The organism is Nocardiopsis sp. iso_40 (assembly GCF_056173285.1).
Genome location: NZ_CM149666.1, coordinates 2,462,994 through 2,578,336 on the forward strand (window position 1 = coordinate 2,462,994; position 115,343 = coordinate 2,578,336).

Here is a 115,343-nt window from a genome sequence, read left to right on the forward strand (position 1 = left end):
ACGCCTGGCTCCGACGTCATCCCTTTTTCCACAACGGGGCGCTTCTCGTGCTGCGTACCGTCAGGGCCTTCGCCCGGGACCGGGTGGTCGGCCTGGCCGCCGAGTCGGCCTTCTTCGCGTTGATCTCCCTGCCCGCGCTGCTGCTCTGCCTCCTGGGCGCCCTGGGGCCGCTGACGGCCGTGTTCGGGGAGGACCTCGCGGTGGAGATCCGCGAGTGGATGCTGGACCTGGCGGCGCGCATCCTCACCCCAGCCACCGTCGACAGCGTCGTGGCGCCCCTGGTGGACGACTTCCTCGGCGGCGTCCAGGGCGGGATCCTCTCGGTGACCTTCCTGGTGTCCCTGTGGTCGGGCTCCCGGGCGATGAACGTCTTCATCCGGTCGATCACCATCTCCTACGGCCTGGACGAGCTGCGCGGCTGGCTCGGCCAGCGCCTCCTGGCCTTCTTCGCCTACCTGGGGGGCCTGCTGTTCGCAGTCCTGGTCCTGCCGGTCATGGTGGCCGGTCCGGACGTCGTCCACGAACTGCTGCCGGTCACCGTGGGCCGCCTCAACCTCTTCTACTGGCCGATCGTGGGCCTGCTCGTCATCACCGCCGTCACACTCCTCTACGCGCTCAGCGTCCCCGTGCGCACCCCGCTGTGGCGTCACCTGCCCGGCGCCGTCCTGGCCACCCTGGTGCTCCTCGCCGGTTCGGCGGGCCTGCGCGCCTACCTGGACGCCTCCTTCGGGCAGGTGAGCATCTACGGTTCCCTGGGGGCGCCGATCGCGATCCTGGCCTGGTTGTACGTCATGGCGATCGCCGTTCTGGTGGGCTCCACGCTCAACACCGAGATCGACGCCCTGTGGCCGACCGTGCGTACCGCCGCTGCCCGGGCCGAGCTCGCCAACCGCCACTTCGAGCGCGCAGACCGGATGGCCCAGCGCAGGGAGCAGGCGGTCATCGACACCCTCAACGGACGCTGACCGCAAACGTCCAGGCCCCCGCCGCGGGCGGTGCGTCCTCGGCGGGAGAAGCGGGTGAACACGCCCTGCCCCCGTCCTCGCAGACGCATCCCCGCAGGCGCCCGCGACAGGGGGACCGGGGGCCTCGGGAGCCCCTGTGTGGCCGGATCCGGCCATTTCCGGCGTGAACCTCATCGCCTTCTGGAGTGTCCACTAAGGGGTCAGCTGATCGGGCCCGGCCCGGTCTCCTCCGAGCGGAGGGCGGTTGTCGCAGGTCAGTGAGAGGAAGGTGAGCGGGCGGGTGGAGATTCCGCGAGCCGTGTCCGTTTTCCTCCCCGACGACCGCGTCGGTTGTCTCCTGTGACCCTCAGTATGATCACGTTCAGCACCGGCCACCCGTGTGCAGTTCCCTCCGCTCGGTCCCCCCGCCGAGCCGCGGCTGGCGCCACCGCTGGCCTTCCCCTGCTCCCGTACACGAACAGGTTCACCTTTCCCATGCCTTCGGAGGCACCATGAGCCGGGCGTCCCGTCCGGGGTACCCCCGGCCCACCGCCGTCATCGTCATCGCGCCCGACGAACGCAGCGCCGAGATCGTCATCGAGGGGCACCGCCAGGTCGTGACCGGCCCCGTCCCCAAGGAGACCAGGCGTGTGGCGTTGGACATCGCCACCGGGTACGCCGCCCGGATCGGCCAGCCGGTGCTCGTCGACGCCCGGGACGCCAACGGGTACTGGCGCCTGGTCGCCACCCCCGACGGGGTCGTGCAGGCCGCGGACCAGGCCGCCCCGGCCCGCCCCCAGGGGCCGACGCAGGGCCCGGTGCAGGGGCCGGCCCCCGTGGCGGGGAACGGGAACGGACGCGGCAGGAAGCTCCTGGTGGGGGGAGCCGCGGTACTCGCCCTGCTGCTCGTCGTCGGAGCCGGAGCGGTCCTCACCCGGTTCCTTCCGGGACCCTCCGAGCCCGGAGCGTCCGAGGGGACCGAGGACAACACCGTGGCCCTGGAGTACTCGGCCCCGCCGGGGTTCGCACCGGTCGTCGACATCACCGAGGAACTCGCCCCCGACACCGAGCCCGGTATCAGCCGCGACGGCGGGGCCCTCGCCTACGTCGACCCCGAGGAGCGGCTCAACCTGATCGGCGCCGACGGTTCGCGGCAGTGGTCCGTGGACCTTCCCTTCGAGGTCGCCGAAGGGCTCGGCTCCCCCCGCTTCGTGCAGTACGGCGGCCAGAGCAGCGTCGTGCTGGAGAGCGCCGACGCCCTGTGGTTCTGGCCGGCCGAGGGCGGCACGGCCACCAGCGTCGACCTGCCCGAGTCGGCCTCGGCCCGCTACGCCGGTGACTCCGTCATGGTCCGTGACGAGGACGCCGCCTACCTCGTCGTCGACGGCGAACTGGAGGAGGTCGAGGCGCCCGGGAGTTCGGTTCCGATGCTCGCGGCCGCCGACGACCGTGTCCTTACCGCCGTCGTCAGCGGTCCCTGGAACTGGGTGCAGCCCGGCGGCGACCCCGAGAGGGTCCACGCCGAGCGCCCCGGTGCGGCCGGTGAGATGGAGGGCGTCCTGACCGCCCTGCGGGAGTACGTCATCGTCCGTTGGGAGCCGCTCCAGGGCGAGGGCTCGATTCTGGCCTTCCACGATCGCGGGGACGGCTCCGTGCTCGGATCGGCCGAGATCGAGCAGGACGCCCTCGAGGGCGTCGCCCACCGTTCCGGGCCGATCGGGCTCGACCTGGTCGCCTACGGTCCGGTGCTGTTCGCTCCGGACACCGGCGAGACCACCGTGGTTCCGGGTTTCGTCCCCGAGGTCTCGGTCGGAAACCGGGTCTTCGGGGAACTCGACGGGACCCGGGTGGCGCTGGACGTCTCCGGGGAGACCTCCGAGGTCCCCGAGGACGCAGAGACTCCGCGCGGCCTGCTCGGCGACCGCGCGGTGGTGGTCCATGACGGCCACCTGTATGCCATCCCCCCTGAATAGATCAGTACCCAAGAGAAAGAAAGGAGTGGGATGACCCCCAAGAAGCGGGTATTCACCGTGACCGCGGCCGGCCTGTTCATGGCCGGTTTCTCGGCCGGGCCGGTGTTCGCTGCCGAGGCCCCGGACAGGACCGCACCCGAGGCCGCCCCCGTGGCGACCAAGGAGGCGGCCGAGACCGTCCCGGACCTCGGCCTGCAAACGGTCGAGACCTTCGACGCTGTCACCCCGGACCCCGGTGACGGCGAGGACCCTGGGCCGGGTGACCCGGACCCGGTGGATCCGGACCCGGTCGACCCCGACCCGGTTGACCCGGACCCCGGTGACGGCGAGGACCCTGGGCCGGTTGACCCGGATCCCACGGACCCGGTTGACCCGGATCCCACGGACCCGGTTGACCCGGACCCGACGGACCCGGTTGACCCGGACCCGACGGACCCGGTTGACCCGGTTGACCCGGATCCCACGGACCCGGTTGACCCGGATCCCACGGACCCGGTCGACCCCGACCCGACGGACCCGGTCGACCCGGACCCCACGGACCCGGTCGACCCGGACCCCACGGACCCGGTCGACCCGGCGGACCCGGACGGTGGCACCGACCCGGGTGACGACGGTAAGTCCCCCGAGGGCAGCGCTCCCGGGACCACTGCTCCCGGCGGCAACGCCCCCGAGGCCCAGGCTCCCGTTCGGAGCGGTGCGGCGGGCAACAGCAGCCCCGACCTCGCCGAGACCGGCGTCGACCTGTCGGGCTTCGTGCTCGGCGGCGCCGTCGTGACCGGCATCGGTGCTCTGGCGCTGTGGGTCGGCAACCGCCGTCCGGGCATGGCCGAGTAACACCGCGTTCGTTCCCGCGCCCCCGCGGGACCGGCGTGTGACAGGGCCCCGTCCGCCGGAATCCTCCCGGGTTCCGGCGGACGGGGCCTTTCCCTGTCACGAGCCCCTGTTCCGGGTCCCCGTTCCGGGCCCCTGCCCGGGAACCCTCCTGCCGCCGCGCCGCCGTTCAGGAACGGGGGCGCAGGGCCGAGGCGAGCAGGAAGGCGGCCACCCCCGCCGCGGAGATCGCCCACAGGGCGGTACCGAGGGTCGCGGAGTCGGCGAGGAAACCCACCAGGGGAGGGAAGGCCAGGAACCCGGCCCGACCGAGCCAGCCCACCACGGTCACCCCGTCCCCGGTGCGCACCCCGGGCACGTTTCCCGCCGCGGCCAGGGTCAGGGGGAACAGTGTGGACACGCCCAGCCCCATCACCCCGAAGCCGACCACCGTGGTCACCGGGTGCGGGAACAGGAGCGCGAACGCCAGGCCGCCCGCGGCCAGGAGCCCGCAGGCGTGGCCCACCACCGCGGCGCCGAAACGGTCGGTCACCCGGTCGCCCGCGAGACGGCCGACCGTCATCATCGCCTGGCAGGCCACGAACGGCATGGCGGCAAGGAAGAGCGGTGCGCCCAGCTCACCGGTCATGTACACCGCGCCCCACGAGGCGGCGGAGTCCTCGATGCCACCGGCCATCATCAGCAGCGCGCCCAGCATCAGCAGCAGGAGGACCCCCTTCCCGGGGACGCGCGCGCGGCTGCCGTCGTGCCCGTTGACGCCGTCCTCGCGTTCGCTGTTCTCCGGTCCGGGCAGCAGCATCCGGCTCACCGTGAGGTTCACCGCCACCAACAGGACCGCGACCCCGCCCAGGTGCCACAGGATCGGCACCCCGGCGCCGGCCATGGCCGCACCGAGCAGCCCTCCGGCGACCGCGGCCAGGCTCCACACCGCGTGGAAGGTGTTGATGATGCTGCGCCGGTAGCGGCGTTGGACGCGTAGGCCGTGGGAGTTCTGCGCGGAGTCGGTCCAGGCGTCGGCGCTGCCGAGGACGAACAGCGCGGCGGCGAGCATCCACCAGTTCTGGGCGAGCGCGATGAAGGGAAGCGCCCCCACCGAGATCAGACTCGTCCCCACCGCGGTCCGCCCGCTGCCGAACCAGTGGATCAGCGGTCCGGCGAGCATTCCGGTGAGGATCGCCCCGAAGGGCATCGCCGCGATCGCCAGTCCCAGTTCGGTGTTGCTCAGACCCAGGCTGTCCTTGATCACGGGCAGCCACGGAACCGCGTTCGTGTAGGTGAACCCGTTGACGAAGAACAGAGTGGACACCGCGGCCCGCGCGCGTCTCGCCTCCGGCGGCGGTGCGGTGGGCGTCTCGGTCCTCGCGTTCACAGGCTACTCCCAGGGTCGTTTCGGTGCCTGCGGATGGTATCGGTCCCATCAACGGACGACCAGGGATTTGTCCGGTAGTGCCGCCCCCGGGGTTGCCATCGGCCACGGAGCCGTTTTACATGGGTGTCCGGCCCCTCCCGTCGCCAAGCCCTCGGTCCCCGCCCGATCTCCGACCCGGCCCCTGCACCGGCTACGCCCCGCAGCCCGCCCTCCGCGTGCGGCACCCCTGACCGCCGACTCCCTCGCCCCGGGACGCGCCGTGCCCCGACGGTCCCGGCCGGAACCGGAAGACCACCATGATCAGAACGAGTGCGCTGCGCCAAACGCCCACCCTCGTCGGGAAGAGCGTCTGCCTGGTCCCGTTGGGTCCGGAGCACACGGACGCCTACTTCGCTGCGGGCCTGGACGAGGAGGTCCGCAGGCTCAAGGGCGCCCACGGCCACCTCACCTACGAACAGGCCCGTCAGTGGTGCGAGAGCCGCGCGGGCAGGTCCGACCGGTTGGACCTCGCCATCCTCGCGCCCGGGGACGGCCGCTATCTCGGCGAGCTCTCCGTCTACGCGGTCTCACCCGAGAACGAGACCGCCGGGTACCGCATCGCGCTGTCGGCGATCGAGTTCACCGGCCGGGGGCTGGGCAAGGAGGCCACCCAGTTGGTCCTGGAGTACGCCTTCGACCACATCGGTCTGCACCGGGTCTGGCTGCAGGTGTACGCCTTCAACATGCGCGCCATCGCGGTGTACCGTTCCTGCGGCTTCCACGTGGAGGGAAGGCTGCGCGACTCCCTGCTCTGGGAGGGGCGCCGACACGACGCCCTGTTGATGGCCGTACTGCGCGGCGGCTTCGAAAGGAGGTGAGTCGGGCCGGTTTTTGCTCTGCGGCGGGGTTGGAATCCGTGTGGGGCGGGGTATGCCGGTACCACTTTTCCAGCGGCTCACTCCACACAGCCGGAAGGAGCGGCGCCGGGCTCCGCGGCTTCGGCGCCGGTGAGGACATGAACCCGGTACCCGTTTCACTGCCCTTCGCAGACCGGTCCGACGCGGGCCGACGCCTCGCAGAGCGGGTGCGTCCCCATGCCGTCAACGATCCTCTGGTGCTCGCGCTGCCTCGTGGCGGGGTTCCGGTCGGCGCGGAACTGGCCCAACGACTGGCCGCCGACTTCGACGTTCTCATGGTCCGCAAGATCGGTCTGCCCGGACACCCGGAGACCGGGGTGGGCGCGATCTCCGAGGACGGCCACGTCCTGTACGACGACCTCGCCCTGGCCCGGCTGCACGTGCCCCGCCAGGCCCTGTCCGACACCGTTGCCTCCGAGCACAGCGAGCTCGACCGCCGACGCCGTGTCTACCGGGGGGACCGGCCCGCCCCCAGGATCGCCGGGCGCGACTGCGTGGTCGTCGACGACGGGGTCGCCACCGGGGGGACCGCCCGTGCGGCCCTGAGGATGGTGCGCCAGGCGGGCCCGGCGCGCCTGGTCCTGGCGGTCCCGGTCGCCGCGCCGGAGACGCTCGAGGCGCTGCGCGCCGAGGCCGACGCCCTGGTCGTGCTCAGTGTTCCGGACAACTTCCGGGCGGTGGGGGAGTGGTACCGCGACTTCGACCAGCTCTCCGACGGGAACGTCGTCGAGATCCTCTCCGAACAGGCCCGCCACCACCGGGGGGCCGACACCGCCAGGGCGGTGCGGATCCGTGCGGGCCAGGTCTACCTCGACGGGGACCTCACCATGCCGACGGCGCTGCGCGGTGTGGTGGTGATGTCCTTCGGTCAGGGGCAGGGAGACCCGCACTGGCGGTCGACCGCCTCGGTGCTGCAACGCGCCGGGTACGCCACCCTGGTGTTGGACCTGCTCACCGGGCAGGAGCGCGCCCCGGGCGGTGAGGAGCCGGACACCGGCGTGCTGGGGGAGCGGTTGAGCGCCGCGGTGACCTGGCTGCGGCGTGCCACCGACGCGGCCAGCGAACCCCTGGGGGTGCTCGGTTCGGGGGCGGCGGCCCCCGCCGCCCTGGTGACGGCGGCGGAGCGGCCCCAGGACGTGGCGGCGGTGGTGGTCCACGGCGGGCGCATCGACCTGGCCGAGTCGCGCCTGTCCTCGGTGCGGGCCCCGTCCCTGGTCCTGTTGCAGAGCGCGGACTCGTTCGTTCGCGAGCTGGGCGAGTGGACGAGGAACCGGTTGGGCGGCCCCTCGGAGCTCAAGGTGGTCTCCGGAGCCGAACAACTGCTCGGGGACTCCCAGGAGTGGCGTCAGACGGCGGTGGAGACGCTGGACTGGTTCGACCGGCACCTGTCGCGCCGGCCGGAGTGAGGTCCGTGACCGGGGCCCGTGCGGTGTGCGTGCGGCGACGGGCACGAGAAAACCCGCGGCGCCCTCGACGTACTACGTCGGGGCGCCGCGGGTTAACGGGGCCGGGGCCACCGGGAGGAGATCCGCTCGGCGGGATGACGCTAGGCTGCGTTGGCGCGCCGCATACGGCGACGGCGCTCGGAGGCGCGCTCGTCCTCGTTCAGCCCGCCCCAGGTGCCGTACTTCTCCGGACGCGAAATCGCATAGTCCAGGCAGTCGGTTCGAACAGGGCAGGCTGCACAGATCTCCTTGGCCTTGCGCTCGCGAATCTCCCGCTCCGGCTGGCGTTCGCCATCGGGGCCGAAGAAGAGCACAAGGTCCTCGCCCCGGCACGCGGCGGCATCCTGCCACCCCCAGCTCGGGCGGGGGCGCAGCGCGGCCTGCCGACGTACCTGAGACATGCTTGAACCACCTCTACTGAAATCACTAGTAAGCTGTCTGAAAAAGCTTCAGTCACCAAAAGTTGGTCATGCGGCGTGAGTCACCCCGCACGACGCAAACGTCGAGCGGTGTTGGCGTTGTTCCCCGGTGTGGCTGAGACCACGAGAAGCGCCATCACAGAGGCGATGCCTGCGGATGATGGGGGTGCTCTCACGCGAACGGCCGCGGAGGCGGTGACAGCCTCCGTCCGAGCCGGTACGTAATCATGCCATCCCCACTCCCGATCCTGCACGGGGGGTGGGGAAATTACTCATCCAACCGTTACCGAAACCTGATGCTTGGCGTCCGGTCTCTGGTTGTCTGTCAGATTTTGTCGCAAATCGCTAGATCTACCGTCTTGCGAAGGACACAGCACATCGTATGGTGCGATGTCCCTCCTGCCTAGGGGGTCGTCCTGATGCGCCCATCACATTGCGGTCCCGCCATCCTTCCGAGATTCGGAGGGGCCGTATGTCCTCACCCAGGGCGACGGTGACCCGAGGGCGATCCCCCTCCCCCCGCGGCGTTCGGAGACCCCGCCGGCCCCGCCGAGACACGCCCGCGATCGTTCGGACACACCTGTGACGTCCCCCCTAGGGGAAGGACCAGGGGGACGGAGCGGAACAGGCCGTGGTGCGCGGGCGTCCCAACCGATAGAAAACAGGTGCGCCCTTTTCCCGATCCCTTCGGAGAAGCACGCGCCCCCGCACGGGACCGAACCTAGGAGACGAACACCGTGGCCCTCTTGCGGCTCATCCTGAACATCATCTGGCTCTTCGTCGCCGGATTCTGGCTGGCGCTCGGCTACGCCGTCGCCGGCGTCATCTGTTGCGTCCTCATCGTGACGATCCCCTTCGGCATCGCCTCCTTCCGGATGGCCAGCTACGCGATCTGGCCCTTCGGACGCGACCTGGTGCGCAAGTCCGGTTCGGGCGGCGGTACCACCGTCATGAACGTCATCTGGCTGATCGTCGCCGGCTGGTGGCTGACCATCGGGCACATCGCCACCGCGCTCGGCCTGGCGGTCACCATCATCGGTATCCCGATGGCGTGGGCCTCACTGAAGATGATCCCGGTGGCCCTGGCCCCCTTCGGCAACGAGATCGTCCGCAGCGGCCACCCCCGGGAACCCTGGCAGTTCTGACAGAGTTGTCCTCTCATCGGGCCCGGCGCGACCGGACCCCGCGGCGCATCCCCCAGACCGGTGTCTTCAGGTGGCGGCCTCCGCCGGACCGGCCACCGTGCAACAACCAGAGAATGGAGTCCATGTGCAAGCCCAGCGGCCGGGAGTATGGGCGCTCCTGAACAAGTGGCTCGTCGCCCGCAGGGCCCGTGCCGAGCGCCTCGCCCAACGTGAGGCGCAGGAGGCCGAGGCGGAGTCCGTTCCGGAGCCCGAGGACGAGGTCGTCGAGCAGGACGACGTGGGCGCGGGCGACCTGCTCCGGGTGGTCAGCGACGTCGCCTGGCGGACGCTCCTGATCGGTGTGGTCGCGGGCCTGCTCGTCTACGCGGTCATCTACCTCTCCGTGATCACCCTTCCGGTGATCCTCGCGGTCTTCCTCACCGCGCTGCTCATGCCGCTCGCCAACTGGTTGAGGAGCAAGGGCCTGGGGCGCGGATCGTCCACGGCGGCCACCGTGCTCTTCTCGCTCGTCGTGCTCAGCGGCGCCGTCACGATGATCGTCTCCCCGGCCGTGCAGGGGTTCGAGGGCCTGGTGGCCAGCGTCTCTAGCGCGATCACCGAGCTCCAGCAGGTGCAGGTCCCCTTCGTGGACCCGGCGCTGATCACGGAGCTGATCGACAACGCCTGGCTGCAGGTCCAGGGGATCATCACCGACAACACCGACCAGCTGCTCACCGGCGCCTGGACAGCCGGGGCCGCAGTCGTCCAGATCCTCATCAGCCTGGTCCTGATCATCGCCCTGACCGTGTACTTCGTGCACTCCGGCGACAAGCTCATGGACTGGGTCGCCACCCTGCTGCCCCCCAAGTCCCGCCCGGGCCTGCGCCACGCGGCCAACGTCTCCTACGGGGTGATGGGCCGCTACGTCCGCGGTGTCGCGATGGTCGGCCTGATCGACGCCGTCGGCATCGGTATCGTCCTGGTCGCCTTCGTGGACATCAACCTCGCGATCCCGCTGATCGTGCTCACCTTCATCGGCGCCTTCCTGCCGATCATCGGGGCCTTCCTCACCGGCCTACTCGCGGCCCTGGTCGCCTTCGTGACCGAGGGATGGGTCATCGCCCTGGTTATCGTCATCGCCGTGGTCCTGGTGCAGCAGCTGGAGAGCAACGTCTTCGCACCGCGCATCTACGGTCAGGCGCTGGAACTGCCCTCCCCGGTGGTCCTGATCGCCATCACCGTGGGCGGCATCCTCGGCGGCGTCCCCGGCCTGTTCCTGGCCACCCCGGTGGCCGCGGTGCTGGCCGCACTGCTGCGCAACCGGCCCCCGTCGCACCAGAGCGCCGATCCCGACAACTCCTCCGAGGCGGAGAAGGCCCCGCCGGAGGGGTCGGAGCGGGAACCGGCCGCAGTCGTGGTCGTCGCTCCCGTGGAGGACGGGGACCAGCCCGGCAGGGAGTGACCTCGCGCCGGATCCGTGCGCCCGGGGAATGCACGGCGCCCCCGACCCCGTTGTGCGGGTCGGGGGCGCGTCCGTTCGCACGGAGCCCCGGAAAAACCCTCGCCCCGTCCTGCCCGCTTGCCGTTAGGCTGGTCTGGTTGGTCTGAGGACACGTCCGCCGCGGCCCCTTGCCGCCACCAGGCGCCCGGCGAACCCCACGGGGATCGGAGCGCCGCGCGGACCCCGGCCGCCCCGAACCGCCACACCACCTTGAGGATGCCCCACCCATGTTGATCGCCACCGACCTCGAACTGCGCGTCGGCCCTCGGCTCCTGTTGGAGCCGACGACCTTCCGAGTCGCTGCTGGGGACCGGATCGGACTGGTCGGCCGCAACGGCGCGGGCAAGACCACGATGACCAAGGTGTTGGCGGGGGAGGGGATGCCCACCGACGGCACCGTCACCAGCTCGGGGACCATCGGCTACCTGCCGCAGGATCCGCGTACCGGCGACCTCGACGTGATCGCCAGGGACCGGGTGCTGTCCGCTCGCGGGATCGACGAGGCCCTCAACGGGCTGCGCGAGGCCGAGAAGAAGATGGCCAGTGACCACGACAAGACCCGGAACAAGGGTGTGCGCGCCTACAGCCGGTGGGAGGAGCGCCTCCACGTGCTGGGCGGATACGCCGCCGAGTCCGAGGCCGCCGCCATCGCCTCCAGCCTGGGTCTGCCCGACAACGTGCTGTCCCAGCCCCTGCACACGCTCTCCGGCGGCCAGCGCCGCCGGATCGAGCTGGCCCGGATCCTGTTCAGCGGTGCGGACACCCTGCTGCTGGACGAGCCCACCAACCACCTCGACGCGGACTCCATCGTCTGGCTGCGCGACTTCCTCAAGTCCCACCAGGGCGGCCTGATCGTGATCAGCCACGACGTGGAACTGGTCGAGCACGTGGTCAACAAGGTCTTCTACCTGGACGCGAACCGCAGCGTCATCGACATCTACAACATGGGCTGGAAGCAGTACCTGGCCCAGCGCGAGGCCGATGAGCGCCGTCGCCGCCGTGAGCTGGCCAACGCCGAGAAGCAGGCGGACACCCTGCGCAAGCAGGCGGACAAGTTCCGGGCCAAGGCCTCCAAGGCGCGTGCCGCCCAGCAGATGCTCAACCGCGCCGACAAACTCCTGGACGGGGTACAGGGCGTACGCAAGTCCGACAAGGTCGCCAAGCTGCGCTTCCCGGACCCGGCCCCGAGCGGGCGTACCCCGCTGATGGCCGAGGGGCTGTCCAAGTCCTACGGCTCGCTGGAGATCTTCACCGGCGTGGACCTGGCCATCGACCGGGGCAGCCGGGTGGTCATCCTGGGACTGAACGGTGCGGGCAAGACGACGCTGCTGCGCCTGCTGGGCGGGGTGGAGGAGCCGGACCGGGGGAGCGTCATCCCCGGCCACGGGCTCAAGCTCGGCTACTACGCGCAGGAGCACGAGACCCTGGACGTGAACCGGAGCGTGCTGGAGAACATGATGAGCGCGGCGCCGGACCTGCCCGAGGTCGAGGCGCGCAAGACGCTCGGATCGTTCCTGTTCACCGGTGACGACGTGGCCAAGCCCGCGGGCGTGCTCTCCGGCGGTGAGAAGACCCGTCTGGCCCTGGCCACCCTGGTGGTCTCCAGCGCCAACGTGCTGCTGCTGGACGAGCCCACGAACAACCTGGACCCGGCCAGCCGGGAGGAGATCCTGGGGGCCCTGCGCAACTACAAGGGCGCGATCGTCCTGGTGACACACGACGAGGGCGCGGTGGAGGCGCTGCAGCCCGAGCGCGTCATCATGCTGCCCGACGGTGTCGAGGACGTGTGGAACGCCGAGTTCGAGGACCTCATCTCCCTGGCCTGAGCGCCGGGTGGGATCGCGGTGGACGGGGGCGGACGCCCACGGCTCTGGGAGGTTCACCCCCTTTCTTTTCGGACACGGTTACCGGTGTTCCGAAACCGGGGCGGCCCGGCGCGGCGCCGGGCGGATGTGGCGCTGTGTGAGCGCGATGTCCGATCATGGCTGTGGCTGCCGGGCCGGTGGGAATCCAACCGTCGTCGAAGGGGAGAGCTGTGCGTGACACGTTGAGGAAGGGCACCCGTGTGTCGGGGGAGGACCGTTCGGAGCTGGCCGCCGAGCTCAAACGCCGCTACGACGGGGGCGAGAGCATCCGCAGCCTGGCGGCCGCGACCGGTCGCTCCTACGGGTTCGTGCACCGCCTGCTGGGTGAGGCCGGGGTGGAGCTGCGCGGACGCGGCGGGGCGACGCGCAAGGCATGACCTCCGGGCGGGGCCGTGCCCCGGGGGCCGCGCCCCGGGGCCCGCGCCCCCGGGCGGGGCGTCCGTACCGCACCGGGGCGGGGCGCCGCTCGTGGCCTGCGTCGTTTGTGGTCCCTGTCGCTCGCGGTCTGGGTTACCGGCGAGTAAGGTCGGCTTGCAGCCAACCGACGTGACGGAGGAACCCATGGCACAGGCCCCGACGGAGTCCGGGAAACAGGAACTGCCCACCGAGGAGGAACTGACCCGGGCCGGGCTCAGGCTCGCGGTGGACGGGGCGGTCGCCCGCGTCACCATCAGCCGTCCCGAGCGCCGCAACGCGATGACCGGGCGCACCTGGACGACCCTGGCCCACATCGGCCAGGCGCTCCCGGGCGATGTCCGAATCGTCGTCATCGCCGGCGAGGGCGACATCTTCTCCGCCGGTATCGACCTCAACATGTTCACCCCCGAGGGCGTGGACGGGGAGCGCTCCATCGTCGCCGGGCTCGCCGACGGCGCGGCCGACGAGGCCGACCTGGACGCCTACATCGCCGAGCTCCAGCAGGGCTTCCTCTGGCTTCGCCGTCCCGACCTGGTCACCGTCGCCGCGGTGCGCGGCCACGCCATCGGTGCGGGGTTCCAGCTCGCGCTCTCCTGCGACCTGCGCATCCTCGCCGACGACGCCAAGTTCTGCATGAAGGAGCCCGCCCTGGGCCTGGTGCCGGACCTCACCGGCACCAAGCCCCTGGTGGACATCGTCGGCGTCCACCGCGCCACCGAGATCTGCCTGACCGCCCGCAAGGTCGGCGCCGAGGAGTCCCGAGACCTCGGCCTGGCCACCCTGGTCGTCGGGACCGACGAACTCGACGGTGCCGTGGACGACGCCGTCGCCGCCCTGTTGGCGACCAACCCCGAAGCCGCCGCCGCGACCAAGGGCCTCCTCCAGCAGGCCGCGGACAACACGCTCGAAGAGCAGTGCGCCGCCGAGCGCAGGGCCCAGATCTCTCGCCTGACCGCCCTGGCCAAGAGCATGGCCCCGGGCTCCTGACCACCACGGCACCCGGCCGCCGGGCGCTTCGGGGACGGAGTGGGGAGATCCGTATCACCGGTGAAAAACACCCATCCCGTCCCCGGCCCGGGGCGACTTCTAGTACGCTGCTGCAGGCGGTCGTTGAATGCCGCGCGCATCCGAGCGCGCCGGGCCGCCAAGACGCGGAGAGCGTGCTGACCACGTCGGCATCACTCTTGACCCGAAGAGCACACGAACCCCGCACAGATCGGGGTCGCTTCCGCGTGTGATCAGGCGCGTTTGTGTGATTTCTTCGCTGGGTCCGCCGTGACCGTGTGGAGCCTTCCTCGAAACGCTGCCAAACGACGAGGAAGGTACACGTCACTTGACGACGGACACTGCCGTAATGCCCGCTTTCGACAGCCTTGGTCTTCCCAGGGACATCGTCGGAGAGCTGGCCAAGAACGGTGTGACCACCCCGTTCCCGATCCAGGCCGCGACCATCCCCGACGCCATCGAGGGCCGTGACGTCCTCGGCTGCGGTCGTACCGGTTCTGGCAAGACCCTGGCCTTCGGCCTGCCGGTCCTGATGCGCTGCTCCGAGCGCCGCGCCGCCGCCAACCGCCCCCGGGCACTGATCCTGGTGCCCACCCGCGAGCTCGCGCACCAGGCGCGCGACGCCCTCCGCGGCTACGCCCGCGTCCTGGGCGTCAAGGTCGGCGACGTCGTGGGCGGCAGCTCCTACACCCGACAGATCAACGAACTGCGCCGCGGCGTCGACGTCCTCGTCGCCACCCCGGGCCGCCTCACCGACCTCATCGACCAGGGCGTCTGCGACCTGGGCGACGTCGAGCTCTCGGTGCTGGACGAGGCCGACCAGATGTGCGACATGGGATTCATGCCGCAGGTCAGCGAGCTCCTCGACCAGGTCCGCCCCGACGGCCAGACCCTGCTGTTCTCGGCCACGCTCGACGGTGACGTCGACAGGCTGGTCCGCAGGTACATGAAGGACCCGCGGACCCACTCCGTGGACCCGCCGGTCTCGCAGGTCACCACGATGGAGCACCACCTGCTCAAGGTGCTGCCCCGCGACAAGAACAAGATCGTCACCCAGATCGCCGCGCGCGACGGACGCACGATCCTGTTCGTGCGCAGCAAGTTCCGGGCCGACACCATCAGCGAACAGCTGGTCGAGGCCGGTGTGCCCTGCGCCTCCCTGCACGGCGGCAAGACCCAGAGCGTGCGCACCCGCACCCTGGCCAAGTTCCGTGAGGGCAAGATCCAGGCCCTGGTCGCCACCGACGTCGCCGCCCGCGGCATCCACGTCGACGGCATCGACATGGTCGTCAACATCGACCTGCCCACCGGCCACAAGGACTATCTGCACCGGGGCGGCCGCACCGCCCGTGCCGGTTCCTCGGGCGTCGTGATCTCCCTGGTCGCGCCCAACCAGCGCCGCCTGGCCCGCCGCCTGCTCAGCGACGCCGGCGTCGAGGCCAAGCAGCACCTGGTCAACCCCGGAGACGAACTGCTCTCCCAGGTCACCGGTGCCAAGGAGCCCAGCTGGGAGCCGTGGATCGAGCCGCCCGAGCCCGTTCGCGAGCGCCGCGGCCGCGGCGGCCCCCGTCGCGGTGGCTACCGCGGCGGCGGTGGTGGCGGCTACCGCGGTGGCGGCGGCGGTTACCGGGGTGGCGGCGGCTACCGGGGCGACCGTCCCCGAGGTGAGCGCGGCGAGGGCGGCTACCGCGGCGGCGACCGCCGCAACGACCGCGGCGAGGGTGGCGGCGGCTACCGAGGTGAGCGCGGCGAGGGCGGCTACCGCGGCGGGGAGCGCCGCGGCGAGGGCGGCGGCTACCGCGGTGGAGAGCGCCGCGGCGGCGGTGGCGGTTACCGGGGCGGGGACTCCCGCGGCGGTTACCGTGGCGGCCCCCGCCGCAACGACCGCTACGACTCCGCTCCGCAGCGCTAGCCGACGGCGGCGCCGCGGTACGGCGGCACAGTGTCATCCCGGGGGCCCGGGCGCCACGAGGCGCCCCGGTTCCCGGACCCGGGGCGGGTCCGACCACAGGTCGGGCCCGCCCCGTCATCGTTTACGGTCCTTTACCGCCCCTTCGCGTGTCCCCGGTGACCGAAACCGCCCCCAACAGGGACAGTTGCCGGAAACCCCGACGTCGCACTCGGGACCACACGCCGCCTGAAGGGGAACGCGTGACCGTCCTCAACAACGCACTGGTCGCCCTCAACGACTTCTTCTGGAGCGTCTTCGTCATCCCGCTCCTGATCGTGCTCGCCCTCTACTTCACCGTGCGCTCGGGGTTCGTCCAGCTGCGTCTCCTGCCCGAGATGGTGCGTGTCCTGCGCAGCAGCCCGGGCGTGGCCCCCGACGGCAAGAGGGAGATCTCCTCCTTCCAGGCCTTCGCGATCTCGGCCGCCTCCCGCGTGGGCACCGGCAACATCGTGGGCGTGGCCACGGCCATCATGCTCGGCGGCCCCGGAGCGGTGTTCTGGATGTGGGCGATGGCCACGGTCGTGGCCGCCGCCTCGTTCGTGGAGTCCACCCTCGCCCAGCTGTACAAGGTGCGCACCAGCACCGGGTTCCGCGGCGGCCCGGCCTACTACATGCTCCACGGGCTGGGGCAGCGGTGGATGGGCGCGCTCTTCGCCGTGGTCATCACGATCACCTTCAGCCTGGTCTTCAACTCCGTCCAGGCCAACAGCATCACCGGCGCCGTCTCGACCTCGGCCGACACCGTGGGCGCCCCCACCGGCTGGCTGCTGAACACCGTGGTCGGAGTGGTGCTGGTCGGGGTCACCGCCTCGGTCATCTTCGGCGGGATCCGGCGCATCGCGAACGTGGCCCAGGCACTGGTCCCCCTCATGGCGATCCTCTACATCCTGCTGGGCGTCGCGGTGCTGGTACTGAACATCGGCGCGGTGCCGGGGGTGATCGCCGACATCTTCGCCTCCGCCTTCGGACTGCGCGAGATCGCGGCCGGCGGTGTGGGCACCGCGATCGTGCAGGGCCTGCGGCGCGGCATGTTCTCCAACGAGGCGGGCCTCGGCTCCGCGCCCAACGCGGGCGCGACCGCCTCGGTCTCCCACCCGGCCAAGCAGGGCCTGGTACAGACCCTGGGCGTCTACTTCGACACCTGGCTGGTCTGCTCGGTGACCGCGTTCGTCGTGCTGCTGTACGGGCCCGACTTCGACACCGAGACCGGTGCCGAGGTCACCCAGCGCGCACTCCAGGCCAACCTGGGCGACTGGTCCGTCCACGCGCTCACGATCATCCTCCTCCTGCTGGCCTGGACCTCCGTGCTGGGCAACTACTACTACGGGGAGTCCAACCTCCAGTTCCTGGACGCCAACCCCCGGCACATGCTCTACTTCCGCTTCGCGGTCCTGGTCGCGGTCTTCCTCGGCTGCATGGCACCGCTGACCCTGGTCTGGAACACCGCGGACCTCTCCATGGGCGTCATGGCCATCGTGAACCTGATCGCCCTGGCTCCGCTGTCGGCGACCGCCTTCCGGCTCCTGGCCGACTACAGCCGCCAGTTGCGCAACGGCCTCGACCCGCAGTTCACCCTGGCCAAGATGCCGGACCTGCGGAACGTGACCTGCTGGGGCGAGCCCGGCGGCCCGCTGCCCGAGGAGGTCGACCGGTCCGAGGGCATCGCGTCCGGTGACCCCGGACTCCGGGCGGACGGCAGGGACGCGGGGGAGGCCGACGACGGTCCGGACGCCGGTGAGGGCCCGGGCCCGCGGCGCAACGACTGATCACCGCGGACCGGCCGGGCTCCGCAGCCGGGCCGGGGCCCGGCCGGACCGTCGCCGTCCTTGGGGCCGCCCGGGGAAAGAACGAACGAAAACGATTGTCGGTTACTATTCGTGGAGTCCCCAACCGACCCCACGGAGTACCCCTGTGTCCGAACGGACGACACCGGAGCGCGGATCCGCACCCGACCCCGCCACCTCGCTCGGCGACACGATCGCCGGCGGCTGGGACGACCGCGGGGACGAACTCCCCCCTGCCGACTGGGGGCGGAGTTCGAGTTCGCGCAGAACCGGAACGGTCTGGCTCTTCGCCCTCTTCATCACGGCCATGGCGGTCGCCCACGCCTGGCTCACCGATGACCTGACCGGGCAGGCCTTCCTGGCCTGGGCGACCATCTTCACCGCCATCAGTTTCCAGGCGCTGCCCTTCCTGGTCTTCGGGGTGGCCCTGTCCGCGGCGCTCGTCGCCTTCGTGCCGACCTCGGCCTACCAGAGGTTCATCCCGAGCAGGCCGGGGCGCGCTGTCCCCGTCGCCGGAGTCTCCGGTGCGCTCCTGCCCGGGTGCGAGTGCGCCTCGGTGCCCATCGCGGGAAGCCTGATCAAACGGGGGGTCGCGCCCGCTGCGGCGCTCACCTTCCTGCTCGCGGCGCCCTCCATCAACCCGATCGTCATGATCGCCACCGCCGTGGCCTTCGCGGGACAGCCGGAGATGATCCTGGCCCGGTTCGCGGCCTCGCTGCTGGCCTCCGTGGTCATCGGCTGGGTCTGGGTGCGCTTCGGCCGCGCCGACTGGCTGCGCCTGCCCTCGCGCACCCACGCCCCGGACGCCTCCAAGTGGGAGGTCTTCCGCGAGTCGATGGTGCACGACATGATGCACGCGGGCGGATACCTGGTGGTGGGCGCGCTCGCCGCCGCCACCCTCAACGTCATGGTGCCCCGGGAGTGGCTGCTGGCCGTGGCCGAGGCCCCGGTCGTCTCGGTACTGGTGCTCGCCCTCCTGGCCATCCTGCTCTCGATCTGCTCGGAGGCCGACGCCTTCGTCGCGGTCAGCCTCACCGACTTCTCGCCCACCGCCAAGCTCGCGTTCATGGTCATCGGTCCGATCGTCGACCTCAAGCTGATCGCGATGCAGGCCGGGGTCTTCGGCTGGCGGTTCGTCGCCCGCTTCGTCCCGATCTGCCTGGTGGTCGGCCTGCTCAGCACCTTCCTGATCGGAGGCATTCTGCTGTGAACCGCATTGCTCAGGGGCTCACACTCGTGCTGCTCGGTGCCGCCGCGCTGACCAGCACCATCCCCACCGACCTGTACCTGAACTGGGTCAAGCCGGGCTTCGGCCCGTTCCTGATCGCCGCCGGCGTGGTCATGGTGCTGCTCGGCGTCCTGGTCATCGTGGCCGAGCTGCGCGGCGGCGACCAGGCCCTGGACCAGGAGGACGTGGTCCCGGCCGGTGCCGCAGCGGCGGGGGACGACGGACCGGCCCGCTCCGAACTCGACCACGCCGCGGCCGAGTACGGCGGGCACACCGGCGACGGGCACGGGCACGACCACGACCACGAGCGCGCCCCGGGGGTGGCCTGGCTGCTCCTGCTCCCCGTGCTCGCGGTGTTCGTCGTCGCGCCGCCCGCGCTGGGCTCCTACACGGTGGAGAGCACCGCGGGGTCCTCCGGGCCGCCGCCCAGGGACGAGAACGGTTCCTCCCGTTTCACCGACAACCTGAGCAAGGCCGCCCCCGGCGAGGTCGTCGAGCTCGACGTCCAGCAGTTCGTGATGCGGGCCTGGGTCGACGAGGAGCGGGAGCTGGCCGACCGCGAGGTCGAGCTGACCGGCTTCGCCGTTCCCACCGAGGACGGGGAGGGCTGGTACCTGGCCCGGCTGCAGATGGCCTGCTGCGCCGCGGACGCGGTCGTCAACAAGGTCCTCATCACCGACCATCCGGCGCCGGAGGCCGACACCTGGTGGAAGGTACGCGGCACCTGGGTGGAGCCGGAGGGGGAACTGTACGACGTCTCCGAACACGAGATCGAGACCTCCTCGGTCGATGCGGTGACCGACCCCCCGGACCCCTACGAGTAGGACGATCGGGGCGGCTGGAGCGAACCGGACGGAGCGGGACCCCGGACCCGCTCGTGCTGGTCAGCCGCCACACCGGTGCCAATTCAACGGTTTGGGACCGTACCGGGTGACAATGGGGGCGTGTCAGAACGGGACGAGCGAGCACGGAGCAGGCGCGGACTCTGGCGCAGGGCGCGCCCCCGTTCGATCCGCGCCCGGGTCACCGCCGGGGCGGTCGCCGTGCTGGTCCTGGTCGTCGGTATCCTGCTGACCCTCTCCTTCGTGGTCATTCGCGGGCTGGCACTCGACCAGGTACGGGACCGGGCGGCCGACTCGGCGCGCGAGGTCGCCGAGCACATCACGACGGACCGCTACCCCGGCGCTGTCCCGTCCTCGGGGACCGCGGTCCGCCGCATCCAGATCGTCGACCAGGAGACCCACGAGGTCCTGGCCTCCAGTGAGTCGCTGCAGGGCCTGCCGGCGCTGACCGAGGAGGCCCCCACCCCCCAAGACTCGCGGCTCGACACCACCGTCTGCGGGGTGGTCGAGGGAGAGGACCCGGGGGAGTGCTTCCTCGTGGCGGGTTACGCCGTCCCCGACTCCGCCTACGGGGACGTGACCGTCCTCGGGGCAGCGCCCACCCCCCAGCTCCTGACCACCAACACCCTGCAGGGCGTGCTGCTCGGTCTGTCGGTGCTCCTGGTCGCCGGTACCGCGCTCGTCATCTGGTACGGGGTCGGCAGGGCCCTGAGGCCGGTGTCCAGGATCAGTGAGGAGATGGACCGGATCTCCGCCAGCGACCTGCACCGGAGGCTCCCCGTGCCCAGGAGTGACGACGAGATCGCCCACCTGGCCCTGACCGCCAACTCCAGCCTGGCCCGGTTGGAGGAGTCGGTCACCCGCCAGCGCCGGTTCGTCTCCGACGCCTCCCACGAACTCCGCAACCCCATCGCGGGGATGCGCACCAAGCTGGAGGTCGAGCTCTCCGACCCCGAACCTGACCAGCGCGCCAGGGAGCGGCTGCTCACCGGGCTGCTCTCCGACACCGAACGGTTGGAGAACATCGTCTCCGACCTGTTGGAGCTGGCCCGGCTGGACACCGGCGTGGCGGTGCCGCAGGAACTGGTCGACCTCTCCGAACTGGTGGAGCGGGAGTTCTCCGGACGGCGCGGAAGAGTCGCGGTGGAGGTCCACACCTCCGGACCGGTGTACGCGCTCGTCAACCGGCTCCGGATCGTCCGGGTCGTGACCAACCTGGTGGCCAATGCCGAGCGGCACACGAACAGCCGGATCGACATCATCGTCCACGGCCGGGACCCCGCGGTGGTGGAGGTGCACGACGACGGCTCGGGGATCCCGGTCAAGGACCGGGAGCGCGTGTTCGAGCGCTTCGCCCGGCTGGCGGAGTCCAGGGAGCGCGACCCCGGCGGGAGCGGACTGGGCCTGGCCATCTCCCGGGAGATCGTGCAGGGCTACGGCGGCACCCTGGTGGCCGGGCACAGCGACCTGCTCGGCGGGGCCGTGTTCGTCCTGAGCCTCCCCGGCCGGGATGACCAGCGCTGACACCGCCCGGGCGCCCCTATTCTGGGAGGAATGGTGCACAAGAAGGCGGGTCGGGTGCGGCGGGCGGCGCTGCTCGTGGGGTGGGTCCTGCTGTTGGTCTGGGCCGTGCTGCACGGGCCAGAGCCGGAGACCGTGCGGTCCTGGACCGCCGACGCCGGAGTGGCCGGATTCCTCGTGTACCTCGCGGCCTACACCCTGGCGGTCCAGGCCCTGGTACCCCGGCCCGCGCTGAACCTCGCCGGGGGAGCGCTCTTCGGCCTGGCGCTGGGGGCGGGGCTGGCCCTGGCCGGGGGCGTGCTGGCCGCCCTGGTCCAGTTCATGGTGGCACGGCACGTGGCGCACGACGCGATCGCCCGCAGACTGCCGGAGAGGGTCCGGGACAGGTTGGCGGGGCTGTCCGGAGGCCGCGCACTGTTGGCGGTGGTGCAGCTGAGGCTGATCCCCGTGGTGCCCTACCAGATGGTCAACTACGGTTTCGGGCTGACCGGGATGCGTACGGCGCCCTTCGTGCTGGGCACGGCGCTGGGGTCGCTCCCCGCCACGGTGGCCCTGGTCCTGGTGGGTGCGGGCGGAGCCGACGTCGCGTTCCAGGTCGCTCTGGGTACGGGGGCCGCGGCGGTGGTCCTCGGTCTGCTCTGGTGGCTGTACCCGCGTCTCGCGGCCGTGCGGAGGGCGCGGGGAGCCGAGTTGACGGAGCCGGTCGCGCGGAGCGGGCCGACGGACGAGGGCGACCAGGGCGAGTGGCGGGCGCGCGCCTGAGCGGGGCGCGCCCGCCCCCGCTCAGCCGGTGCCGCCGAAGAGCTCGACCTCGTCCGGGCCGGGCCGGTCCAGGTCGAAGGGGAGGATGTCCCCGCCGTCGCTGTCGGTGGCCCGCGGCTCCTGGAGGACCTCGGGCTTCTCTCCGGCGTTGTGCTGGACCACCATCACACCGGAGTAACCGCTGTGGTCCTCCTCGGTGGCGGCGAAGGGCACCAGGCCGGGGCCGACCCACTCCTGCGAGTTCAGGGTCCGGATGAGGGTCTCCCGGTCCAGGTCGGGGCCGACCTCCATGAGGAGCTGGGCGAACAGGGTCGCCTGCACCATGCCGTACACCGTGGTGTCGGTGAAGGGGGCGCCGTCGTTGTACTCGTCGTGGATCTCGCGGTAGAACTCGGTCCACGGGTCGTCGGTCTGCGCCGCCATCGGCAGGAAGGCCGTGACGATCAGGCCGTCGGTGAAGGCCTCCGGCGGCACGTCCTCGGCGGGGGTGCCCTCGGCGTACTCCTCGATGAGCTGCGAGATGATCTCGACGTCACCGCCGAAGCTGGGTGCCACCCACTGGGGTTCGTAGCCGATGGACTGGGCCTCGAGGATGGCCAGGCCCAGGAAGGCGGGGATGCAGTAGCAGGCCGCGACGTCGGCCCCGGACTCCTTCAGCGCGGCGATCTGGCCGTCGAGCTCGGGAACGCCCGGGTCGTAGGACTCCCAGGCGACGATGTCGTCGATGAGGTACTGCTCGATACCCGCGTGCGAGGCCGGGCCGACGTCGTCGTTCTGGTAGAGCAGGCCGACGTCCGCGTCGGGGAGGTTCTCCGCGATGTAGGCCCCCTGGACCTTGGCCTCCGTGGAGTAGTCCACCTGGAACCCGTAGCTGTAGGGGTACTCCTCGGGCTGGTCCCAGGCCAGGGCCCCGGAGGAGACGAACAGGTCGGGGACGCCCTCGTCGTTGAGGTCCTGGATGACCGCCTCGTGGGTGGGCGTACCCAGACCGCCGAGCATCGCGAAGATCTCGTCCTCCTCGATCAGCTCGCGGGTGACGTCCATGGTCTGCGCGGGGTTGAAGGCGTCGTCCTTGACCCGGTAGTCGATCTGACGGCCGTGGATGCCGCCGTTGTCGTTGATGTAGTCGAAGACCGCGCTCGCTCCGGTGGAGACGTGCACGAAGCCGGGGGAGGCCGAGCCGGTCAGCGGCTGGTGGGTTCCGATGACGACGCTGTCGTCGGTGACCCCCGTGGTGATGTCCGAGGCGGTGTCGTCCTGCGGCGATTCGGGGTCCGCGCAGGAGGCGGCGAGAACCGCGACGGCGAGCGCCGAAGAGATGATTCCCAGTGATCGCATGGTGGTGTCCTGAACTCGGTTGTGCCTTCGCAGCGGGAGGCCTGGTGGGCCCGTGGGGAAAGCGGCTTCGTAGCTCGGGAGAGGATCATGGGACGGACATACCTACTCGCCAGTACGTTACCGGTTGGTAAACATCATACGAACACAGCTCGTCACTGCAACCTGCGGTAACCGTTTCTCAGCGGTGTGCGGGGTGCCCTGTGGTGTTCTCCCGGTCCTGCGCGGGCCCAGGGAGTGCTTTCGGAGACGGCGGAGGGGACCACGCCCCGTGGTCCCCTCCAAACTTTCCGGTCCCGGCCTCAGGCCCCGGTGCGGTCCAGGAGTTCGCGTGCCAGGCGGGCGACACGGTCCGAAGCCTGGTGCACGGCGCTGTCGCGGCGCCAGACCAGGAGGTGGCGGAGCTGTATCGGCGCCCCCTCCAACTGGCGCACCACCACGCCCCGGCCGGCCTCGAAGTCCGACTGGCAGGGGGCGATCGCCCGGCGGTCGGCGATGAGGTCGCGGATCTCGGACCGGTCGTAGAGGCGGTAGGGGACCTCGGGGCTGAAGCCGGCCCGCTGGCAGGCCAGGTAGAAGCACTCGGGCCAGCCCGTGCCGTCCGGCGGGGTCAGCGCCCACGGGCACCCGGACAGGTCCTCCAGGCGGATGAACGGTTTCTCCGCCATGGGATGGCCGTCCCACACGGCCACGTGCAGGGGGTCCACCGCGAGCATCGCCCAGGCCAGCGGTCCGTCGGTGGGCAGGTCGCGGTCCACGTAGTCGATGGTGGTGCCCAGGTCCAACCGGCCCGCCCGCACCAGGTCGGTGACCAGCTTGGGCGAGTACTCGGTGCGCACGTGTACCGGAACGCCCGGAAAGACCTCCGGCAGGCGTGCGGACAGCTCCACGGTCAGGGGACCGACCCCGCCCACGCGCAAGGTGCTCGGTGAGGCGCCCCGGGCGGTGATGTCGTGCACCAGGTCGTCCATGGACAGCAGGACCGCGCGTGCCCGGACCAGAACGAACTCACCGAGCTCCGTCGGCCGCACCCCCGAACGCCCCCGGTGGAACAGGGGGCCGCCCACCTCGCGCTCGATCCGCTGCAACTGGGTCGTCAGTGCCGGCTGGGACGTGGACAGCGCGGCCGCCGCCCTGGTCACGCTGCCGGTGTCGGCCAGCAGGCAGATCGTACGCAGGTGGCGGAGTTCGAGGTCCATGCGTGGAATCTAAGGCGAGGAGGCACTCCGTGTACAGCCGGGCCGGGGCGGGCGGTCGCGTCGCGTGCCCCGTCCGGCAGCCGGTGCGTTCCCGGCCCCGCCGCCCGGGGCCGTCTGGTTGAGGCGCCGGACGCCCCCGTGGGATAGGGTGCCGTTCATCACCATATAGTTGGACGACCTACTAAATTCGCGGAGACCCCGCGGGGGCGGTGGGTCCGAGGCGCACCCGGGCGCGTAACCGTGGGGGATTTCATGGCGGTCGAACGCATGCTGCACACACCCGAGGCCGAACAGCTCCTGGAGCTGACCAGGGAGCTCGTCGACAAGGAGGTCGCACCCCGTGCGGCCGCGGACGAGGAGGAAGCCCTCTTCCCCCGCGACCTCTTCGCCACGCTGGGCGGGACCGGGCTGCTCGGGCTCCCCTACCCGGCCGAGTACGGCGGTGGCGAACAGCCCTACGAGGTCTACCTCCAGGTCGTGGAGGAACTGGCCCGCGGCTGGCTCGCCGTCGGGCTGGGGGTCAGCGTCCACACCCTCTCCTGCTACCCGATGGCGGCCTTCGGCAGCCGGGAGCAGAAAGCCGCCCACCTGCCAGCCATGGTCGGTGGTGAACTCCTGGGGGCCTACTGCCTGTCCGAGGCCTCCTCCGGCTCCGACGCCGCCGCGCTCACCACCCGCGCGGAGCGCGTCGACGGCGGCTACCGGGTCAACGGAGCCAAGGCGTGGATCACCCACGGGGGACGGGCCGACTACTACACGCTCTTCGCGCGCACCGGCGCCCCGGGCTCGGGGCCGCGCGGCATCAGCTGCTTCCACGTGCCCTCGGACACGCCCGGGCTGGGCTCCGCTACCCCCGAACACAAGATGGGCATGCGTTCCTCGCCCACCGCCGGGGTCCTGTTCGACGAGGTCGCACTGGGCGCGGACGCCCTCGTGGGGGAGGCGGACCGCGGGTTCGGTATCGCCCTGGCCGCCCTGGACTCCGGCCGCCTGGGCATCGCCGCCTGTGCCGTGGGCCTGGCCCAGGCCGCGCTGGACGCGGCCCTGGCCTACTCCCGTGAACGCCGTCAGTTCGGCAGCGCCATCGGCGACTTCCAGGGGGTGGGCTTCATGCTCGCCGACATGGCCACCCAGATCGCGGCCTCCCGCGAGCTCTACCTGTCCGCCGCCCGCCTGCGTGACGCGGGCCGCCCCTTCGGCAGGCAGGCGGCGATGGCCAAGCTGATGGCGACCGACACCGCCATGAAGGTCACCACCGACGCCGTCCAGGTCTTCGGCGGTTACGGCTACACCCGGGACTTCCCCGTCGAGCGCTACATGCGCGAGGCCAAGGTCCTGCAGATCGTGGAGGGCACCAACCAGGTGCAGCGCCTGGTCATCAGCCGCCACCTGGCCAGGGAGGCCTGACCCGCCGCAGGAGCGCCCCCGGGGTCGCGTTCCGGCGCAGGGTGCCGGAACCTATCGGCGCAGCAGGGCCGGAGCGGCCTCGGGCGGGTGCACCGTCAGCTCCACCCGGCGGTCGGTCAGCACCGCCAGCGCCGACCGGTACTCGGGCCCGCGGTCCAGGTCCGACAGCCACGCGGCCCCGGGGTCGGCCCCGCCCTCCCAGAAGAGCAGGCGGGCCCGCGTGTGCGGCGGGGTGACCCCGACCCGGCGCAGGCCGCCGGACAACCCCAGACCGGTGGCCTTGAGCAGCGCCTCCTTGCGTGCCCAGTAACCGAAGAACGCCCCGGCCCGACCGTCCTCGGGCAGCGCGCTCCACACCTCGTGCTCGGTGTCCGCCAGGGTGTACCCGGCCAGCCCGGCCAGGTCGCGGGTGTCCGAGACCCGCTCCACGTCCACCCCGACCGCCACCCCGCGGGCCAGCGCCAGCGCCACCCACTCACCGGAGTGGCTGACGGAGATCTCCCAGCCCTCGGCCGCGCCGGTGGGCACCGGTTTGCCGTGGGGCGCGTCATCGCCCCCGCCCGCGCCGGCCCGCGACTTCTCCTCGCAGGAGGCGCAGCGCAGTTCGAAGGTCACCTTCTCCGGCGCGCACCCGGCCCGTTCGGCCAGGACCAGCCGGGCCATCGAACGCCCCAGGAGGTAGCGGTCGCGGTCCGCCTGGAGCCGGAACCGGGAGTGGCGGGCGAGTTCCCCGCCGTCCAGCAGGCGCAGCAGACGTTCGTTCGCGGCGGAGGTGTGGGCCCACCACACCGTGGACTCGAGGGGTGCGGAGCTGAGGGTCATCCCCCCATTGTGGCTGATCTGCCGCGCGATCCGTGGTGTGAGCGGGCGTGAAACGGGGCATTCGTCAAGTGGCAGGTCAGCCCGCCCCCTTGGAGGCTCAGATGTCTGTCGTCGTGTTGTTCGGAGCCGGAGCGCTCATCGGACTGGTCGCCCTCACCGCGGTCGTCCTGGTGACGCTCGTGACGGAGAAGCCGGAGTCCGGGACGCGGTCCACCGAGGATCACTCCGTACTCTAGGACGGCGCGGTTCCCTGCCGTGCAGCACAGTCACCGGCACGGAAAGCGGGACCGTACCCATGGTCGAGGAGAGCCGTCCGGCGTTCGCCGCCGAGCGCCGGGAACGCATCCTGGAACTGGTGCGAACCAACGGCAGCATGTCCCTGCGCGACATCGCCGCCAAGGTGCGCGCCTCGGAGGTCACCGTCCGCCGCGACGTGCGCGCGATGGAGGCCGAAGGGCTGCTCGACCGCCGCAGGGGCGGCGCCGCGCTGCCCGGACGGATCGGCCACGAGCAGAGCTACACGGGCAAGAGCAGCCAGTGCGCGGCGGAGAAGGCCGCGATCGCCGCCACCGCTGCCCGCCTGGTCCGCCCCGGGGACGCGGTCACGATCGGTCCCGGCAGCACCGCGGAGGCCTTCGCCCGCGCGCTCCTGGGCCACGGCGACCTCACCGTGGTCACCAACTCCCTGCGGGTCGCCGACGTGCTGGCCGGTGCCGCCGGGGTCGAGGTGGTCATGACCGGCGGCACCCTGCACGCGCCCATGAGGGCCCTCGTCGGGGCCGCAGCCGAAGCCTCCCTGGCAGGCCTGAGGGTCAACCGGGCCTTCCTGTCCGGCAACGGCGTCAGCGCGGACCGCGGGCTGAGCACCCCCAACCCCGCGGTGGCCGGCCTCAACCGCGCACTGGCGGCCTGCGCCGAGGAGACCATCGTGCTGGCCGACCACACCAAGGTGGGCGCCGACACCATGGTGCCCACCGTGGCCCCCGAGGAGATCGCCCACCTGGTCACCGACAGCAGCGCCGACCCCGAGGTCCTGATGACCCTGGAGGAGACCGGAGCCCTGGTGCACGTCGCCGTGGTCGCCGACGAACGCGGCCAGTGACCCCGGACCCCCGCCCCTGCCGCTTCGCCACGTGATGGGTGCGTACCCGGGTGTTCGGACGTATTGTGCGGTGAGCGTTCTATGCGTGATCCTGGACGCGTCCCGTCCAGTCGGTACCGACGTCCACGCACCAGGAGCCGCCGAGCATGACCTCCCAACCGCCGCCCCCGGAACACCAGCCGTCCGCGCCGGTGCGGGTCACCCCTGAGCCCGTGGCGCTCCCCGAACCCTGGCGGAGCTCGTCCCTGACCGTGGTCGTCCCGACCTACGACGAGGCCGGGAACCTGCCCGTGCTGGTGGCCCAGCTCATGGCGTTGGACCTGCCCGGGCTGCGGATCGTGGTGGTGGACGACAACTCGCCGGACGGGACCGGGGAGGTCGCCGACAAGCTCGCGGCGGAACTCGGCGGACGGTTGACGGCGGTCCACCGCACCCGCAAGGACGGTCTCGGCCGCGCCTACGTGGAGGGCATGACCCGGGCCCTGGCGGAGGGGGCCGAGTACGTGGTGCAGATGGACGCGGACCTCAGCCACCCGGTGGGCTACGTGCCCCAGCTCCTGGGAACCCTGCACGCGACCAACGCCGGGGTGGTCATCGGCAGCCGCTACGTGCCCGGCGGCAGCCTCTCCGAGGCGTGGGGTCTGCGCCGACGCCTCCTCAGCGGATGGGCCAACACCTACGTGAAGACGGTCCTGTCCATCCCGGTCCGGGACGTCACCGCCGGTTTCAAGATCTGGCGGGCCTCGGCCCTGGAGGCCCTCGACCTGTCCAGTATCGAGAGCACCGGTTACGCCTTCCAGGTGGAGATGCACTACCGGGCCTTTCGCCGGGGCCAGAAGATCATGGAGATCCCCATCCACTTCGAGGACCGGGTGGTGGGGCAGAGCAAGCTCGACGGGGCGGTCGCCCTGGAGGCGGCCCTGCGTCCGCTGCGGTTGCGGCGGGCGGAGAACGCCCGGCGACGCCCGTAGCGGCAGTAGACACCCCGTGTCTTCCTTCGCCGCGCCACCCTGAACTGCGATCATCGTCAGAACGCGAGAAGGGGGCGACAACAGTGTCCGAACAGCCCTACGACGTCGACGCCGACATGGGGGAGGACCCCCAGGAGAGCGAGATCGCCGAGGCGGAGAGCCGGCAGAACCCGGACGCGCCCGTCTACGGCTACACCTTCGAGGACGAGAGCGCCGCCACCGAGCGGGGCATCGACGAGGAGGTCCGGGAGGAGCGCGACGACGTCATCCCCAGGGAGGACTTCGACATCGACGAGCCCGGAGCCGAGCGGGAGGCGGTGCACGAGGTGGACGACTCCGACGCCTGACCGGCCGCGCCGGGCCCCGGGCCTCCGAGGAAGGCTCCGGGGCCCGGCCCGTGTCCGGCCCAGTTTTCTGCACAATCGCACGAGGATTTGTGATCATCGAGGTCAAAGCGGGGAAGACCGTGGGCAAGGAGGCGGACACAGTGACCGAACAGCCCTACGAGGTGGACCTGGACCTGGGCGACGACCCCCAGGCGAGCGAGGTCGCCCAACGAGAGCGTGTCATCGACCCCGACTTCGGCATCCTCGGCTACAACTTCGAGGACGACGACAGCAAGGGGAGACTGGGCATCAACGAGGGGGTGCGCGCCGAGCGACTGGGGGTCATCCCGCACCAGCGCTGGGGCGGTGACCGCAGCGCCGAGGAGGAGGCGCTGAGCGTGGTCCCCGACCCCGACGCCGTCAACGACCGGCCCCCGGAGGGGGACGAGGGCTGACCGGCCCGAGCCCCACCGGGTGCCCCTCATTCCGTCGCGGAGCCGTTCCCCTCCGCGGGACCGTCCGCGGTGTCCCCGGCGGTCGATCCCGGGCAGGACCGCAGGGGAGGGCCGGAGGCGCCGCAGAACCGCACCGGCTGTTCCTCGCCGAACGGCTCCAAGGCGCTGGCCTCCTCCGGCAGGGAACCCCGGTCGGCGGCCTCGGCCGCCTCGGACATCCGTCCGCGCGGCAGTACCAGAGCGCACAGCGAGGCCAGCACGCACAGTCCCGTCAGGATCAGCATCGCCGCCCCGAACCCGTCCGCGAGTGCGGAGGAGTCCCCGGGCGCCCCCGCCCCCTCGCCGCCGGAGCCGCCGATCCCGGCCAGTACCGGAACCGCGGCCACACCGATCAACTGCGCGCTCCGAGCGAACGTGTTGTTCACCCCCGAGGCCAGCCCGGCGTGCCGTTCGGGTGCCGAGGCGAGCACCGTGGCCGTCAGCGGGGCCACCGTCGTGGCCAGACCCAGCGCGACCATCAGGACCCCGGGCAGCACTCCGGTCAGGTAGGGGGCGTCCCCCTCCAGCCGGGACAGCAGCACGAACCCGGCGGCCAGCAGCAGGGGCCCGGCCACCAGCTGGACCCTCGGGCCGATCCGGGCGGCGAGCTTGCCCGAGCGCGCCGACAGCAACAGCATCAGGACGGTGATGGGCAGGGAGGCGGCCCCCGCAGCGATCGGCGGGTAGCCCGCCACCTCCTGGAGATAGATCACCAGGAGGAACAGCAGCGGCCCCAGCGAACCGTAGATCAGCACGGTGGCGGCGTTGGTCACACTGAACGGCAGCGACCGGAAGACGCCCAGCGGCAGCATGGGGGCGGGGCTGCGCGCCTCGGTGAACAGGAACGCGGCCAGGGCCAGTACACCGACGCCGACGGCGGTCCACACCGCAGGGGTGCCGCCCGACGCCCCCCACTGGATCAGGGCGTAGGTGATCCCGGCCAGCGCGACCACACCCAGCAGCGCGCCGTTGTAGTCCAGGCGCCGGGCCGCGGAGGAGTCCCGGGACTCGGGCACCTTGAACCAGGTGATCAGCAGTGCCGCGGCCGCGACCGGCAGGTTGATGAGGAAGATCAGCCGCCAGTCGCCGATCTGTACCAGCCAGCCGCCCACGAACGGTCCCACGGCGGAGGCCACGCCGGTCAGTCCGGACCACGCCCCGATCGCCCGCGCCCGGTCGTCCTCCCGGAAGCCCGCCTGGAGGATGGCCAGGCTTCCCGGGGTCAGCAGCGCCCCGCCCACCCCCTGGACCACCCGTCCGGCGACCAGCCACCCCAGGGTCGGCGCGAACGTGCACAGGGCCGAGGCCAGTGCGAACACCGCGACTCCGACCATGAACAGCCGCACCCGGCCGAACCGGTCCGACAGTGAGCCGCTGAGCAGGATCAGCGCGGACAGCGTCACCATGTATCCGTTGACGATCCACTGGAGTCCGGCCAGGCCCGTGTCCAGGTCCCCCTGGATGGCGGGCAGCGCCACCGTCACCACCGTCGAGTCCAGGAACGCCATCCCCGAACCCAGGACCGTGGCCGTCAGCATCCACCGGGCGGCGGGCGTCCCCCAAGCCACCTGCCCGGCGGCGACCGGTACCGAGGCCGAACCACTCATCAAACCTCCTCCGAGTACTGGGGACACCATAGGCGCGGGCCCCGCCCGAAGGCGGGGCCCGCGCCGACTTTCCGTCGCTCTGTGCGGTTTTGACCGGTGGTTACTCGCTGGCCAGGGCCCCGGTGATCGAGGTCCCGGCGGCCCGGCGGGCGGGCAGCACGGCGGCCAGCAGACCGGCCAGGACCGCGACCGCGATGAACACGCCGACCTGCGTCGCGGGGACGGTGAAGATCAGATCCGGCAGCACCGCCGCGCCGGCGGCCCAGCCGAACAGCACGCCCAGGACGATGCCGATGCCCGCGCCGATCAGACAGAGCAGCACGGCCTCGATGCTGAGCATCCGGCGCAGCTGGCCCTTGGCCAGGCCCAGTGCCCGCAGCAGCGCGGACTCCCGGGTGCGTTCCAGGACCGACAGCGCCATCGTGTTGGAGATACCGAACACCGCGATGATGATCGCCAGGCCCAGCATCGCCGCGATCGTGTAGAAGGCGATGTCCATCATCTCGGAGAACTGGTTCTTCATCTCCGCGACCGACATGACCTGCACGGTCGGATGGTCCTCGACCGCCGTGTAGACGGCGTCGCGCACCTCGGCCGGGTCGGCCCCCTCGGCGGCGCGGACGTGGAGCAGACTGCTCTCCCCGATCTCCGGGAAGGCCGCGGAGAAGTCCTCGGGGTCGATGGTCACGCCCCAGAAGCTGGTCCCGTTCTCCATCAGCGCGGCGATCTCCAACTCCAGGTCTCCGCTGGGCGCGGCGACGGTGAGGTCGTCACCGACCCCGAGACCGCCGGCGGAGTTCTCGCTGACGATCACCTTGCCCGGCTCCAGGTCGGCGATGTCGCCCTCGATCGCGTCGGCCCGTATGTCCACGCCCATCTCGGCGTCGAAGTACGCGGTCACCGGCGTGCCCGTCATGCCGGAGTCGGTGGTCTCCTCCAGGAAGGTGGTGCGCTCGGCCATCACCTTGTCCAGCAACGGGCTCTCGTTGAGCTTCTCCTCGACCTCGACGGGGACCACGGGGTCTCCGGTCCCCTGGCCGACGGCCTCGTCCTCGGAGGTTCCGTCCTCGGCGGCGCCCTCGCCCGGAGCGTCCTCTTCGGACTCTTCCTCCGGGTCCGCGGCGGCTGCCCGGGCCTCGGGGTCGTACTGGGCGCTCACCTGGTAGTCCACCGGGAACTGCTCCTCGAGCTGCGCGGTCATGGTGGACTCGACCGAGGCGCTGATCACCGAGTAGCCGGTGATGAGTGTGGCGCCCACGGTGAGCGCGATCATCGCGGTGGCGGCACGGCGCGGGCTCCGGGTGGAGTTGTCCACCGCCAGCATGCTGGGCACACCCATCCGGCGCAGCGGTACCCCGACCACCCGTACGATCCCCCGCACCAGCAGCGGGCCGAGGACGACCACGCCGACGAAGGCGACCAGGGCCGCGCCGGTCACGATGAACAGGCCCGCGGGGTCGGGGCTCGCCATCTGGGCCACGGCGACCAGGGCTGCGGAGACGGCGAATGCCAGCAGGCCGAACACCACGCGCACCCAACCGGTGCCCTTCTCCAGTCCGGAGGCGGTGGCACTGCTCTGCAGGGCCGCCAGCGGTGCCACCCGGGTGGCGCGGGTGGCCGGAACGAGCGCGGAGAACACCGTCATCAGGGTGCCGACCAGCAGTCCGACGATCACGGCGGTGGGACTGACAACCACGGAGGCGGTGGCCTCGGTGCCCATCATCTGGCCGCCGAACCGGGCGCCGGCCATACCGATGCCCACACCGGCCAGTACACCGAGCACGGAGGCGAACAGGCCGACCACGAACGACTCGGTCAGCACCGAACGGAAGACCTGGCCGCGCTTGGCGCCCACGCAGCGCAGCAGAGCGAGTTCGCGCTGGCGCTGGGCGATGAGGATCGCGAAGGTGTTGTAGATGACGATCCCGGCGACGAACATCGCGACGACACCGAAGAGCAGCAGGGCGATGCGCAGGAGTTCGGTCTGCGCGCCGGAGCTCTCCGCCATCTTCTCGCCGAACTCCGTACCGGTCCGCACGTCGGTGCCGGTGACGGTGGCGACCGCGGCGGCCGCCTCCTCGGGGGTCGTGCCCTCGGCGGCCAGCACGTCGATCTCGGAGTAGCCGTCGGCCCCGGTCATCTCCCGGATCGTGTCCGGGGCGAAGACGACGGCACCGCCGTAGCTGTAGCTGCGGTCGACGCCGAAGTTGACCAGACCGGTGAGAGTGAACTCACGCTTGTCCTGGTCGGGGTCGAGCACGGTGACGGTGTCGCCGACCTCGAACCCGGTCTGGTCCGCGGTGGAGGTGGCCAGGGCGATCTCGTCGTCGGCGGCGGGCAGCTCGCCCTCGCTCGCGGAGAACCTGCTGGTCTCCCCGAACGCGACGGCGGCGGGCGGGGTGAAGCCGAAGGCGCGGCCCTCGTCGTCCAGGAGCACGGCCTGGCCGCGGACCAGTCCGTCGGCGTCGGCCACCTCGGGCAGGGCTCGGATGTCCTCCAGGACGGACTGTTCGAAGGGGACGGGATCCAGGGGGAAGCCGTCCTCGTCCTGGCCCTCCTCCGCCTCGGGGACGGCGATGGCGTCGACGCTGGTCGCCGACCCCATCACCGACTCCTCGTAGCTGCCTTCGAGGGTGTCGGCGAAGACCATCGTCCCGGAGACGAACATGACGCCGAGCAGGATGGCCAGGACGGTGGTGACGTACCGGGACTTGTGCAGTCTCAGCCCGGCGAGTGTGGTGCGCAGCATGGAGTTCAGGCCTCCAGCTTCAACAGGTGCTCGGAGACGGTCTCGGCGGTCGGGTCGAGGACCTCGTCCACCAGGCGGCCGTCGCGCAGGAACACCACGCGGTCGGCGTAGGAGGCCGCCACCGGGTCGTGGGTGACCATGACGATGGTCTGGTCGAGGTCCTTGGCCGAGTCGCGCAGGAAGGTCAGGATCTCGGCGCCCGAACGGGAGTCCAGGTTGCCGGTGGGCTCGTCGGCGTAGACCACCTCGGGTGCGTTGAGCAGGGCGCGGGCCACGGCCACGCGCTGCTGCTGGCCGCCGGAGAGCTTGGTGGGCAGGTGGCCGAGCCGGTCGCGCAGCCCCACGACGTCGACGATGTGGTCGAAGCGCGCCTGGTCGATCCGGCGTCTGGCGATCTGCGAGGGGAGCAGGATGTTCTGCTCGGCGGTCAGCATCGGCAGCAGGTTGAACGACTGGAAGATGAAGCCGATCCGGTCCCGGCGCAGCAGGGTGAGGTCACCGTCGCGCATACCGGTGATCTGGGTGCGGCCCAGGTGGACGGTACCGGAGGTGGGCACGTCCAGCCCGGCCAGGCAGTGCATCAGGGTGGACTTGCCGGAGCCGGAGGGGCCCATGATCGCGGTGAACGCCCCCCGGTGGAACTCCACGTCCACGCCGGCCAGGGCGTGCACCTGGTTGCCGCCGGTGTCGTAGATCTTGGTGAGTCCTCGCGCCACCACCACCGGCGGGGCTTGGACCGGGGACGTGGGTTTCACAGCGGACTCGGTCACGGAAGAACAACTCCAGGAATCGGGAATCGGGATGGTGCCGGTGGGTCGGGGCGACCCCCGGCGCTTCGGCGTGGTCTCCACGCTAGGTCCGCGCGTCCGGTCGCGGCCTCCCCCCACGGGCCGAACCCGGTGTCGGCCAAAGGCATGACGGAAGGCGGGTTCGGGACTCCTTCGTCCGGTCGCACCCCCCACTTTCGTAGGGGGGACGTCCGCATCCGGAACTTCGCCTCCTCCCGGGACGCCTCGTCGGCCTGGGAGAACGCACCGGACCGACGATCGGACCGGGGTGCGCGGCGCGTCGGCCGGTCGGGGGCGGCGACCGAACCGCGGACCTAGACTCGGGCGGGTGAGAGGCTGGCTGAGATCGCGGGCGGAGAGCGCCGCCGCCCTGGCGCGGCACAACTGGATGTGGTGGTGGGACCGTCGGCTGCGCATCGCCGACTGGTGCTACGCCGTCTTCACCCTGCCCTTCAGCGGGCTGATGATGCTGTCCGGGACCAGCAGCGGCCTGGGCCTGTTCTCCGCGCCGCTCACGGGTGTGCTCGGCCTGCTCTCGAACGCCCTGGTAGCCCTGCCCACGGTCTTCGTGCTCTTCGTGGTGCCCGGGACCCTGGCCTCGGTGGCGATGCTCTGGCGCCGCAGCAAACCCAAGTGGCTCATGCTGGCCGGGGTGCTCCTGATGGCCCTGTACGGCAACCCGATCCCGCTCATGGTGGGCCTGTACTCCTACCCCGCCCACTTCAGCGACCGCAGGCCCCTGACCGGCTGGTTCGTACTCGGTCTCCTCGCCACCTCGGTCACCTACAACCACACCCCGCTCTCCTTCGTGGTGCTGTCCGTGCTCTACCTGGTCGTGCCGGTCATCGCCGGGCTGTGGATCGGGACCCGCCGCCAGCTCATCGACCGCCTCCAGGAGCGGGCCGAACGCCTCGAACGCGAACAGCACATGATGGCCGACCAGGCCATCAGCGCCGAACGCACCCGCATCGCCCGTGAGATGCACGACGTGGTCGCCCACCGGGTCAGCCTGATGGTCCTGCACGCGGGCGGCCTGGAGGTCTCGGCGACCGACGAGCGCACCGCCCAGGCGGCCGGGCTCATCCGCACCACCGGCCGGGAGGCCCTGGCGGAGCTGCGCGGCATCCTCGGTGTCCTGCGCGACGACGGCACGGACGCGGCGCCCACCGCGCCCCAGCCCGTCCTCAACGATCTCGAACGCCTGATCGCCGAATGGCGCGGGGCCGGGATGGAGGTGAGCCGGGAGGAGACCGGTCCGCGGCGTCCGCTCCCGCCCGCGGTCCAGCGCACCGCCTTCCGCATCGTCCAGGAGGGGCTGACCAACGCCGCCAAGCACGCCACCGGCGCGGCCGTGCGGGTGTGGCTGCACCAGGGCCCGAACCGGTTGGAGGTCGAGGTGGTCAACGAACCCGGCAACGGCCCGGTCCAGGCCCCGCCGCGCAGCGGGTACGGCCTGACCGGGCTGCGCGAGCGCGTCGTGCTGGCCGGGGGCGAGCTCAGCGCCGGGGTGTGTCCTGACGGCGGGTGGCGGATGCGCGCTATCTTGCCGGTGGGGGAGGAGGGGCCGGACCCGGCCGCCGAACCCGGACCGTACTCCGCCGAGGTTGGGGAAGAGGGCACCGACGGTGATCCGCACGCTCCTGGTCGATGACGAACTCCTGGTCAGGTCCGGGCTGCGGATGATCCTGGAGGCCGCACCCGACATCGAGGTGGTCGGGGAGGGCAGTGACGGCGAACAGGCCGTGCGCCTGGCCGAGGAGCTCGCCCCCGACGTCGTACTGCTGGACATCCGGATGCCCGGCACCGACGGGCTGGCCGCGGCCAGCCGGCTGACCCAGCTGCCCGAGGCGCCCAGGGTGGTCCTTCTCACCACCTTCGACCTGGACGAGTACGTGCACGGCGCACTGCGCGCGGGCGCGGTCGGCTTCCTGCTCAAGGACACCCCGCCGCGCGAGCTCATCAACGCCGTGCGCACCGTGTACGAGGGCCACGCCATGCTCGCGCCCAGCGTCACCAAGCGCATGCTCGAACGCTTCGCCTCGCCCGCCCCGGCCGACTCGGCGGCCGGCCGCACGGAGGCCCTGCGCCGTCTGTCGGTGCTGAGCGAGCGCGAACGACAGGTGCTGGTGGCGGTGGCCGAGGGCAAGTCCAACGCCGAGGTGGGGCGCGCCCTGAACATGCGGGAGACCACCGTCAAGGCCCATGTCAGCCGGATCCTCGCCAAACTGGAGATGTCCAACCGGGTACAGGCCGCCATCCTCGCCCATGACGCGGGGTGGGCCTGACCCCACCGGGTCCCGGGGCCGGGACGGGCTGCCCGGGCCGATCCCGGTCGGGGTGACCGGGTTCACCCCGCTGCCCGGCCCGGGCCGGAACACCGTCCCACCCGGCCCTGGCGCGAGTCCGGAATCGCCGGGAACGTTCGGAGGGGTCCTGTTCCTCACCTCGGTTGCGTCTACCGGTGGGTAGCTCGGTACCCTGCAAGGCGATCCGCCCCCAGGAACATCACGTCGTGGCTGTTCACCACAGTCGCAGAGAAGAGGAGCCCCTATGTCGCGCTCGGTACTGGTCACCGGTGGCAACCGAGGGATCGGTCTGGCCATCGCCCGTGAGCTGGCGGCTGGTGGGGACAACGTGGCGGTCACCTACCGGTCCGGCGAGCCCCCGGAGGGGTTCCTGGGCGTCCGCTGTGACATCACCGACTCCGCCCAGGTCGACGCCGCCTTCAAGGAGGTCGAGGAGGCCCAGGGGCCAGTGGAGGTGCTCGTCGCCAACGCGGGGGTCACCAAGGACCAGCTCCTCGCCCTCATGAGCGAGGAGGACTTCTCCTCCGTCGTCGACACCAACCTCACCGGCTCCTTCCGCGTCGCCAAGCGCGCCGTTCGCGGCATGATGCGCAAGCGCTCCGGCCGCATCGTCCTGATCTCGTCGGTCGTGGGCCTGCTCGGCTCCGGCGGCCAGGCCAACTACGCCGCCTCCAAGGCCGGGCTCGTCGGCTTCGGCCGCTCCCTCGCCCGCGAGCTGGGTTCGCGCAACATCACCGTGAACGTCGTCGCCCCCGGTTTCATCGAGACCGACATGACCGCGGCACTGCCCGAGGAGCGCCAGGCGGAGATCAGGAAGAACGTCCCGCTGGGCCGCCTCGGCTCCACCGACGACATCGCCAAAACCGTCAGCTTCCTCGCCGGGCCCGGCGGCGGTTACGTCACCGGCGCCGTCATCCCCGTCGACGGCGGCCTGGGCATGGGCCACTGAGCCGCGCAGGCGCGCCCCGCCCCGCAACGGCAAGCCACCGGTCGGACCAGTCCGGCCCCAGCCACAGACAGGACGGACCACCCGAACATGGGAATCCTCGAAGGTAAGCGCATCCTCGTCACCGGGGTGCTCACCGACTCCTCCATCGCCTTCCACGTCGCCCGCCTCGCCCAGGAGCAGGGCGCCACGGTCGTGCTCACCGGCTACGGCCGCATGGGTCTGGTGCAGCGCATCGCCAAGCGCCTGCCCGAGACGCCCCCCGTCCTGGAGCTCGACGTCACCGACGACGAGCACCTCGCCAGCCTGGCCGACCGGGTCGGCGAGCACGTCGACGGGCTCGACGGCATCGTCCACTCCATCGGCTTCACCCCGCAGGAGGCCCTGGGCGGCAACTTCCTGAACACCGAGTGGCAGGACGTCGCCACGGCGATGCACATCTCCACCTTCTCGCTGAAGTCGCTCACCACCTCCCTGCTCCCGCTCATGGGCAGCGGCGGCTCGGTGGTCGCCATGGACTTCGACAACAGCGTGTCCTATCCCATCTACGACTGGATGGGCGTGGCCAAGTCCGCACTGACCTCCACCGCCCGGTACCTGGCCCGCTACGTGGGCGACCGGGACGTCCGGGTCAACCTGGTCTCGGCGGGGCCGCTGAGCACCATGGCCGCCCGCAGCATCCCCGGTTTCGAGGAGCTGGCCAGGCACTGGCCCGAGCGCGCGCCCCTGGGCTGGGACGTCACCGACCCCGAACCCGCCGCCAAGGCGGTCGTGGCCCTGCTGTCGGACTGGTTCCCGGCCACCACCGGCGAGATCGTGCACGTCGACGGCGGGTTCCACTCGACCGGCGCCTGAGCCGTTCCGAGGCCGGGGCGCCGTCCGCGTCCGTGCCCCGGCCACCGGTACGATCTGCCCGCCGGTACCCGAACGGGTCCCGGCCGCACGTAAGGCTTCGGAAGGTGGACGGTATGGATCTGGGACTGTCGGGGGCACGGGTCGTGGTGACCGGGGCCAGCAGGGGGATCGGTCGCGCCATCGCCCAGGTGTTCGCCGAGGAGGGCGCTGACCTGGCGATCTGCGCCCGCACCCGCCGTCCCCTGGACCAGGCGGCGCAGGAGTTGGCCGAGACCGGCGTGAAGGTCTTCACCCGGGACCTGGACGTCACCGACCACACCGCGCTGCCCTCCTTCGTCGACGACGCGGCCGAGGCGCTCGGCGGGCTGGACGTGCTCGTCTCCAACGTCTCCGGCGGCAGCGCGCCCACCCCCGACCAGTGGGAGCGCGGGTTCAACACCGACCTCATGCCGTTCGTGCGGCTGACCGAGGCGGCCGGGCCCTACCTGTTGGGCTCAGAGCGGGGCGGCTCGGTGGTGCTGGTCTCCACCACCTCGGCGCTGCACGTGACCAGGCCCGCGGGGGCCCGCTCGTACGGTGCGGTCAAGGCGGCGCTGAACCACCACGCGTCCTCGCTGGCCCGGGAGTGGGCGCCCGAGGGCGTGCGGGTCAACACGGTCTCGCCCGGCCCCGTCGAGTTCCCCGGCGGAGGCTGGGAGCGGCGCAGGGAGAACGACCCGGACTTCTACGAGAGCATCCGCGCACGCATCCCCTCGGGCCGCCTCGGCCGCCCGGAGGAGGTCGCCCGTTCCGTGGCCTTCCTCGCCAGCCCCGCGGCCACCTTCGTCACCGGCCAGAACCTGGTGGTCGACGGGGGCTTCCTCGACCGGGTCTGAATCTCAGCTGCGCCCGACCCCGGCCCGGGCGGAGGGGGAGGTGCTGTCCCCGGCCCGGGTACGCACCCACAGGGCCAGCCGGAGGAGGAGCGTCAGTGCTCCGAGCCCGCCGGCGGCCAACACGGCCACCGCGGTATCGGGGACGGTGAGCAGCGCCTGTCGCGTTCCGGGGCCCAGTGTCAGCCACAGCGCACCCGCCACCGCCGCGGCCCCGAGCACGCTCCACGCCGGGGCCGCCCAGCGCCGTCGCGGGCGGCCCCGGCGCAGATCACCCAGGCCCGCCACCACCCCGGCTCCGGTCAGGACCGCTCCCGCGGAGACACCCCAGACCAGGAGCGGTCCCAGTGGATCCGCTCCGGGCGCCGCCGGGGCCCTACCGCCCGTCAACAGATGGGCGAGGCCGAACCCGACGGACTGGATCTCCCGGTCCCGCAGGAGATCGTAGGTGTTCTGCAGGACCACCACCGCGCGTTCGCGTTCGGGGAGGAGCAGCACCATCGCCGTGTAACCCGGGCTGGCGCCGCCGTGCCACACGGTGCGCTCGTCGACCCCGGGGACCGGGGCGTCGCGCCAGCCCAGCCCGTACCGCCCCCGGGACAGGGGCTCCGTCCCGGTGCGGGCCTCGGCCAGTGTGGCCGTGTCCAGTACGGCGGGGTCCGGTGAGAGCTGGAGTTCGGCGAAGGCGGCCAGCGCTCCGAGGTCTCCACCGAGATAGCCGTAGGCCGCTCCTCCGTCGTCCACCTTCGGAGCCACCTGGGCGGGCAGGCCCCACAGGGTGCGGTGGCCCGGGGCCAGTCCCAGGGCACGGGCCTCCTCCGTTCCGGTCACGGTCCGGCTCATCCCGGCGGGCTCCAGGACCGCCTCGCGAAGGTAGGAGGCGTAGTCGGTCCCCGCGGCCCGCTCGATCACCGCGCCCAGAACCAGGTAGTTGGCGCTGCTGTACTCGTGTTCGCCGGGTGTTCCCGCAGCCGAGCCCAGGACCTGGGCGGCGCGTCGGCCGAGGTCGGCGGAGCCCGGACCGTACTCGTCGGTCGTGGCGAGCTGTGTGGCCCCGGTGATTCCGGAGGTCTGTGTGAGCAGGTCCCGGACGGTCGGATCCACCCGCGCCCCGTCGACCTCGGGCAGGTACGTGTCCACCGGGGCGTCCAGGTCCAGCAGTCCGTCCGCGACGAGTGTGAGCGCGGCGGTGGCGGCGACGGGTTTGGCCACCGAGCCCCACAGGAACGGGGTCCGCTCGGTGACGGGCGCTCCGTCCCCGTCGGTGCCGAACAGGCCCCGGTGTTCGATCCCCTCCGGCCCGACCACCGCGTAGGCCAGCCCGGAGGTGCCGGTGGCCGCCATGCGCTCGCGTGCGTAGTCGTCCATGCGGGCGTGGTCGTCCGGCCGTGTGAGGGGGGATGCGGTCCGGGTCTGGTTCGCGGCGGCGGGTGGGGGTTCGGCCAGGGGAGCCAGGGCCGTCGAGGCAAGCAGCAGGATCGCGCCGAGCGTCCGGGGAACGTGGTTCATGAGGGGCCTTCCGGAATAACCATATGTGCGTACGGTTAAAACCATACACTGATACGGTTATCAGGTGCCAAGAACCGCAGACCACGCCCAGCGCCGCACCCAGATCAGCCGCGCCGTCCGGGAACTCATCGCGGAGGGCGGCCTGGACACCGTCACCGTCGCGCGCACCGCCGCCCGGGCCGGGATCTCGGTGGGTCTGGTGCAGCACTACTTCGGGAACAAGGACGACATGCTGCTGCACGCCTACCGGCAGGTGAGCGCCGACCTGGCCGACCGGGTGGCGGACCTGGCGGCCGAGGGCGCCCGGCACGAGCGCTCCATCGCCGAGGTGGTCCTGGCCGCACTGATCGAACACCTACCGCTGGACGGGACCCGCCGCGCCGAACACCGCGTCACCCGCGCCCTGGCCGCCCGGGCACTGGACAACCCCGCTCTGGCCGAGGTCGAGGCCGGAGCCGCCGTCGAGCTGCACGCCCAGATCGCCGGTGCCGTCCGCAACGGTTTCGAGTGCGGGGAGGTCGCTCCAGGTCTCGACGCGGAGGTGGCCGCCGCCCGCCTGGCGGCCGTCGCCGAAGGGCTCGCCACCCAGGTACACCGGGGTACTCCGGGTGCGGCCGAACGCGCCCGGGTGGTGGCCCGCGTCGAGGTCGCGGCCGTTTTCACCGGTGAGTGCCGCCAGTACCGGAGCTGAGGGCGCGGCCGGGAGTCAGCCCTCGCGCAGGACGAGGGCCAGCCGGGTCGTCCGCTCCGGGGCGAGGGTCTCGCGCACCCCCGCCTCCAGCGCGCCGTCGGTGGCGTCCACCACCGACACGTGCCGGGTCGCCCGGGTCAGCGCCGTGTAGACCTGCGGGCGCGACACCGGGACCTGGGGCGGGAACACCGTGACCACCGCGGGCCAGCACCCGCCGTGCGCTGCCGCCACCCCCACCGCCCAGCCCGGGCGCAGTGCCGCCGGGTCGTGCACGGTCACCCGGCTGCCCCCGGTCAGTTCGACCACCGCCCCCTCGGAGACCGCACGCAGGTAACCGGTGTCGCCCGGACCGTAGCCGGGGCCCTCGGCGGCCAGGACCACCCGGTCGCCCACGTCGAACCCGCCGTGCGCCCCCGGGCCCGGGTTCAGCCTCTCCTTGCAGGCGGCGTTGAGCGCCCGCGCGCCCGCCGGGCCGTCCTCGCGTGCGGCCACCACCTGGACCTGGTCGGCGTCGATCCCCAGGGCCCTGGGAATGGAGTCGGTGACCAACTGCACCACGCGGTGGGCGGCCTCCTCCGCGGAGGAGGCCGGAACCCGTACCACCTCGCGGTCGGGCGCCTCCACCTCGGGCCACCCGCCCCCGGCGACCGCGCGGGCGAGCACGGTCAGGGGGGAGGGCTCGGCCTCGTCGGCGAGCGCGGCCACGTGGGCGGTGCGCGAGGCGGCCACGTCCGCCACCACCCGGCCCGGGGTGGCGGAGGGGGCCTGGTCCGGGTCGGCCAGCAGCACCAGGTGGGCGTCGTCGGTGCAGGTCGCCACCAGGTCGGCGGTCCGGGCCACCCCCAGCGACATCGACTCGTGCAGTACCACCATTCCCGCGGGGTCCGGTTCCGCTGCCAGCAGCTCGGCCAGGGACACCGCGCGGACCGGGGTCAGCTCTCCGTCCGGCTCCCCCTCACCCGTCTGTCCGGACTCCGGCTCCTCGCGGCCGGTGACCCGCGCCAGGTCGGCGTTGAGGGCGGCGGCGGCCTGGGCGGTGGGGGCGACCACGGCGATCCCCACCTGGCTCTCCCGCGCGATCGCGGCCAGGCACACCAGGGTTCGGGCGGTCTCGTCCCGGTCGCCGGGGCCGTGGTGCACCACGGTCACCGGGCGCAGGGTGGCGGTGAGCAGGGCCTCCCGGGTGGTGTCGGAGATCTCGAAGCCGCCCCGGGAGGTGGCGGCCTCCAGGGTTTCGGCGGCGGTCACCGGGTCCATGATCGGCTCGCTGCCGCCGATGAGCCGGAGCAGCTCCTCACCCAGCCGCTGCTCGGCGCGGCCGACCTCGGGGGAGGCGTAGAAGCGTTCGGGGTCGGGCAGGTCCGGCACCTCGGGGACCCCGCCCTCCTCGAAGTCGAAGTCGTCGTCGGGCTCGTCGGCGCTCTCGAACAGGGCCGCCTCCTCGGCGGTCACCGCGGCCTCCAGCGCCGCCCGCGGGTCGGCGACCCCGAGCTGGCCGACCACCGTGGCCAGGCGCTTCTCCTCGATCGCGGTGTGCCCTCGGCGCGCGGCGGTGCGCAGGGTGTGCCCGACCAGGGCGCCCAGCCGACGGGGGTCGTCGGGGCGGGCGGCCTCACCCAGGTGTCTGCGCGCGCAGTAGTCGGCCTGTTCGACGGTCACGACGGGCAGGCGCAGCAGCAGCCAGGGGTTGGCGTCCAGTTCGGCGGCGGGTTGCGGGCCCAGCGCGGCCGCCAGGCGCGGCGCCAGGGCGCTCGGGGCGCCCATCCGGCCAAGGACGGCACTGACCTTCTCAACAGCCTCGGACACCGGTTCCCCTCGTCAGGTGGTTCGTGGACTCGGGGGGAGCCTATCGACTCGCGGGGACACCCGCGCCCGTTGTCCACAGGCGCGCCCGTCCGTCGGCCGCGGCGCTAACCGGTGTCGCGCCGTCCGCTCCCGGACCTGGTGCCGGCACGCCCTCCGGCACCTCCCGACGCGGCCCCGCCTCCGGTCACCCGGGTCACGGCGGCGCAGGGGTCGGTCTCGGGGGAGGACTCCTGGATCGCGGTGGCGGCCCGTGCGGCGGCGGCCCGGAACAGGTCCCGGGCCTCGGGGTCCAGGCCGCCCAGGACCCGTTCCTCGGCCTGCTCGACCAGTGCGTTCACCCGGGCCAGGACCGCACGGCCGTGGTCGGTGGCGCACACCCGGCGCACCCGGCGGTCCTCCGGGTCGGGGCGGCGCCGGACCAGGTCTGCCGCCGCCAGGTCGTCGAGCAGGTAGGTCATCACGCTGCGGTCGATGAGCAGCCGTTCGGCCAGCGCCGCCTGGGTGGGGGACTCGCCCCGGGAGAGCGCGGCGAGCACGTGGTAGCCGCGGCCGCCGTGCGGCAGCTCGGCCAGGGCCGCCTCCGTGCGCTCGTGCCAGTTGCGCAGCACCACGGCCAGGGACCAGCCCAGGTCGCCGTCCCCGGCGGTGCCGTTCCGGTCCGGCGTGGTGGGTGTCATGGTCCGAGATTACCAGGAATAGGTGTTCGAGAAGATAAGTTGTGCAAACCATCATTTGCCTGACAAACGACCTCGTGCTTTCTGAGGAGAACCCGCCATGCCCGACTACGGCCGCCCCCTGGAGTTCGGCACCTTCGTCACGCCGAGCGCCCAGGACCCCGACGCGGTGGTCGGGCTCGCCGAGCTCACCGAGGCGTCCGGGCTGGACCTGGTCACCTTCCAGGACCATCCCTACAACCCCGACTTCCTCGACACCTGGACCCTGCTGAGCTGGGTCGCCGCCCGCACCGAACGCCTCCGTGTCTCCGGCAACGTGCTCAACCTGCCCCTGCGCCCGCCCGCGGTCCTGGCCCGTGCGGCCGCCAGCCTCGACCGCCTCTCCGGCGGCCGCTTCGAACTCGGCCTCGGCGCCGGGGGCTTCCAGGAGGCCGTGCACGCCATGGGCGGCGGCCACCGCACGCCCGGGGAGGCCGTCGACGCGCTCTCCGAGGCCGTCGACCTCATCCGCGCCACCTGGGACACCGACGCCCGGGGCGGGGTGCGTGCCCGGGGGGAGCACTACTCCGCCCACGGCATGCGGCGCGGTCCCGAACCCGCCCACGAGATCGGCATCTGGCTGGGCGCGTACAAACCGCGCATGCTGCGCCTGGTCGGCGCCAAGGCCGACGGCTGGCTGCCCAGCCTCGGCTACCTGAGGGTCGAGGACCTGCCGGAGTCCAACCGGATCATCGACGAGTCCGCGGCACGGGCCGGACGCGACCCGCGCCAGGTCCGCCGCCTGCTCAACCTCAGCGGCGCGGCACTGCTCCCCACCGGCCGCGGCTTCCTCCGCGGCCCCGCCGAGCAGTGGGTCCGGGACCTGCTGCCGCTGGCCCTGGAGAACGGGATCAGCACCTTCGTCCTGGGCACGGACGACCCGCGCGCCATCCAGGCGTTCGGCCGGGAGGTGGCCCCCGCCCTGCGGGAGGCGGTGGAGGGCGAACGCGCCTCGGCCGGAACCCCGACCGGCCCCGTCCGCCCGTCCGCTGCCCTGGCCGCCCGCCGCCCCGGCATCGACTACGACGCCCTCCCCGCGGCCCTGCGCGACACCGCGGTCGAACCCGGTGACAGGGGCTACACCGGGCTCCGGCACGGCTACATGCAGCAGGGCAGGCCCGGCCTGGTGCTGCGTCCCGCGGACCCCGGGCAGGTCGCCCGGGCCCTGGCCTACGCCCGGGAACAGGACGTGCCGCTCAACGTGCGCAGCGGCGGACACGGCATCAGCGGCCGGTCCACCAACGACGGCGGCGTCGTCGTCGACCTCGGCCGGATGAACCGGATCGAGGTCCTGGACGCCGGGTCCGGCCGGGTCCGGCTGGGCGCGGGCGCCCGCTGGGGCGACGTCGCCACCACCCTCCACCGGCACGGTCTGGCGATCAGCTCGGGCGACCACGGGGGAGTGGGGGTCGGCGGGATCGCCACCACCGGGGGCCTGGGCTACATGTCCCGGGCCCACGGCCTGACCATCGACCGGCTCACCGCCGCCGAACTGGTCACCGCCGACGGCCGGGTGCTGCGGGTGGACGCCGAACACCACCCCGAACTCTTCTGGGCGGTGCGCGGAGCGGGCGCCAACTTCGGCGTGCTCACCTCGGTTGAGGCCGTCGCCTCCCCCGTCCGCGACGTCGTCCTCGGCCAGTTCGTCTACGACGCCTCCGACACCGAGGAGTTCCTCCGGTCCTGGGGCGCGACCGCCGAAGCCGCCCCGCGCGAGGTCACCGCGTTCCTGACCATGGGACCGGGCCGCGGCGGGCAGGGTCCCGCGGCCCAGGCGATGGTCGTCCACGCGGGGGACGACACCGACGCCGCCGTCCGGGCCCTGGAACCCTTCCTCCGGGTCGGGCCGGTCCTGGACCAGCGCGCCCAGGTCGCCCCCTACCCGGCCGTCCTGGTCGGCCACCAGGGGCCGCACGGCGGAGGTGCGACCCCGGTCTCCCGTTCGGCACTGCTGGAGCACATCACCCCCCGGGCGGCACGGGCCATGGCGCGGACACTCGGCACGGGCGACGCCTACTTCATGCAGTTGCGCCAGGTCGGCGGCGCGGTCAACGACGTCACGCCGGACGCCACCGCCTACGCCCACCGGTCGGCCAACTTCTCCCTGGCCGCGATGGGGAGCCGCGCCGACCTCCTGGACCGCCGCTGGGCGGAGCTGGGCGAGGCCGCCCGCGGGCTCTACCTGAGCTTCGACACGCGCACCGGGCCGCAGGTCCTGGCGCAGGCCTTCCCCGAACCCGCGCTGGGGCGGCTGCGTGAGCTCAAGGCCGCGTACGACCCGGACCACGTCTTCGACCAGAACTTCCCGATCGCCCCCGCGCCCGTCCGCTAGCCGCCCGCGGTCGCGTCGTCCAGGGCGTCCCGGATCTTCGGCGGCAGCTCCACGGCCTCGACCGAGAGGATCTCCTCCAACTGGGAGAGCGTGCGCGGCCCCACCACGGCCGCGGCCACCCCCTCCTGGTCGCGTGCCCAACTCAGCGCGACCGCCAGCGGGGACACGCCCAGCCCCTCCGCGGCGGTGCACACCGACTCCACGACCCGGCGGCTGCGCTCGTCCAGGTAGGGCTCCACGTAGGGCGCCATGTGGGGGAAGGCCGCGCGGGAGTCCGCCGGGACGCCCCCGCGGTACTTGGCGCTGAGCACACCGCGGCCCAGCGGCGACCACGCGATCACGTGTGCGTCGTTGGCCGCCGCGGCGGGCAGCAGCGCGTGGTCGGCCCCCCTGTTGAGCAGCGAGTACTCGCTGCCGACGCTCACCAGGGGCACCCGTCCGGCCTGGGCCCGCTGCCAGGTCGCCAAGGTGGCGAACTGCCAGGCCTCCAGGTTCCCGGTCCCCACGTAGCGGGCCTTGCCCGAGGCCACGGCCGACTCCATCGCGGTGAGGGTCTCCTCCGGCGGGGTGTGCCGGTCGAACACGTGCAGCTGCCACAGGTCCACGTAGTCCGTCTGCAACCGGCGCAGCGACGCGTCCAGGGCTCCCAGGAGGTGGCGCCGGGAACCGTCCACCCGCCGGTAGCCCTCGGGGGTGTGTCCGCTCTTGGTGGCCACCACCACGTCCTCGCGGCGTACCGCGCCCCGGAGCAGGCGGCCCAGGATCCGCTCGCTCTGGCCGCCCGTGTAGATGTCCGCCGTGTCCACGAGCGTCCCGCCCGCGTCGACGAACGCGGTGAGCTGCTGCCCGGCCTCCTCCTCGGAGGTGTCCTTTCCCCAGGTCATCGTGCCGAGAGCGGTCCTAGAGACCCAGAGCCCTGATCTGCCCACCTGTCGCTGTTCCATGCGGCGGAGAGTACCGTGTCCGCCCGGGACAGGCCCCGGGGACACCTTGGCCGCGTACCGTCGTCGCAGCTCGGGCCGCCGCCCCCGGCACGGCCCGCCCGAGCCGTCGAGCACAGGTTCGTGCTCCGTTCCCCCTGTGCGCGGACCCGGCGGGAAAGTCCGTGCCGGGTGTCCGTCTTCGAGGGACCCGGCCCCCTAGGCTGTCCGCATGGCGACACCTGCTGACACCAAGGACACCCCGCCCGCGTCCGGGGCGGTGACCCTCCTGCTCGTCCGGCACGGCATGACCGATGCCACCGGACCCCGGCTGGCCGGCCGCGCGCCCGGCGTGCACCTCAACGACGACGGGCGCTCCCAGGCCGCGCTCCTGGCCGACAGGCTCGGCGGCCTCGCCCCCGCCGCGCTCGTCTCGAGCCCGCTCGAACGCTGTCAGGAGACCGCCGAGACGCTCTCCGAACGGCTCGGCGCCCCCGTCACCACCGACGAGCGCTTCGTGGAGTGCGACTACGGCAGCTGGACCGGTCGTTCCCTCACCGACCTCGCGGCCGAACCCCTGTGGCGGGTCGTCCAGGACCATCCGAGCGCCGCCCGCTTCCCCGGCGGGGAGGCCCTGGCCGCGGCCTCGGCCCGCGCCGTGGAGGCGGTACGGGACTGGAACGGCCTGCTGCTCCAGCGGGCCGGTGCCGACGCGCCCCCGCCCGTGTACGTGGTGTGCAGCCACGGCGACGTGATCAAGGCGATCGTCGCCGACGCCCTGGGCACGCACCTCGACCTGTTCCAGCGTCTGCGCGTGGACCCCTGCTCGGTCACCTCCATCACCTACACGGCGACCCGTCCCTTCCTCAACAAGCTCAACGACACCGGGGAGCCGCTGGCCGGGACGCTTCCCACGGCCGCGGAGACCAGGGGCGACGCGGCGGTAGGCGGAGGCGCGGGCGAGAACACCCGAACCGGTTAGGGCGGGCGCCCATCGGGCCACACCGACGACCCCCTCCAGGAAGGCGGCGGTGTGCCCCGACCGGATCCTGACGGGGTGCCCGTGCCCGCCCTTCGAGGTGCCGGAGTCCGCCTGGTACCGGGGGTTGGCGTGGGCGGATCGCACCGTGTCACCCTCATCCCGTAAGGTTCTTGGTATGCCCGTCTTTCAGTTCAATCCGCCGGAACGGTTCGTCGCCGGGACCGTGGGTCAGCCTGGGGACCGCACCTTCTTCCTCCAGGCCGTCGGTGAGGGCCGCATCACCAGCGCCGTCCTGGAGAAGGCCCAGGTGGAGGCCCTGGCCACCCGTATCGAGGAGTTGCTGGAAGAGGTGCACCGCCGGTTCGGGACACCGCCGGACGACGTGGCTCCGCCCGAGGACGACGGACCGCTGGAACAACCCATCGAACAGGACTTCCGGGTCGGCACGCTCGCCCTGGCCTGGGACGCCGAGGCGGCCCGCGTCATCATCGAGGCCCAGGAGATCGACGAGACCGCCACCGAGGAGATGCTGGAGGACGACGAGGAGGAGCTGGAGGTCTTCGCCGAGGAGGCACCCGCCCACCGCGACGTCCTGCGCGTCTACCTCACCCCCGGCGAGGCGCGCGCCTTCGCCGGACGGGCCCTGAAGGTCGTGTCCGCGGGGCGCCCCGACTGCCCGCTGTGCGGCCGTCCCCTCGATCCGAACGGCCACGTCTGCGCGCGCCAGAACGGCTACCGCCCGGACCGTCTCGTCTGACGGCCGTGGACGACGACACCACCGGCACCCGGCCGGGCGCGGCCGCCGCGGCCCCCGACGTCCAGGACGCCTTCGGCGGGCTCACCCCCGCCGAGGGGCTCGACCTGCTGCGCCGGGGCGAGATCACCGTCGAGGGCCGTCTGACCGCGGCCTCCAACGCCACCCTGTACTGCACGGTCTCGGACGGCGGCCGTTCGGCCGTGTGCGTGTACAAACCGGTGGCGGGGGAGCGGCCGCTGTGGGACTTCCCCGACGGCACCCTGGCCGGTCGGGAGGTGTCGGCCTACGCCGTCTCCGAGGCCCTGGGCTGGTCGGTGGTCCCGCCCACCGTCCACCGGGACGGGCCCTACGGCGAGGGCATGGTCCAGCTGTGGGTGCACGGCGACACCACCGTCGACCTCGTCGCGCTCTCCCGGCAGAGCGACCACCCCGGGCTGCGGCGGATGGCGGTCCTGGACGCGGTCATCAACAACTCCGACCGCAAGATCGGCCACCTGTTGCCCACCCCCGGGGGGCACCTGTACGGCTGCGACCACGGGGTGTCCTTCGCGGAGGACTACAAGCTGCGCACCGTCCTGTGGCAGTGGCAGGGCCAACCGCTCACCGAGGAGGCGCTGGCCGCCCTGTCCGAGGTGCGGACCCGTCTGCGGGACCCGGACGACCCTCTCCCGGCCGGACTCGCCGGGCACCTCACCGGGCCCGAGGTCCACGCGGTCCGCGCCCGGGTGGACCTGCTCATCCACCACCGGATCCACCCCTATCCGGCCCCGGACTGGCCGTCGGTCCCCTGGCCGCCGGTGTGAGCGCGCACGTGCGGGCGGTCCCGGTGTGAGGAGCGTCAACCCCGTCGTGCGTGACTACCGGGGGGTAGGAATGGCGCCGGTGTCTCCGGTACCTGCACAATGGTGCACGTGAGCAATGAGTGGAACTACCTTTTCGACATGGACGGCGTGCTCGTACGCGAAGAGCACCTGATCCCGGGCGCGGACACGCTCATCGCGGAGCTACGCGAGCAGCGGACCCCCTTCATGGTGTTGACGAACAACTCCATCTACACCCCCCGCGACCTGCGTGCACGACTGCTCAACACGGGACTGGACATCCCCGAGGAGGCCATCTGGACCTCCGCCCTGGCCACGGCCCAGTTCCTCCAGACCCAGCGCCCCGGCGGGTCGGCCTACGTGGTGGGCGAGTCGGGTCTGACCACCGCCCTGCACAACGTGGGTTACGTGATGACCGAGCGCGACCCGGACTACGTGGTGCTGGGGGAGACCCGCACCTACAGCTTCGAGGCCATCACCCGCGCGATCCGGCTCGTCCGCAACGGGGCCCGCTTCATCGCCACCAACCCCGACCAGACCGGGCCCAGCGCCGAGGGGCCGCTGCCCGCGACCGGTGCCGTCGCCGCGCTGATCGAGAAGGCCACCGGCCGTCGGCCCTACTTCGTGGGCAAGCCGAATCCGCTCATGATGCGTTCGGCGCTGCGCCGGATCGGAGCACACTCGGAGAACACCCTGATGGTCGGCGACCGGATGGACACCGACGTGCTCAGCGGGCTGGAGGCCGGCCTGCAGACCGTGCTGGTGCTCTCGGGGATCTCCGACAGGGGCACCGCGGACCAGTTCCCCTACCGGCCCACCCGGGTGATCGAGTCGGTGAAGGAACTCGTGGGCGTCACCCAGAACCCCTTCGGCGCCGAGGACTGACCAGGGCCCATCGAGCCCCGGGCACGGCGACGGGGGCGGTGGACCGTGTCCACCGCCCCCGTGCTGTCGTCGCTCGGGCCTTTGCCGTCAGGCGCTCTGCCGCTGCTTGGCGATCTCCTCGACCTTCGCCGCCTCCTCGCGGCGACGGGCGCGGAGCAGGGCCAGGCGTTCGGCGAGGACCTCCTCCAGGTCCTCCATGCTGCGGCGTTCCAGCAGCATGTCCCAGTGGGTGCGGACCGGTTTGGTGTTCTTGGGCTCCTCGCCGCTGCCGTCCCGGCGCAGCGCTCGGTCGCCGCAGAAACGGCATTCCCATTCCGCGGGGATCTCGGCCTCGGTCGCGAAGGTGACCGAGAAGCGGTGACCCCGTGTGCAGTCGTAGGTGACTTCCTGCCGGGGAGCCAGGTCGGTGTTGCGGTCGTTCTCGTAGCTCGTCGCCCCGAGCCGTGTGCCGCGAAGTGCTCGCTCGGCCATCGTGTGGGTGCCTCCAGGCGCTTGTGCGGTCTCGCGGGGTGTAACGCGTCGGTCCACGTCAAGATTCCCCGCTGACCTGAGGTCGAACCACCCCGGCGGACTCGGGAGCAGCGCACGCCGCCAGGGCCTGCGCCACCGAGCCCTCCGGCGCTTGTGACCTGCACCACTCTAGGGGGTCGGTTTTGCGGGTCCCGGATCCCTGCCCGGTACATCCTCCGCGCCGAGCCCCCATCCGTGCACCCCCATCTCCCAGGTGTGGCCGCGCCGGGTGAGGACCCGCCCGAACGCGCGCTGCGCCCTCCCGACTCCGTGCACCAGCCGGACCCGACTCGCGCCGGCGGAGAAGCCGCCCGGGTGCGTATGTGGGTGCGGGCCGCCCGAAGTCGGACCGATCGATTCCCGGGGTGTGGATTTCCCGGGTGTCACCGCAGTTCAAGATATGTACACGAGAGATCGGGGCAGTGTTTTCGCGTGTCATCGGGGCCGAGTCCGCGATGTGGTGATTCCTGCGGGAGTCCCGGTGTCACCGGAGATCCAGGCCGGTCATCGGATTGCATTACCTTGTTCTTTTTTCTGGCATAGGCGACAGGCGAACTTGATGGTATGTTGACTCGCTGTGTGCACAAAAAGATAGGTTGGGGTTAATTCGTCCACCTATTCAGCACGCCTTCGCACGTTGATTACCGGCATTCGTTCGGTGTGCCCTCCCATGTGTACGAAGAGTGAAGACGTGGCCGGACGTGGAGCACCATGACTGACAAATCCCCCCGATCCCGCGGAGCGCTGACACCGAGGCCGGCCGCCCAACGGTGGCTTCTCGTCCTGGTCCCGGTGCTGCCGGCCTGGGGCTGGGCCCTGTGGACCGCCCACCCGGAAGGGCTGCTGCCGGTCCTGGCCAGCGGAGGCGTCGCCCTCCTGCTGCTCCTGGCCCTGGCGCTCCTCCTCGCACGCCGGGACCGCCGGATCGCCGAACTCCGGGCACGGCTCGAAGAGGTTCGGACCGAAACCGAGGCCCTCGCCGGGGAGCACCTGCCCCGCCTGGTCGAACGGCTGCGTGACGGCGACTCCGCCGACACCGCCCTGCACCGGGTGCCCGCCGTGTCGGACCCCTCGAACGCCGCCGTCCTGCGGGCCGTCGCCACCGGTATCTCCACCGCCGAACGCCGCCGTTCCGCCGCCATGACCGCCTGCGCCACCGCCGCGGGCCGGGTCCAGGCACTGACCACCACGATGCTCGCCGACCTGCGCCAGATGCAGGAACGCCACGGCGACGGCAGCGCCGGGGCCGACGTCCTCGGCGACCTCATGCACCTGGACCACACCACGGCCCAGACCGGGCGGGTCGCCGACAGCATCGCCATCCTCACCGGAGCGCGTTCGGGACGCAGGTGGGGCCGCGCCATCCCGATGGAGAGCATCCTGCGCGGCGCCATGGGCCGCATCGGCGCCTACCAGCGGGTCCGCACCCACAGCGTCTCCGAACTCGCGGTCGCCGGGTTCGCCGCGGAGGGGGTCATCCACGCGCTGGCCGAGATCCTCGACAACGCGGCCAAGTTCTCCCCGCCCACCGCCGAGGTCCACGTCCACGTGGAGGAGGTCCAGGCAGGGATGGCGATCATGGTCGAGGACGGCGGCCTCGTCATGGGCGAGGAGGCGCTGCGCCGGGCCCGCCAGGCGGTGGAGGGCGGACTCGACATCTCCGCCATCTCCGGTTCGCGCCTGGGTCTGCCGGTCGTCGGACAGATCGCCCACCGCTACGGCCTCGAAGTCTCCTTCCGCTCCTCCTCACGCGGCGGCACGGCCGTGATCCTGCTCCTGCCCCAGCGGCTCATCAAACCGCTGCCCGCCCCCACGGCGCCCCAGCCGGTCGTGGCCCCCGAACCCTCCCCCCGAAAGTCGGCGGCAGCTCCCGCCGACTCCGCTCCGGCACCCAGGGCGGAGAACGGCCTGCCGCAGCGCCGCCGGGGCCGGACCCTCGCCGCCGCGGAGCGCAGACAACCCGCCCCCGAAAAACCCGGTCCCCCCGCCTCGGCGAAGGATTTCGGCGCGTTCCGATCCGCGGTGCGCGGCCAGGGGCCGACTGACTCACCGAAGGACACCTGATGGACCTCAACAAGCTGACCTGGCTGCTCGAAGGCCTCCTGGAACACACACCGGGCACGCGGCACGCGCTCGTGCTCTCCCGGGACGGACTCAAGCTCTGCCACAGCTCGGGCCTGAGCACCGACAGCGCCGACCACCTCGCCGCCATCGCGGCCGGGGTACAGAGCCTGGCACACAGCGCCTCGGTGGAGTTCGGTGACGGCAGGGGCGGCGTGCGCCAGGCGATGGCCGAGTTCTACGGCGGCCTGCTCTTCATCGTCGAGGCCGGCCACGGCACCCACCTCGCCGTCGTCACCAGCGACGAGGCGGAACCGGGGCTGGTCGGTCACAACATGAACGAGCTGGTCGAACAGATGGGCGAGCACCTGACCACACCGCCCCGGGCCGGGGCCGAGACGGTATGAGCTCGCACCGCGGGGAGAGCCCCGACCGGCTCTACGTCATCACCTCGGGGCGCAGCAGCGGGGCCGACGACTCCCTGGACGCGGTGACACTCATCGTCGCCGAGTGCCTCCCGACCCAGGGCATGCAGTCCGAGCACGCCGAGATCCTGCGCCTGTGCGTCAGCCCCATGGCCGTGGTCGAGGTCGCCGCCCACCTGCGCCTGCCCGTGACGGTCGTGCGCATCCTGCTCACCGACCTGATCGACACCGGCCGGGTGACCGCACGCCACCCGGCCCCCGCGCCCTCACCGGCGCACCCGCTCGCCTCACCGGACGTGTTGGAGAAGGTGCTCGTTGCACTCCACAACCTCTGAACCAGCCCCTGAACCCGGCACCCCGCCCGACGGGCCGGCCTCCCCGCTCGCCGACAGCACGGAACAGGCCCTGAAGATCGCCGTCGTCGGCGGTTTCGGGGTCGGCAAGACCACCCTGGTCCGCTCGGTCAGCGAGATCCGTCCGCTGACCACGGAGGAGACCATGACCCGGGCGGGGAACGGGATCGACGACCTCAGCGGGGTGGAGGGCAAGCGCACCACCACCGTCGCCTTCGACTTCGGCCGCATCACCCTGGACGCCACCTCGGTCCTCTACCTCTTCGGAGCCCCGGGGCAGGAGCGCTTCTGGTTCCTGTGGGACCGGCTCTTCACCGGGGCCCTGGGAGCGGTCGTGCTCGTCGACACCCGGCGCCTGGAGGACTCCTTCTACGCCATCGACCGCCTGGAGGCGCAGGGCACCCCGTTCATCGTCGCGCACAACGACTTCGGCGACACCGAACACACCCTGGACGAGGTGCGCTCCGCCCTCGACCTGGACCCCGCCGTCCCGCTCGTGCGGTGCGACGCCCGGGAACGGGAATCGGCCAAACAGGTCCTCATCGAGCTCGTACACCACGTGCGTTCCCTGATCACGAGGAGGGCCGGATGAGCGGTTGCCCCGTCCAGTTGTACGGGCCGGACTTCCAGTCCGACCCCACCGGACACTTCGAGAGCATGCGTTCGGCCCACGGCCCGGTCGTGCGCGTGCGGTTGGACGGCGACGTCCCCGCCTGGCTGGTGCTGGGGTACCGGGAGCTCCACCACGTGCTGAGCAACCCGAAGATCTTCGGTAGCGACTCCCGCAGGTGGAACGGCTGGGAGGGGGTGCCTCCGGAATGGCCGCTCATGCCTTTGGTGTTCCCGGCACCGAACATCCAGCACGCGGAGGGGGAACAGCACCGGCGGCACGCCCTGGTCATCAACGAGGCTCTGAACGGGGTGGAACCCTACGAGCTGCGCAGGGTGATCACACGGATCGCGGACCGGCTCGTCGACTCCTTCTGCGCCTCGGGCGAGGCGGACCTGAGATCGCTGTACGCCTATCGGCTCCCGGCCCTGGTCCTGTGCTGGATGTACGGTCTGGACGACGACCAGGGGGACGCGCTCAGCGCCAAGATCACCACCATGCTCGACGCCGAGGCGGACTCCCAACAGGCCTACCTGGAGCTCAGCGCGGCACTCCGGCAGTTGGTGCTGGAACGCCGGGCCAGAGCCGGGGCCGACGTGGTGTCCCGTATGATCTCGCACCCGGCCGGGTACAGCGACGAGGAGCTCGTCGTCGACCTGCTGGCGATTATCGCCGCCGGTCAACAGACCACCGCCGAGTGGATGGGCAACGCGCTGCGGCTGATGCTCACCGACAGCCGTTTCTCCGCCTCGATGGCCGGGGCCCGCAGCAGCGCGGGGGAGGCTCTGTCCCAGGTGCTGTGGGAGGACAGCCCGTGCCAGATCCACGCGGGCCGGTACGCCGTGCACGACGTGGAACTGGGCGGCCAGCTCATCCGCCAGGGCGACCTGGTGCTCCTCAGCCTGGCCGCCGCCAACCGCGACCCGCGGGTGCGCCCGGATTCGGGAACCTCCGGGGAACGGGGCAACAAGGCGCACCTGTCCTTCTCCCACGGTGAGCACCGGTGCCCCTATCCGGCCCAGGAGATCGCGGAGACCATCGCCACCACGGGGATCGAGGTCCTGCTGGACCGGTTGCCCGACACCGAACTCGCCGTCCCGGCCCAGGACCTGCGCTGGCGCCCCTCCCCATGGGTCCGGGGGGTCGCCGTCCTCCCGGTCACCTTCACCCCCACCCTCCCCCAAGGAGTCCACTGATGCCCTGCCCCGTCTCCCACGCCGACGGTTCCGACGACATCACGGTCATCCACCCCGTGGTGGACAGCCTGCCCGCCGAGCGTGAGCGCCTCTACCAGGCCGGGCCCGTCGCCCGGGTCCAGCTGCCCGGCGAGGTGACAGCCTGGGCCACCACGCACCACGAAGTCACCAGAGCCACCCTCAACGACCCCCGCCTGGTCAAGGACGCCGAGCACTGGGCCGACTTCCAGGCCGGGCGGATCCCGGAAGGGTGGCCGCTGCTGCTGACCGTCCCCATGGGTACCGAGGACATGCTGGGCCTGGACGGCGCACCGCACAGGAGGCTGCGCAACCACATCGCCAAGCCGTTCTCGGCGCGCCGGGTGGAGCGGCTGCGCCCGAGGATCGAGCAGATCACCGCCGACACGCTCGACCGGTTGGAGCCCGGGGCCGACCAGCCCCTGGACCTGAAGTCGGAGTTCACCTTCCCCATCCCGATCGGGGTCGTCGGCGAGCTCTACGGGATCGACCCGAGCCACTATCCGTACCTCGGTGACCTGTGCAACGCGCTCTTCGACTCCACCAACACCGCGGAGCGGTTCCTGGAGACCTACTCGACCCTCCAGAGCTTCTTCGCTGACGTGGTCGCCGCCAAGAAGGCCGAACCGGGGGACGACATGACCACCGACCTGTTCGGTGAGGGCCCGGACGGAGACCGTCTCAGCGACGGTGAGATCCGGCAGATCCTCCTGAACGTCATCGTGGCCGGGCACGAGACCACCGTGAACCTGCTCAACAGCGCGGTGCGCGCCCTGCTGGCCCACCCCGAGCAGCTCGACCTGGTCAAGAAGGGCGAAATCGGTTGGGACGCGGTGGTCGAGGAGACCCTGCGCTACGATCCGCCCAACATCTCGATGCTGTTCCGCTTCGCCACCGAGGACATCGAGATCGGCGGGGTGACCATCCGCAAGGGCGAGGCCCTGATGACCCACTACGGCGCGGTGACCGTCGACCGGGAGGAGTACGGCGAGGACGTGCACGTGTTCGACCCGACCCGGACCAGGGGCCGCCACATCTCCTTCGGCTACGGCCCGCACGTGTGCCCGGGCGCGCCTCTGTCCCGTCTGGAGGCGGGCGTCATCCTGCCGATGCTCTTCGAGCGCTTCCCGGACCTGACCCTGGCGGTCGCCGACGAGGAGTTGGAGCTCAACCCCTCGCTCCTGGTCAACAGCCTCAAGGAGCTCCCGGTCCTCCTGCGCCCCCGGGGATAGCACGGGGTTCGCCGCCGGGCCGTTTCCAGGGCCCGGCGGCGCTGTTCCGGGGACCAGGTCACGGGGGGACAGAGGGAATTCAGGAAACCCCCAAAAAAGGTTGAAAGCGGACTATTATCACTAATCAACCCTAAAATCGGCAGTCCGAATGTCGTTCCGAGAGGACGTCAGGACATGCCGAAGCCGGTCGTGACCGCCGCCGCCATCCTGGTCCTTCTCCTGACCGGATGCGACCTGGGCGGAGTCCGCGAACTCGTGCCGTCCGCAGACGAACGGGAGGTCTCCGAACCCGGCGACCAGGGGCAGGAGACCCCCGTCCCCGGGGCGGAGGAGCCGGTCGGCGACCCGGAGCAGACCTCCGAGCCCGAGCGGACCTCCGAGCCCGAACCGGGGGAGCCCTCGCCCGATCCCGGTTCCGAACCCGCTCCCGATCCCGGCGCCGGGACCGGGGGGCCGACAGAACCCGAGGGGACGGCCGCGCCGGAGGAGTCCGGGGAGGCCGGGGAGGAGGTCCCGGACGAGGCGGCCGAGTACATGGCCGCCCTCGCCGCGAGCGACGACCCCGAGCGGATGCGCGAGGGGCTGACCCTGGCGGCGGAGGACTCCACCGCCCACACCTACCTGCGCCACCACGTCCAACTGTTCAGCGCCTGGGAATCGGCCGGCGATCCCCGTCCGAGCGCCACCCTGGAACCCTCTGAGGAGGGCTTCGAGCTGTGCCGCCCGGAGACCGGGGGGCCGGTGTGCGTCACCTTCGACCAGTTCACCACGGAGGACGGTCTGATCACCGGTTTCCTCATCGACGGCCAGGATCCCGGCAAACGCCTGGTCTCCGGCAGCGGTGTCGCCGCCAGCTCGGAGGGGGTCGACGTCCACCTGCTGACCGCCTACCAGAGCGTCACCGACGACGCCCTGGTCGTCACCGCCGAGTTCACCACGGTGGACAATGTCGCCCTGGACCTGTTCGGCGCTACCTACACCGCCCCGGACGGCCACGAGTACCGGGCCGAGGAGGCCGTGGGGGAGTACGAACTGGACGCGGGGACCGCCACCCAGACCGCCCTGTTCTTCAGCGGGCCTGAGGTGGGCGGCGACCTGGCCGTGACCGGCTGCCTGGACGAGTGCTTCGCCACCGTTGACCTGGAGTTCCCCGTCGAGTGAACAGCCGTGAGGCCAGGAGCCTCTTCTGGGCCCGGTCGGCCCTGCTCCTGTTGTGCTCTGCGGCCCCAGTACAGGTTAAGACTGGGGCAAGGATTCCGGCCGGGGCTGACAAGGAGGATCAGGATGGGCAACCGAAGAGTTAACAACTCCTTTTCTGGAGAAAATAAGGGGTTGGTCGTCCAAAGCGATGCAGTCAACCTGAACATGTGGGGAGAGGAGAACCAGGCCCGTGAGAGGATCACTCGCGCTTCCACACAGCTGTTCGGCGGGCCGCCGGTTCTCCAGGTCGGAGCCCTTGATGAACTGGAGGACATCGGCTGCAGATTTCCCGCTCTCCGGCAGGCGGTTGTGGACGTCATGTGCTGGTTCCTTCGTGAAAGGTCGCGGACGGACAGCCAGCGGGTGCGCGAGAGGACCCAGGAGACACTGAGTCGGAGGCTTTCGGAACATGACTTCCACCAGGGCCGGTGTTCGCGCGAGGAGTTGGAACTCTGGGAGGGCATACGGGTTGACCTCAGTGGAGCCCTGCTCCAGGACTTCTCTTTCATGAACTCTGAGCTCGACCAGGCTGGCTTCGCCGGGGCTGAGTTCCACGGATACACGCAAATGTCAGGAATGAGGATCTGGAATCGTGCTCGCTTCGACAGGGCCGTCTTCCACGGGCCTGCGTCCATGAACAATACGCGCTTTGAGAGGGGGGCTACCTTCGCCGAAGCGACATTCCAGCAACAGGTGTTCCTTCATGGGTCCACGTTTGCGCTCGAGGCCAACTTCGAGGAGGTGGAATTTCAAGGGTACGCGACTTTCCAATCTGTGTTGTTCGGCGGCGATTCGCGTTTCTCGCATTCAACGTTCCATCGGGATGCAGTGTTCGAGGGGGCTGAGTTCAAGCTCGAAGCCATCTTCTCGAACGTGGACTTCTTGTCGGAGGTCTCGTTTGAGAGGGCTGTCTTCGATGGCATAGCTGATTTTTCCAAGGTGGCCGGATCCGAGGAGTTCTGTTTCGGCGGGGCGAGGCTGCGTCCGTATCTGCTCAACCGGGTTCCTTCGGGGTGGGCCGTGCGGGAGCACGAAGGTGAGGGGTACATGCTGCCCGTGGATGCGTCGTGGCCCACAGAGAGCGGGGACACGGAGAAGTGACTGTCTCGGTGCCGGTCGCCACGTGCTCACTGTGGAGGCTCCGGTGTATACCGGGATCGCCTCCCGTCACTCCTGCGCAGCAAGGTGGCTGTCGAAGGTGATGTCGGGGCCGGCCGACACTGTTTCGCTGGAGGCGGGACGGTAGGTGACTGAGCGGAGCTTCTGGCTGGTGCTGCGGGACGCCGGGAGGGCCCGGTGGTACGGGGTGAGCAGGGGTCTGTCACCATCTCGGTCCCACCCTGGTTCCATCAGTGCGACGGCTCCTCGAAAATGAGGCGAAGTAGCTCGTTTGACCTGGTGTTTTGTGGTGCAACCGGCAGGATTCGAACCTGCGGCCATCGGATGCGAAGGCCGTCCTGTGCCATGTTGCGTCGCAGGCCGACCGTCGTCCAGCAGCACCTCGACCTCGGGGAAGCAGCGAAGCAGGAATCGATGCCCGCAGTGCGCACCGCGGTGGCGTCGTGCATCCCTCCCGGGGCGCATCGCATCGGTTCACAACGTGCGCCCGCGATGGTCGGCGGCGATGGTGGCCTTCATCGTGTTCTGCTTCTTCCACGAGCGCGGCCAGGCGATGCTGGGAGATGCCGGTGAGCCATGGACGGGCCAGGACCGTACGGTCGACCTTGATCGCCAGGTCGGGGTCATGCCACAGGCGCTCTCCCCGCCCCATCCGCTGTCACGCACCAAATCGTTGATCTGCTTGCTTGTGCCGGGACGGCCCCCGGCGTCCGCTTTTCGCTTCCCCGGTACCCCGTGCCGGGTGGCGGAACTCCTGTTCTGCCTGTTTGACGGCCGCTCCGGATCAGGCTCGGAAAGGACTACCAGAACGGGTAGTGGTCCTTCCGTGCCGCGCGGTCCTAGCATGGGGGCGGACAGAGCGACACGACCCCCAGGCGAGGACCGATGCCCGAGGACGCCACCCGGACATTTCCAGTGAATGGCTTGCGCGATCTCCGGGAAAGACATCGAGAGCTGCTGGAAGAATCACTTTCGGCGGTTTCCCGGCGTGAATACTGGGCCGCCTACGCCGAGGACCGGGATTCCTATGGTCCGGGCGCGGCGAGAAGCGCGGAAGACCGTTTCCGGGACACCCTTGGAACGCATTTCGTGCTGGGCCAGCCCGGCGAGGACGGCCGTGTCGGCCCGGGCCCCGACACCGGTGGCGAGGTGTCCCCCTTCGGCTTCCCGCTGGGGGTCTCCTATCCGCACACCGACCCGGAGGTGCTCCTCCCAGCCATGGCGGCGGCTTCGCGTGCGTGGGCCGGGCTCTCCCCCTGGACACGGGCGTCGGTCTGTGCGGAGATCCTCGCCCAGGTCAACGTCCGCTCCCACGAGATCGCGCTCGCCTCGAAGCACACCAGCGGTCAGGGCGAGCTCATGGCGTTCCACGCCGGGGCCGCTCACGCGCAGGACCGCGGGCTGGAGGCGGTGACACAGGTCCTGGCCGAGCAGACCCGGTTGCCGGAGCGGGTGATCTGGCGCAAACCGGCCCCGACCGGGACCGAGGTCCTGGTCAAGGACTTCACGGTGGTGCCGCGAGGGGTGGGGCTGGTCGTGGCCGGAGGCGTCGTACCGACCTGGAGCGCCTACCCGGGGCTGTTCGCCTCCCTGGCGGCGGGCGGCGCCGTTCTGGTCAAGCCACACCCCGACGCCGTACTGCCCCTCGCGCTGACGGTCCGGATCGCCCGCGACGTCCTGCGCGAACACGGCCTCTCTCCCGACCTCGTCTGCCTGGCTGCGGAGTATCCGGGGGAGGGCCTGGCCCGTGTCCTGGCCCGGCGGCCGGAGATAGGCGTCATCGACTACACCGGATCCTCCTCCTTCGGCGGGTGGCTGGAGGCGCACGCCCACAGGGGGGCCACGGTCCTCACCAGCAATGGAGCGGTCAACTCCGTCCTGGTCGACTCCACCGACGACTACCGGGGCATGGTCGCCAACCTCGCCTTCACGCTCACGCTGTACAGCGGGCGCCTGTGCACCAGCCCGCAGAACCTGTTCGTTCCCGAGCACGGCATCAGCACGGACGAGGGACACAAGGACCTGCGGACCTTCGTCGAGGACCTGGGCGGGGAGATACGCGCACTGCTCGGCGGGGGCAGGGAGTCGGCGGAGCTGCTCGGGGCGGTTTCCCACCCGGAGACCCTGCGGGTGTGGGAGTCGGCGGTCGCCGGCGAGTTGGGCGAGGTCCTGTTCACCGCTCCGGAGGTCGGCCACCCCGACCACCCGGGAGCCGAGGTGCGCCCTCCCGTGATCGTGCTCGCCGAGCCCGGGGCCGACCGACTGTACACAGAGCATCCGGGGCCGCTGTCCTTCGTCGTTCCCGTCCACTCGACGAAGGCGGCCCTGGAGTCGATGGGGGAGGTCGCCCTGGCGAGCGGGTCGCTCACCGCCGGGGTGCACACCACTCGTGCCGAGGTGCGCGAGTCGGCTGAGGCACTGGCCCGTGAGTGCGGTGTGGGGGTGTCGATCAACCTCACGGGCCAGTGGCTCATGACTCAGTCTTCGGTCTTCTCCGACCTGCACGGCAACGCGCTCAATCCGGCGTCGAACTTCGGTGGTTCCCGGGGGGAGTTCGCGACGGCCCGCTTCTCGGTGGTCGGTGTCCGGCGCCGGGCGGACTCAGCCGAAGGAGACCGGCTCACCGGAGCGGATCATCAGGACACGGAGGAGCTCCACGCGTGACCCCGCACCATAGGTACGGAAGAGCTTCTTGAGGTGGTAGTTGACGGTGTGGGGTGAGATGCTCAGACGCCGGGCGATCTGGCGGTTGGTCAGGCCCTCGGCGACCAGTTCGACGATGGACCGCTCCTGGTCGGTGAGGGGACGGCGCTCCTCGGAGGGTAGGACCTTTGTGTCCGCAGGTCGGGGATCGGGCACCGGTGCGGGTCCCTCCGGCTCACGGGCCGGGGACGGGTCGTCGCCGGGGTCGGCGGCGGTCGCGGCCGGTTCCGACTCCTGCCGCATGATGAGCCGGAACACGTCGGGCACCAGGCCGGAGATGACCCGTTGCACCAGTCGGCTCGGGAAGTCGAGTCGGGGGCCTGCCCGTAGCAACCCCACTCCGCGCGCCTCCTCGATCAGCGGCAGGATTTCGGTCGGCCGCATGCCCAGCAGAGCGGGGCAGCGGTCGAGGGAGACCCCGCCAGCGAGGGCTGCCGTCACACGCAGGAACTGGCGGCACTCGGGGGAGCACTCGGCCAGCATCCCCTCGGCCCAGCAGTAGAGCCGTTCGGGCAGGCAGTCGGTGATCAGGCACGCCCGGGGCCCGGTGACGAGGACCGTGCGTTCCTCGACCAGCCCGCGAAGCAGCTCGACCACGATCTGCGGGTTCCCGTTCGCCTGGTCCACCAGGTCGACCAGATCCGGGTCGGGTTCGGCCCCCAGTACGTCGACGGTCAGTGCGCGCACTGCTTCCGGGGACAGCCCGCCCAGGCCGATCCGGACGGTTTCCCCTCCCAGGCTGGACAGACGCGAGTCCAGGCGTCGGGTACCCGCTCCCGGCCTCCGGGTGATGAGCCAGACGCCGCCGTCGCCGCGCCGGTCCCACATCAGTGAGAGGTTGTTGACCTCCAGGTCGCTCATCCGGTCGGCGTCGTCCACCACGATCAGGTGGCGGTCGACCACGTCGGCGTGCGTCCCGCTGCTTCCCTGCCCCAGCCGCTGGAGGGGACTGCCGGTGTTGACGCTGAAGCCGAGCCCCCGGGCGAGGTCGATGCACTCCTGGAGGAACCGGGTCCGGCCCGACCCCACCGCTCCCTCGACGAAGACGAGAGTGCTGCCCTGCCCCCGGGACCGGTCGAACGTGGCGGCGACCTCGGACAGTTCCCGGTCACGGCCGTATAAGCGATGCTTGCACGTGGAGGGTGCCGTGGGTCTTTCCATGGCTGTGATTGTCACGAGAGCTCTTCCATCGGTGCGTTCGGACTGTGGTGGGGTGCCGTTTCGCGGGTCCGAGGGGCAGGCGGACCGTGCGGGGACCTGCTCGGGTCGGGGCGTTCGTCCCCGTGGAGGGGCCGTAGTCTCCCGGAGGCAGAGCGGGCGGGGGACCTCACCGACCTTCCGGCGGATCGGGGAGTAGGTCCGACAGCAGATCCGCGAATTCGCCGGCGGTGAGTTTGGTGTCGCTCAACAGGGTGTGCAGGAGGATGCCGTCGATCATCGCCGTGACGACGCGCACGCGCGTGGGGTCGTCGGTGTAGTGGCGCGCGAAAGCCGAGACCGTCGCCAGCCACCGGTCGGTGGCCTCCCGCAGGTGGGGTCGGCGCGCGGCCAGCAGGAAGAGTTCGTACTCGGCGAGGAGGCGGCCGGGGTCCGCCGCGACCTTGGCCAGCAGTTCGGCGAGGTCCTGCCTGCGGTCCCCGCCCGAGGACAGGCGGCGCATCCGCTCGGAGTCCTCGTCCATCACGCTGGTCAGGGCGGCCGTCAACAGGTCTCCCAGCCCCGAGAAGTAGTAGGTGGTTGCGGAGGTGGGGACTCCGGCCTCCTGGGAGACGGCGCGATGGCTGACCCCGGCCACCCCGTCGCGTTCGATGACCCGCAAAGCGGCTTCGATCAGGGCTTTTCGTCGTAGTTCGCCCTTCAGACGACGTCCGTCCTGCTGGTTCAGGGCTCCTCCTTCGGTTTCTGGTGAGAGCGTAACGCCGTCGGTGCGTTCTCCGCTTCGGGCGGGTCCGGTGTCCGGGGCGGGTGCGGGTCCCGGACACCGGGGTCCTCATCCGGCGGCCTCGGTGGCCTCCTCCGCCGGAGCCGCCTCCTGACGGGTGCGTGCGCGGGCGTCGGCGCGGCCCAACATGGGCACGGACGCCACGACCAGGAGGAGCGCGGTGCCGCCCGCGACGACCGCGACGAGGAACCCTTCGGTGGTGCCGTAGGACTCGACCGCGAGCCCGGCGGAGAAGGTGCCCAGGGCCGTCCCGATCGTTAGGCCGGTCAGGGCCCAGGTCATACCCTCGGTGAGCTTGGACGGCGGGACGATCCGCTCGATGAGCGTCATCACCAGGATCATCGTGGGGGCGAAGAAGATCCCGGCGAAGAACACGGCGAGGGACAGGGCCCAGATGCTGCCGACCACCAGGAAGGGCAGGGTGGTGACGGCGGTGCCCGCCACGGCTGCGACGAGCATGAGATGGGGCCTCCACGGCAGGTTCAGGGCCCCGAAGGTCAGCCCGGCCACGGCCGAGCCGAGCGCGTAGGCCGAGAGCACGATCCCGGTGGCGCTGGCCACGCCGAGCGACTCGGCGAAGGCGACCGCTACGACGTCGACGGCACCGACGATCACACCGCCGGCGAGCAGGGTCAGGACCAGGGACACGAGGGCGGGGCCGAGTACGCCGGGGCCCCGGCTCTCGTTTCGCCCGGGGGTGCGCACCGGTGGTTCGGTGCTGCGCTGGGCCACGAACAGGGTCACCCCCAGGGCGAGGAAGGCGGCTGAGGCCAGCGGTCCCGCCTGGGCGAAGGCCATGGTGCTCAGCACCACGGAGAGGGCGGGGCCGGTGATGAAGGTGAGCTCGTCGGCCACCGACTCGAACGAGTAGGCGGTGTGCAGTCTCGGCGAACCGCGGAGGAGCTCGGTCCAGCGTGCCCTGGCCATGGCGGACATGCTCGGCATGGTCCCGGCGGGGACGGCGAAGGCGAAGAGCGTCCACTCGGGTGCGTCGAACTGGACGCACAGGAGCATCAGGAGCAGGGACGTGACGCTGATTGCGGCGGCCAGCGGCAGGACGCGCCGCTGTCCGTGGCGGTCGGTCAGCCGGGAGACCTGTGGGGTGATCAGCGCCATGGACAGGGTGAAGGTGGCCGCCACCGCTCCGGCCAGGGCGTAGCTGCCGTGTGTGTTGGACAGCATCGTGATGATGCCGATGTTGGTCATGGCCACGGGCATGCGCCCTATGAGGCCGGCGGCGGTGAAGCCCTTGGCTCCGGGCGCCGCGAAGATCTGCGAGTACGGGTTGGGCATGGGGTCGGGTCCTCCGCGGGGGCCGTGGCATGGGTCGGTCGGAACGTGTCGCGCCCAACAAGTGGGACGTACGTCCAAGTTTCTACCCCCTGAGGCCTCGGACCGCAAGTGAAACGTGACACAGGGCATCGGCTCGCACGGATTTCCGTCCGGTGCGGATGGGTCGACTACCCATTCGGTCGGCCGCCTACCCGATGAGGTAGTGGCCGTCCTAATGGGGGCAAACTAGCCTGAGGTTGGATTTGTTGGAATTGCACATATATTTCGGCCCTCCGAAATCTGTGTGGCGATGCCTCGCGGGGCGGTATCCGATCCCTCGGAAAAGAGTTGTGAGCATGACGTCTGCTGAATCCGTCTTCCCACTGAGTGACTACCAGCGTGATATCTGGGCGGCTGAATCGCGTGTCGCGGGAAGTCCCCAGTTCAACGTCGCCCTCCACGAGCGCCTGGAGGGTGCCCTGGCCCCCGGCCTCCTGCGCGAGGGCCTGGCCCGCGTGCTGCGCCGACACGTCGCCTTCCGGCTCCGCTTCGGCGAGGACGACGCCGTCAATCCATGGGCAGCTCTTGCGGAGAACAGTGATATTCGCTGTTCAGAGCGGATCGAGTGGGTGGACCTGGCCGGGGCCGGCGATCCCGGCCGGGCCGTGCGCTCCTGGCTGGAAGAGTCCCTGTACCGGCCTCTGGACCTGTACGGGGGCCAGCCCTTCCAGGCGGCCCTGATCGCCGAGCGGGAGGACGTCGTCCACGTCTTCCTCAAGGTGCACCACATCGTCGCCGACGCCTGGGCGCTGAACACGGTCTCCCTGGAAATGATCGAGGAGTACCTGTCCCTGTGTTCCGGGAAAGAGGTGTCGGGGCAGGAGGCCGAACCCTCGACCGGTGCCATTGTGGTGCCCGCCGGGTATCGTGATTTGGCGGGTGTGGAAGTTGACAGAGATTTTCACAGAAAGAACCTCGAAGGGGTCGACCCCGCTCTGTTCACCCGAAATTCCACCGGCCGTTCCGAACGGGGCCGGTATTCCTTCACCATCGACGGGAAAACTGTCGGCCGCGTTCTTGAGGCCGGGGGGTCGCCCTTCGCCTACCTCTCCGCGGCGCTCTCGGTCTGCCTGACCCGCGTACACCGCTCACCCGAGGTCGTTCTGGGCGTGCCGTTCCTGAACCGCCGCACCGACGACGAGCGCGCGACCGTCGGCCAGTTCGCCAACAACCTCCCGGTGCGCGTGGCCGTGGACCAGACCGAGACCCTGCTCGACCTGGCCGGACGTATCCGGGGAGACCTGCGCGAACTACGCCGGTACGAGCGGCTGCCCTTCGGCGACATCCTGCGTGAGAGCCCCGTGTGCGGCGGCGGTCCCCGGCGCCTGTTCGACGTCACCGTCTCCTACATGCGCTACCCGCGCCCCTCTCCACTGCCCGGTGTCCGGCGCGACACCACGATCATGGCGCCGGTCCACGAGGAGAACGCGCTCTCGATCATGGTCCACGCCTTCGAGGACGAGGACGACCTGCGGATCGACATGGACTTCGCACGCGACGTCTTCGACGGGGACTTCCGCGCCGAGGCCCTGGCCGGACACGTCCAGGAGCTCGTCCGCAAGGGCCTGGACCTGCGCGAGCTGCCGCTGTCGGCGCTGTCCATGCTCACCACCGAGGAGTACGAGGACGTGGTGCGCCTGCGCCAGGGCGAGACCACCCGCTACCCCAGCGAGAAGACGCTGCACGGGATGTTCGCCGAACAGGCCGAGCGGACCCCCGACCTGGTGGCCGTGCTGGACGACGCTTCGGGCACCCGCCTGACCTACGCCGAACTGGACCGGGCGGCCAACCAGGTCGCACGCGCCCTGCGCGCCGAGGGGGTGGGCCCCGACGAACGGGTCGCCGTGGTGGCCGAACGCGGCCCCGAACTCCTGCCCGCCCTCCTGGGCGTGCTGAAGGCCGGAGGCGCCTACGTGCCGGTCGACCCCGGATACCCCGAGGCGCGCGTCCGGCTACTGCTGGACGAGAGCGGGGCGCGGACCGTACTGCACAGTGAGGGGGCGCGGGTCGAGGTGGCGGGCACCACCCCGGTCCACCGCGTCGCCGACCTCCTCCACGGCCCCGGCACCCCCCTCGCCCCGGATGCGCACTCCGACGACCTGTGCTACGTCATCTACACCTCCGGCTCCACAGGTCGGCCCAAGGGCGTCATGGTCGAACACCACTCGGTGGTCAACCGGCTGACCTGGATGCAGCGCCGCTATCCGATCGGCCCGGGCGACACCCTGCTCCAGAAGACCCCGATCTCCTTCGACGTCTCGGTCTGGGAACTGTTCTGGTGGGGCTCGGTGGGCGCCAGGGTGGCTCTGCTGCCGCCCGGCGGTGAGAAGGACCCCCGGGAGATCGCGCGTGCCGCCCGCCGGCACCGGGTCACCGCCGTGCACTTCGTCCCCTCCATGCTCGGTCCCTTCCTCGACCTGTTGGAGGACGAACCGGAGCTGCGCGCGGGCCTGGACGCGCTCAGGTACGTCTTCTGCAGCGGCGAGGCACTGCCCGCCGAGCGCGTCCAGCAGTTCAACCGCGTGTTCGGCGCGGCCCCGCACACGGAGCCCGGAACCGCGGCGCCCCGGCTCGTCAACCTGTACGGGCCCACCGAGGCCGCGGTGGACGTCAGCTACCACGACCTGCCCTCCGCCGACGAGGGCCCCGTGACCCGTGTGCCGATCGGCCGCCCCGTCGAGAACACCACCCTCTACGTGTTGGGAGAGCACGGCGGGCCCCAACCGGTCGGTGTCCCGGGCGAGCTCCACATCGGCGGCGTCCAGGTGGCCCGGGGCTACCTGGACCGGCCGGAGCTGACCGCCGAGCGCTTCCGCAAGGACCCGTTCAACCCCGGCGGACGCCTCTACCGCACCGGTGACCTGGCACGTCTGCTCGCCGACGGCACCATCGAGTACCTCGGCCGCATCGACGGCCAGGTCAAGATCCGGGGCAACCGCGTGGAGCTGGGCGAGGTGGAGAACACCCTGGTCGGCCTCGACGGAATCCGTGAGGCCGCCGTGGTCGACCACCGGCCCGAGGGCAGGGACCTCCTGCTCGTGGCCTACTACGCGGCCCGGCGGGAGTTCACCCCCGCCGAGCTCCGCGCGCACCTGTTCGAGGCTCTGCCCGAGTACATGGTGCCCTCGCTGTTCGTCCGCGTGGACCGTATCCCGATCACGCCCAACGGCAAGACCGACCGCCGGGCCCTGCCCGCCCCCCAGATGCCCGGCGGAAGCGCCGAGGGCGGCGAGCCCCGCGACGAGACCGAGGCCGTGCTGGCACACGTGTGGGCCGAGGTCCTCGGCGTCCGGCGGGTCGGCGTCCACGACGACTACTACGCCCTGGGCGGGGACTCGATCACGATGCTGCGCGTGCGCGCGTCGGCCGAGCGGCGGGGGATCGGCTTCTCCCTCTCCGACCTGGTGGCCGAACCGACCGTGGCGGGCCTGGCCACCCGGTGCACACGCATCGACGAGGCCGGGAGCACCGCGGACCAGGACCCCTTCGCCCTGGTCTCCCGGATGGACCGGGCCAGGCTCGAGGGCCGTGCGGACGCCTACCCGCTCACCCGGCTCCAACTCGGTCTGCTCTACCACTCCCGCGAGCATGAGGACAGCGCCGTCTACAGGGACGTGTTCCGCTACAGCCTCGCGCTGCCCTGGGACGAGTCGGCCATGCGGGCGGCCTTCGGCCGGCTCCTGGTCCGTCACCCGGTGCTGCGCTCCTCCTTCGCCCTGGCCGGGTACTCCGAGCCGCTCCAGGTGGTGGAGCACACCGTGGAGGGGGCACTGTCGGTCAGCGACCTGCGCGACGCACCCCCGGAGCAGGCCGAGGAAGCCGTCACCGCCTACATGAGCGAGCGCAGGGTGCACCCCTACACGCTCGAACGGGCGCCGCTGCACCACTTCCGGTTCTTCGTCCTGCCCGGCTCCGTGGAGCTGGTGCTCAGCTTCCACCACGCCATCCTCGACGGCGGCAGCGTGGCCAACCTGGTCAGCGAACTGCTCCAGGACCACCTGCACGCCGTGGGGCTGGACATCGACGCGGTGCCCGAGCGCCCCCTGCCCTCCCCGGCCCTGCACGTGGCCGACGAGCGCGCGGCAATGGCCTCCGAGCAGTCGCGCGCCTACTGGAGGCGTACGCTCGAGGGCGCCGTGCCCCCGCCGCTGGAGGGGTTCGCCGCCCATCAGCGGCCCCGCGGGGAGGAGGGCCTCGTCGTCCGGGAGGTCAGGCTGCCCGAAGCGCTGGGCCGGGCGGTCGGCGTGTTGGCACGCGAACGCGAGGTGCCGGTCAAGTCCGTGCTCTTCGCCGCGCACACCACCGTCCTGCGCCTCCTGTCCGGCCACGAGGACCTGACCACGGGCCTGGTGACCCACGGCCGACCGGAGGTGGAGGGCGGCGACCGCATCTGCGGCCTGTTCCTCAACACCGTGCCGGTACGGGTGAGCGCCGTCCCCGACACCTGGTTCGACGCCGTACGCGAGGTCGTGGAACGCGAACGCGAGAGCCACGCGCACCGCCGCGTGCCCCTGGCCACCATCCAGGAGGATCTGGGCGGGGTGTCCCTGGTGGACACCGCGTTCAACTACATCCGCTTCCGCCAGCTCGGTCCGGTCTTCGAGCTGCCCGGCGTGGCCGACCTAGGGTTCCAGGCATGGGAGGAGACCAACTTCGCCCTGTTGGTCAACGCGATGGCCGACCCCGTCGACGGCCGAATCACCCTGCGCCTGGACCTGTCCGGTCGCCGGTTCACGCCCGAGCAGGGCGACCTGTACGCCGACACGTTCGTGCGGGTCCTGCGGCTGCTGGTCGAGTCCCCCGACGAGCTGGCGGACCCTTCCCGCCTGGCCGGACCAGCCGCCGAGGTGGTGGACGCCGGTCCCCGGCGGGACGTGGCCCGCCTGTTCGAGGAGGGCGCCCGGCAGCATCCGGACCGCACCGCCCTGGTGTTCGGTGAGCGTACGTGGACCTACGCCGAACTGGCCGGGGAGTCCGAGCGTGTCGCCCGGTCCCTGCTGCACGTGGGTGTACGGCCGGGAGACCGGGTGGGCGTGGCCATGGACCGCTCCCCGGAGGCCGTCGCCACCCTGGTGGGCATAACCCTGGCCGGAGCGGCGGTGGTACCGCTCGACACCTCCTACCCGGTGCGGCGCCTGCACGCGATGGTGGAGCACGCCGACCCGGTCCGGATCATCGCCCACGAGCGCCACGCACACCTGGTCGAGGACGGCGGACGCCTGCTGACCGCCGAGTCCCTGTTCGACGGCACGGTCGCCCCCGCGACCGGTGCGGGCCCCGGGCTTGCCCGGATCGCCCCGGAGGGCGAAGCCTACGTGCTGTTCACCTCCGGCTCCACCGGACAGCCCAAGGGCGTGTCCATGCCGCACCGCTCCCTGGCCAACCTCGTCGCCTGGCAGAACGCCAGGCCCAGCGGTGCCGTGGGCGGACGCACCCTCCAGTACGCGCCGATGAGCTTCGACGTGTCCTTCCAGGAGCTCTACTCCACGCTGTGCGGCGGTGGAACACTGGTCCTGGTCACCGAGGAGCTGCGCCGGGACATGCCCGAGCTGCTCCGGCTCATGGACCGGGAGGGAGTGGAACGGGTCTTCCTGCCCTACGTGGCCCTCCAACGCCTGGCCGAGGCCGCCGACGGGCTGGGCGTCTTCCCCCGGGACCTAAGGATCCTGGCCTCCTCCGGCGAACAGCTGCGCGTGACCGACGAGATCCGGCGGTTCTGCGCCGCTCTGGGCGAGGTGGTCCTGGAGAACCAGTACGGCCCCACGGAGAGCCACGTCGTCGCCGTCCACACGATGGAGGGCGACCCGGCTGACTTCCCCGCGCTGCCGCCGATCGGCAGGGCGATCGACGGAGCACGGGTCCTGGTTCTGGACGAGCGGCTGCGCCCGGTCCCGGTCGGAGGGAAAGGCGAGATCCACCTGGGCGGGGCGTGCCTGGCCGACGGCTACGTGGGCCTGCCCGAGCTCACCCGGGACCGCTTCCACGGCGAGGGCGCAGGGCGTCTCTACCGCACCGGAGACGTCGGCATGGTCCTGCCGGGCGGCGACGTCGTGTGCCTGGGGCGCTCGGACCGACAGGTCAAGGTGCGCGGGTTCCGGGTCGAGCCCGCCGAGGTCGAGCTGGCGATCAGCGCGGCGGCGTCCTCCGGTCTGGCCGCGCTCCGGGAGGTCGCCGTGGTCGCCCGGCGGCGTGAGGGCCAGGACGCCTTCCTCGCCGCCTTCCTGGTCGGTGACCCCGGGCGCTCGGACCTGGAGGCGTTGCGCCGCCGACTGCGTTCGACCCTGCCCGAGTACATGGTGCCCTCGCACCTGGAGTGGCTGACGGCCATGCCGCTGACGCCCAGCGGCAAGCGCGATGACGCCGCTCTGGTCCGGGCCGTGCTGACCCGGGGCGAGGCCGGTGAGCGGACGGCGCCGCGCGACGCGCGCGAACGCGCCCTCGCTGAGATGCTCGCCGACCTGCTGGACGTCGCTGACCTCGGCGTGCACGACGACGTGTTCGACCTGGGCGCCACCTCGATCACCGCGATGCGGCTCGTCGTCCTGATCGAACAGCGCTTCGGGGTGAGCGTGGCCCTGTCGGAGTTCGTGGCGGCCCCGACCGTCGCCGCGCTGGCCGAGCGCGTCGGTGCGACGCGGGACCGCGGCGAGGAGGCCGCCGTGTTCGACCCCCTCGTGCCGATCCGCCCCGGAGGGGACCAGCCGCCGCTGTTCCACGTCCACCCGATGGGCGGCAACGTGCTCTGCTACCTGCCGTTCGTCCGGCACCTGCCCGAGGGCCAGCCCTTCTACGCGCTGCAGGCGGCCGGGACCGACGCCGGGACCGAGCCGGTGCACGGGGTGGAGGAGATGGCCCGCGGCTACGTGGCAGCGATCCGACGAGTCCAGCCCGAGGGGCCGTATCACATCGGCGGTTGGTCCTTCGGCGGGTTCGTCGCCTTCGAGATGGCGCGCCAGCTGCGGGCCGCCGGCCAGGAGGTCGCCTCCCTGGTCCTGCTCGACACCACGGCGCTCAACCCCGGACGTCGGCCCTGGACCGATGACGACGCCCTGATCGGCTGGTTCTTCTGGGAGCTGCTGTGGCTGGAACGCGGCGGCGAGTCACCGGAGGCGGTGATCCCCCGTGAACTCACCACCCTGGAGGAGAAGTTCGAGTTCATCACCCGGCTGGCGGTCGAGGAGGGTGTGCTGCCGCCCGGCAGTACCGGCACGGTCGTACGCCGCCTCTTCCGCCTGTACGAGGCGAACTGGCGGTCGGCCTTCGCCTACCGGCCCGAGGGCGCGGACCTGGACGCGGTGCTCGTCCACGCCCTGGAACCGCTGCCCGAGGTGCTGCGGAACATGCACTCGGCCATCGGAAGCATGCACGCCGACCCCGCCAACGGGTGGCGTGCGTACACCTCGGGACGTCTGACCGTCGTCGACGTGCCCGGGGACCACCTCACGATCATGGAGGAGCCCCACGTGGCCGAGGTCGTACGAGTCGTCCTGGACGCGGCGGCTCCGCAGCAGGACGGGGAGAGCTGAGATGGGCGAGTCGAGGACGGCGATCGTCGTCGGAGCCGGCATCGGCGGTCTGACCGCCGCGATCGCACTGCGCAGGGTCGGCGTGGACGTGCGCGTGTACGAGCGCGCACCCGAGATCCGGGCGGCCGGGTTCGGTCTGTCGGTGATGAGCAACGCCGTGGCAGCGCTGGACTCCCTCGGTGTGGACCTGGGGCTGACCAAGCGCGGCAGGACGCTGGACACCTACCAGGTCAGGGACACGCGGGGGCGGCTGATCCGGGAGTTCCCCTTTCCGGAGATCATCGACCGCCTCGGTGTCCCGAGCGTGTGCATCAGCCGTGCCGAACTGCTGAACGCCCTGCAGGAGGAGGCCAACGGTATCCCCGTCGAGCTGGGCCGGGCCGCGGAGCGGTTCGAGACCGACGGCGGACGGGCCAGGCTGCACCTGGCCGACGGGTCCGCGGACGAGGCCGACATACTGGTGGGCGCCGACGGGTTCCACTCGGTCGTGCGCCGCCAGATCGCCGGTCCCGAGCCGGCCCACGACAGCGGCTACATCTGCTGGCTGGGGATCACCGACTACGAACACCCCGGGTTCGACCCGGGATCGGTGGTGCACTACTGGGGCGACGGCCAGCGGTTCGGGCTGGTGGACATCGGCCACGGCCGCTTGTACTGGTGGGCGACCAAGAACATGCCCGCCGAGCGGTCCGCGAACTGGGACGGCGGCAAGGCCGAGGTGCTGCGGGCCCTGTCCGGCTGGCCCGACGAGGTCCGTGAGGCGGTCCGGGCGACCCCGGAGTCCGACATCCTCGGCATCCCCTCCAGGGACCGCACGTTCCTGGAGCGCTGGGGACACGGGCCGGTGACGCTCCTGGGCGACGCCGCGCACCCGATGCTGACCAGCCTGGGCCAGGGCTCGGCGATGGCGATCGAGGACGCCGCCGTGCTCGCCCACACGCTGCGGGACGCCCCGGACGTGCCCTCGGCACTGCGTGCCTACGAGGACGACCGCCGCGAGCGCACCCGCGGCATCGTCGAGGCGACCCGGGCCATCAGCGACTTCGAGCAGTCGGAGGGGCCGGTGCGCCGCAGGGTGCGCGACGCCTACTTCCGCCTGATGCCCCACAGGTCGCTGGTGAACCGGCTCGAACCCGCACTGACCTTCCCCGGACCCGGACCCGTGACGAAAGGATGAGCCCCATGACGTACGACCCCTCCCACAGGGCCGTTGTGGTGACCGGAGCCTCCTCCGGCCTGGGCCGTGAGGCCGCCCTGGACCTGGAGGACCGCGGTTTCCACGTGGTCGCCGGTGTGCGGCGCCCCGAGGACGGCGAGAAGCTGGTCGCCGCGTCCCTGCACGGCAGGGTCGTCCCCCGGCTGGTGGACGTGACCGACGAGGAGTCCGTCGCTGACTGCGCACGGTTCTGCGAGCAGGAGCTCGGAGGCCTGTGGGGGCTGGTGAACAACGCTGGGATCTGCGTCTCGGCGCCCCTGGAATGCGTGGACGGCGAACGGATGCGCCACCAGCTGGAGACCAACGTGGTCGGCCAGCTTGCCATGATCCGGGCGCACCTGCCGCTGCTGCGCCGGAGCCGGGGGCGCATCGTCAACGTCACCTCGGGGCTGGGCAGGGTCGCCGTCCCCTACATGGGGGCCTACTCCGCCGCGCAGTTCGCCAAGGAGGCGATGAGCGACGCGTTGCGCCGTGAGGTGGCCCCGAGCGGTGTGCGGGTGTCGGTGGTCCAGCCCGGGGCGATCCGGACCCCGATCTGGGGGAAGGTGTCGAACGTGGGCGCGGAGGCGCTACGCGGGGCTCCGCCGGAGGTCGCGGCGCTCTACCGGATCACGTTCGAGAGGTTCCTGGAGGGCAACGCCCGGCAGGCCCTGCAGAGCCGCACCACTCCGGAGGACTTCGCCCGGGCGGTGGCCCGCGCGCTGACCGACGCCCGTCCGCGTACACGCTACCGGGTCGGTTCGGACGCCCGGTTGGTGAACACGCTGTCCCGGATGCTGTCCGACCGGCTGTTGGACCGGTACTTCGCGGGCATCCCCACCCCCTGAGGGGACGGTGCCCCCATCGGCCGGGGCGGGAGCCTCCGGGGCTCCCCGCCCCGGCCGCGGGCACCTTCCGGAGCGTGTTCGCGGCACTGCCGCGGGGCCCTTGCCGTGCCCGGCGTGCACGAGGAGGGGTGACACCGGTGAGCCGGGAGGTTCGGTCGGCGCACTCCAGCAACCATGGTCGCTCCAGGACGAGGAGAAGGGGGTCTGGCGGGCGTCCACCGACCCCGGGTTCGGATCTCCACGGCGTTCGTCCGGCGAAGAGGGGGCTGGCTGCCTTCGAGAGGTCGGAGTCAGGGGCGGGGACCGTGTGTCAGCACGGCACAGTACGGTTCCCGGGACTTCCATCCGATCAAAGAAGGGCGCACATGACCCGTCACACGCCTCCCTGCCCGGTAGAGGTGGAGGAATTCCTGCCTGAGCTGCGTGATTGGCGGAAGCAGGCGATACGGCTGCACCCCAGACCCGGTGACCCGGACTGTGGGCAAAGCTCGGTGGGCGGCCCGCTCCTGTGGCCGACCGAAGAGGTCTGGCCGACCTGTCCCGAAGAACACGACGCCGGTCCGGGGGTGCCTCCGGAAGGCGCGGTACCGCTTGTGCCGATCGTCCAACTGTTCCGCCGAGACGCAGCGGACGTTCCCTTTCCCACGGGGACGGACCTGCTACAGGTGCTGTGGTGCCCCTACGATCACGAACCGTTCTTCGGACCGTGTCCTCGTGTGCTCTGGCGCAGTTCCGATGAGGTCCGTGACCCTCTCGGCCAGTACCCGGTCCTTGATGATCCTCCCGAAGGTACGGTCCCCGTCCCGTGCCTGGTCCATCCGGAACCGGTGACGGAGTATCCGGGGTGGGGGGATATAGGGCGCGATCTGCACACCGCCCTGGGGGACCGGGCGATGCGGATGGGGGAGCGGACAGGATGGGATTATGAGCAGCACCTGTCGAAGGCTCCGGGAATCAAGGTGGGGGGATACCCCGACTGGGTCCAGGACGCCTGGACGGTGGTGTGCGACGGATGCGGGGTGGAGATGGAACCTTTGCTGACCGTCGCCAGTTGGGAGTACGACCCGGGTTCCTGGAGGCGCTGGCTCCCCCTGGAGGAACGGGCGGGCGTCGATACGGAGCGCGGCCCCTTCAGTTTCGAGGACGGCGGCAGCGCTCAGGGAGCTGCCGGTCTCATGCTCGGGGACGTGGGTAGCGTGTACGTCTTCGAGTGCCATGAGTGTCCCGGACGCCCTGTCAAGCACGGTTTCGACTGCTCCTGAAACAGTTGGGGGGAGAGGGCCTGGCCGTCCGTGCCGAGCGCGTCGGGGGCTCTGCGTGTGGCGGGAGCGCCTTTCGTACGGGGAACGCCCCCGGGGTCAGCCGCCCGGCCCCCGAACGGCGTGCGGGGCCGCGGCCACGTCGACGACGCGTTCGAGGCGGGCCAGGGTCTCGGCCCGGTGGGACGCGATCAGAACCGTGCCGTGGAATTCGGCGATGACGTCGGACACCAGCCGTTCGGTGGCCGGGTCGAGGCTGGCGGTGACCTCGTCCACCAGCAGGACACGCGGTCGGCGGGCGAGGGCGCGGGCCAGGCACAGGCGCGCCCTCTGCCCGCCGGACAGCCGCACTCCTGCCTCCCCTAGTTCGTCGTCGAGACCGATCCAGGAGGCGGCTTCGACGCGTTCGAGCACAAGGGTCAGGTCACCGTCGGACCGCGGCCCGCAGCCGCGCAGCAGGTTGTCGCGCACGGTGCCGTGGAAGAGCATCGCGTCCTGGTCGACTAGGGCGACGGCTTTCCGCAGAGCCGCCTCGTCCAGATCGGCGACGGGGACGCCCCCGCCGTCCGCGGTGACGAGCTCCACGGTGCCCGCCGAGGGATCCCAGAGGCGGGCCGCGAGGGCGATCACGGTGCTCTTGCCCGAGCCGGAGGGGCCGACCAGCCCGACGTGCTCGCCGGGGGCGAGTTCGGCGGACCAGGAACTGAGCGTGGGCTGTCGGCCCTCGTAGGAGAAGGACACGTCCCGGAACCGGAGGCCGAGCGGACCGGCGGGCAGCTGCCGTGGCGCCTGCGGGACGGCGACGACCGGGGGACGGTTGATCCCGGCGGCGACGCGTCCGGCTCCGGAGACGAGCGGATGGAGTCGGGTGAGGGTGTCGGTGGCGTCCACGATCGCGGCGATACCGACCAGGGCCAGGGCGACCAGCGCGGGCAGTTCTGCGGGGGTCAGCCGCGCCTGGGCGCCTTCCGAGACCACGCCCGCGGCGGTGGCGCTGGTGGCGATGACGCCGATGACCACGGCGGTGAGGATGAGTTCCCGCAGAGCGGTGACCAGCTGCGACAGCAGTTCGCGCCGTTGCGCGATCGCGGCGGCGCGTGCGGTGGCGGCACTGGTCTCGGCGATGATCCGGGGGGCGAGTCCGTAGGCGAGCACCTCGCGCAGGGCGCCCAGCGCGTCCACGATGCGCTCGGACAGGTCCGAGCGCTCCCGCTGTTCCCGCTCGCCCAGCTGCCGGGCGGCCCGAGCCCAGTACAGCGCGCTGCTCGCCACGACGGCGGCGCCGAGGAGCATGACGAGCGCGGCCTCGGGCAGCAGCAGGGACGCGGTGGCCAGGGAGGCTGCGAACAGGGTGAGCGAGGCGCCGAGCTGGGCGACCGTGTGCGCGTAGAAGAACTCGAGCTTCTCGATGTCGTCCATCGCGACGGCCGCCGCGCGTCCGGAGTGCTCACGGCGCCGACCGGGGACGCTGCGCGCGTAGGCGTCGAACAACGCCATCCGCAGCCGGGCCAGCACGCGGTAGGCCAGTGCATGGGAGACGTCCATCTCCCGCCAGGTCAGGAGCACCCGCAGCAGCACGAGCCCGAGGACCAGGGCCCACCAGAGGGCGCCTGGCGGCGTGCGCTCCACCACTGCGTGGCCGACCGCCCAGGCCGTGAGGACGGTCAGGCCGGCCAGGCCGAGCGCGCTCATGGTGCCCAGCAGGTAGATCCAGACCATCCCCCGCCACTCGGGGCGCAGGACGGGCAGGAGTTCACGGAAGGCCCGGAACGCGGAGAGGGTGTTCACGACGTGCTTCCCAGGTGTTCGGAGTCGAGGCTGAGCACGTCCGGGACCCCGGTGAGGGTCTCGGAGCGGTGGCTGATCATGAGGACGACGCGGTCGCGGGCAACACGGTGCAGGGTTCGGACCACGTCCGCGGAGCGGTCGGCGTCCAACGCGCTCGTCGGCTCGTCCACCAGCAGGACCGGGCGCCGGGCCAGCAGCGCGCGGGCCAGGGCGAGGCGTTGGCGCTGCCCGCCCGACAGGCTGGTGCCGGCTTCGGTGACCTCGGTGTCGAAGCCGCGCGGGAAGCGCTGGACCTCGTCGAGGATCCCCGCGGCGCGGCAGGCCCCGACGAGGTCCGCCTCCGCGGTGGCACCGGCCACCGCGAGGTTGTCGCGAACGGTTCCGGCGAAGAGCACCGGCCGCTGGGAGACCACGGCGATGTCACGGGCGCGGAGCGGCCGCCCGTCGAGGTCGATGCTTCCGGTGCGCGGGGTGAGGAAACCGAGGAGGAGGTCGAAGAGGGTGGACTTTCCGGCCCCGGAGGCTCCCACGAGCGCGGTGAGGGAGCCCCGCCGGGCCGTCAGGTCGAGGTCGTGGATGACGTCGCGGGGGGCGTCGGGGTAGCGGAAGCTCAGACCCCTCACCCGCAGCACGTCCGCGGGCCGTTCCTCGTCCGCCCGGCCGCCCCCGGGATCGCCCCCGGGATCGGCCGCGGGGTCGGGCGCGGTGTGGTCGGGGTCGGCGGTGCGCCGTTCGGCGAGGGCCCCGATCCGTTCGAGGCCGGGGACCGCGGTGAGGCCGAGGAACCCGGCGTGCCAGTGCCGCGAGAGGTCCCGGACGGGACGGAACGCCTCGGAGGAGAGCAGCAGGATCAGGTAGACCTCCAGGGCCGGGGCCTGCCCGGTGACCGCGTGGGTGACGGCGACCGCGGCGGCGGCGACCGCTCCCCCCTGGACGGCCGCGTCGGTGACGGAGGTCTCGCCCAGGGAGACGCGCATCACGCGTTCGGTGGCCCTGCGCAGCGCCTCCGAACGGTGGTGCAGCCGCTCGCGGGTGCCGGACACGTCGCCGAGCGTGCGCAGGGTGGCCATGCCGCGCAGGGACTCGAGCAGGTCGGCGCTGAGCGCCTCGTAGCTGTCCCAGTGGTCGAGTCCGCGCCGGGCCATCATCCGTTTCCACGCCATGGGCCCCACCAGCGCGAACAGGACCCCGGCGGCGACGCACAGCCCCGCCCACGGTGAGATCGCGAACAGGACGGCCACGACGATCGGGCAGGTGAGGAGCAGTTGCACGATCGCGGGAACGTACTTGGAGACGTAGGCGTCGATGCCGTCGACCCCGTCTCCCAGGCTGGCCCGCATCGAACCGTCCCGGGCCGCCGTGTCGTGCAGCCGTTCGGGCACCAGCGCGGCCTCCATCGCGCGGCGGCGCACCGCCTGCCTGACCCGGCCGCCCAGACGTGCGGCGGCCGACGCCTGGGCCAGGGAGAGCACCAGGCGCAGCAGTGCGATCCCGAGGATCAGCGACAGCGCGAGCAGCACGTCCTGGGCCTGGCCGCGCAGCACCGCCGACATCGACCAGGCGATCGCCACGGCCTGACCGACGTGGGCGAGGAAGACGAGGACCAGCAGGGCGACGCTCCGCGCCAGATCGGCGGGGAAGCGGGCCGCCTCCCGCCACAGCGGGGGAACGATCATCATGCGGCTGACTCCTTGTCGAGGTCGTGTTCGCCGGGGAGCATCGCCAGGGCGTGGAAGGTCCAGCGGTCGCGCGAAGCGACGAACCCCGACACCGGGCGGCAGCGCCACCGCCGGGACAGGGCCCCCGCGTAGCACAGCTCGGCCGCGGTCCGGTGGGCCCGCCACAGGGCCCGGGCGAACTCGGCGGCGGGCGTGTCCACCGCGACGGACCACGTCTTGAGCCGGCGGGCCCCGAGGACCCACGCCTGCCCGGAGGCCTCGGCGACGTCCGCCGCCCGCGGATCGCGGGTGCGCGGCGCGGCCTCGAACTCGCCGATCGCCGGGGAACGCCTCGCGGCCAGCGCGTCCCTGCGCTCGGGCAGTACCGACCAGGGGTCGGGCAGTTCGACCGCGGCCAGCGGGATCTCCGGCGCGAGTCCGCGCGCGAGCCACCGTCCGTGCTCGGCCGCGCGCGGGACGCCGAGCAGTTCGCGCAGCCACGGCCCGGGGCCGAGCTGTACCGCGGCGGGCGCCGGAGCGCACAGGAACTCCACCGCGGCCAGGGCGTAGGCGGTGTCCGCGATCCACAGCGGCCAGGCCCGGTGACGGTACCGGCCGAAGCTGCGACCGGGTTGCACGCTCAGGACCAGGTGGGTGTCGGCCGCCCCGGCGTCCGCGCCGGGGGCGTGCCAGCCCGCTTCCCGTTCACGGGCCCCGTCGCGTCGGTGGAGGGTGCCCTCCTCCAGGTCGAAGGCGTAGCGGCCCGCGTCAAGGGGGCCGTCCGCACCGACGACCAGGTGGGTGTGCACGGGGTAGGTCGCGCCCGCGGAGGGCACCGGACGCCTGCGCACACGGGTCACCGTCCCGTCGGCCAGACGGTGGTGTCCCGCGCCGCGCCACAGGCCGTCGAGCAGGGCGCGTTCGCGGGCCGGCACCGCCACCGGGTCGGCTCCGGCCCGTCGCCAGGGGTTGGCGCGCGGGCCGGGCGGGCGGGGCGGTCCCGGTACCTCGGGCGAGAAGGCGCGTGCGAGTGCGGGCGGCAGGCGCGAGGGGTCCGCCGCACCGCGCCCCGCGCCGTGTGCCGAGGGGGCCGGGGGAAAGGGGAGGGGCATGGGTGCGGCCTCACATGTGCGGGGGCGGGACGAGGGTGAGGCTCTCGGGGCTCCCGTCCCAGGAGGTGCGCCACCCCCGTTCGAGGGCCGCGTGCTCGAAACGGGGCATGCCCAGGTAGGCGAAGGCCGCCGGGGCGTTCGGGACGAGCCCCGTGACGAAGCTCCGCACCACCCGCAGCGAGGTGCGGCGGACATCGCTCGTCGTCAGGTCGCGGGTGAGGACGCGGTGTCCGCGCTCCGCCAGCCGCTGGTGGACCTCGTCCATCGACACGGCCGCGACCTCGGTGATCGGCCGGGTTCCCAGGGCGGGTGCCGTGAAGCGCCGGGCCTCGCCGTGTACCCGGGGGTCGAGCCAGACCTGGACGTGCGCGCCCAGGTCGACGACGTGCTCGCACTGGCCGCCGGCGGCGTCGAGGTAGCTGGCGTCGGCGCGGAAGTCGAGGTAGAGGCCGCGGGCCATCAGGCCCTGTTCGACGGCGCGGAAGACCCACCCGTCGGCGGTGGTGCAGCCCTGGGTGTAGACCCACGTGTGCACGGCTTCGAGGACGGCCTTGCGGGCGGCCCGCACCGGGTCGAGCGCGGCGGAGAACCCCGCGGCGTACAGGCCGCGTTCCCGGTCGTGCACGAGTGCGGCCACGGCGGGGGCGAACTCCGAGGGCATGAGCGCCAGGGACACGTCCAGGGAGCTGCCGCGCAGGTCGTCGGCGAGCCCGGGGACGCTGGCGGGGTCGATCCCGAAGGTGGGGCCGTCCAGGTGCCACCACAGTTCGAGGGCGTCGCGTTCGATGATCTCCAGGACCCCCCGGTCCCTGGCGTCGTCGGTCCCCTGCCCGGTGGCGATCCCGGCGTAGTTCAGGTGGTGCACGCGCGGCAGGTGGCGAAAGCGCGACTGCCGCCAGTTGAGGTGGACCAGCGAGGCGGGCATCCAGACCTCGGCGCCGCCGTGCTCCTCGCAGCGTGCCCAGAGGGTGGGGGTGTCCTCGGTGAGGGGCTGGTAGGGGAACCCGGTGCGGGAGTACTGCCACGGGGCGAACCGGGGCAGCTCGTCCAGGTCGATCGGGCGGCGGCCCGCGGCCAGCAGTTCCGCACGGGATCCGACGCGCAGTTCGTCGCGGGGGAGGTCGGCGGGGAGCCAGTTCCCGCAGTAGCGCTCGATCCCCTCGGCTATCGCGGCGATCCTGGCCTGCTCGACGTCGTCGAAGGACGTGCCCAACGAGACGCGGTCGGCCGGCCACTCGCCGAGCTGCCGGGCGTCGGCGACGGCCGCGGTCAGCCCCAGGTAGGAGGCGGGGGCGCCGGCGGGGTGCGCCACGGCGCGCACGGAGCGGATGATCCCGCATTCGGGGTCGACCAGCGCGTCCACCGGCAGGGGGCGGCCGTTTCCGGCCGCGGCGGTTCCGGTCGCGGCGGTTCCGGCGGCCCCCGGTTGGGGCCGCCCGGTTGTGGTGGGGGTCAAGGTGAGGTCCTTTCGTGGCGCCAGGCCTCTGACGCGGAATCGAGGGTCGACCGGGTGTGGGACGCGGACGTGAGGATCCCGGTCCACTCCGCCGGGGAACCGGGCAGCCCCTGGGCCGCCAGCCACGGGTTGATGACGTGGCTCAGTCCGCCCGCGGCCGAGATGCGGGCCCGCAGGGCCCTGTCGGTGACGCCGCCGGCCAACCGGTGCCCCCAGGGGCCGCTGGCGAAGTGGCTCGGGGCGCCCCACCCGCGCGCGAGCCGCCGGGCGTCCTCGTGGAAGAAGTCGTCGTCGCCGCTGACCACCAGCAGCGGCACGTCGATACGGCCGTAGCGTGCCGCCGTGTCCACCCGGTCCGCGCTCCACAGCCGCCGCCAGCCGGTCAGCGCAGACGGAGACCAGCCCCAGTCCCCGGCGGCCTCGACCACGCCCCGGCTCCGCGCCTGCGCGGCGCGCCGGTCGAGCTCGGCCGCGGACAGCGGGGGCCGGGAGCGCCGGTGGCGTCCGTGCTCGTGCCACCATCCGATCCGGTGCAGGATCTGCGGTGAGCCTTTGGGGTCCCACGCGGTCTCGGCCAGCCCGAGGGCGGGGACGAGGGCGATGATCGCCGCGACCGGGCACACGCCGTCGCGGGTCGCGGCCCGAGCCGCCTCGAGTGCGGTGTGGGCGGCGTACGAGGCGCCGAAGAGGACCAGCGGCAGCCCCTCGAACTCGTCGGGCAGGTGGGCGAGCGTGTCGCCGCCGTCGTCCTCCTCGTGCGCGTAGGGGGACCAGGACCCCGCCGAGCCGTACCGTCCGCGCACGTCCTGGACGAGGCAGTGGTAGCCGCGGGCGTTCCATGAGCGTGCCGTCGACACGTGCCGTCCGGCGTCGTAGGGGGTACGGATCACCACGACGCCCTCGGGGTTCGCGCATTCCCACAGCCGCCCGCGCAGGACCGTGCCGTCGCGGCCCCGGCAGAGGTGTTCGCGTCCGGGATCCACCGTCATGTCGGCTGCCGAGCCCCTCGGTCGACGGAGGACGGCGGGTCATAGGCCAGGACCGGGTGTTCGCTGATGGTGCCGGTGGCGGCGACCAGCTTCCACAGCGTGCCGCGGTAGCCCCCCAACGCGTCCGACCCCTGTGCCCAGGCGAGGGCCAGGGTGAGCAGTCGGCCCGTCACCAGCACCCGTGCGGCGGCCGAGGGGGGTGCGGCGGCCACGGCCGCGCGTCGCCAGGTGTCGAGTTCACGGGGGACGAAGCTCGCCGCCAGGCGCCGCCGGTACACCTGTTCGGCTCCGGGGTCGTCCCCGTCGAGGCAGATCGGATCGACGAAGCAGTTCTCGCCCTCACGGTAGGCGCGCAGCCAGGCGACGCCCCGGCCCGGCAGCGCGTCGAGCCGGTCCCACCCGTTGCGTTCGGCGGGGGAGTCCGCGTACGCGACCACCAGTCCCCACGGCCAGGCGTCCTCCCCACGGGGGTCGGCCGTGCCGCTGCCCCGGTTTTCGTCGCCGGTCGTCCCGTCCACCGAGGCGAGCAGGGCCTCGCCGTCGGTGTGGCGGGTGACGGCCGCGCCCCAGCCGGTCAGGGCCTCAGCCACCGCGTCGAGGGGCTGGCCCCCGCCGACCAGGGCGACCCGGCGCTGCGGGGACGGCCAACGGCGCTGTGCGTCCTCCTCCTCGAGCGCGGACATCTTCACCCGGAGCGTCTCGGCGTACGCGGAGGCCTCCCCGCCGCCGCCCGAAGCGCCGCCCAGGGCGTCCAGGAGGCCGGGCGGCGGGGACACGAGACGGAGGAAGCGCCCCGAGGAGGTGCGTACGACGCCGGCACCCCCGCTGTCGACGATGACGTGCGCGCCGGTCCCCGGCACGCGGGCGATGGATGGTTCTGGGGGCATGGCCGACCTCTCGAACGGCCCGGTCGGGCAGCGCGGGGCTGCCCGACCGGGGTGCTCACTGACTACGTCGCGGGGCGGGTGCTAGTCGAAGGGGTTCTCGACGAGCGCGTTGGAGTGCGAGGCCGACAGGTGGGCGAGCTGCTCGGACTCCTCGATCTCGGTGACGACGTCGAAGGGGTTCTCGACGAGCGCGTTGGAGTGCGAGGCCGACAGGTGCGCGAGCTGCTCGGACTCCTCGATCTCGGTGACGATCTGGTTGTCCATGGGTCGTTCCCTTCTCGGGTCATGACGCATCGGTCATAAGGGCCGATACGTGTTCGTGGGGGACGAACGACGGTCACTCTAGTTGATAATGATTACCGTTTCCAATAGCTTTGGTCCATGAACTTCCAGAAGCTCCTCGTGGCCGACTACCGCGGGGGTCGCATGTACGCCGTCGCGGACGGCACGGTGAGACCGCTCGGCGACGCCGTCCTCGCCGAGCACGCCGGGTTCCTGACGCTGCCCCGCAGGGAGGGGGAGGGGGCCGCCGCATGGGCCTATGTCGACGACCGCTCCGGCGAACTCGTGGTCTCGGGGGACCGCGGGGAACAGCGCTTCCCCGCGGCCATCCCCGGCGAGCACCTCGCCTGCGACGCCTCTGGCCGCTACGTGGCGGTGACGACCGGCCTGGGCGCCAACGCGGAGGCGTGGAGCGACGTCGTCACCCTCGTCGACCGCGAACGGAGCGGGTCGGTACGGTTCCGCTCCCGGACCGGTGAGCCCGGGGTGATGATCGTCCCCGACCAGGCCGGCGGCGAACCGGTGGTCGTGCTGCGCCACCGGGAGCCCGGGGCCCTGGAGGCGTTCCCCCTCGCCCGGTGCCTCAACACCGCCCCGCACGTGCCCCGGATGACCGGTGAGGTCGTCCACGGGATCGCCGACGACGGACACGGCGACGTCGTCGACCAGCGCACCGGCATCGCGGCGACCGCGACCAGCGAAGGACTGGAGCGTTTCGTCGTCGAGGGCGGGGTTCCCCGCATGCTCGGCACCGTCGCCTGGCCCGTGCCCGGCCGCGCCTACTACCTGCGCCTGGACCCGGCCGCCGGCCGCGCGGTGGGCGTGGTCCGAGGCGGGCCCGCGTCCCCGGCGGCATGGACCGAATGGAGGAACCACCTGGTCGACATCGACCTGTCCACCGGCCGGACGCGCTGCCTGGAGCTGCCCCGGGGACTGGCCTTCCGCTTCGCGCTCGGCGGTACCCGGGCCGCCGTCGCCACGATCCACCCCGACGGAGACGAGCTCACCCTCACCGAGCGGGCCGAGCCGCTGATGCGCGTCGCGCACAGGACCCCGCTCCCTCCGATGTCGCGCCCGCCCGCCCCCGGACACCTGCCCTGGGACCCCGTCGGCGACTCACCCGCACAGCGGCGCTCCGTGGCCCTCGACCCAGCCGGGACGACGGTCGCGGTGACCCGGGGTGGCGACGGCCAACTGCACCTGTTCCACGACGGCGTACTCGACACCGTCACCGTGCCCGGTCCGCTCGACGAGGGCGGGCACCTGTACTGGCACGGCGGCGACACCGACACCATCGGCCGATAGCGATGCACGACTCCCCTCCCCCCGTCGTCCCCGCCCTCGACACCGCACTCACGAAGTGGGAACGGCACGGCCGCCCGGGCCTGCCGGAGAACGGCTTCGTACTCAGCCGACCGCCCGGACGCCGACGCCAGGGCATCTACCGGGCGGACACCGGCGCACCGGTGATCGAGCCCGAGGGCCACATCCTGCGCATGGCTCCCTCCCCGGACGGGCGCAGCATCTGCGTCCAACTGGCCGAGCACGCGGACGAGGACGCCGCACTGGGGCTGGTCGACACCGCCAGCGGAGCCCTGCGGCTGTACCCGCGAATTCGCTGCCGCTACGATCCCATGCTCTGGGACGCCGACTCCTCCGGTGTCGAACTGGTCGCCGGCCGCTCCCACGGCCTCGTCCGCCTCGACGTCGGCACCGGGCGGCCGACGGTCTCGGACGTGCCGCCGGACACCCGGCTCAGACTCTTTCCCGGAGGCCGGCGCGGACTGCTCGCCGAGAGCCGCCCCGGCAGCCCCAGCCGCCTCCTCGACCGGGCCACCGGTACCGAGCTCGCCGCGTTCGCCGCCATCGTCCGGGCCCTGCCCGCGGGGGACGACATCGTCGTCGACGACGGCGCCCGCCTGCACGGACTCGACCCGGACAGCGGCGCCCGGAGATGGTGCTGGGACGACCCGGACCTGCGGATCACCTCGTTCGCCGCCCGCGGCCAGGACATCGTCGCCGTCGGCGTGCGGGCCGGCCGCAGTGTCCTCGTGCGGCTCGTCCGGGGCTCGGTCGCGGCCGAACGAGAGGTCGCCCACCGGGGCGCTCCGGCCGTCGCGACCGGGGTGAGCGCTGACGCCGACCGGTTCCACGTCCTCGTCGAAGGCCCGGTCCTGCCCCCACGGGTGGTACCCGCCGAGGAGCTGCTGTCCGACCGTCCGGCAGCGGCCGGCCCGGAAACCCCTGCACGCACCGAACGGCACGTCTTCACCGCCGGGGACGGAGCGCGCGTTCCCGTCGTGGTCACCTCACCGGTCGGCGCCGAGGGGCCCGCACCGCTGATCCTCACCTGCTACGGCGGTTTCGGTGTGCCGAGTCTGCCGGTGTTCGAACCGACCGTGCCGGCGTGGGTCGAGCACGGCGGACGGTACGCCATCGCCCAGGTCCGGGGCGGCGGCGAGCACGGCCCGGCCTGGCGGCAGGCCGGGCGCGGCCCCGCCAAGGGACGCGGCATCGAGGACCTCGCCGCCGTCGCACGCGGCCTGGTCGAGGCCGGGCTCACCCGACCCGACCTGCTCGTCCTGGCCGGCGCCTCGCACGGCGGGGTCCTGGCCACCAGCTGCGCTCTCGGATCGCCGGGCCTGTGTGCCGGGGTCGTCAGCACCGCGGCGCCGCTCGACCTGCTCAACCTCGGCGCCCACCCGCTCGGACGGCGTTGGGCCGCCGAGTTCGGAGCCTCGGACACCCCCGAGGGGACCGAACACCTGCGCCGGATCTCACCCCTGCACCGGGCCAGGGAGCTCAGCCCCGGCACCGCGCCTCCCCGCTTCCTCGGCATCGTGCTGGCGGAGGACTCCCGGGTCGCCGCCGACGACACCCTGGCGGTCGCCGAGGCGCTACGCCGCGTCGGAGGCAGCGCCCACGTGTGGCGCGCACCGGGAACCGGCCACGGCGGCAACCACCTCGACATCCTGCACCGCCTCGGAACGACCGTTCTCGGCTTCGCGGCCACGACCACCAAAACCGTGCGGACCCATCCATCCACCAGCTAAGAGAGCCTCCGCGACAGATGGCACAAGCAACCAACGGGAGACGAGCGCCGGCCCCCTTCCGGCGCCTCCTGACCAACGCGCGCCCCACAGGAGCGCCCCCCGACGGCGTACCGCCCCCGACCCCTCCCGCTGGCAACCCCCGGCGGCGCGGCGTGCTCGCCGCCCGGATCCTCGTCCCGGCCCTGGCCCTCACGCTGCTGGCGGTGGTGGTGCTGTCCAGCAGCGTCGGCACGATCGACGTGTCCCCGGCGGACGCCCTGCGCATCATCGTGGGCCATCTCGTGCCCGGGATGCCGTGGATGTCGGACGGGTCACTGACGACGGTGCAGGACAACGCCGTCTGGCAGTTCCGGCTGCCCCGCGCACTCCTGGCAGCGACCGCCGGAGCCGCGCTCGCCCTGGCCGGTGCGCTGATGCAGGCCGTGGTGCACAACTCCCTCGCCGAGCCCTACATCCTCGGCGTCTCCGCCGGCGCCGGCGTCGGAGCGGTCTCGTTCATCGTCCTGGGCGTCGGGACCAGCGCTCTGGGCGTGGGGGGCGCGGCCTTCCTCGGCGCGCTCGCGGCCACCGCGGCCGTCTACACCCTGGCCCACAAGAACGGGCGCATCGCACCCCAGCGCCTCATCCTCGCCGGCGTCGCCCTGGGCTCCCTGTTCAGCGCCGTGACCAGCTACCTGACCATCACCACCCACGCGCAGAACGTCTTCAGCATCATGTTCTTCCTCCTGGGTTCGGTCTCCGCAGCCACGATGAGCCACCTCGCCCTGCCCTCGGCGGCGCTGCTCATCGTGGGCGTCTACGCCGCGTTCCACGCCCGGGCGCTCAACGCGCTCCTCGTCGGAGACGACGCCGCCGCGTCCCTGGGCGTCAACGTCAACCGGCTGCGCAGCGGCGCCCTCGTCGCCGCCGCCCTGCTGACCGGATCGGTCGTCGCGGTCTCCGGAGGCATCGGCTTCGTCGGGCTGATCATCCCGCACATCGCACGCATCATCGTCGGCTCCGACCACCGCAGGATGCTCCCCGTCGCCCTGCTCGGCGGAGCGGTCTTCCTCGCCACCTGCGACTTCCTGGCCCGCACCCTGGCAGACCCCTCGGAGATCCCGCTGGGTGTGCTCACCGCGATGGTCGGAGCGCCGTTCTTCCTGTGGCTGCTGCGGCGCGACCGCGCCGACAGCGTGGGGGTGGGCCGATGAGAGTCGACGTCGAGAACCTCCAAGCCCACCGCGGCGGGCGGCCCGTCGTCACCGACGTGAGCGTCTCGGTGCCCTCGGGCACCGTGCTCGGCCTGCTCGGGCCCAACGGGAGCGGCAAGTCCACCCTGCTGCGCGCCGTGTCCGGGCTCGCGGCCCCCTCAGCCGGCCGTGTGCGCTTCGACGGCACCGACATCACCGCGCTGAGCCGCAGGGAGCTGGCCCGGCACGTGGCGGTGATGGCCCAGGAGCACAGCGAGGAGTTCGAGGTCCCCGTCCTCGACCTCGTCCTGCTCGGACGCATCCCGCACGGACGCGGGTACGGGCGCGACTCCGACCGCGACGTCTCCCTCGCCCGGCAGGCCCTGACCCGCGTCGGCGCCGCGCACCTGGAGAACCGCTCGTTCTCGGCCCTCTCGGGTGGTGAGCGCCAACGCGTGCTCTTCGCCCGCGCGCTCACCCAGGACACCCCCGTGCTCGTCCTCGACGAGCCCACGAACCACCTCGACATCGCCCACCAGCTCGAACTCCTCGACCGGGTCCGGGCCACCGACCGCACCGTGCTGGTCGCCCTGCACGACCTGAACCTGGCCGCGCGCTCCTGCGACGCCATCGGTGTCCTGGCCGAGGGGCGCCTGGTCTCCCTCGGCACCCCGGACGAGGTACTCCACACCGACCTGGTCCGCTCGGTCTTCGGCGTCGAGTCGACAGCCGTCGCCCATCCGCGTTCCGGACGGCGACACCTGCTCTTCGACGCCCGCAGCGCGCCGGAGCCGAACGACCCGACCCCAGCGAACCCACCCGCCCCGACCGAGGAAGAAGCAACCACCCCATGACACGCAACACCACCCGGGCCGCGTCCCGGCGCCGTTCCCGTACCCGCGGCCTCCCGACCGGCTGGGCCGCACTCCTCGCAGCGCCGCTGGTACTGACCGCCTGCGGTACCGGTGTCACCAGCGACCAGGCGGCCTCCGATGCCTCCGACGCCTCCGGGGACACCGTGACGGTCACCAACTGCGGACGGGAGCTGTCCTTCGACACCGCTCCCGGCAGCGTCGTCGGGCTGATGCCATCGCAGACCGAACTGCTGCTCCGCCTCGGTGTGCGGGACTCCCTGGTCGGCCAGGCCCAGACCGAGGTCTCGGCGCTGCCGGAGGACGTCGCCGGGCAGGCCGACGGCGTCCCGGTGCTCAGCACGGACGCCCCGCCGGCTCGTGAGGACCTCCTGGCCGTCGCCCCCGACCTGGTGGCCGCTCCCACGGAGTACGAGTTCACCGCGGAACAGGGCTTCGCCAGCATCGAGCAGCTGGACGAGAACGGCGCCCAGGCCTACGTCGCGACCGGTGGCTGCGCCGACCGCCGCAACACCGCGCAGGTCACCGACGTGCTGACGGACGTCACCGACCTCGGCGCCATCCTGCGCGTGCCCGAGGAGGCCGAAAGGCTCGTCCAGGACACCGAGGAACGACTGGCTGCCGTGGAGGAAGCGATCAGCGGCTCCGAGCAGCCCGGCGTCGCGCAGGTCTACGTAGAGGGCAACTCGCTGTCGGCCATCGGCGCCGGTATCGAGGCGGACATCATCAGGACCGCCGGCGGCGCCAACGTCTTCGACCCCGACAGTCCCGAGTTCGCCGACTTCTTCGCCGCGCAGATCAACCCCGAGGAGATCGTCAGCCGCAGCCCCGAAGCCATCGTGTTCGGTGTGAGCGGGCCGGAGCACGAGGAGCAGACGCGCGAGTACCTCCGCGACACCTTCCCCGAGGTCCCGGCGGTGGAGAACGACCTCCTCGTCGCCATCCCCGCGAGCGACCTGTACCCCGGCGCCCTGGGGAACGTCGACGCCGTGGAGACGATCGCCCGGGAGCTCTACCCGGACGCGTTCTAGCCTGGTGTTCGCCCCGCCTGCCCGGCCCCGGGGCTGCCTGTGCCGCCCGTGGTGCCCTTCCCCGGGTGCGCGTGTCCTCGGGCGCCCGGGGCGGGGAGCCGGACGCTGGTTCCGGCTCCCCGCCGGATGTCCCGGACCGGGCGCGCGGGGCGGCGTACCGCCCCTGGTCGAGTGGGGCGGCGCGGCCGGGTCAGGCCTTCGCCCCGGTACCCCCGGCGGCCTCGGCACCCTCGGCTCGGTCGGTGTCCGCCGCGTCCTCCCGCTGCCCGGCGGGGCCCTCCGCGGAACCCGCGGCCGCCACGGGCCGCCTCCGCACGCCGCCCAGGACGTTGAGGAACACGTTGAGCAGCAGCGCGGAGACGGTGGCGGTGACGATGCCCGAGTGCAGGATCACCGTGGCCCAGTCCGGGAAGGAGGAGAAGAAGTCCGGGGCGGTGATCGACAGGACGCCGAACCCGAGCGAGACCGCCACGATCACCAGGTTCTGGTTGCCCTCGTAGTCCACCCCGCCCAGCGTCTGGATCCCGGCCGCCGCGACCGAACCGAACAGCACCAGCCCGGCGCCGCCCAGGACGGGGGAGGGGATCATCGCCACGACCCTGCCCAGGATCGGGAAGAGGCCCAGAACCACGAGGAAGACCGCGCCCGCGGCCACGACGTAGCGGCTCTTCACCCTGTTCAGCGCGATGAGGCCGATGTTCTGGCTGAAGGTGCTGCCGGGGAAGGAGTTCAGCAGCGGGCCGACGACCGCGGTGGCGGCGTCGGCGCGCAGGCCGTCGGCCAGGCGGCGCCCGTCGATCCTGCTGCCCACGACCGCGCCCACGGCGAGGATGTCCGCCATGCCCTCGGACAGGATCACGAGCATCATGACGCACATGGTGACGATCGCGGCGACCTGGAACTCCGGCGGGCCGAAGTACAGGGGCGCGGGCAGGGAGAAGGTCGGCCCCTCGCCCACCGCGCCGAGGTCGAGCTCGCCCAGTGCGGCGGCGAGCAGGGTGCCCAGCACCAGGCCGAGGAGGATCGAGGCCCTTGCCCACGCCCCGCGCAGGACCTTGGACAGCACCAGGATGACGGCCAGGGTCGCCCCGCCCAGCAGCAGGCCCGTGCCGGTGGGGGCTCCGGTCCCGCTGTCCTCGGTGATCCAGCCGACCGCGACCGGGATGAGGGACAGGCCCAGGACGGTGATGACGCTTCCGGTGACCACCGGCGGGAAGAAGCGGATCAGGGCGGCCATGACCGGTGCGACGAGGATGCCGAACAGCCCGGCGGCGATGGAGGCGCCGAAGACGGCGGGCAGCCCGCTGGACTGCCCGATCGAGGTCATCGCGGTGACCGGGATGAACGAGGCGCCGACGACCAGCGGCATCCGCATGCCGAACCGCCACACACCGAGCGTCTGGATGAGCGTCATCAAGCCGCTGACCAGCAGCGCGGCGCTGATGACGAGCCCGGTCTCCACCGGGTCCAGACCCACCGCGGCAGCCATGATGAGCGGCGGGGCGACGACCCCGGCGTACAGCGCGAGGATGTGCTGGATGCCGTAGGCGACCATGAGCCGCAGGGGAGGACGCTCGTCCTCGGGGCGTTCGTCGGGGTTCCGGCCCTCCGGTGCGGGGGCCGGGCCGCCCGTGGGGGACTTCGTCATGGTGGGCCTTCCGGGACGGGTCGGTGCGGGGCCTGCGCGAGCGGGTCACCGTTCTCGCGGGACGCGGGGCCGCGGTCTCTCACACGGACAAATCATCGGATGATCCGAACTGACACGCAAATTCGGGATGAACACTTGGATGAACGCACCAATGCGATCCGGAGTCACCACGTTGCCTTCCGTGATCGTGTGTGGGTGTGCGCGTGCCCGGGACCTTTCCCGGCCGTGCCCCGGACCGCTGCCACCGGAGGCATTCCGGGCCCCGGCAGGGTCCACCAGCAAGGCGGAGGGCCCGGCCGCGGAGTGTTCCGCGACCGGGCCCGTACGTGACCAAGAACGCCCCCGGGCGCCCGCCGCCGCACCGCGCGGGACAGGCGCCCGGACCTCACCCCCGCAGCTCACCGCGCAGCACCCGCGCGGCCAGGTCCGGCAGGTCGGGATCGTGACCGGGTCGAACGCGGCGGGAGCCCACCAGTGCACCTGGGCCGTGCCCTCGGTGTGACGCGGGTCGAAGAAGCGGTTGCCCGGCCAGAACGAGTAGCAGGGCCACGGTGTCCGGGCGGTTGGGGGATGCCGCATGGGGTGCTTTCTTGCTTTTATGTGCTTTTGTCGGTTTGCCAACCCTCATGCTGTGCTTGGGTAGGTGTGCTTCTGGCGTGGGCGTGGGTTTCGGTGGCCGAGGGTGGCCACCCGCTTTTTCGTCGGCAGAGCGCCGCAGGACGGGGACGTGCCCCGTTGTTCTGCTAGGAATGAACTGACTCCATCCCGCGCTCGTGGAGTCCCTTCTGCCGTCCTCGGGGCCTCGGCCCCGGGACCCCCGTCCCCCGAACTAGAAGGTTCTTCGGTATGACCTGTTCCAGGTTGACCCTCGGCGCTCTGGCCCTGGCACTCCTCGTCCCCCTCACCTCCTGCGGCCTCCTCCGGGACGCAGAGGAGGCCGCGCAGACACAGGTGGAGCCCGTGGAGGAGTCCCAGGGCACGGAGACCGTAGAGGCCACGGCACCAGCAGCGGAATCATCTCCCGAACCGGGAAGCGCCGAGGACGCCCTGCCCTACGTCGAGGCACTGGGCCGTATGAGCGATCCCGAGCTGGTCGAGGAGGGCCTGGAGTTCGCCCACCCGGACTGGCCCGCCCACGGTTACCTGCAACACCAGGCGAACAGTGTCCGGGCCAACATCATCAGCGGTTATCAGTCCCAGGACGACTCGGTCGAGCTGAGCGGCGAGAACATCCAGCTCTGCCAGGAGAACGGCTGCGTCACCTTCGGCGACTTCGTATTCGTTGAAGGGCTGCTCGCCGACTTCCAGGTGAACGGCAACCCCGTCGGTGAGAGGTTCGGCTCCGGTGGCGGCAGTGACTCCGGTGAAGGGATCACCGGAACGGTCGTCAGTAGCTACTACACCACCCAGGCCGACGCCCTGGTCGTGTTCGCCGACGTGGAGACCGAAACGGCCGAGGTCAGTGTCCTCGATGCCACGCACGAGGCCCCCGACGGAGAGCTCGGATTCCTGGACCCCTTCTACGGATTCACCGGGCAGGACTACTTCACACCCGCCTCCCCGGGCCAGGTCATGCTCCAGTTCGAAGACTCGCCCGGAGGCGGCACCGTCAACCTGGTCCTGCAGTGTGCCGAGGGATGCGACGGCGAGGTCCACCTCTCCCTGCCGCTGGAGTGAGCCCGAACCACCCACCGTGCCGCACGGCGCCCGGGCCGCACGTCCCGGGCGCCGCTCTCCCGCCGGGCCCGGCCGACCCGCCCCCGTCCCGCACCGGGCCGTCGCGCTCTCCCGCGCCGTCGCCAGCCACCACCCTCAGAGGAGGGCCCTCGGCTCGGATTCCTCCCTTACCTGCCCATCGGCACCGAACACCACGAACCGGTCGAAGCTCCGCGCGAACCACCGGTCGTGGGTGACCGCCAGGATCGTCCCCCGGTAGGCCTCCAGCGCCGACTCCAGGGCCTCGGCCGAGACCACGTCCAGGTTGTCGGTGGGCTCGTCGAGCAGCAGCATGGTGGCGCCCGACAGCTCCAGCAACAGCACCTGGAACCGGGCCTGCTGACCGCCGGAGAGGGTGTCGAACGACTGCTCGGCACAGAGCGCCAGTTCGTAGCGGTCCAGCGCCCGCCCGGCCTCGTCGCGGGGCACGCCCTTCCGGGTGCCCTGCCCGCTGTGCAGGATCTCCAACAGGGTCCGTCCGGCGAACTCCGGGTGCTCGTGCGTCTGCGCGAACCACCCCGGCAGCACCCGGGCGCCCAACCGGGCCCGGCCGGTGTGCGGCACCGGCTCGACACCGGCGCGCTCCTCCTCCGGCACCGGCGAGGACTCGGGGTCGTCACCGCCGCCGGCGAGCAGCCGCAGGAAGTGTGACTTGCCCGAGCCGTTGGCGCCCAGCACCGCGACCCGCTCGTCGTACCAGACCTCCAGGTCGAAGGGGCGCATCAGCCCCGTCAGCTCCAGGTTCTCGCACACCAGGGCGCGCTTGCCGGTGCGCCCGCCGCGCAACCGCATCCGCAGGTTCTGGTCCCGGGGCTGCTGCTGCGGCGGCCCCGCCTCCTCGAACCGGCGCAGCCGGGTCCGCGCGGACTGGTACCGCGTGGTCATGTCCGAGTTGTAGGCGGCCTTCTGCTTGTACATGGACACGAGCGCCTTCAGCTTGGCGTGCTCCTCGTCCCAGCGCCTGCGCAGCTCGTCCAGGCGGGCGAACCGCTCCCGCCGGGCCTCGTGGTAGGTGTCGAAGGCGCCCCCGTGCGTCCACGCGCTGTTGCCCGCCGCACCCAGCTCCACCGTGACGATCCGGTCCGGCACCCGGCTGAGCAGTTCGCGGTCGTGCGAGACGAACAGGACCGTCTTGGGGGTGGCGCGCAGAGCCTCCTCCAGCCAGCGCTTGCCCGGAACGTCCAGGTAGTTGTCCGGCTCGTCCAGCAGCAGCACCGGCGCGGGCCCGCGCAGCAGCGCCTCGATGACCAGCCGTTTCTGCTCGCCTCCGGAGAGCGTGCGCACCTGCCGCCACCGGCAGCGCCCGTAGGGCGCGCCCAGGGCCGCCACGCAGCACTGGTCCCACACGACCTCGGCCCCGTAACCACCGGCGTCACCGTAACGCGCGATCGCCTCGGCGTAGCGCATCTGCGTCATCTCGTCCTCGGAGACCATCATGGCCTCCTCGGCCCGCTCCAGGTCCGCGTGCGCCCGGCGCACGGCCGCGGGGGAGACCGACACCAGGAGTTCGTGCACGGTGCTCGCGTCCCGCACGTGCCCCACGAACTGCGGCATCACCCCCAGTTCGCCGTCCACGGTCACCGCGCCCGACTGGGGCGCGAACTCCCCTTTGACCAGGCTCAGCAGTGTGCTCTTGCCCGCTCCGTTGGCACCCACGAGGGCGGTCCTGGACCCCGCGCCGACCCGGAACGACACCCCGTCCAGCAGCACCCTCCCGTCGGGCAGGGTGTGTGTGACCCGGTTGACGTCGACGTAACCCACGACCGCTCTTCTCCCGCTGCTCACGAACCACCCGCACGCCCGACCGGCGCCCGCGGGCAGGCTCGCACGCCTGGGCGACCGGCCGCAAAGGGTTATCGCGGGTGGTGGGAGGAGGGCCGGGGCAGCTCGGGAGGTCGGGTGCCGCTCATCCACAGGGCCAGCTCCTCCCGGCCCACCAGCACCATCTCGTCCCCCGCCTCCCACGCGGCGGCCTCGGTGAAACCGTCGGAGGCCACGAACATCCCCAGGTAACCGCGGTGGGTTCCGGCCAGCACCCCCAGGAAGGCCCGAACCTCGTTCGGCGGGACCGGTCTGCGCCAGCGCTTGCACTGCACGACCAGGGGGCGCCCGTCCGGGGTCTGGGCGCGCAGGTCCGCCCCGCCGTCGAAGGAGCCGCCCACCACCGCGACCCTGGTGTAGCCGTGGGACCGCAGCAGGCTCGCGACGTACTCCTCGAAGCGCACACCCGTCATCCGGTCGACCGCGGACAGGTCGGTGCGGGCCACCACCCTGCGGTCCCCGGCCAGCCGGATCCGGACCCGGCCCCACCAGACCAGCACGGCCAGACCGGCGGCGGCCGCCAGGGCCAGACCCAGCCACACCAGCGGACGGTCGGCGTTGTCGTGCAGCCAACCCAGGGCCAGCAGCGACACCACCACGGCCAGGGGCAGGGCTCCTCGGAGCCACCGGGCCCGCCGCCGGGCCCCGCGTCGACCCCCTCGTGCGCTCACGTTCCTCCCCGGGACACGGTCTGGGGTGCCATAACGGAGCACATCATCCCACGGGTGGCCAACCCGACAGCCCCGTCCCGGTACGACGGGACGGGGCTGTCCCCGGGCGCTGCCACAATGGCACCAGCCGCCCTCCGGACGAGAGCACCGGTCCCGCCGGGGGCGACCCGCGCGCGCACGCGAGCCCTCGGGGCGCGCCGCGGGAGTGAACGGGAACGACCGGGGACCGATACCGCGGGGGTTGAGTGGTGGCCGAACGCAGGGCGTTGGACCTGGACGCGCTGGCGGTCAGCGACCGCTTCCGCCTGTTCAACTTCACCCGCCGGGACGATCACGTCACCTACCTGTGGATCCTGCGGGCCGTGGACCGCCTCCGCGAGGTCCACCAGGTGCAGGTCGGTGCGGACGAGGTCGAGGCGACCCTGCGCGAACTGGGCGCTGCCCACGCCGAGGTGCCCGCGGTCCCCGCCCAGGGGCTGCGCAGCCGCCTCGACGAACTCGCGGCCGACGGCGTGGTGCACCGCTTCGACGACGCCTCCCGCGCGGGCACGCTCGCGAGCTACCGCAACCGCCAGTCCGTCTACCAGTTCAGCGAACTCGGCTACCGGGCCTACCACGCGGTGGAGAACGTCCTCGGCGCCCGGGCGGAGGACGTCAACCTGTCCCGGCTGGTCTTCTCCGACGTGCTGGAGGACCTCGGAGCCCTGGCCGAGGCCAACCGCACCGGCCGCGCCGAGGACGTCTACCGGCGCCTGTCGCGCCTGGACTCGGTCATGGAGGACATGGGACGGCGCTCCGCGCAGTTCCACGTCACCCTCGGGGAGATCCTGCGCTCCACGGAGGCCTCACCGGAGGTCTTCCTGCGCCACAAGAACGCCCTGCTGGTCCACATGTCCGACTTCATGGCCGAGCTGGACCGCTACCTGCCCCGCCTGGACCGGGCCGTCCACGAGGTCGAGGCCACCGGCCTGAGCACCCTGCTCTCCCGCGCGGTCGAGGCCGACGAACGACTCTTCATGGAGCGGGCCGAACGCCTGGAGGACTGGTCGCGCCGCTGGTGGGCGGTGCGCGCCTGGTTCGCCTCCGAGGGCGGGGCGCCCACCCGGGCCGCCGAACTCGGCCAGGCCACCCGGTCCGCCGTCTCCGGGGTGGTCGCCCTGCTGCGCCAGATCACCGAGGCCCGGCGCGGCGGCGTCAACCGCTCCACCCAGCTCCGCCACCTGGCCGCCTGGGTGTTCGACACCCCCGACGACGGGGCGGCCCACGCCCTCATGGGTGCCGCCTTCAACACCCGTTCCGCCCGCCACCTGGGTGTCGCCCACGAGGACGGCGACGAGTTCTCACCCACCGACTCCTGGCACGACGCGGCCGGAGTGGAGGTCTCGGTCACCCTGTTCCGCAACGACCGGGCGCCCACCCCCGGGGTCCCCAAACCGGTGCGCCGCGACACCGGTGCCCGCTCCGAGCTGCGCCGCCGCCAGCGTGAGGGGCGCGAGGCCGAACGCGCCTCGGCCGCGCTCCTGGTCCGCGAGGGCGCACACGGGCGCGTCCTCGACGACAGCGACACCCGGGTCCTGCTGCGGCTGGTCACCAAGGCCCTGGAGTCGAGGGAGGTGTACTCCGGCCCCGAGGGGTCGCCGCCGGCGGTCGTCGGGCGCCTGAAGTCCGCCAACGCTGACGACGCGGGCACCCTCGTCAAGCTGGTCCGCGACGAACGGGGCAGCACCGTGCGCACCTCGCAGGGCAACCTCCACCTGCCCGGCTTCCGGGTCGAACTCGCCTCCCGCGCCCGCGGAGCCCGACGGGGCGCCGCGAGCACCCGGAAGGGGGACTGATGGCCGCCCGAACCCGCCCCCGCGTCGAGACCGTGGACCTGGGCTCCTACCAGCAGGCCGTGCGCAAGGTCCTCACCTGCGACGTCATCACCGCTTCCCGTCCGCGTCCGGGCGTACTCGACCAGGTCCTGTACTGGGCCGACCAGATGGCCGAGGACCTGCGCGCCCTGTTCGGGTACACCCTCATCGCCACCACCGACCACGTCCGCCTGGTCCGCGAACTCGACCTGCTCGACCCCACCCAGCGCCAGACCTTCGCCCGCAAGGGCAAGCCCTTCGACCGCCGCCGCCTGGCCTACCTGTGCCTGCTGCTGGCCGCCTTCCAGCGCTCCCAGGTCGAGATCAGCCTCGGTGACCTGGTCCGACGCGTCACCCCCTCGGCCAACCGGATCGAGGGCCTGGGCTACGACCCCACCGACTCCACGCACAAGGCCGCGCTGGTCGACGTCGTCCACTGGCTGCTGGACCGGGGCGCCCTGCACCTGTCCGACGGCTCCGTCGAGGCCTGGGCGCGCGGCGGCGAACAGGGTGACGCGCTCTTCGACATCGACCACGAGATCTGCGAGGTCCTCTTCCGGCCCACCCGGCCGATCCAGCACCTGCGCAGCGCCTCCGGGCTGCTCAGTGACGCCCTCGGCCAGGACGCCCCGCGCGAACGCGCCGCCCGGCGTGCCCGCCGCCTGCTGGTGGAGTACCCCGTGGTGTACTACGCGGACGTCGAACCCGAGGTCGCCGCCGCACTGCGCGGCAGGGGCCCGGCCGAGGAGGTGAGCCGCCTCACCGGGACGAAGCTGGAGCGCCGCGCGGAGGGGGTCCTGCTGGCCGACGCCTCCGGCACCTTCACCGACCGCGCCTTCCCGGGCCGGGGAGGCGCCGTCACCCGTACGGCCGGACTGCTGCTGGCCCAGATCGCCACCTACTTCGAGGAGTCCTGGGCGGGCCTGACCCGCCTGCCCGCTCCGGGAGCCGTCCACGAGCACCCCGACCTGGTCGCGCGGATCGACGCCGGGATCCCCCGGGAGGGGATCGTCACGGAGCTGGCCTGGGCCGAGGGGGAGCGCGTCCCGACGGTCGGGGAGCCCGCCACGGTGCCGCTGGTGGAGCGCGAACGCCTGGAGGACATGCTCGCCGACCTGTTCGAGGAGTTCGGCGCCGCCTCCTTCACCGCCACCTGGCAACAGGACCCCCAGGGCCTGCTCGACGCCGCCCTGGCCCTGCTGACCGACCTGGCCCTGGTCCGCCCGGTCCCGGGCGGGGTCCTGGTCACGCCCGCCGCGCTGCGGTACCGCAACATCCGGGGCGCGCTGCCCGAACGCCCCGACACCGGCCTGCTCCCGTTCGGTCCGCTCGACCCGCCCGAAACCGACCAGCCCGAGACCGGTCAGACCGGTGGCGGCCCCGACGGCGGCCCACCCGAGAGCGACCGGCCCGACGACGGCGCCGCCGGGACAGAAACGCCCTCCGCCCAGCCAGAGCAGCCCGAGACCGAAGGAACCGAGGAAACCGCGCCATGACCCGCAGGAGCGACCGCTTCCGGCCCAGCCGGGCCGGTGTCGTCAACGTCTGGGACTACGCAGACGAGGAGTTCGTCTTCGCCGACGGCCGCCTCGTCCTGCGCGGCCACAACGGTTCGGGCAAGACCAAGGCGCTGGAGGTGCTGTTCCCCTTCGTCCTGGACGGCTACACCGACGCCCGCCGACTCGACCCCTTCAGCGGCCAGAACCGCACGATGAAGTCCAACCTCCTCTACCGGGGCGACGAGTCCGCCTACGGGTACGTGTGGATGGAGTTCGCCCGCGCCACCGACGGCGAGGAACCGGACACCGGTGCTTTGGACACCGGCGCCCCGGCCGCCGCAGACCCGGGCACCGAGACCGTCACCCTGGTCATCGGCCTGCGCGCACACCGCCACCGCGACGGCGTCACCCCCTCCTTCTTCGTCACCGACCAGCGCCTCGGGGTGGACTTCGGACTGCTGGCCACCGACGGGCGCCCGCTCACCGAACGCCAGCTCAAGGCGGCCCTCGGCGAGGACGCCCACCACTCCACCGCGGCCGACTACCGCAGGGCCGTCGACGGGCGCCTGTTCGGGCTGGGAGAGCGCTACGTCCAGCTCCTCGACCTCCTGCTCGCCCTGCGCCGTCCCCTGCTGGCCAAGGACCTGGACCCGGAGAAGGTCTCCCACACCCTCACCGGCGGCCTCAGCCCCCTCGACGACGCCCTCGTCGACCAGGCGGCGCGCGACTTCGCCAACCTCGCCGCCGTCCAGAGCCGGTTCGCCAGTGCCACCGCGGCCCACGAGGCCGCCCGGACCTTCACCGGCGTCTACGCCGACTACCTGACGACCAACGCCCGCCACCGGCTGGCCCGGGTCGCCGCCGCCACCGACCAGGCCGACGCCCACGCCCGCACCGTCACCGAGGCCGCCGCCGAACTCGACCGTGCCACCGCCGCCCGGGACCGGGCCCGCGAGCGCGCCGCCGAACTGTCCGAGGAGGCCGCGCGCCTGGACGCCCAGTGCGCCGCCCTGCGCCAGCACGAGACCCTCCGCGACCAGCAGGCCCTCCAGGTCAGGCGGGAGAACAACGACGCACGCGCCCGCCAGATCGCCACCCAGCGGGCGCGGGTGCGCGCCCAGGAGGAGGAGATCTCCCGCCTGAGCGGTGAGAGGGCCCGCGTCGCCGAGCGCGTCGAGCGCGAACGCGCCCGGGCCGAGGAACTGCGTACCGAACTCACCGCGGCCGCCGAACACTCCGGTATCGCCCACGACGCCGAAGGGCCCGTCGACACCGGCGACGACCTGCCCGAGACCGCACGGGCCAGGGCCGACACCCGCCTCGACGACGTGCGCGCCGTACGCGAACGGCTCGCCGCCCTGGACCGCGCCGAGGACGGCCGCGTGCGCGCCGAGACGGCCGCCGCCCGGGCCGAGGAGGCCCTCGGTGCACGCGAGACGGAGTGTGCCGGAGCCGAGGAGGAGCTCGCCGAACTCCGCCGCACCGCTGCCCGGAACCTGGACGGCTGGTCCGAGCGGTGGGAGATCGCCGGACCGGACTGCCTGACGGCCCTGCGCGGCACGCTGGAGCACTACGGTGAACCCGGCACCCCCACCCTCGCCCAGGTGTTCAACGAACAACTCCACGACCAGCAGTTGCACGTGGCCGCCCAGGCCAACGGCCTGGAGTCCGAGCAGACCCGGCTCGGCGAGGAGCTGACCGCCGTCCGCCGCGAACGCGAGGACATCGCGGCCGAGCGCGACGACGCCCCGCCCGCCGACCCCCTGCGCCCCGCACCGCGCGGGGACCGGCCCGGCGCCCCCCTCTGGCAGCTGGTCCGCTTCGCCGACGACCTGCCCGAGGAGCACGGCGCCGCCGTCGAGGGCGCCCTGCACACCGCCGGGCTGCTCACCGCCTGGGTCCACCCCGACCCCGACCTGACCCGCCAGGCCCTCGAACGGGCCGAGGCCGACGTCTACCTGCTCCCCGGCGAAGGCACGGGCGACGGTGCCGGGTCCGCGCCCACCGGGCCGACCCTCGCCGACCTCCTGGTCCCGGAAACCCAGGACCGCGTCCCCACCGACACCATCGCCCGTGTCCTGGCCTCCGTCCCCCTCGCCGAAGGGGACGGCGCCCCGCTCGCCGAGCTCCCGTCCGGCGTGGACACCGGGGCCCGCTTCCGCCTGGGCCCGCTCACCGGCGCCCACCCCAAGCCCGCCGCCGAGTTCATCGGCGCCACCAACCGCGCCCAGCGCCGCCGCGAACGCCTGGAAGCCCACGACGCCCGCATCAGCGAGCTCTCCGCCCGGCACACGGAGCTCGGCGCCCGGCTCGCCCGGGCCCACGAACTGCTCAAGGACTTCGACCGCGCCCGCGCCGACCTGCCCGACGCCACCGAGGTCGTCAGGGCGCTGCGCACGCTCGAACACCACTCCACCCTCCTGGCCTCGGTCCGGGCCGCCCGCTCCGAGACCCGTCGCGACTTCGACGCCGCCGTCGCGCAGGTCGACGCCGAACGCCGCCAGGTCCGCGCCGCGGCCGCCGAACGCGCGATGCCCACCCGCAGGGAGGACGTCGACGCGGTCGCCGCCGCGGCCGAGGCCTTCCGGGACACCGCCCGGAACCTGCACGCCACCCGCGCCGGCATCGCCGACCACGAGCGCGACCTCACCGGCCGCCGGGACACCGTCGCCCGGCTGACCGAAGCGCTCGAGGGCGACCGCGCCGACCTCGACCGGAGCCGCACCGAGCACGAACGCGAGACGGAGGAGCTGGCCACCCTGGAGGCGGCCATCGACGCCCCGGCCCGGGAACTCCTCGACCAGCTGGAGCGGGCCCGGACCGAACTCGGCGACGTCCGGGGCAGGCACCGCGAGGCCACGGGGGAGGCCTCCCGTGAACACGACCTGGCCGTGCGCTCCGAAACCCTGCGCGACAGCGGACGCCAGTCCCTGGCCCAGGCCCTGGGCACCCTTTTCGAGCACGCCGCAGCCTTCGCCGGGCTCACCCAGCCCGCCGTGCGCGCGGTCATGGGCGTGGACACCCCTGGCACCTGGCCCGTGCCCGACCAGTGGCCCGCCCCGGAGGAGGCCGCGCAGCGCCTGCTCACCGGTCGGGCCGCCACCGTCCGCGAGGTCCTGCCCGGAACGGCCGCCGACCTGCTGGACGGCTTCGCCGGGGCCGTCGGGCCCGGCGAGGTCGGCGAGGCCGAGCTCAAGACCGCGGGAAACCGCATGTCCCAGGCCCTGCGCACCTTCCAGGAGGCCCTGGGCGGCGACGCCGAGGGCTACCGCGTCGACCACGAGGTCGGCGCCAGCGGACTGGTGACGGTGCACGTCAACGACGAGAACGGCCGCAACCCCGTCTCCGTTTTCGCGCGCGCCGTCGCCGAACGGGTGCAGGAGCAGGGCGCGCTCCTGCACGAGGAGGAGCAGGGGGTCCTGGAGGACGAGCTGCTCAGCGGTATCGCCCAGCAGATCCACGACCGGGTCCGCACCGCCAAGCAGTTGGTGCGCGCCATGGACCGCGACACCCGCGCCCGGCCCATGTCCTCCGGCACCAGGGTGGGCATCCGCTGGTCCCGTTCGGACGGCCTCACCGACCACCAGCGCCAGGCCACCGAACTCGTGCGCCGCGACGGCGCCGGGCTCGGCCCCCGGGGCCTTGGCGAACTCCGCGCCGTCCTGCGGCGGATGATCCGCGACTACCACGCGACCCACCCCCGGGCCAGCCACAAGCAGGTCCTGGCCGCGGTCCTGGACTACCGCGACTGGTACCGGTTCGAACTGCGCCTGGCCGAACCGGGCAAGGACGAGGTCACCCTCACCAAGAACAAGCACGAGCAGATGTCCGGCGGCGAGAAGTCCGCCGCCATCCACCTGCCCCTGTTCGCCGCCGCCAACGCCCTGTACTCCTCGGCCGCGCCGACCTGCCCCCGCGTCGTCGCCCTCGACGAGGCCTTCGCCGGTATCGACGACCGCTACAAGCCCGAACTCATGGGCCTGACCGTCACCTTCGACCTGGACATGTTCATGACCGGCCACGACCTGTGGGTGCACTACGACACCGTCCCCATGGCCGCCCACTACGACATGCACCACGACAAGGCCAGCCACACCGTCTCGGCCCTGCTCATGCTCTGGGACGGCGAGCAGACCCTGGACGCCGACGCCGGGTTCGCCGGAAACGAGGAACTCGCCGCGCAGCTGCTCGGCATCGCCCCGACCAGGTACGTCCCCCAGTCCACCGCGGGCACCCTCCTGGGCGAGGCGGCCCAGTGACCGACCTGGACGTCTTCCGCACCCGACTGGGCACCCTGATGGCCCGCGTGCGCAAGGAATTGGAGGACCGCGACGGAGCACTTTCCGGGGGTTTCAAGCTCAAGGGTCTGAGCGAGGAGGAGGCCCACCGGATCCGGGGCTTCGTCGGCAAGGAACCGGGCCCTCACCCGGACCAGGTGCGGGTCGATCTCGCGCACCTCGACGAGACCGTTCGCCACGGCTACGGGGTCGGTCTTGAAGAGCTCTTCGAGGCCCTCGGGAACCCGCTGCGGTTCAGGAGCGCGGTCAAACGGGAGGAGGAGGAACTACGCGCGCGCATCCTCGCCCCGGCCCTGGCCAGCCCCCTGTACGGGGCCGACTGGTTCCGCTCCTGGCTCGAACACCGGGACACCCGGGCGGCGGTCACCCGACGGGTCCGGAAGAAGGACACCGACACCTTCGGCCAGGCCGTCCGGGTCCTGGAGGCGGTCGACGCCCACAACACCGAGGCCTCCGCCAGCGGGACCTCCCCGCTGCTCCTGCAGAGCCTGGCCGTGCGCGCCACCGGCGACACCAAGGCGCTCAACAACGACCGCCCGCTGGCGGGCCTCGTGCTCGCGGCCCTGGCTGCGCGCTCCGGCACCACCCGCCCCGCCGACAGGGACGCCCAGGAGCGCCGTGCCCTGTGGGAGGAGAACGACGTGGTCCAGGACGACCTGGCCAGCCGCGTGCTGACCCTCAACCTGCCAGCCCGCGGCCCGGTACTCGGTACCTGGCTGACCGAGGCCGCGGAGCACGGCGTCCCGTTCCAGGTCACGCTGCACCAACTCGTCCGCTTCCCGCCGGTCCCCACCGCACGCGTGGTCCACGTGTGCGAGAACCCGGCCGTGCTCCGTCTGGCCGCCGAGAGGCTCGGATCGGAGTCCGCCCCCCTGTTGTGCACGGAGGGCTGGCCGTCGGCCGCCTTCCACCGGCTCGCCGCGGCCGCCGTCAGCGCCGGGGCCCGCCTGCGCTACCACGGCGACTTCGACTGGCCCGGAGCGGCGATAGCCCGGCGGGTGGCCGAACGCTACGGGGCCGACCTCTGGCGCATGTCCGCCGCCGACTACCTCGACCACGTCCCCGACGAGCACCATCCGCTCGAAGGGCGGGAGCGGCCCACGCCCTGGGATCCCGGCCTGGCCGAGGCCATGCGTGAGCGCGGGGCCGCCGTCTTCGAGGAGTCGGTCGCCCCCGCCCTGGTGGAGGATCTGGCCCAGCGGTGACCCCGGCGCGGGCACGGGCGTTCGCGGGGGAGTACCGTGCCGGTGGCCCGGCGGCGACACCCCCGCCGGCCACGACGCGGGAAGGAGCACGGATGACGGTCGTCACGAAGGTCGCCGGCCTCGTCGGCAGGTGGTTCGCGGTACTGGTCCTGGCCGGGGCGCTCGTCGGTCTCCTCCTCCCGGAACAGACCGCCCCCGTCGTCCCCCACGTGCCCCTGCTGCTTGGGATCATCATGTTCGGGATGGGCCTCACCATGCGCCCGGCGGACTTCACCGTCGTCACCAGACACCCCGGGACCGTCCTGCTCGGTGTGCTCGCCCAGTACACGGTCATGCCGCTGCTGGGCTGGGGCATCGCCCACGCGTTCGGGCTGCCGCCCCTGCTGGTGGTCGGTATGGTCCTGGTCGGCGCCTCGCCCGGCGGCACCGCCTCCAACGTGATCGTCTACCTGGCGCGCGGTGACGTGGCGCTGTCGGTCGCGATGACCTCGATCTCCACCATGCTGGCACCGTTCGTGACACCGCTGCTGGTACTGGGGCTGGCCGGTTCGACCCTGCCGGTCGCCGCGGGCGACCTGTTCCTGTCGATCCTCCAGGTCGTGCTGCTCCCCGTCATCGCCGGCCTGCTGCTGCGCACCTTCGCCGAGCGCGTGGTGAGCCCGCTCCTCCCGCTGATGCCGCTGGTCTCCGTCACCGGCATCGTGCTGGTGGTCGCCGGGGTCGTGGGCGCCAACGCCGACGCCGTGCTGGGCACCGGCCTCCTCCTCGCCCTGGCCGTGGTCGTGCACAACACCCTCGGCCTGACCGTCGGCTACCTGGTGGGCTACTTCGGCCGGATGCCCGAAAGCGCCCGCCGCGCCGCGAGCGTGGAGGTCGGCATGCAGAACTCCGGTCTGGCCGCCAGCCTGGCCACCACGCACTTCGAGCCCCTGGCCGCGCTGCCCGGGGCCCTGTTCTCGGTCTGGCACAACCTGTCCGGCGCCGCCGTCGCCACCTACTGGTCCCGCAACGCCCCAGGGGAGGCCGAGGAGGCCAGGGAGCCCGAGCGCTCCTGACACGCCGAGGGTTGCCCCGTCCCGGGCCCGCATGACACGCTCTGCCCCCGACATCCCCCGAGCAACGCGAGGACGTATCACGTGGCCGCCCGGAAGAAGAAGCGCAAGCCCGGACGCGGAAGAACCGACCTGCACCGCGGTCCCACCCGCGACCCCGGACCCACGGGGAACGTGGGCTGCTACTTCATCCTCTTCGCGATGCTCGCCATCGGCCTGGTCGTCCTGCTCCTGGAGCTCCTCGGCTAGGGTCCGGCACCGCCTCCCACGATTCCCGGATCCCACACCTGCCGGACCTGGCCTGAACCGGCCAGCAGTGATCACACGAAGTAGTCGCGCGAACACCGCAAGCCTGTAAGGCTGGTGCCATGTTCGCGTGTCACCGCATCGCCCCCTGCTCCGGGATGCTCGTACTGGCCCTGCTGTCGACCCCGGGCGTCCTCGTCGAACGGGTCGTCGCCCTCGCACCGCCCCCGGACCCGCCGGGTGTCACCGCGCCCCTCCGCTGCCCGGGGCCCCGACGCACCCCGAACCGGCTCCGCGTCCACCGTCCGCGCAGGCCCCCGCACTGCGGATACCACTGACCCGGGAAAGGAACAGCGTGCGCCACCGCTCCCTCTCACGCAGAAGAACCGGCCTCCCCCAACCCCGCGGCGACAGATGCCCCTGACCACGAACCCGTGCACCGCCCCGAACAGCCCGCTGACCCCCGTCAGCGGGTGACGGGGGTGCCAACACGGGAATCTGCCGGAGACACTCGGGGCTCAAAAGGACCGGACGGGTCCCGCGATGAACGGAACCCATGGGACACCCGCATCAACGGCTGCCCCACACGCCCCGACCCCTGAGTCACACGAACACCAGAGGGGGTCGGGGCTACCCCGAGAATCGCAAGAACCCCCGTGCCCGGAGTACCCGAAGGGTTTTGGAGGACCGTCCGGCGAAATTCCAGAACCCGGCCCTGAGCAGCACGGACTCCTCTCGCCGTGCAGGGTCCGTGCCCTGGAGGCATCAGCGGCCCGGCCCGGGAAGGCTCCTTGAATCCGCCCTCCCGGCCGGGCCCGTGTCGTGTTCGGGCGCGGTACGGATCACGGAAGGGTCGTGCCGCCCACACGGCGTTGGTGCGCCTTCACGCACGTCGCGGGCGGTGAACCGAAAACCGTGCCGAAGATATCCGTTTCTTCCTCGTGTTTCGCGCGGGCAGGCGACTTTCCTGTGCTTCCGTTTTCTCTGTTGAGAAATGGCAGGTGGGGGCATTGGTTTCCTGGGAAGGGAGAATAATTTTCCCGGAAGGTGGCACGGAGAACATCGGATTCGTTAGGATTTAATCCCCCGACTGTTGGAGTCCGAAATGAACGAACGCTTTGTTCGCACGGTCGAAGTTCCCCTGGATGACGGGGGTGCGGAAACGGTTCTCGTGCAGATCGTCGGTGTGGACGAGTCCCTGGTGCGGGTGGGGCGCGGCGACCGTTCCCTGGCACGGGCCAAGAGGTCCTTCGGGCAGATGCTCGACACCGTGCGACCTGTGGCGGAGAACTTCGTCGGACGGTTCAAGGACATGGCAGACGCTCCGGACGAGATCGCTCTGGAGTTTGGTATCTCCCTGTCCGCCGAGGCGGACGTGGTCATAGCCAGCACCACCACCGAGGCCAATTTCTCCGTGAGCCTGAAGTGGAAGAACGGGTGAGGTGCCGTGTCAGTCGATAACCCGGGGCGCGGGCGCCAAGGGCCTCCCACCGGAGTGACGGGACAGCGATGACGGAAGCGGTGCCACGGAGCACGGACCAGATACTGGCCTCGGGGGTCGTCCGAGTCGCGGGACAGGACGGGCAGCCCCGCGGCACGGGTGCCCTGGTCGCGCCGGATCTGGTGCTGACCTGCGCTCATGTGGTGTCGGACTGTCTGGGGTCCCCCCGGCGGGACCCGGTGGAGGCCGGGGCCAGAGTCATGGTCGACCTTCCGCTGGCCGGACAGGCCGCCCGCGGCCTCGGCCCGAGGGTGGCCGAGGTGGAGCGGTGGATACCGATCAGGCCCGACCGGACGGGAGACGTCGCGCTCCTGCGGATGCGGGACCCCGTCCCGGGCACCCACCCCCTGCCCCTGGCCGACCCCGACGACATGTGGGACCACCGGGCCCGGACGGTGGGGTTCACCGGTGGTGAGCCGACCGCGCTGTGGTTCCGGGGGGTCCTGGGCGGGGCGACGGAGGAGGGCTGGGTACAGCTCTCCCGGGCCGACGGGCAGGCGGCCCATGCCAGGGAGGGGTTCAGCGGGGGACCTGTCTGGGACGACGAACTGGGCGCCGTGATCGGCCTCGTGGTCGCGGCGCAGGCCCAGCGGGAAGCCCAGCAGGTCTTCGTGCTGCGTACCGGAACGCTCCTACGCGAGCTACCCGAACTCGAGACCGTCCTGCTGCCGTCCGCTCCCTTCCGGGGGTTGGCCCCTCTGGGGGAGGGCGACTCGGACATCTTCTTCGGCCGGGAGGAGGACGTCGACCGGGTGGTCGCGGCGCTGCGCGGCGGACATTCCGCCGTCACCGTGTACGGCCCTTCGGGCTGCGGCAAGTCCTCTCTCGCCGTCGCCGGTGTGGTGCCGAGGATGCGCCAGCACGGACACGAGGTTCTGGTGGTCGACGTAGGCCGCACCTCGTCCCTGAGGGCGGCTCTGGCGACAGAACTCTTCACCCTGGCGGTGTCGGGCCGTTACGGGGTGGAACATGCGCAGCAGGCCGACCCGGACCGCATACGGCGGTGGTTGGACAAACTGGGGTTCCCGGACACCTTCCACCGGGTGACCGGGCAGCAGGGGACGAACGTACTGGTCGTGCTCGACCAGGCCGAAGCGCTGCTGAACCTCTCCGGACCGGAGGTCGAGCAGGACGTCGCGCTGCTGTTCCCGGAACGGCGGACGGACGGCTTCCGGGTGCTGCTCACCCTGCGCGCCGATTTCATGGACGCCGCACTGAGCCACCCGGAGCTGGGAACCGCGCTGCGGCACGGCACCACGCTCCCGCTCACCCCGATGACCCGGGACCAACTGCACGCGGTGATCACCGAACCGATCAGACGTATCCCGGGGGTCGAGTACGACCCCGGGCTGGACCAGCGCATCCTGGACGACGCGGGCCAGGACCCCGGAGTCCTCCCGCTGTTGGGCTTCGTCCTGGCCAAGCTGTGGGAGCGCCGGACCGGCGGGCGGTTGCGGGCCGAAGCGTACGAGGAGCTGGGACGGGTGCCCGGCGCGCTGCGCCGCCACGCCGAACAGGCGTGGCGGGCCTGTGTCAGACCGGGGGAGGAAGCCGAGGCGCGCCTGCTGCTGACCGGCCTGGTGCGCGTCCTGCCCGGCGGCGAGGCACCGCTGCGGCGCGTCCTGACCCGCGAGGAGGCCGGTGAGCGGCGCTGGGAACTGGTACGGGCGTTCGCTCGGGCCGACTGGCGCCTGCTGGTCCTGCACGGCGGCGACGGCCGCCCCCAGAGCGCGGAGCTGTCCCACGAGGCACTGATCACCGCCTGGCCGGAGCTCGCCGGGGAGGCCCGGGCCAGCGCCGACTTCCTGGCCGGGCGCGCGGAGGTACAGCACGATCTGGAGCGGTGGCGCAGCGCTGGCCGCCCCGCGGATCTGTTACCCGGTCCCCTGCAGCTCGCGGCCCTGGAATCCAGCCTCCGCCAGCGCGAGACGGACCTGACCAGGGAACAGCGGGAGTTCCTCGCGCAGGCCCGCCGACGCCGACGGCGGCGCCGGAACGCCGTGGCGATGAGCGGGGTCGCGGGCGCCCTGGTCCTCGCGCTGATCGCCGGGTTGACCGTGTTCCTCGTCCAGGAGTCGAACGTACGAGCGCAACGGGAGGCCGAGGGGCTGTCGCGCTCGCTCGCGATCCAGTCGGACGAGGCAGCGGAGAGCAACCCCGTCCAGGCGGCCCTGATCGCACTCACCGCATACGAGGCCGCTCCGACCCAGGAGGCCCGCAGCGCGCTGATGCGCCGGTACCTGGAATTCCAGGACGTTGAGTGGTCCCTGTCGGGTGCGGAGGGGCAGATCCGGGAAGCCGGCATGAGTGCGGACGGCTCGGTGACACTGGTGCGGACCGAAGGCGGCCGCGCGACCCTGTTCGCGCGTACGGACGAAGGCGCGGTCAGGCAGGAGCAGCTCGGCCTCACCGAGAACGTCCTGTCTCCTGTGGTCAGCCGGGACGGTCGGCGGATCGCTTACGTGCACGAAGCGGGCGGGACCGTGGTCTGGCACGAGGTTCTGCCGCAGGGCCAGAGTCTGCTCGGCCCGCCGAACCGGCTCGAGGGGGGACTGACGGAGCGTTCGATGGGGTTCCTCTTCCGCGACACGAAAATCATGGACTTCTCGCCCGAGGCCGGACTGCTGGTCGGGGTACCGGCGGCGGACTCCGACCAGCCGGTCCAGGTCTGGGACCTACAGACGGGGCTGTCACGGGAACTCCCGGAGGACACACCCCGGCTGACGGAGGTGTGGTTCGGCCCGGACGAGGACACGCTGGTGGCCGTGGTCCCCGACCCCGACTCTCTGAAGGGCGCAGTGGTGACCATCGACGTCGGCACCGGGACGGTGCGTGAACTGGCGGAGGGTATTGCCCCCCAGCATGTCGGGGTCGCGGGGGACGGCAGCGTGGCGGTGGTCTGTCGTGACTCGGAGGGCGGCCCGGACTCTGGCGAGCCCACGTCTGAGGAGGCCCGATACCAGGCCGTTCGGGTAGCGGACGGTCAGGTGCTGAAGAAGCACGTCCAAGGGGAGGTCGCATCCTGTTCCGACATAGCCGTCTCCGATCAGGGGGAGCGGTTCATGGTGCCGGACACGGAGGACGAGTGGGTACTCGTCGACACCTCGGGGCAGGAGGAACCAACACGGTTCCTCGGGCCTTGGGATTATGCAGACAGAGGCTACCTGCCTTTGCTGGGGACAGCACGTGATCCGGTCCTCGTCACCCGGGAAGCGAACGGGATCACCGGATGGAAGTTGGCCCACTACGACGGTGAGACCGCCTACAGCCCCCCGCGCCTGATCGGTGACGGGAGCACCATGGTGGTCCGCCTGGGCCGGAAGGGCGGCAAGCTGGTTGTCGCGGAGACCGAGGGCGAGGGGCGGACCCTGGCCAGCGTGGACCGTGACTTCTCCGTTCCCCCGGATCCGAAGCAGGAACTCCAGGTCAACCGTGCCGAGACCCTGGTAGCGGACGTGTCGGACCAGAATCGGATCACGGTCTACGAGCTGCCCTCACTGCGTCAGGTGACCGAGTTCACCACGGTTCCGCCGGAGGGGGGATCGGAGCGGTTCCTGTTCCGGTTCCTGGACGGGGACCAGTTCATGACGCTCTCCGGGGCGACCCTCGAACACTGGGACGCCCGCACCGGTCACCGGTTGTCCGCCCTGGACCTGGAGGACCTGCGGCTCACCGAAGAGGAGCAAACGTACTACACCGTCTCCAGCCATCCCGAACCGGGGCATGTGAGTGTCCTCGCCGACGGGGAGCAGGTGCTGCACGCGGTGGACCTGGCCACCGGTGAGAGGAAGGAAGAACTCAGTATCCGGCTCGACGACGCCGAAGCAGCGATCTTTCTCGAGGATCCGCGCTACCTGGCTGTGATGACCACGGGAAGAATGGTGGAACTGTGGTCGGTACCTCCTGGCCGGGCCCCAACCAAGGTGATGGGTTCCCTCGGACCTTTGAACCCGAACCGCTGGTCGGCGACCGTCCCCGGAGGAGCAGTGTTCTTCCTGGCCAACGACAGTTCAGCGCAGTTCCTGTGGGCGGACGACCCCACGCGCAGGGAAACCTACCAGTTCGACGAGCCCCAGGGGTTCCTGGCGGTCACCCGGGACGGCCAGGCGCTGCTGCGGACGCCCGTCTTTGGTGGCTCGATGAGCCTGCTCCGCCTCGATCCGGAACTGTGGAAGCGGCACCTGTGCCTCGTCACCGGCCGTGAACTCACCGAGGGCGAGGCCGGTGCGCTTCCTTCGGACGTGCCCGCCGAAGTCTGCGGGCCATGAGTAGCCCACAGCCTGGTCGTGGTCTCTGCCGGGCCGGTTCCGGGGAACGCCCGGAACCGGCCATGGTGTCGGGCGGGCGGTTCAGCCCTCCATGAACCGGTACCCGAACTGCTCCAGACGGGCCCGTGCCCGCCCCAGCTCCTCCTCGGTGAACAGCGGGGCGAATTCCGGTCGCAGCACCAGAGCCTCCACGGTCAGGTCCAGACGGCCCTTGTCCCACAGGTGGGCGAACCCGTCCGAGACCGCCGGGGCGGCCAGCAGTTTGCGCGCGGTGCCCAGCGGCCCCAGGTCCGAGAGCATGCTCAGGAACGCGGACGGTGTGTAGGAGGCCTCCCGCCGGGACCGCTCGTACAGGCCCAGCATCTCCTTGCCGAAGTCGGTGGTCGCGGCCTGGGCGGGTTCGGGACCGGCCCTCTCCGATTCCCACCAGAAGGCACCACCGGAAAGCTCGGCCGAACCCTGGCCGGAGGACTCCCGGCCGATACGCTCGACGTAACCCCACAGGGAGTCCACCGACGTGAACACCTCGTACCCGAGTTCCTGCAGTCGGGGTAGTTTGGCCTGCTCGGGGTCCAACTCCAGAACCACGGGCTTGCCCAGGCCCCGTTGCAGGCCTTCCGGCCAGAAGGCCTCCGCCTCGGCGATGACCTCACCGCGTACCGGGTCGCTGATCACCGTGTCCAGCTCGGGGTCGGCGTACCCGGCTTCCCTCAGGGCCTCCACCAGCTCACGGATCTGGGTGGCGCGCGGGTCGACCGCGGCCTCGGCCGCCACCGTCAGCGGAGCCAGCTCGGTCGCCTCCTCGGCCGCTGTGCCTTCGAGCAGCTCCTCCAGGAAGGTGTTGGCCGCCTCCGCCAGGAGTTTCCTCCGGGCCGCCAGGAAGTCCTGGTAGCGTTCGGGGCGCCACAGCTCCGGGTCGTCGGGGATCCACTGCGAGGCCAACACCCCCGGGTGCTCGGCCTCGGCCCGGCCCAGGTACTCATCCGGTTCCCAGCCGGAGGCGCGCAGATCACCGTCCGGGGTCAGGAAACAGAAGTTCGCGATGGCGTCGGCCTTGCCGTCCAGCCCCCGGAGCAGTTCCGTGGAGAAGAGGGTGCGCCGCAGGAGCTGGTGTTGTTCACCGGCGGCCTCGGCCGTCAGCAGCTGTCCCGTACTCAGGTCACGGGTGTCCCTCGCCCGGACGAGCAGGTACAGCAGAGGGTAGAAGCGGCCGCCCTGGGTCCCCTCGAAGTCGTGCGGACTGATCCTCAGGGAACCGCTCCGGGAGCGTTTCAGGGCATTGATCAGACCGTCGACTCCGCTCTTGGCCGCGGTCTCGTAGTCCCGCTGCAGTGTGGTCTCGGTGGTCGCGGTGTACCGGGCCCACAGTGCCGAATGCATGTACCAGTACAGCACCTTGTCCTGGTGGGCACGGTCGTCGAAGCTTCCCCCGTTCAGCTCCAGCAGACGCACCGCCACCGCGATCGAGGAGCGGCTCTTGAGTACCCGGTCGTGGTCCAGCCCCAGGCGGCCGCGAACCGCCTCCAGAAAGGTGTCGGTGTGCTCGATCGACCGTGCCAGGGCGGAACGGAAGCCCTCGGCGTCCACCTTCCCCAGATGGTCGAACTGCGACCGGCCCGTCGCTACCGCCGTGACCACGCGCAGCAGCCAGTCCAGCGAGAACCGGTAGCCGTCCTGTTCCCAGCGGCCGATGGCCTCGCGCATCGTCCTGCGGGCGTCCGGCCATTGGGCGCACACCTTGGCCAGGGCCAGGTCGCCCTTGGAGAGTTTGGTGCCGCCGGAGTTGACCCGGTTGAAGATCTCGACGACCTCGTCGATGTCCTTCTCGACCCCGGTGATCTTCTCCTGGTGGAACTCCCGCCCGGTCACCTGGTGCAGCTGGTTCAACCGGCCCAGGTAGGAGTTGGTCTGCTCTGGAAAGGCCTCGTGCAGGGGCTGGAAGAAGTGGATCGGCCCCTTGTCGAACAGTTCGGTCACATTCACCCAGCGCGGATCACCGGCCATCCTGGTCGGCATGTAGAAGGCGAAATCCTCGCTCTCGACGTTGAAGTACACGCCGGTGAACGCCTTGGGGTCGCCGTCGAAGAACCCCGGCGGGTTTCCCTTGATCACCCCGTACAGCGAGGTGATCCGCTGTTGTCCGTCCAGCAGCATCAGGTAGGGGCCGTTGCCGGCGGAACCGCCCCGTGCCGACAGGTCGGGGTCGGAGGTTTCCCACATGAGCAGGCTGCCCACCGGGTGCCCCAGGTAGATGGAACGCATCAGGCCGCGCACCTGGTCCCGGTTCCAGACGTAACCGCGTTGGAACTCCGGAAGCAGCACCGTGCCGGTGTCGATCTGGTCGAGGAGCATGGACAGTTTCGCCATGGTTCCGTCTTTCTCGTCAGGGGTTTCGTTGGGAAAGAGGGGTTCAGCGGCTCAGGACCGCGTCGACGAACGGGCTCGGACTGCCGTGCCAGCTCACGTGCAACTGCTCGCGGGCCCGGGTGCACGCGACGAAGAGCAGGCTGCGTTCACGCAGCAGGTCCCGTGCGTGCGCGCCCGGATCCTCCGCTTCGGGCGTCACGCTCCGGGGAGCGGGTAGCTGCCCGCTCCCGGCGCCCACCACTGCCAGACAGCGGAACTCCAAACCCTTCATACGGTGCATGGTGCCGACCGAGACCG

The 115,343-nt window shown here is 71.8% G+C and carries 89 protein-coding genes (2 of these 89 cut by a window edge); 61 read left to right on the forward strand and 28 right to left on the reverse strand.

Annotation, left to right across the window (positions count from 1 at the left end):
• The 3 genes from AC0VYD_RS10815 to AC0VYD_RS10825 form a co-directional block, all read left to right on the forward strand.
• Positions 1 to 965: the 3' portion of a YihY/virulence factor BrkB family protein gene (locus AC0VYD_RS10815; protein WP_475479737.1), read on the forward strand. It extends 37 nt beyond the left edge of the window; only the last 965 of its 1,002 coding nucleotides appear in the window; its start codon lies off the left edge, out of view; the stop codon is at positions 963 to 965.
• A 491-nt stretch (positions 966 to 1,456) separates the two neighbouring features.
• Complete coding sequence (locus AC0VYD_RS10820; RefSeq protein ID WP_475479738.1) at positions 1,457 to 2,917, forward strand: hypothetical protein; 1,461 nt, start codon at positions 1,457 to 1,459, stop codon at positions 2,915 to 2,917.
• A 30-nt stretch (positions 2,918 to 2,947) separates the two neighbouring features.
• Positions 2,948 to 3,751 (forward strand): hypothetical protein, encoded by an 804-nt coding sequence (locus AC0VYD_RS10825; RefSeq protein ID WP_475479739.1) that lies wholly within the window; start codon positions 2,948 to 2,950, stop codon positions 3,749 to 3,751.
• A gap of 166 nt (positions 3,752 to 3,917) precedes the next feature.
• On the opposite strand, the gene AC0VYD_RS10830 is transcribed toward AC0VYD_RS10825, so the two are convergent.
• The gene (locus AC0VYD_RS10830) at positions 3,918 to 5,117 is read right to left on the reverse strand and encodes an MFS transporter (protein WP_475479740.1); all 1,200 of its coding nucleotides are present in this window, start codon (positions 5,115 to 5,117) and stop codon (positions 3,918 to 3,920) included.
• Positions 5,118 to 5,413: 296 nt separating this feature from the next.
• On the opposite strand from AC0VYD_RS10830, the gene AC0VYD_RS10835 reads away from it, so the two are divergent.
• Together AC0VYD_RS10835 and AC0VYD_RS10840 are read left to right on the forward strand one after the other, a co-directional pair.
• Positions 5,414 to 5,974, forward strand: a complete 561-nt coding sequence (locus AC0VYD_RS10835) for a GNAT family N-acetyltransferase (protein ID WP_475479741.1) — start codon at positions 5,414 to 5,416, stop codon at positions 5,972 to 5,974.
• Positions 5,975 to 6,111: 137 nt separating this feature from the next.
• Positions 6,112 to 7,419 (forward strand): phosphoribosyltransferase family protein, encoded by a 1,308-nt coding sequence (locus tag AC0VYD_RS10840; RefSeq protein ID WP_475479742.1) that lies wholly within the window; start codon positions 6,112 to 6,114, stop codon positions 7,417 to 7,419.
• Between the two features lie 140 nt (positions 7,420 to 7,559).
• Here the strand turns inward: AC0VYD_RS10840 and AC0VYD_RS10845 are convergent, their stop codons facing one another.
• Positions 7,560 to 7,859, reverse strand: a complete 300-nt coding sequence (locus AC0VYD_RS10845; protein WP_017588640.1) for a WhiB family transcriptional regulator — start codon at positions 7,857 to 7,859, stop codon at positions 7,560 to 7,562.
• A 755-nt stretch (positions 7,860 to 8,614) separates the two neighbouring features.
• Between AC0VYD_RS10845 and AC0VYD_RS10850 the strand changes: the two genes are divergently transcribed.
• From AC0VYD_RS10850 to AC0VYD_RS10900, 11 genes are all read left to right on the forward strand, one after another.
• Positions 8,615 to 9,022 (forward strand): YccF domain-containing protein, encoded by a 408-nt coding sequence (locus tag AC0VYD_RS10850; RefSeq protein WP_475479743.1) that lies wholly within the window; start codon positions 8,615 to 8,617, stop codon positions 9,020 to 9,022.
• Positions 9,023 to 9,146: 124 nt separating this feature from the next.
• On the forward strand, positions 9,147 to 10,463 hold the full coding sequence (locus AC0VYD_RS10855; protein WP_475479744.1) for an AI-2E family transporter: 1,317 nt from the start codon (positions 9,147 to 9,149) through the stop codon (positions 10,461 to 10,463).
• Between the two features lie 266 nt (positions 10,464 to 10,729).
• Positions 10,730 to 12,328 (forward strand): ABC-F family ATP-binding cassette domain-containing protein, encoded by a 1,599-nt coding sequence (locus AC0VYD_RS10860; protein WP_475479745.1) that lies wholly within the window; start codon positions 10,730 to 10,732, stop codon positions 12,326 to 12,328.
• Between the two features lie 209 nt (positions 12,329 to 12,537).
• On the forward strand, positions 12,538 to 12,744 hold the full coding sequence (locus AC0VYD_RS10865) for a helix-turn-helix domain-containing protein (protein ID WP_191271071.1): 207 nt from the start codon (positions 12,538 to 12,540) through the stop codon (positions 12,742 to 12,744).
• A 184-nt stretch (positions 12,745 to 12,928) separates the two neighbouring features.
• Entirely contained in the window at positions 12,929 to 13,771 is an 843-nt protein-coding gene (locus AC0VYD_RS10870) for an enoyl-CoA hydratase/isomerase family protein (protein ID WP_475479746.1), read from the forward strand.
• A 367-nt stretch (positions 13,772 to 14,138) separates the two neighbouring features.
• The gene (locus tag AC0VYD_RS10875) at positions 14,139 to 15,701 is read left to right on the forward strand and encodes a DEAD/DEAH box helicase (protein WP_475479747.1); all 1,563 of its coding nucleotides are present in this window, start codon (positions 14,139 to 14,141) and stop codon (positions 15,699 to 15,701) included.
• A gap of 239 nt (positions 15,702 to 15,940) precedes the next feature.
• The gene (locus AC0VYD_RS10880) at positions 15,941 to 17,506 is read left to right on the forward strand and encodes an alanine/glycine:cation symporter family protein (RefSeq protein ID WP_475479748.1); all 1,566 of its coding nucleotides are present in this window, start codon (positions 15,941 to 15,943) and stop codon (positions 17,504 to 17,506) included.
• 145 nt (positions 17,507 to 17,651) lie between these two features.
• Positions 17,652 to 18,734 (forward strand): permease, encoded by a 1,083-nt coding sequence (locus tag AC0VYD_RS10885; protein ID WP_475479749.1) that lies wholly within the window; start codon positions 17,652 to 17,654, stop codon positions 18,732 to 18,734.
• On the forward strand, positions 18,731 to 19,576 hold the full coding sequence (locus AC0VYD_RS10890) for a TIGR03943 family putative permease subunit (protein WP_475479750.1): 846 nt from the start codon (positions 18,731 to 18,733) through the stop codon (positions 19,574 to 19,576). The genes AC0VYD_RS10885 and AC0VYD_RS10890 overlap by 4 nt, the downstream gene beginning before the upstream one ends.
• A 120-nt stretch (positions 19,577 to 19,696) precedes the next feature.
• Positions 19,697 to 21,118 (forward strand): sensor histidine kinase, encoded by a 1,422-nt coding sequence (locus AC0VYD_RS10895; RefSeq protein WP_475479751.1) that lies wholly within the window; start codon positions 19,697 to 19,699, stop codon positions 21,116 to 21,118.
• A gap of 30 nt (positions 21,119 to 21,148) precedes the next feature.
• Positions 21,149 to 21,877, forward strand: a complete 729-nt coding sequence (locus AC0VYD_RS10900; RefSeq protein ID WP_475479752.1) for a TVP38/TMEM64 family protein — start codon at positions 21,149 to 21,151, stop codon at positions 21,875 to 21,877.
• A gap of 21 nt (positions 21,878 to 21,898) precedes the next feature.
• Here AC0VYD_RS10900 and AC0VYD_RS10905 read toward each other — a convergent pair whose 3' ends face one another.
• Complete coding sequence (locus AC0VYD_RS10905; RefSeq protein ID WP_475479753.1) at positions 21,899 to 23,215, reverse strand: ABC transporter substrate-binding protein; 1,317 nt, start codon at positions 23,213 to 23,215, stop codon at positions 21,899 to 21,901.
• Positions 23,216 to 23,514: 299 nt separating this feature from the next.
• The gene (locus AC0VYD_RS10910; RefSeq protein ID WP_475479754.1) at positions 23,515 to 24,411 is read right to left on the reverse strand and encodes a LysR family transcriptional regulator; all 897 of its coding nucleotides are present in this window, start codon (positions 24,409 to 24,411) and stop codon (positions 23,515 to 23,517) included.
• A 252-nt stretch (positions 24,412 to 24,663) separates the two neighbouring features.
• Here AC0VYD_RS10910 and AC0VYD_RS10915 point away from each other — a divergent pair, with 252 nt between their 5' ends.
• Positions 24,664 to 25,818, forward strand: a complete 1,155-nt coding sequence (locus tag AC0VYD_RS10915; protein WP_475479755.1) for an acyl-CoA dehydrogenase family protein — start codon at positions 24,664 to 24,666, stop codon at positions 25,816 to 25,818.
• 51 nt (positions 25,819 to 25,869) lie between these two features.
• Here AC0VYD_RS10915 and AC0VYD_RS10920 read toward each other — a convergent pair whose 3' ends face one another.
• Positions 25,870 to 26,640 (reverse strand): 4'-phosphopantetheinyl transferase family protein, encoded by a 771-nt coding sequence (locus AC0VYD_RS10920; protein ID WP_475479756.1) that lies wholly within the window; start codon positions 26,638 to 26,640, stop codon positions 25,870 to 25,872.
• Positions 26,641 to 26,741: 101 nt separating this feature from the next.
• On the opposite strand from AC0VYD_RS10920, the gene AC0VYD_RS10925 reads away from it, so the two are divergent.
• The 5 genes from AC0VYD_RS10925 to AC0VYD_RS10945 all read left to right on the forward strand — a co-directional run bounded on the left by AC0VYD_RS10925 (position 26,742) and on the right by AC0VYD_RS10945 (position 29,494).
• Positions 26,742 to 26,876 carry a hypothetical protein gene (locus AC0VYD_RS10925; RefSeq protein WP_264081825.1) on the forward strand — a complete coding sequence of 45 codons (135 nt, stop codon included), beginning with the start codon at positions 26,742 to 26,744 and terminating at the stop codon, positions 26,874 to 26,876.
• Positions 26,877 to 26,935: 59 nt separating this feature from the next.
• Positions 26,936 to 27,742 (forward strand): DeoR/GlpR family DNA-binding transcription regulator, encoded by an 807-nt coding sequence (locus AC0VYD_RS10930; protein WP_475479757.1) that lies wholly within the window; start codon positions 26,936 to 26,938, stop codon positions 27,740 to 27,742.
• A gap of 146 nt (positions 27,743 to 27,888) precedes the next feature.
• A complete protein-coding gene (locus AC0VYD_RS10935; protein WP_475479758.1) occupies positions 27,889 to 28,713 on the forward strand; it encodes a polyprenol monophosphomannose synthase in 825 nt (274 codons plus the stop codon).
• 83 nt (positions 28,714 to 28,796) lie between these two features.
• Positions 28,797 to 29,060, forward strand: a complete 264-nt coding sequence (locus tag AC0VYD_RS10940) for a hypothetical protein (RefSeq protein ID WP_473040249.1) — start codon at positions 28,797 to 28,799, stop codon at positions 29,058 to 29,060.
• Between the two features lie 140 nt (positions 29,061 to 29,200).
• A complete protein-coding gene (locus tag AC0VYD_RS10945) occupies positions 29,201 to 29,494 on the forward strand; it encodes a hypothetical protein (RefSeq protein ID WP_475479759.1) in 294 nt (97 codons plus the stop codon).
• A 26-nt stretch (positions 29,495 to 29,520) separates the two neighbouring features.
• Here the strand turns inward: AC0VYD_RS10945 and AC0VYD_RS10950 are convergent, their stop codons facing one another.
• From AC0VYD_RS10950 to AC0VYD_RS10960, 3 genes are all read right to left on the reverse strand, one after another.
• A complete protein-coding gene (locus tag AC0VYD_RS10950; RefSeq protein WP_475479760.1) occupies positions 29,521 to 31,140 on the reverse strand; it encodes an MFS transporter in 1,620 nt (539 codons plus the stop codon).
• 100 nt (positions 31,141 to 31,240) lie between these two features.
• Positions 31,241 to 33,889 (reverse strand): ABC transporter permease, encoded by a 2,649-nt coding sequence (locus tag AC0VYD_RS10955; RefSeq protein WP_475479761.1) that lies wholly within the window; start codon positions 33,887 to 33,889, stop codon positions 31,241 to 31,243.
• 5 nt (positions 33,890 to 33,894) lie between these two features.
• Positions 33,895 to 34,659 carry an ABC transporter ATP-binding protein gene (locus AC0VYD_RS10960; protein WP_475479762.1) on the reverse strand — a complete coding sequence of 255 codons (765 nt, stop codon included), beginning with the start codon at positions 34,657 to 34,659 and terminating at the stop codon, positions 33,895 to 33,897.
• Between the two features lie 406 nt (positions 34,660 to 35,065).
• Between AC0VYD_RS10960 and AC0VYD_RS10965 the strand changes: the two genes are divergently transcribed.
• From AC0VYD_RS10965 to AC0VYD_RS10985, 5 genes are all read left to right on the forward strand, one after another.
• The gene (locus tag AC0VYD_RS10965) at positions 35,066 to 36,328 is read left to right on the forward strand and encodes a sensor histidine kinase (protein ID WP_475480241.1); all 1,263 of its coding nucleotides are present in this window, start codon (positions 35,066 to 35,068) and stop codon (positions 36,326 to 36,328) included.
• A complete protein-coding gene (locus tag AC0VYD_RS10970; protein ID WP_475479763.1) occupies positions 36,303 to 36,962 on the forward strand; it encodes a response regulator in 660 nt (219 codons plus the stop codon). Before AC0VYD_RS10965 ends, AC0VYD_RS10970 begins: the two co-directional genes overlap by 26 nt.
• Before the next feature lie 265 nt (positions 36,963 to 37,227).
• Positions 37,228 to 37,932 carry a 3-oxoacyl-ACP reductase FabG gene (gene fabG, locus AC0VYD_RS10975; RefSeq protein ID WP_475479764.1) on the forward strand — a complete coding sequence of 235 codons (705 nt, stop codon included), beginning with the start codon at positions 37,228 to 37,230 and terminating at the stop codon, positions 37,930 to 37,932.
• An 87-nt stretch (positions 37,933 to 38,019) separates the two neighbouring features.
• The gene (gene fabI, locus AC0VYD_RS10980) at positions 38,020 to 38,784 is read left to right on the forward strand and encodes an enoyl-ACP reductase FabI (protein ID WP_475479765.1); all 765 of its coding nucleotides are present in this window, start codon (positions 38,020 to 38,022) and stop codon (positions 38,782 to 38,784) included.
• 113 nt (positions 38,785 to 38,897) lie between these two features.
• Positions 38,898 to 39,659 carry an SDR family NAD(P)-dependent oxidoreductase gene (locus tag AC0VYD_RS10985; RefSeq protein WP_452543975.1) on the forward strand — a complete coding sequence of 254 codons (762 nt, stop codon included), beginning with the start codon at positions 38,898 to 38,900 and terminating at the stop codon, positions 39,657 to 39,659.
• Positions 39,660 to 39,662: 3 nt separating this feature from the next.
• Here AC0VYD_RS10985 and AC0VYD_RS10990 read toward each other — a convergent pair whose 3' ends face one another.
• Positions 39,663 to 41,165 carry a serine hydrolase domain-containing protein gene (locus AC0VYD_RS10990; RefSeq protein ID WP_475479766.1) on the reverse strand — a complete coding sequence of 501 codons (1,503 nt, stop codon included), beginning with the start codon at positions 41,163 to 41,165 and terminating at the stop codon, positions 39,663 to 39,665.
• Positions 41,166 to 41,229: 64 nt separating this feature from the next.
• On the opposite strand from AC0VYD_RS10990, the gene AC0VYD_RS10995 reads away from it, so the two are divergent.
• On the forward strand, positions 41,230 to 41,856 hold the full coding sequence (locus AC0VYD_RS10995) for a TetR/AcrR family transcriptional regulator (protein WP_475479767.1): 627 nt from the start codon (positions 41,230 to 41,232) through the stop codon (positions 41,854 to 41,856).
• Between the two features lie 15 nt (positions 41,857 to 41,871).
• Here AC0VYD_RS10995 and AC0VYD_RS11000 read toward each other — a convergent pair whose 3' ends face one another.
• Positions 41,872 to 43,662, reverse strand: a complete 1,791-nt coding sequence (locus AC0VYD_RS11000; RefSeq protein WP_475479768.1) for a helix-hairpin-helix domain-containing protein — start codon at positions 43,660 to 43,662, stop codon at positions 41,872 to 41,874.
• Between the two features lie 104 nt (positions 43,663 to 43,766).
• The gene (locus AC0VYD_RS11005; protein WP_475479769.1) at positions 43,767 to 44,339 is read right to left on the reverse strand and encodes a MarR family winged helix-turn-helix transcriptional regulator; all 573 of its coding nucleotides are present in this window, start codon (positions 44,337 to 44,339) and stop codon (positions 43,767 to 43,769) included.
• Between the two features lie 97 nt (positions 44,340 to 44,436).
• Here AC0VYD_RS11005 and AC0VYD_RS11010 point away from each other — a divergent pair, with 97 nt between their 5' ends.
• Positions 44,437 to 46,707, forward strand: coding sequence for an LLM class flavin-dependent oxidoreductase (locus tag AC0VYD_RS11010; RefSeq protein ID WP_475479770.1), 2,271 nt, complete (start codon positions 44,437 to 44,439; stop codon positions 46,705 to 46,707).
• On the opposite strand, the gene AC0VYD_RS11015 is transcribed toward AC0VYD_RS11010, so the two are convergent.
• Positions 46,704 to 47,591 carry an aldo/keto reductase gene (locus AC0VYD_RS11015; protein WP_475479771.1) on the reverse strand — a complete coding sequence of 296 codons (888 nt, stop codon included), beginning with the start codon at positions 47,589 to 47,591 and terminating at the stop codon, positions 46,704 to 46,706. The two genes, AC0VYD_RS11010 and AC0VYD_RS11015, sit on opposite strands and share 4 nt — an antisense overlap.
• Positions 47,592 to 47,859: 268 nt before the next feature.
• Here AC0VYD_RS11015 and AC0VYD_RS11020 point away from each other — a divergent pair, with 268 nt between their 5' ends.
• The 4 genes from AC0VYD_RS11020 (at position 47,860) to AC0VYD_RS11035 (ending at position 51,072) form a co-directional block, all read left to right on the forward strand.
• On the forward strand, positions 47,860 to 48,609 hold the full coding sequence (locus AC0VYD_RS11020) for an MSMEG_4193 family putative phosphomutase (protein WP_475479772.1): 750 nt from the start codon (positions 47,860 to 47,862) through the stop codon (positions 48,607 to 48,609).
• A gap of 175 nt (positions 48,610 to 48,784) precedes the next feature.
• On the forward strand, positions 48,785 to 49,366 hold the full coding sequence (locus AC0VYD_RS11025) for a DUF3090 domain-containing protein (protein WP_475479773.1): 582 nt from the start codon (positions 48,785 to 48,787) through the stop codon (positions 49,364 to 49,366).
• A 5-nt stretch (positions 49,367 to 49,371) separates the two neighbouring features.
• On the forward strand, positions 49,372 to 50,169 hold the full coding sequence (locus tag AC0VYD_RS11030) for an SCO1664 family protein (RefSeq protein ID WP_475479774.1): 798 nt from the start codon (positions 49,372 to 49,374) through the stop codon (positions 50,167 to 50,169).
• A gap of 99 nt (positions 50,170 to 50,268) precedes the next feature.
• A complete protein-coding gene (locus AC0VYD_RS11035; RefSeq protein WP_473040235.1) occupies positions 50,269 to 51,072 on the forward strand; it encodes an HAD-IIA family hydrolase in 804 nt (267 codons plus the stop codon).
• An 87-nt stretch (positions 51,073 to 51,159) separates the two neighbouring features.
• Here AC0VYD_RS11035 and AC0VYD_RS11040 read toward each other — a convergent pair whose 3' ends face one another.
• A complete protein-coding gene (locus AC0VYD_RS11040; protein WP_191271020.1) occupies positions 51,160 to 51,543 on the reverse strand; it encodes an RNA polymerase-binding protein RbpA in 384 nt (127 codons plus the stop codon).
• 750 nt (positions 51,544 to 52,293) lie between these two features.
• Here AC0VYD_RS11040 and AC0VYD_RS11045 point away from each other — a divergent pair.
• The 9 genes from AC0VYD_RS11045 to AC0VYD_RS11085 all read left to right on the forward strand — a co-directional run bounded on the left by AC0VYD_RS11045 (position 52,294) and on the right by AC0VYD_RS11085 (position 62,460).
• Complete coding sequence (locus tag AC0VYD_RS11045; protein WP_475479775.1) at positions 52,294 to 53,646, forward strand: ATP-binding protein; 1,353 nt, start codon at positions 52,294 to 52,296, stop codon at positions 53,644 to 53,646.
• The gene (locus AC0VYD_RS11050) at positions 53,646 to 54,050 is read left to right on the forward strand and encodes a roadblock/LC7 domain-containing protein (RefSeq protein WP_191271016.1); all 405 of its coding nucleotides are present in this window, start codon (positions 53,646 to 53,648) and stop codon (positions 54,048 to 54,050) included. Before AC0VYD_RS11045 ends, AC0VYD_RS11050 begins: the two co-directional genes overlap by 1 nt.
• Entirely contained in the window at positions 54,047 to 54,403 is a 357-nt protein-coding gene (locus AC0VYD_RS11055) for a DUF742 domain-containing protein (protein ID WP_191271014.1), read from the forward strand. The genes AC0VYD_RS11050 and AC0VYD_RS11055 overlap by 4 nt, the downstream gene beginning before the upstream one ends.
• Positions 54,384 to 55,013, forward strand: coding sequence for a GTP-binding protein (locus AC0VYD_RS11060; RefSeq protein WP_475479776.1), 630 nt, complete (start codon positions 54,384 to 54,386; stop codon positions 55,011 to 55,013). Before AC0VYD_RS11055 ends, AC0VYD_RS11060 begins: the two co-directional genes overlap by 20 nt.
• Positions 55,010 to 56,227, forward strand: a complete 1,218-nt coding sequence (locus AC0VYD_RS11065) for a cytochrome P450 (RefSeq protein ID WP_475479777.1) — start codon at positions 55,010 to 55,012, stop codon at positions 56,225 to 56,227. The genes AC0VYD_RS11060 and AC0VYD_RS11065 overlap by 4 nt, the downstream gene beginning before the upstream one ends.
• A complete protein-coding gene (locus tag AC0VYD_RS11070; protein WP_475479778.1) occupies positions 56,227 to 57,477 on the forward strand; it encodes a cytochrome P450 family protein in 1,251 nt (416 codons plus the stop codon). The genes AC0VYD_RS11065 and AC0VYD_RS11070 overlap by 1 nt, the downstream gene beginning before the upstream one ends.
• A 174-nt stretch (positions 57,478 to 57,651) precedes the next feature.
• Entirely contained in the window at positions 57,652 to 58,638 is a 987-nt protein-coding gene (locus AC0VYD_RS11075) for a hypothetical protein (protein ID WP_475479779.1), read from the forward strand.
• A 123-nt stretch (positions 58,639 to 58,761) separates the two neighbouring features.
• Positions 58,762 to 59,778, forward strand: coding sequence for a pentapeptide repeat-containing protein (locus tag AC0VYD_RS11080; RefSeq protein WP_475479780.1), 1,017 nt, complete (start codon positions 58,762 to 58,764; stop codon positions 59,776 to 59,778).
• A 1,107-nt stretch (positions 59,779 to 60,885) separates the two neighbouring features.
• Positions 60,886 to 62,460, forward strand: a complete 1,575-nt coding sequence (locus tag AC0VYD_RS11085) for an aldehyde dehydrogenase family protein (RefSeq protein ID WP_475479781.1) — start codon at positions 60,886 to 60,888, stop codon at positions 62,458 to 62,460.
• Here the strand turns inward: AC0VYD_RS11085 and AC0VYD_RS11090 are convergent.
• The 3 genes from AC0VYD_RS11090 to AC0VYD_RS11100 all read right to left on the reverse strand — a co-directional run bounded on the left by AC0VYD_RS11090 (position 62,398) and on the right by AC0VYD_RS11100 (position 65,734).
• Complete coding sequence (locus tag AC0VYD_RS11090) at positions 62,398 to 63,675, reverse strand: helix-turn-helix transcriptional regulator (RefSeq protein WP_475479782.1); 1,278 nt, start codon at positions 63,673 to 63,675, stop codon at positions 62,398 to 62,400. The two genes, AC0VYD_RS11085 and AC0VYD_RS11090, sit on opposite strands and share 63 nt — an antisense overlap.
• 151 nt (positions 63,676 to 63,826) lie before the next feature.
• Complete coding sequence (locus tag AC0VYD_RS11095) at positions 63,827 to 64,330, reverse strand: TetR/AcrR family transcriptional regulator (RefSeq protein WP_475480242.1); 504 nt, start codon at positions 64,328 to 64,330, stop codon at positions 63,827 to 63,829.
• Positions 64,331 to 64,489: 159 nt separating this feature from the next.
• Positions 64,490 to 65,734, reverse strand: coding sequence for an MFS transporter (locus AC0VYD_RS11100; RefSeq protein ID WP_475479783.1), 1,245 nt, complete (start codon positions 65,732 to 65,734; stop codon positions 64,490 to 64,492).
• A gap of 335 nt (positions 65,735 to 66,069) precedes the next feature.
• Between AC0VYD_RS11100 and AC0VYD_RS11105 the strand changes: the two genes are divergently transcribed.
• The 4 genes from AC0VYD_RS11105 to AC0VYD_RS11120 all read left to right on the forward strand — a co-directional run bounded on the left by AC0VYD_RS11105 (position 66,070) and on the right by AC0VYD_RS11120 (position 76,604).
• Entirely contained in the window at positions 66,070 to 73,299 is a 7,230-nt protein-coding gene (locus AC0VYD_RS11105; RefSeq protein ID WP_475479784.1) for an amino acid adenylation domain-containing protein, read from the forward strand.
• A gap of 1 nt (position 73,300) precedes the next feature.
• The gene (locus tag AC0VYD_RS11110) at positions 73,301 to 74,476 is read left to right on the forward strand and encodes an FAD-dependent monooxygenase (protein WP_475479785.1); all 1,176 of its coding nucleotides are present in this window, start codon (positions 73,301 to 73,303) and stop codon (positions 74,474 to 74,476) included.
• A 5-nt stretch (positions 74,477 to 74,481) separates the two neighbouring features.
• Positions 74,482 to 75,342, forward strand: a complete 861-nt coding sequence (locus tag AC0VYD_RS11115; RefSeq protein WP_475479786.1) for an SDR family oxidoreductase — start codon at positions 74,482 to 74,484, stop codon at positions 75,340 to 75,342.
• Positions 75,343 to 76,301: 959 nt separating this feature from the next.
• Entirely contained in the window at positions 76,302 to 76,604 is a 303-nt protein-coding gene (locus AC0VYD_RS11120; protein WP_475479787.1) for a hypothetical protein, read from the forward strand.
• 96 nt (positions 76,605 to 76,700) lie between these two features.
• Here the strand turns inward: AC0VYD_RS11120 and AC0VYD_RS11125 are convergent, their stop codons facing one another.
• From AC0VYD_RS11125 to amiA, 7 genes are all read right to left on the reverse strand, one after another.
• A complete protein-coding gene (locus tag AC0VYD_RS11125) occupies positions 76,701 to 78,389 on the reverse strand; it encodes an ABC transporter ATP-binding protein (protein ID WP_475479788.1) in 1,689 nt (562 codons plus the stop codon).
• Positions 78,386 to 80,068, reverse strand: a complete 1,683-nt coding sequence (locus AC0VYD_RS11130; RefSeq protein ID WP_475479789.1) for an ATP-binding cassette domain-containing protein — start codon at positions 80,066 to 80,068, stop codon at positions 78,386 to 78,388. Before AC0VYD_RS11130 ends, AC0VYD_RS11125 begins: the two co-directional genes overlap by 4 nt.
• Positions 80,065 to 81,159, reverse strand: coding sequence for a nitroreductase family protein (locus tag AC0VYD_RS11135; protein WP_475479790.1), 1,095 nt, complete (start codon positions 81,157 to 81,159; stop codon positions 80,065 to 80,067). Before AC0VYD_RS11135 ends, AC0VYD_RS11130 begins: the two co-directional genes overlap by 4 nt.
• Before the next feature lie 10 nt (positions 81,160 to 81,169).
• Positions 81,170 to 82,615 carry a YcaO-like family protein gene (locus AC0VYD_RS11140; RefSeq protein WP_475479791.1) on the reverse strand — a complete coding sequence of 482 codons (1,446 nt, stop codon included), beginning with the start codon at positions 82,613 to 82,615 and terminating at the stop codon, positions 81,170 to 81,172.
• The gene (locus AC0VYD_RS11145; RefSeq protein WP_475479792.1) at positions 82,612 to 83,604 is read right to left on the reverse strand and encodes a CocE/NonD family hydrolase; all 993 of its coding nucleotides are present in this window, start codon (positions 83,602 to 83,604) and stop codon (positions 82,612 to 82,614) included. Before AC0VYD_RS11145 ends, AC0VYD_RS11140 begins: the two co-directional genes overlap by 4 nt.
• A complete protein-coding gene (locus tag AC0VYD_RS11150; RefSeq protein WP_475479793.1) occupies positions 83,601 to 84,491 on the reverse strand; it encodes a hypothetical protein in 891 nt (296 codons plus the stop codon). The genes AC0VYD_RS11145 and AC0VYD_RS11150 overlap by 4 nt, the downstream gene beginning before the upstream one ends.
• Positions 84,492 to 84,572: 81 nt before the next feature.
• On the reverse strand, positions 84,573 to 84,755 hold the full coding sequence (amiA, locus tag AC0VYD_RS11155) for a streptamidine family RiPP (RefSeq protein ID WP_191270947.1): 183 nt from the start codon (positions 84,753 to 84,755) through the stop codon (positions 84,573 to 84,575).
• Positions 84,756 to 84,872: 117 nt separating this feature from the next.
• On the opposite strand from amiA, the gene AC0VYD_RS11160 reads away from it, so the two are divergent.
• The 5 genes from AC0VYD_RS11160 to AC0VYD_RS11180 all read left to right on the forward strand — a co-directional run bounded on the left by AC0VYD_RS11160 (position 84,873) and on the right by AC0VYD_RS11180 (position 90,901).
• Positions 84,873 to 86,078, forward strand: a complete 1,206-nt coding sequence (locus tag AC0VYD_RS11160; protein WP_475479794.1) for a hypothetical protein — start codon at positions 84,873 to 84,875, stop codon at positions 86,076 to 86,078.
• Between the two features lie 2 nt (positions 86,079 to 86,080).
• Positions 86,081 to 87,826 (forward strand): prolyl oligopeptidase family serine peptidase, encoded by a 1,746-nt coding sequence (locus AC0VYD_RS11165; protein ID WP_475479795.1) that lies wholly within the window; start codon positions 86,081 to 86,083, stop codon positions 87,824 to 87,826.
• Positions 87,827 to 87,993: 167 nt separating this feature from the next.
• Positions 87,994 to 89,019: a FecCD family ABC transporter permease gene (locus tag AC0VYD_RS11170; protein WP_475480243.1), complete on the forward strand. Its 1,026-nt coding sequence runs from the start codon at positions 87,994 to 87,996 to the stop codon at positions 89,017 to 89,019.
• Entirely contained in the window at positions 89,016 to 89,852 is an 837-nt protein-coding gene (locus AC0VYD_RS11175; RefSeq protein ID WP_475479796.1) for an ABC transporter ATP-binding protein, read from the forward strand. Before AC0VYD_RS11170 ends, AC0VYD_RS11175 begins: the two co-directional genes overlap by 4 nt.
• A complete protein-coding gene (locus tag AC0VYD_RS11180) occupies positions 89,849 to 90,901 on the forward strand; it encodes an ABC transporter substrate-binding protein (protein ID WP_475479797.1) in 1,053 nt (350 codons plus the stop codon). The genes AC0VYD_RS11175 and AC0VYD_RS11180 overlap by 4 nt, the downstream gene beginning before the upstream one ends.
• 190 nt (positions 90,902 to 91,091) lie before the next feature.
• Here AC0VYD_RS11180 and AC0VYD_RS11185 read toward each other — a convergent pair whose 3' ends face one another.
• Positions 91,092 to 92,549, reverse strand: a complete 1,458-nt coding sequence (locus AC0VYD_RS11185) for a nucleobase:cation symporter-2 family protein (protein ID WP_475479798.1) — start codon at positions 92,547 to 92,549, stop codon at positions 91,092 to 91,094.
• 846 nt (positions 92,550 to 93,395) lie between these two features.
• Between AC0VYD_RS11185 and AC0VYD_RS11190 the strand changes: the two genes are divergently transcribed.
• Positions 93,396 to 94,226, forward strand: a complete 831-nt coding sequence (locus tag AC0VYD_RS11190) for a hypothetical protein (RefSeq protein ID WP_475479799.1) — start codon at positions 93,396 to 93,398, stop codon at positions 94,224 to 94,226.
• A gap of 135 nt (positions 94,227 to 94,361) precedes the next feature.
• On the opposite strand, the gene AC0VYD_RS11195 is transcribed toward AC0VYD_RS11190, so the two are convergent.
• A complete protein-coding gene (locus AC0VYD_RS11195) occupies positions 94,362 to 96,026 on the reverse strand; it encodes an ABC-F family ATP-binding cassette domain-containing protein (protein ID WP_475479800.1) in 1,665 nt (554 codons plus the stop codon).
• A 92-nt stretch (positions 96,027 to 96,118) separates the two neighbouring features.
• Positions 96,119 to 96,757, reverse strand: a complete 639-nt coding sequence (locus AC0VYD_RS11200; RefSeq protein WP_475479801.1) for a restriction endonuclease — start codon at positions 96,755 to 96,757, stop codon at positions 96,119 to 96,121.
• A gap of 248 nt (positions 96,758 to 97,005) precedes the next feature.
• Between AC0VYD_RS11200 and AC0VYD_RS11205 the strand changes: the two genes are divergently transcribed.
• From AC0VYD_RS11205 to AC0VYD_RS11245, 9 genes are all read left to right on the forward strand, one after another.
• Positions 97,006 to 98,592: a TIGR02677 family protein gene (locus tag AC0VYD_RS11205; RefSeq protein ID WP_475479802.1), complete on the forward strand. Its 1,587-nt coding sequence runs from the start codon at positions 97,006 to 97,008 to the stop codon at positions 98,590 to 98,592.
• Positions 98,592 to 100,106 (forward strand): DUF2398 family protein, encoded by a 1,515-nt coding sequence (locus AC0VYD_RS11210; RefSeq protein ID WP_475479803.1) that lies wholly within the window; start codon positions 98,592 to 98,594, stop codon positions 100,104 to 100,106. The genes AC0VYD_RS11205 and AC0VYD_RS11210 overlap by 1 nt, the downstream gene beginning before the upstream one ends.
• Positions 100,103 to 104,368 carry a TIGR02680 family protein gene (locus AC0VYD_RS11215; protein ID WP_475479804.1) on the forward strand — a complete coding sequence of 1,422 codons (4,266 nt, stop codon included), beginning with the start codon at positions 100,103 to 100,105 and terminating at the stop codon, positions 104,366 to 104,368. The genes AC0VYD_RS11210 and AC0VYD_RS11215 overlap by 4 nt, the downstream gene beginning before the upstream one ends.
• Positions 104,365 to 105,612, forward strand: a complete 1,248-nt coding sequence (locus AC0VYD_RS11220) for a TIGR02679 family protein (protein ID WP_475479805.1) — start codon at positions 104,365 to 104,367, stop codon at positions 105,610 to 105,612. Before AC0VYD_RS11215 ends, AC0VYD_RS11220 begins: the two co-directional genes overlap by 4 nt.
• 92 nt (positions 105,613 to 105,704) lie before the next feature.
• Positions 105,705 to 106,667 carry a bile acid:sodium symporter family protein gene (locus AC0VYD_RS11225; protein ID WP_475479806.1) on the forward strand — a complete coding sequence of 321 codons (963 nt, stop codon included), beginning with the start codon at positions 105,705 to 105,707 and terminating at the stop codon, positions 106,665 to 106,667.
• An 81-nt stretch (positions 106,668 to 106,748) separates the two neighbouring features.
• Entirely contained in the window at positions 106,749 to 106,913 is a 165-nt protein-coding gene (locus tag AC0VYD_RS11230; RefSeq protein WP_191270921.1) for a hypothetical protein, read from the forward strand.
• 119 nt (positions 106,914 to 107,032) lie between these two features.
• Positions 107,033 to 107,248, forward strand: coding sequence for a hypothetical protein (locus AC0VYD_RS11235; RefSeq protein ID WP_475479807.1), 216 nt, complete (start codon positions 107,033 to 107,035; stop codon positions 107,246 to 107,248).
• A gap of 767 nt (positions 107,249 to 108,015) precedes the next feature.
• The gene (locus AC0VYD_RS11240; protein WP_475479808.1) at positions 108,016 to 108,351 is read left to right on the forward strand and encodes a CU044_2847 family protein; all 336 of its coding nucleotides are present in this window, start codon (positions 108,016 to 108,018) and stop codon (positions 108,349 to 108,351) included.
• Between the two features lie 80 nt (positions 108,352 to 108,431).
• Complete coding sequence (locus tag AC0VYD_RS11245) at positions 108,432 to 112,679, forward strand: nSTAND1 domain-containing NTPase (RefSeq protein WP_475479809.1); 4,248 nt, start codon at positions 108,432 to 108,434, stop codon at positions 112,677 to 112,679.
• 81 nt (positions 112,680 to 112,760) lie between these two features.
• Here the strand turns inward: AC0VYD_RS11245 and AC0VYD_RS11250 are convergent, their stop codons facing one another.
• Entirely contained in the window at positions 112,761 to 115,046 is a 2,286-nt protein-coding gene (locus tag AC0VYD_RS11250) for a GmrSD restriction endonuclease domain-containing protein (protein ID WP_475479810.1), read from the reverse strand.
• Positions 115,047 to 115,089: 43 nt separating this feature from the next.
• Positions 115,090 to 115,343 carry the final stretch of a UvrD-helicase domain-containing protein gene (locus tag AC0VYD_RS11255; protein WP_475479811.1) on the reverse strand. 1,855 nt of this gene lie beyond the right edge of the window, so 254 of the gene's 2,109 nt are visible here — the last part of the coding sequence; its start codon lies off the right edge, out of view — the gene reads right to left on this strand; it ends in the stop codon at positions 115,090 to 115,092.

What these genes read in the sequence shown, in the direction of transcription:
- AC0VYD_RS10820 (WP_475479738.1), top strand. Translation starts at nt 1,457, where the DNA reads ATGAGCCGGGCGTCCCGTCCGGGGTACCCCCGGCCCACCGCCGTCATC.
- AC0VYD_RS10825 (WP_475479739.1), top strand. Translation starts at nt 2,948, where the DNA reads ATGACCCCCAAGAAGCGGGTATTCACCGTGACCGCGGCCGGCCTGTTC.
- AC0VYD_RS10835 (WP_475479741.1), top strand. Translation starts at nt 5,414, where the DNA reads ATGATCAGAACGAGTGCGCTGCGCCAAACGCCCACCCTCGTCGGGAAG.
- AC0VYD_RS10840 (WP_475479742.1), top strand. Translation starts at nt 6,112, where the DNA reads ATGAACCCGGTACCCGTTTCACTGCCCTTCGCAGACCGGTCCGACGCG.
- AC0VYD_RS10845 (WP_017588640.1), bottom strand. Translation starts at nt 7,859, where the DNA reads ATGTCTCAGGTACGTCGGCAGGCCGCGCTGCGCCCCCGCCCGAGCTGG.
- AC0VYD_RS10860 (WP_475479745.1), top strand. Translation starts at nt 10,730, where the DNA reads ATGTTGATCGCCACCGACCTCGAACTGCGCGTCGGCCCTCGGCTCCTG.
- AC0VYD_RS10870 (WP_475479746.1), top strand. Translation starts at nt 12,929, where the DNA reads ATGGCACAGGCCCCGACGGAGTCCGGGAAACAGGAACTGCCCACCGAG.
- AC0VYD_RS10875 (WP_475479747.1), top strand. Translation starts at nt 14,139, where the DNA reads ATGCCCGCTTTCGACAGCCTTGGTCTTCCCAGGGACATCGTCGGAGAG.
- AC0VYD_RS10900 (WP_475479752.1), top strand. Translation starts at nt 21,149, where the DNA reads ATGGTGCACAAGAAGGCGGGTCGGGTGCGGCGGGCGGCGCTGCTCGTG.
- AC0VYD_RS10905 (WP_475479753.1), bottom strand. Translation starts at nt 23,215, where the DNA reads ATGCGATCACTGGGAATCATCTCTTCGGCGCTCGCCGTCGCGGTTCTC.
- AC0VYD_RS10910 (WP_475479754.1), bottom strand. Translation starts at nt 24,411, where the DNA reads ATGGACCTCGAACTCCGCCACCTGCGTACGATCTGCCTGCTGGCCGAC.
- AC0VYD_RS10915 (WP_475479755.1), top strand. Translation starts at nt 24,664, where the DNA reads ATGGCGGTCGAACGCATGCTGCACACACCCGAGGCCGAACAGCTCCTG.
- AC0VYD_RS10920 (WP_475479756.1), bottom strand. Translation starts at nt 26,640, where the DNA reads ATGACCCTCAGCTCCGCACCCCTCGAGTCCACGGTGTGGTGGGCCCAC.
- AC0VYD_RS10925 (WP_264081825.1), top strand. Translation starts at nt 26,742, where the DNA reads ATGTCTGTCGTCGTGTTGTTCGGAGCCGGAGCGCTCATCGGACTGGTC.
- AC0VYD_RS10930 (WP_475479757.1), top strand. Translation starts at nt 26,936, where the DNA reads ATGGTCGAGGAGAGCCGTCCGGCGTTCGCCGCCGAGCGCCGGGAACGC.
- AC0VYD_RS10935 (WP_475479758.1), top strand. Translation starts at nt 27,889, where the DNA reads ATGACCTCCCAACCGCCGCCCCCGGAACACCAGCCGTCCGCGCCGGTG.
- AC0VYD_RS10950 (WP_475479760.1), bottom strand. Translation starts at nt 31,140, where the DNA reads ATGAGTGGTTCGGCCTCGGTACCGGTCGCCGCCGGGCAGGTGGCTTGG.
- AC0VYD_RS10955 (WP_475479761.1), bottom strand. Translation starts at nt 33,889, where the DNA reads ATGCTGCGCACCACACTCGCCGGGCTGAGACTGCACAAGTCCCGGTAC.
- AC0VYD_RS10965 (WP_475480241.1), top strand. Translation starts at nt 35,066, where the DNA reads ATGTGGTGGTGGGACCGTCGGCTGCGCATCGCCGACTGGTGCTACGCC.
- fabG (WP_475479764.1), top strand. Translation starts at nt 37,228, where the DNA reads ATGTCGCGCTCGGTACTGGTCACCGGTGGCAACCGAGGGATCGGTCTG.
- fabI (WP_475479765.1), top strand. Translation starts at nt 38,020, where the DNA reads ATGGGAATCCTCGAAGGTAAGCGCATCCTCGTCACCGGGGTGCTCACC.
- AC0VYD_RS10985 (WP_452543975.1), top strand. Translation starts at nt 38,898, where the DNA reads ATGGATCTGGGACTGTCGGGGGCACGGGTCGTGGTGACCGGGGCCAGC.
- AC0VYD_RS10990 (WP_475479766.1), bottom strand. Translation starts at nt 41,165, where the DNA reads ATGAACCACGTTCCCCGGACGCTCGGCGCGATCCTGCTGCTTGCCTCG.
- AC0VYD_RS11005 (WP_475479769.1), bottom strand. Translation starts at nt 44,339, where the DNA reads ATGACACCCACCACGCCGGACCGGAACGGCACCGCCGGGGACGGCGAC.
- AC0VYD_RS11010 (WP_475479770.1), top strand. Translation starts at nt 44,437, where the DNA reads ATGCCCGACTACGGCCGCCCCCTGGAGTTCGGCACCTTCGTCACGCCG.
- AC0VYD_RS11015 (WP_475479771.1), bottom strand. Translation starts at nt 47,591, where the DNA reads ATGACCTGGGGAAAGGACACCTCCGAGGAGGAGGCCGGGCAGCAGCTC.
- AC0VYD_RS11020 (WP_475479772.1), top strand. Translation starts at nt 47,860, where the DNA reads ATGGCGACACCTGCTGACACCAAGGACACCCCGCCCGCGTCCGGGGCG.
- AC0VYD_RS11025 (WP_475479773.1), top strand. Translation starts at nt 48,785, where the DNA reads ATGCCCGTCTTTCAGTTCAATCCGCCGGAACGGTTCGTCGCCGGGACC.
- AC0VYD_RS11035 (WP_473040235.1), top strand. Translation starts at nt 50,269, where the DNA reads ATGGTGCACGTGAGCAATGAGTGGAACTACCTTTTCGACATGGACGGC.
- AC0VYD_RS11040 (WP_191271020.1), bottom strand. Translation starts at nt 51,543, where the DNA reads ATGGCCGAGCGAGCACTTCGCGGCACACGGCTCGGGGCGACGAGCTAC.
- AC0VYD_RS11045 (WP_475479775.1), top strand. Translation starts at nt 52,294, where the DNA reads ATGACTGACAAATCCCCCCGATCCCGCGGAGCGCTGACACCGAGGCCG.
- AC0VYD_RS11050 (WP_191271016.1), top strand. Translation starts at nt 53,646, where the DNA reads ATGGACCTCAACAAGCTGACCTGGCTGCTCGAAGGCCTCCTGGAACAC.
- AC0VYD_RS11055 (WP_191271014.1), top strand. Translation starts at nt 54,047, where the DNA reads ATGAGCTCGCACCGCGGGGAGAGCCCCGACCGGCTCTACGTCATCACC.
- AC0VYD_RS11065 (WP_475479777.1), top strand. Translation starts at nt 55,010, where the DNA reads ATGAGCGGTTGCCCCGTCCAGTTGTACGGGCCGGACTTCCAGTCCGAC.
- AC0VYD_RS11070 (WP_475479778.1), top strand. Translation starts at nt 56,227, where the DNA reads ATGCCCTGCCCCGTCTCCCACGCCGACGGTTCCGACGACATCACGGTC.
- AC0VYD_RS11075 (WP_475479779.1), top strand. Translation starts at nt 57,652, where the DNA reads ATGCCGAAGCCGGTCGTGACCGCCGCCGCCATCCTGGTCCTTCTCCTG.
- AC0VYD_RS11080 (WP_475479780.1), top strand. Translation starts at nt 58,762, where the DNA reads ATGGGCAACCGAAGAGTTAACAACTCCTTTTCTGGAGAAAATAAGGGG.
- AC0VYD_RS11100 (WP_475479783.1), bottom strand. Translation starts at nt 65,734, where the DNA reads ATGCCCAACCCGTACTCGCAGATCTTCGCGGCGCCCGGAGCCAAGGGC.
- AC0VYD_RS11105 (WP_475479784.1), top strand. Translation starts at nt 66,070, where the DNA reads ATGACGTCTGCTGAATCCGTCTTCCCACTGAGTGACTACCAGCGTGAT.
- AC0VYD_RS11110 (WP_475479785.1), top strand. Translation starts at nt 73,301, where the DNA reads ATGGGCGAGTCGAGGACGGCGATCGTCGTCGGAGCCGGCATCGGCGGT.
- AC0VYD_RS11115 (WP_475479786.1), top strand. Translation starts at nt 74,482, where the DNA reads ATGACGTACGACCCCTCCCACAGGGCCGTTGTGGTGACCGGAGCCTCC.
- AC0VYD_RS11130 (WP_475479789.1), bottom strand. Translation starts at nt 80,068, where the DNA reads ATGATGATCGTTCCCCCGCTGTGGCGGGAGGCGGCCCGCTTCCCCGCC.
- AC0VYD_RS11135 (WP_475479790.1), bottom strand. Translation starts at nt 81,159, where the DNA reads ATGCCCCTCCCCTTTCCCCCGGCCCCCTCGGCACACGGCGCGGGGCGC.
- AC0VYD_RS11145 (WP_475479792.1), bottom strand. Translation starts at nt 83,604, where the DNA reads ATGACGGTGGATCCCGGACGCGAACACCTCTGCCGGGGCCGCGACGGC.
- AC0VYD_RS11150 (WP_475479793.1), bottom strand. Translation starts at nt 84,491, where the DNA reads ATGCCCCCAGAACCATCCATCGCCCGCGTGCCGGGGACCGGCGCGCAC.
- amiA (WP_191270947.1), bottom strand. Translation starts at nt 84,755, where the DNA reads ATGGACAACCAGATCGTCACCGAGATCGAGGAGTCCGAGCAGCTCGCG.
- AC0VYD_RS11160 (WP_475479794.1), top strand. Translation starts at nt 84,873, where the DNA reads ATGAACTTCCAGAAGCTCCTCGTGGCCGACTACCGCGGGGGTCGCATG.
- AC0VYD_RS11165 (WP_475479795.1), top strand. Translation starts at nt 86,081, where the DNA reads ATGCACGACTCCCCTCCCCCCGTCGTCCCCGCCCTCGACACCGCACTC.
- AC0VYD_RS11175 (WP_475479796.1), top strand. Translation starts at nt 89,016, where the DNA reads ATGAGAGTCGACGTCGAGAACCTCCAAGCCCACCGCGGCGGGCGGCCC.
- AC0VYD_RS11180 (WP_475479797.1), top strand. Translation starts at nt 89,849, where the DNA reads ATGACACGCAACACCACCCGGGCCGCGTCCCGGCGCCGTTCCCGTACC.
- AC0VYD_RS11185 (WP_475479798.1), bottom strand. Translation starts at nt 92,549, where the DNA reads ATGACGAAGTCCCCCACGGGCGGCCCGGCCCCCGCACCGGAGGGCCGG.
- AC0VYD_RS11190 (WP_475479799.1), top strand. Translation starts at nt 93,396, where the DNA reads ATGACCTGTTCCAGGTTGACCCTCGGCGCTCTGGCCCTGGCACTCCTC.
- AC0VYD_RS11210 (WP_475479803.1), top strand. Translation starts at nt 98,592, where the DNA reads ATGGCCGCCCGAACCCGCCCCCGCGTCGAGACCGTGGACCTGGGCTCC.
- AC0VYD_RS11215 (WP_475479804.1), top strand. Translation starts at nt 100,103, where the DNA reads ATGACCCGCAGGAGCGACCGCTTCCGGCCCAGCCGGGCCGGTGTCGTC.
- AC0VYD_RS11225 (WP_475479806.1), top strand. Translation starts at nt 105,705, where the DNA reads ATGACGGTCGTCACGAAGGTCGCCGGCCTCGTCGGCAGGTGGTTCGCG.
- AC0VYD_RS11235 (WP_475479807.1), top strand. Translation starts at nt 107,033, where the DNA reads ATGTTCGCGTGTCACCGCATCGCCCCCTGCTCCGGGATGCTCGTACTG.
- AC0VYD_RS11240 (WP_475479808.1), top strand. Translation starts at nt 108,016, where the DNA reads ATGAACGAACGCTTTGTTCGCACGGTCGAAGTTCCCCTGGATGACGGG.
- AC0VYD_RS11250 (WP_475479810.1), bottom strand. Translation starts at nt 115,046, where the DNA reads ATGGCGAAACTGTCCATGCTCCTCGACCAGATCGACACCGGCACGGTG.